Genomic DNA, 115,343 nt, shown 5'->3' with positions numbered 1-115,343 from the left:
TAGTAGTATGTGAAGTATTAGGAGTCCCATCGGGATTTATCATATATTCAGCATTACCATGATCAGCTATCATAATAACAGCATAATCATTGACAATAGCTGCTTGAGAAACTAGTTTCGCGGATAAATCAACTGTTTCACAGGCTCTTATAGTTGCATCCATCACACCTGTATGACCTACCATATCAGGGTTAGCAAAATTTAGACAAACAAAATCTGCCTCTTTTTTAAGAAACTCAGGGATGATTTTATCACATAACTTCATAGCACTCATTTCTGGACATAAATCATAAGTGGCTACTTTAGGAGATGGGCAAAGTATGCGTTTCTCGTCATTAAATGGCTTTTCGCGACCTCCTGAGAAAAAAAAAGTTACATGAGGATATTTTTCTGTTTCAGCTATACGAATTTGCTTTTTAAGATGTTTTTCAAGTACTTCACCTAAAGTATCTCTAAGGCTTTCATCTTGAAACATCACTTGTATATTTTTAAAATTATGATTATAAGAAGTCATAGTCAAATAATGAAGAGATAATCTATTCATATTCTCTTCAGGGAAATTTCTCTGAGTAAGAGCTTCGGTAATTTGCCTTGTTCGATCAGAACGGAAATTAAAAGAAATCACTACATCTTCGGGGGCTATTTCCGATATTGCTCTACCTTTAGCATCAGTCATGATAATAGGCCTAATAAATTCATCCGTAATGCCTTCTAAATAAGAATTTTCAATAGATTTAATTATATCCGTACTTTTTTCTCCCTTACCTTTTACCATCGCTTCATAAGCTTTTTTTACCCTATCCCAATGCTTATCTCGATCCATAGCATAATAACGACCTATCACCATTGCTAATTTCCCCGTATATTTCTTAAATTGTTTGAGTAATTGTTCTATATAAGCCTTACCAGCCATAGGATCAGTATCGCGACCATCAGTAAAAGCATGTACAAAAACATTTTTTAAATCATTTATGCTGGCGGCTTTAAGTAATGCAAAAAGATGCTTAATATGAGAGTGAACGCCACCATCGGAAAGCAACCCGATAAAGTGTATTTTTTTATTATTGATCTTAGCATATTTAAAAGCTTTATAAAGACTATCATTTTTTATAAATGAACCATCTTCTATTGTTTTATTTATTTTAACCAAATTTTGGTATACTACTCGACCTGCGCCTAAATTCATATGTCCTACTTCAGAATTACCCATCTGGCCCTCTGGAAGACCAACGGCTAAGCCTGAAGCCTTGATAAAGGCACTAGGGTATTTCTTATAACAAGAATCTAAAAAAGGCGTATGGGCGCGATGTATTGCAGATACTGAAGTATCTTTAGAAATACCCCATCCATCAAGGATCATAAGTAAGAGCTTTTTCATAAGCTATCCTAATTTATTCTTTTTATAAGAAACACATTATTAAACATAATATATATATAATATTTGGAAGGGTAAGATAAGTTTCTATAAACAATAATCTTTATCTTTAATCATAACTTTAACTGTAGATTTCTAATCTATGAATAGATTCAGAAATTAGTTATTAACTTAATCCGTTAAATAAAAATCTTAGGTTATTTTTAATTTTCTCCCGTATCGGGGAGGGGGGGGGGAATTCTATATTTTTCTATCATCTCCTGGTAAATTTATAAATTGTTAAGCTAGTTTTAGCTAGATTTATTTCTTCTTCCACTTCTCCTAATTTTACTCCCCCCCCCCCCCTCCCTCAAAATAAAAATAGATTATGGTAATACTAATTAAAATCTTAATATATAAATAGGTCTCAGCTAAACTTTATTTATAACTATTTTAAATATCATGACGAATAAATAATAAGTTATTAATCTTTTATTTACATTAATTTATAAAATAACTTAGAGTATAGTATATTATTTTATATTGCAAGCGTTTTCAAAGAAAGATTCTACAAAAACATTTTTATCAAAAGGCAATAAATCCTCAATATCTTCTCCTAGACCTACATATTTTACTGGAAGGTGAAATTCATTAGATATTCCTACTATCATACCTGCCTTAGCTGTTCCATCAAGCTTTGTAACAATAAGTCCAGTAACTTTTGTATTAGCTATAAAAGTCCGAGCTTGCTCAAAAGCGTTTTGGCCAGTAGAACTATCTATTACTAAAAACACCTCATGCTGAGCATTAGAAATAATCTTCTGTGTCACTCTATAAATTTTAGAGAGTTCATTCATTAAGTTTATTTTATTATGCAAACGGCCAGCAGTATCAATCAATACCACGTCAGATTTTTTTGTGATAGCCGTTCTCAAAGTATCAAAAACTACTGAAGCAGGATCTGAACCTTTAGGCTGTTTAATAATATCTACTCCAACTTTTTCAGCCCAGAAGGTTAATTGCTCAACTGCTGCTGCACGGAAAGTATCAGCTGCCCCTATAATGACTTTTTTACCATTTTTTTTAAATCTATACGCTAATTTACCTATAGTAGTTGTTTTTCCCACTCCATTGGTTCCAACAACCATAATTACCAAAGGCCCAGATAATTCACTCGTTTGCTTTTCAGAGATCTCTATAAGTGTTACGATCTCTTGACGTAAGATAGAATAAAGTTCCTTTAAATTCATATACTTACTATGTGATACTCTTTCTTGGATCTGAGAGATAATTTTTAAAGTAGTATCGACGCCAAAATCTGAAGATAAAAGTGACTCCTCAATCACATCTAGGACTTCATCATCTACTTTGGTTTTTCCCACAACAGCTCGCGCTATTTTTGAAAAAAATGTACTCTTAGTTTTCTGTAATCTTTCATCTAAGATTTGTTTTTTCTCGTTGGAAAATACCTTTTTTAACCAATTCATTCAACAAATAACAAAAACTTTATATTATATAATATAGTATATTAAGACTTATCCGAGATAAGTAGTTTAATGATTTTTATCTAGGTGTTGGGAGAAAAAATCATCTACATTATTAGAATGTAGAATTTTTTCCTTAAAAACATATGCTTTAGATTTAGATGACCTAACCATACGTATTACTTTACTTACTTTTTTTGAAGCCACCACTTTCAAAGTTGAAACGGTTTTCTTTGCCATATTACGATTTTTTTCACTTAATCTCTTTATGAAGAGTATTCTTCCTAAGAATAGGATTAAATTTTTTAATTTCTATTCTGTCAGGTGTGTTTTTTTTATTCTTAGTGGTTATATATCGGGATATACCAGACTTTCCGCTTTTTTTGTGTTCGGTACATTCTAAAATGACCTGTATTCTATTTCCTTTTTTCGCCATTTTTACCTTATTATCTCATAAACCCTTTCTTTTGAGCTCTTTTAATTGCTTTTTCAATCCCTATACAGTTCACTGTTTTAATGCCCGATGCAGATATTTTTAAGACAATCCATCGATCTTCTTTGGGAAGATAGAAACGTTTTTTTATTAGATTTACTTTAAACCATCGCTTGATCTTGTTATTTGCATGTGAAACTGTATTTCCTACAATAGACTTTTTACCTGTAATTTGGCAAATTCTTGACATTTCTAATTATAAACTATAACGTGGCCGTAAATTAACACATATTTTTTATCTCTTACAAATACCCTTTTTAACCTTATATAATTTTCAGATGTAGCAATTTCTGCTCATTAAGAAACCCTTCAAATATATCGTTTTCTTTTATAGATCGTACTCTTGAAGGAGCGCCACCAGTAAAAATCAAATCACCTATTTTAAGCGAGAAAAACTTAGACATTTCGGCAATCAATATATTAGATGAAAAAATCATCTCTGTAGTTTTAGCTTTCTGTACAATTTTACCATTTCTTATTAAATAGAAACTGGAAACGTCATTATTGCAATTATTTTTAGAAATCCACTCTCCTACTGCAATAGATTGATCAAAAGCTTTAGATTTTTCCCAAGGAAAGCCTTTTTTTTTAAGAGATTTTTGCATATCACTTGCAGTAAAATCTATACCTATGCTTATTTGATTATAATAGCTATGTGCAAAATTATGTTGAATGTATTTGCCCGCTTTGTTTATTTTTAAGACTATACCTATTTCGCAATCTATTTGTTGTGTGAATTCAGGAATTATAAAATCTTTATTCTTAGCGAGTAGAGCTGTATCGGGTTTAAGAAATAATATAGGTTCTTTAAGACTCTCATTTTTATTTTTTTTTACCTCTATATTTTTAATATAATCAAGATAATTTTTTGCAATGCACAAGATTTTCATAATAAAAATTATTATTATTTGCTATAAAATTCTATATAATTAATAACTCTTTAATTTTTGATTTTTCTATAAAAACGTATTTATCGGCAAAATAGGTTTTATAAATTTACTAACAAAAGCTACTTAAGGTTAAGTGATTTTTATTAAGCGTAATAAGCATTATAAAATAAGATAATTTGATTATAATATTTTTGGTTAAAGCTAAAATTATCGTTTCCTTAACTAGGAAGGAGAAGAGGGCAGGACAAAATATGCTATGTTGTGAATTTATAGATTAATATTTTCCCCCTATTATCTATAAATCAATAACTTAATTATCCTTTTTTGAACTTAGTAAAAAAAAATAATATCCTAGAAATAACTCTTATGTTCCTAGATGCTCGAAATAATTTCTTTATAGTCCAAAAAAATGAGTTTTTATTATAATTCACTATAATTTTATATGATATATTTTTGATTACAAGTTTTATAAATACTATCTCACCTGATTTAATCAAAAATATTAAAAGTATTCTTTACATACCGCATAGATAGATTTTTCTTTTGCTTAAGAATTATATCTTTATAATCTAGTAATTGAAACTTAGAAATATATGTAGCTATTTATTTCGTGTAAAGAATCTTATTTTCTTAAAGGCTATTAACTCTACTAAGAGTAGAGTTATAATGTATATTCTATAATTCTTTAAAAGAATCCCAATATTTATACTTTTATTTATTTTTAACAGTAACCCTTGTAAAATGAAGATACTTTTAAAAAATCATTTTGCGCTTAGTATTATTAAGATTATTTTACATATAGGCGATTTAGAATATAAATAATACTGATACTCTATTTTTCTCATAAAGAATAGGGAAAAAGTAAGAGAAAACAACAAATGATTCCCAAAATATAGTATATATACTTACCATAAGTTTATTGGTAATATAACTAATTTATGAATAAGATAAACGTAAATCTAATTGCGCACTAAAAAAAAAATATTATACCTTTTTAACTTATACTTGTTTATATACACTCACTTGGTGTGTGTATACAAATAAGTATATTTTATTATTCAAATAAATTATTTTATAATTTTTTCTACCTTGACTTTATATAAGTATGATAGGATAAATAATAAATCTTATAATTTTAGTATAGCCATAAAATCTAGATAATAATAGAATTAGATTATAATTAAAAACAGATCTTTATAGCATGTCTGTATAGAGATTTTATAACCTATATAAATAGGGTATAAAATTATAATTCTTAACTATTAATATAATTAATAATAATTAGGAGCTTCCTTAGTAATTATAACATCATGTGGATGACTCTCTTGTAACCCCGAATTGGTAATCTTTATAAAATGTCCTTTTGACATGAGCTCTATAATGGTAGATGCTCCGCAATAGCCCATGCCCGAACGTAATCCACCACACAATTGATAAATAACATCAGCAAGTTTCCCTTTATATGGAACTCTAGCTTCAATGCCTTCAGGAACAAATTTTTTACTTTCACACTGAAAGTAACGATCTTTGCTACCGCGCTTCATAGCTGCAAGCGAACCCATACCTATATAAATTTTAAATTTGCGACCTTGATAAATAACCTCCTCTCCTGGCGCTTCATCAGTTCCTGCAAGAAGACTACCTATCATTACACATCCAGCTCCTCCAGCAATCGCTTTTACAATATCACCAGAGAGTTTAATGCCTCCATCAGCAATTACAGTTATGTTTTTAGTTTTAGCGTATTTGTATACTTCGTTAATCGCGGTGAGTTGTGGCATTCCAATACCTGCTATCATTCGAGTTGTGCATATAGAACCAGGACCTACTCCTACTTTTAATATATTAGCACCAGCTTCTATAAGATCCTTAGCAGCTTGTGCAGTGACTATATTCCCACCTACTAGAGCTATATTAGGATAAGCTAAACGTATTTCTTTAATTTTTTGTAAGACCCCAATAGAATGACCATGGGCTGAATCTAAAGTGATAATATCTACACCAGCTTTTATAAGAGCCTCTGTACGCTGCATGGTATTACTAGATATGCCCACTGATGCGCCTACACGTAACCTGCCTCGATAGTCTTTACAAGCTTGCGGGTATTCTACGAGATTATCTATATCCCGTATGGTAATCAGACCAAATAGACGGCCCATTTTATCAATGATAGGTAATTTTTCAATGCGATTTTCTAATAAAATCCCCTTAGCTTGTTCTAAAGTAGTTTGTTTCCCTGAAGTAATAAGGTTCTCTTTAGTCATTACATCTTCTACATAAGTATCAAGATCCGTACGGCACTTAATATCTCTATTAGTAATAATTCCCACTAAAGTTCGATCTGATTTTATAACTGGTAATCCCGATATATGATAATGTGTCATAATACGTTGAGCATCGTCAATAGTCGATTCAGGCGAAAGAGTTACAGGATCATCGATCATTCCACTCTCACTGCGTTTAACACGATCTACTTTAGCCGCCTGCTCTTGAATTGTCATATTACTATGAATAAATCCCAAACCACCCTCTCTGGCTATAGCAATTGCAAGAGAAGCCTCGGTAACAGTATCCATAGCTGCACTTACAATTGGAATATTTAGCATAATATTAGGAGTAAGAAAACTTTGTAAACAAGTTTGGGAAGGTAAAATTTTAGAAAATGATGGGACAAGTAATACATCATCAAAAGTAAGGCCTTCCCTAATATTTTTTTTAGATAAAAACATGAAGATTTTTACCAAGCAAATATATAGAAAATACATCACACTTTTGCATTTAAAAATAGTTAAAACTCAATATTATAGCAATAAATTTATTTTTACTATTATTTAAATAGAATATTCTATAATTCAGTAGATTAAAAATAATCGTAGTTTTTATTACCCTACGTTTAAGCTGTTATAGTAATCATAATGTATATGATACATAGAATAATCTCAATAAAATACTTTTCTGTAAAATTTCTAAGTAAACTACTATTATTTTTATTTTTTTAGTATTATTATAGTTATATATAGGTACCTAATTTTTATTGGTATCATATAATAAAAGCAAATCAGGAATGATAGTAATATTTGTTCAGTTTTCTTATTCTACGAATCTTTAGAAATCTTAATACTAAGAGTAACTGATATAGTAAGTAATGATTTTTTAAAAGAGGAAAAATTTATAGCAAAAATAAAAAGTGATTTTTAAGAAGAATATTTTTTTTAATATGCATTTATGTATATAATTTTAAGAGATTTTTATTCATACTTATCTAGATCAAGTATTTTAATACTAAAATATCTACTCATATTAATCAACTTCTTTATTAAATCAATTATAAAACAATAAATTACTGAATTTATCAATTTATATTTTTATAAATATATAATGATGAAGGTTATCATAAATTTTGTGCGCTCTTTTTTTATTATTCTATTTAAGAAATATTTTATACAGAATTAATATATGTAAAATACATCTTACAAAAAGATTAAGTGTTATGATATTTCTATTTTATAAGTCTAATTGTAGCAAGTATAGCAAAAGCATATATAAAACTTATAAGATCTTTTTCTGACAATTACTACTTCACAATACACTTTATTTAGTACTATAATTTAATATTTTGATTTTTTTGTTAAAGAGATTCACTATTAAAAATATTCTTATATCATAAACGCCCTTCTTCAAGGGGAAGATAATTTTTTAACTATAAAGTTCAAATCCATATATGCTAGTAAAAAAGGTTCTTTTCTCGAAGATAACTTTTAAATTAAATATTTCTTTCTCGTAATCAAACATTTTGATTATGAGATGATCTTCTAAAGATAAATTAAATATTATGTAGAATGTAGAGAAGTAAAATATAAAATAATATTTACGCTAATCTCTGTTTTATAGTCTTATTTAATGTATAATAATCAATAAAAATAATTAGTTCTATGAAACTCAACAGTAAGTTTTTAATTAAAAAAAAAATATTACTTAAAATAATTTTATTTTTAATAGACCTTGTTTTAATAAGGAGTTTTCTTTTTAACCATTCCTCCACGAACATCTTTAATACTTTGTGTAATTATAAAAGCATCAGCATCTATAAAAGTAACTTCATCTTTAAGCTTAGTAATTTCTAAACGAGTGATAATAGTAGATAAAATTTCCAATTTTTTAAGGTTATATCCACTCTTACCGCTATAAATAGTTACACCCCATCCAAGTTTTTTAATAATCATCTTTCGAACTTCCTCAGGATAAGTAGTAATAATTTTCACATCGGTATATTCTTCTATACCATCAATAATAAAATCTATAGTTTTTGAAGCGACAAGGTAGGTAAGAATTGAATAAAGTACTAATTCTATTGAAAATACCGTAGTAGCTATAAGAAAAATAATTACATTAATCATTATAATGACATCACTTACCGATAGATTCACATTACGGCTGAGATAAACAGCAAATACCTCTGTTCCATCAATAACACTTCCACCTCGTATAGCCATTCCTGTACCTGCACCTATAAAAAATCCTCCAAATAAAGAAGCTAATAATTTATCTTTCGTTACCTCAGGAAAATGTATAAAAGTTAAAACTAAAGCAAGAGTTAAAATAGCAAATAATGTTCTGAAAGCAAAATCTTTCCCAATTTGTCTAAGTGCAAGAATAATAAATGGAATATTGAAGATAATTAAAAATAATTGCATAGACCAAAAAGCAGAAGTGCTTTTAGCAAGTAATATTGAAATTCCGGTAATACCTCCATCTATAAAGGAACTTGGGAACAAGAAACTTTTTAACCCAAAAGCTGTACTCATTACCCCAAGAGCAATATTAATATATTGTCTTATAAATTTTGCTTTAAAGATCATAGTGTTCTTTCCTTACAGGAGAAACCGAGCAAATTAGTATAAATATTCAATTATTTCATAATAAGAACTAAATTTATTTACTTTGTGCTATTATTAATTTAAGGGGCTGAAAAGGAATTGACAGCAAGATTAATAGGTAAAGTAAGCATATCGTGCCATGTGAGGTAAACACGTAAATCTAGCATCACAATAATAATAAACGGCAACGAAAGCTATGCTCTTGCTGCTTAATACTAAAGTTTAGTAAGGATTAAGCCATGTCGACATTAGATGTCGAGGTGAGATATCTCTCAGAAGCCTTACCTATCGGCGTCTGATCAAGAGGTACCGTAAAAGAAAGGTTAGGAAAGTTAATTCTTCTAAAACTATCCGAAATTATTAAGAAGATAATCATCTATAGAAGTGCTCTTCTTTCAGTAGATGTTTGAAAAATAATGAAGAGATAAGTATGTAGAAAGCTTACTCATTACTTGTATGGACGCGGGTTCGACTCCCGCCAGCTCCACAAAATTCTACCAAAATTATTAATAAGTATTAAAGTTTAATTTAAAAGTTGGTTTTATCCCGATATAGGGATTTTTTAGGTAAAATGTATTCTCCTTAAAAACATAAACAACTCAAACTATCGTCATATTTTTTTTATAGGATAAAAATAATAATTTCTGATTTGACTAAAAAAGCTCTAGTAACATAACTAGATATAATACTGAATATTAGAGAATGTTAAGTAAAATATTTATAAATATTCTCACGATATTTTTATATTGGGTTTAGCACATATATGTAGTATACTTAAGTTAAGTATAACATATTATTACAAGATAATAAAATCCTATTTTATAATCTCTTCATGAGAGAAAAGTAAATGTTCAAAAATTTGATTATATCAATTTTTTGAACATGGTTTTTTAAAAAAAGCATCCCAACCTTGTGCAGTAATAGGCATTAATGTCCCCTCTTGGGTTAATATTTGTGCGCCTTCTCCTAAAGGAGTCATATGTCCTATAATTTTTAATAAAGGTTCCTTTTTAATTTTTTCATAATCTTTTAGAGCTATCGTAAAAAGTAATTCATAATCTTCTCCACCACTTAATGCAGCTAAAGTAGGATGTATTTTAAATTCTTTACAGGATAAAATAGTTTGAGAATTTATAGGGATCATATCTTCTAAAATTCTACAACCCAGTTCACTCTGATCACAAAGATGAAGAACCTCCGAAGCTAGTCCATCGGATATATCAATCATAGAAGTAGGTATAATATTAAGGGATCTAAGCAAATCAAAAATTTCTTTTTTTGCTTCGGGTTTAAGCTGACGTTCTATAAGATAATCATAGCCTTTAAGCTTTGGCTGCATATTAGGATTAACTTTAAAAACTTCGTATTCACGCTCAAGAACTTGCAATCCCATATAGGCAGCGCCTAGATCACCTGATACTACTAAAAGATCATTTGACCGAGCACCTTTGCGAAAAACAACATCTTTTTTATTAACTGTTCCTAAGGCCGTTACAGAAATCATCATCCCCATGCGAGAGGAAGAGGTATCCCCTCCTACGAGATCTACTTCATAGTACTTACAAGCTTGCTTAACGCCCATATAAAATTCTTCTAGAGATTCTAAATAGAATTTGTTAGATAGAGCTAATGATAGGGTAATTTGTGTAGGTCTAGCATTCATAGCGTAAATATCACTTAGACTAACTACTACAGATTTATATCCTAAATGTTTTAATGGGACATATGCTAAATTAAAATGGATACCCTCTAGTAATATATCAGTTGAAACTAATATCTGTTGATTATAGAATTCTAAAACAGCTGAATCGTCTCCTACAGCCTTTATGGTAGATAGATGTCTACAAGGCAAGTTTTGAGTTAAATATTTAATAAGATAAACCTTTCCAATTTGCTCAAGTGGAGTCTTAGCAGGGATTTTAATCATTTAAAATAAAATTTATATATTCTCATGCCTCTTAAGCAAAGATAAAGTATATCTTACTTTGCAAGTAATGTTAAAATTTTCAGAGTATTGAGGTTATTTATTATCCTTATAAAATTAACCAGTAGTCTTACTAAGGGGGTTAAGATCCTTTAAATAAATCTATTAGTTAAGGCCCCTAGAGTTATAAGTTTATTATAAATTTATAAGAGATTTTAAGGATTATACTTGGAGTAAATATATATTCATAAAGAAAATACCAATTTACATAACATACTTTCCTACTCTGCTTAATAGGGAGTCTATATTATATTGGTATTCATTTTCAAGTAATTAAAAACGTATTTATAGTGTATATTTTTTTTTTATTTAAAGCGTATTAATATCTAATATTAAATTAATAAATCTTAAATTCTAATATTTTATAATAATTTTATTATATAGATTTTAGAAAATAATTTTATAACGGTGTATAAGAATATAGTAAGACTATAAGCAATAGTTAAAGAAATGTAAAAAAAATAAAGTTTTTATAGAATCTAATAAACTCAAAAGAAGAAAGTATTTCTTATAGAAAAAGAACCTAAATCTTAGGTAAGATCATCTTATACTCCTATTAATTAGGAGTATAAATAATATATTTTTTTTCTTATAGAAAAAAAATATTTGAATTATTGATAATAAATATCTTTATCAAAGCTAAAATAAAGTGAAATTCAAGCTAAATAGAATAATAATTATTATCGGAAATCTTTTTTATAGAAAAATCATATTATTTAATCCTTTGTTTATACTATAATATAAGAGCTATTAGCTACTGATTTTTCTATAAAAAAATGACTTCTTAAAAACATGATTTTATTTATAATACTTTTCACAGGATCTTATTATTTAATATTATATTTAATTACTTCTAGTAAGGAGCTATGTAATTAATTTAACTTTTAATCATCTCTTTATATAAATTAATGATGTTATAACTAGTTAGTAGTAATAGAAAAAGTATTAATCTCTGCCTATATATCTTTAATCTGAGTACTAAATCGAGGCAATATTATCATATAATAAAGTATACCTATTTGTTTAAAACAGGTAAAATATATCCCTTCTTTAGGGGGGGGGATATTTTTATTAAATGCCGTAATATTCTTTGTTTTTCTATATTGGAAAAATTTTTTACTATACTTTTATATATTTACAACTTGATATTTTTAATATCGACTTTACTAAAAATTTACCTTTAACAAAAGTTATATATTTTTACTTTTTTTTAAAAAAAAAAATCACAAGCCACTCAATCCCTTATTAAGGGAATACCATAAAAATTATTTTATACTCTTCAAAAGGGGGATAAAATAAGGGGTATTATGATTTTTTTCACATAAATTATTTTTTTTATTTCATAATCATCGCAAAAAAAAATTATGGCTTCACTTACTCCACGAAAAAAGGATTATTCTAAATGGTATAACGAATTGGTAATGAAATCAGATTTAGCTGAGAACTCTGGTGTGAGAGGATGTATGATTATTAAACCTTATGGATTTTCTATATGGGAAAAAATACAGGTAATCCTTGATAAAATGTTTAAAGCCACAGGCCATCAAAATGTTTACTTCCCCCTTTTTATCCCAAAATCCTATCTCTCGAAAGAAGCTAAACACATAAAAGAATTTGCTAAAGAATGTGCTATAGTAACTCATTATCGGTTAAAAAGTTCTTCTAATGTTAAAGATTTAGTTGTAGATCCACATGCTCAACTTGAAGAAGAATTAATCATACGTCCAACCTCAGAAACGATCATATGGGAGAGTTACCGAAAGTGGATTAAATCTTATCGAGATCTTCCATTGTTGCTTAATCAATGGGCAAATGTAGTGCGTTGGGAAATGCGTACTCGCCCGTTTCTACGTACCTCTGAATTTCTTTGGCAAGAAGGACATACTGCTCATGAGAGTAAAGAAGATGCTATATATGAGGCAGAAAGAATGCTAGAGATATACGCCCATTTCGCAGAAAACTTCATGGCCATCCCCGTTATTAAGGGGACTAAAAGTCTAAGTGAGCGCTTTGCAGGAGCGAAAGAAACCTTCTGCATTGAAGCAATAATGCAAGATGGCAAAGCACTACAGATGGGTACTTCTCATTTTTTAGGACAAAATTTTGCTAAGGCTTTTGATGTGAAATTTATCAATAAATTAGGTGAACAAGAATATGTATGGGCTACTTCATGGGGATGTTCTACTCGTTTAATAGGAGCATTAATAATGACTCATTCAGATGATCACGGCCTAGTATTGCCCCCTAAACTTGCTCCTATTCAAGTAGTGATTATCCCTGTTTATAAAAATCAACAGCAACACAGAGCTATTAACGAAGTTGCTATAGCAATAAAATCTTCTCTTGAAGCTAAAAATATCCTTGTAAAATATGATAATGAAGAACATCAAACTCCGGGATGGAAATTCAACGAATATGAAATGAAAGGCATACCATTGCGCATTACAATAGGACCAAGAGATCTTGAAAAAAACCAAACGGAACTCTTTAGAAGAGATCTGATGGAAAAACGATTGGTTTTGCAAAAAGATTTAGAAAATCAAATCCCTAAATTATTAGAGGACATTCAGAAAAATATTTATCAAAAAGCTCTAGAACGGGGAAAAGCGTACATTACCTATGTAAATGGATACGAAGATTTTAAGAAAATTATAAATGAAAAAGGTGGATTCCTCTCAGCACATTGGGACGGTTCAGTTGAAACAGAAAGGAAAATAAAACAAGAAACTAAAGCTACAATACGATGTATACCATTAATTCCCATTAAAGAAAAAGGAGTATGCGTATATTCGGGGAAGCCCTCTTTACAACGCGTGCTCTTTGCCAGAGCATACTGAAAATCATTTCTAAATGATTTTAAGATTATCTCTGGATTAGTTTATCTAATCCATGTAATAATTTTAATTTAATTGGGTTTTTTTATTTTATTATAGTTGAATAACTTTCCTGAACCTAATTATGAATGCTTAAAATATTATCACTTTAACTTATTCCTATTTCAGAATATCGGACTGGGTGATTATCATTAATAACTATCGTATAATAATACATATTAATAGGATCTCTAAACTTTCCAGAATAGGCTAGTAAAAATCAAAAAACTTTTGATTTTTACTATACCTTCTTTAAAATCATAAGAAAAAATATGATCTTAAATTTTGTATTTAACGAAATACCAGTAGCCATTTTTTTATAATCTTAAATTTAAGATATAAATAATATATTATTGATAATTCTTAATAATAGAATTTTGTTCATAATCTTAAGGTTACCTTTTAAAAGAAAACTCAATATATTTTTGATAAAATGCCTATGGAAATAATCTCGAGAAAAAAAAACCAAGTTCAAAAAAGTATTGTACTCGGAATAGATCCAGGTACAAACATTATGGGATTTGGTATAATTAAAAGCAAAGCATCAGACATAGAATTCATAACTATGGATAAGCTAATTTTAAATAAAACGCATTCTCACAACTTACGACTGAAGAAAATATTCGAAAAATCTATTGCCCTAATTGATGAGTTCCTTCCGGATATATTAGCAATAGAAGCTCCTTTTCTTGGCAAGAACGTACAATCTATGCTTAAGCTCGGACGCGCTCAAGGGGCAGCAATGGTAGCTGGTCTCTATAAGGAATTACTAGTATACGAATACTCACCTCGAAAGATTAAGATGTCTATAACTGGGAATGGGAATGCTTCAAAAGAACAAGTAGCTAGTATGTTAAGTTGTTTATTAGGTATCCAAAAGCTCCCCTCTATCCATTTAGATGCTAGCGATGGACTAGCCGCGGCGGTTTGCTACCATTTAAATAAGACTACAATAAAAAATTTACATAAATCTCCTTATCAAGGATGGGGATCTTTTCTTAAGAAGAATACTTAATGTGTTAGTTGATAATTTATGAAAAAAAACTTTAGTGACTAGTGCAACAGGATTATTAGGAACTCATCTACTACTGTCTCTTCTACAAGAGAATCAGTCAATACTTGTCTTGAGAAGAAAAAATAGTAGTTGCGATAACATTTATCGATTATTTGATTACTATCAGTATGGAAAATCTAAAACGTTGTTTAATAAAATAGAATAAATAGAGACAGATATTCTTAATATATACAGTCTAGATGAGACTTTGAAAGGAGTAGCTAAGATATATTATACAGCTGAAATAGTAAATTTTAATAGTAAGGAGGAAAAAACTTGTGCGCATCAATGTTGATCAATACATCTGCTCTGGTAAATGCATCTATTAAAGTTGGTATAGACAAATTTTGCCATATAAGCAGCCATAGCTACTCTTGGAGGGAAGGAAGGGCGACATATCACCGAAAAATCCTATTTTCAAAATCATACAGAAGCCTCTGTTTATACTCATTCAAAATATCTGGGTGAAATAGAAGTATGGAGGGCTATTCAAGGGATTAAAGGCAGTTATTATCTATCCAGACGTGATTCTAGCCTTTTTTCTTTTGGGAAAGAAAGCTATATCGGAAGACTCTTTAAAGAGGTTCAAAATATAGAATCTTTTTATATGAAAGGATCAAATGCATACGTAGATGTCAGGTATCTTATAAAATGCTGTATAGGACTTATGAAGAATATATTTATAAACCAAAGTTATATTGTTATCGATGAAAATAAATCTAATAAATATGTTATTTCAAAAATCCGAAAGGATCTAGAATACTCTTTTCCACTATTAATTAGCGAGACAAAGCTACGTAAGATTTATAGATTAAACCGCTTATCAGCTTTATTTTAGTCGCCACAAAAATCTTTTATTAAATAATATGGTGATATATTTCCCAAATAGCTATAATTTATTACTCTAATAAAAAAGTATGAAAAGATTTGAATTATCAATTTATGCGAGTTGATCTATCATTAAATGAGCATATTAAACATTATAAAAAAGAATTCTTATAAGGTATGGAAATAGGTCTATTTTTTGGTTCATTTAATCCTCCCCATATAGGACATATTATTGTAGCTAATCATATACTCGAATATACCTCTATACAAAAAATCTGGTTTATTGTATCACCTCATAATCCACTTAAAGATCCGTTGAATCTCTTAGAAGGAGAAAAGCGATTATTTATGACTCAGCTCGCTATTGAGGATTATGAAAATATGGAGATATCAACTATAGAATTTAAACTACCTCGACCTTCCTATACCATAGATACACTTAATTTACTAAAAGATAAATACCCAAAAGAGCATTTTAGATTAATTATGGGAGAAGATCTTATTAGAGATTTTCCTAAATGGAAGGAATCGGATACTCTATGTAAACAATATAAACCTTATATATATCCACGTTTCCCTTTTCATGGTTCTAGATATAGAAATTTAAAAGCTACCAATTATATAACAGCGCCTCTTATAGAGATATCAGCTTCTTTTATACGCTTAGCTATTAAAGAAGATAAAAACGTTCGGCCATTTCTACCTATTAGCGTATGGGAATACATCATGAGTCGAAATTTGTACAAAAAAAAAAACTAATTTTCATATAGACAAGCTTCTAACCAGTTACGTCCTATCCTTATCTCCATTATTAAAGGAATATAGGTTTTTATTGCTATTTGCATATGTGTGAGCACGAGTTTTCTAACAACATCGACCTCATTTATTTTAGCACATCAAATACTAGTTCATCATGTACTTGAAAAATCATTTTACTCTGTAGATTTTTTTCTTTAAAACTTTTATCTATATGAATCATAGATAATTTAATAATATCAGCTGCACTTTGCTGTATAGGTATATTAATGGCATTATGTTCAGCATATTTGCGTATTACACTATTAGATGAATTGATATCGAGGAGATAAAAATAACGTCCTAAAATGGGTTTCACAAAACCAAGATTACGAGCTCTTATAAGCTGATCAGATATATAAGCTTTTAAGTATTAGGTATATATTATAACAAAATTCAACGAGCTTTTCAGCTTCTGAACAAGAAAGATCACTTTTCTTGTTAAAACTAAAAGCTGATACCCCGTAAATAATTCCAAAATTGGCTGTTTTAGCTTGACTTAGCTGCTTACGTGTAATGGGATTATAAAAGATATATTAAATATTTTAGAGGCTGTATAAACATGAATATCCTTTTTTCTTAGGAAAACCTCTTTCATTTACTGATCACTACTTAATTCAACGATAATGCGTAATTCTATTTGCGAATAGTTAGCTGATAAAATAAAATAATTTTTGTCACAAGGCACAAAAGATTTTCGCACTTGCTATCCACATATATTGCGCATAGGGATATTATATGGATTCGGATCAATAGAACTCAAACGGCCTATTGTAGTAATAGTTTGTTTTAAACTAATGTGAATTTCGACCACTTTTATCATTAATTTTCTTAGAAAACACATTAATAAAAGTATATTTAAGTTTTTGAAGTGTTCTATATTCTAAAATATCATTTATTATAATATGTTCATGAACTATTTTTGTTAAAATATCGTCTGAAAGAGTATATTGTCTAGTTTTGGTTTTTTTAAATTGATTAGCTATTTTTAGCTTCTCAAAAAGTATTTTTCCAAGCTGTCTAGATGAATTAATATTAAAAATTTCGTCAGCAATTTGATAAATTTTTTGTTCAATAGATTTTAAATCTTTTTCAAGCTCTTTAGAGATAGAAATCAAAACAGACTTATTTAAATAAAATCCTTTTATTCCCATAGTAGCTAAAATAGACATCAAGGGCATTTCCATTTTATGGAAAAATTCTTTTAATCTATAACTAGCAAGTTTGGAATCTAAAATGTCTTTAATTTGAAGAATAATGTCAGGTTTAGTCTCCAAAGTTAATTCTGCATCAAGAATACTTAATTGATATCCGTTCCCCTCACATATAAATTTCTCAAGAAAGAGATCTTTTTTGTATTTTAAAAAATTAACATAGAGTTTGTTTATACTATAAGATATATTAGGATTAATAAGACAATAGGCAATTATTATATCATAAAAAGGCCCTTTAGGAAAAAGTCCATACTTAGAAAGTACTTTAAGATTATATTCAAGATTATACCCTACTTTCAAAATTCGTCCATCTTCAAAGAAAGGATTAAATATTTTTAGAATACCAAAAGTTTGATCAAAATTTTCTAAAAAGCTCATATAATAACTCGTGCCTTTTTCATAACTAAATGCTATGCCTATAATATCTCTATTGAAAGCGTCAAATCCAGTAGTAGTTTCGATATTGAAAACTACCGTTTTTTGTTTTAAAAGTTCTTTGGATAATATTTTATAGGCAGTTTGAGTATCTATAAGTTGATAGATAGGAGTTAAATTATCAATCTGATTAGGATAATATACCTGTTTTTTAGGAATATGATCAAAAATTAGGGTTTGTTGGCCCATTAAGGACTCTTTTAAAGAGAACCTATTAATTTTTGATAAAAAACCTTTGAAAAAAATGCTATAAACCTTATCAAGTAATTTTATAAATTCGAGATTTTCGAAAATTCTTTTAACATTATTCATATCTGGAATAGATATCAACAACTTTTGTTCATCCCATTCTATTGGTACATTGGTTATTATAGTTGCTAATTTTTTAGAGATTAGGCCTAATTCTTTATTTTCTTCTATCTGTTCTCTTATCTTGCCACTAAGTTCTTTACTATGAGCGAGTAAATTCTCTAAGTTCCCATATTTTTTAATAAACTTTTTAGCAGTCTTCTCTCCTATACCAGGTAATCCAGGGATATTATCTGCCGCATCACCCATCATACCTAGAATATCTATTACTTGTCTTGGATTATGGACCTCAAAACGTTGACAAACTTCGTGAACTCCAATAATCTCTACAGAATTTCCTCTAGATGCGGGTTTGTATATTTTTATATTATCGGTTACAAGTTGTGCAAAATCTTTATCAAAAGTAACTATATAGGTAATGTAAGCATTATCCTGAGCTTTTTGGACTAGCGTTCCTATAACATCATCTGCTTCATATCCTTCAGCCCAAAGAATGGGAATATTAAAGGCTTTTAAAATATCGTGAATATAAGGGATTGATATACGAATAGCATCAGGAGTTTCTTTCCTATTAGCTTTATATTGAGGATATTCCTTTTTTCTAATGCTTGGGCCTACATCAAAAACTACAGCTATATGCGTAGGTCGTTCTTTTAATATCAGATCTAAAAGAAAATTAGTGAATGTCAAAATGGCTGATGTATTAATTCCCTTGGAATTAATAATGGGATTTTTAATAAGAGCGTAGTATCCTCTAAAAATCAGGGCATATGCGTCGAGTAAAAAAAATCTTTTATCTGCCATAGGTAGAGAGGAAGTTGGAGGAGGAGGGTAGGATAAGAAGGCTTAATAGAACTATATTTTAGCTCAAAAGTATCTTTTTCCCCATAAAAACCCGTTTATTTTAGTGAAAATTAATGATAACATAGCATTATAGTTAATATATTTTTTTGCATATTCACTAACACTTAGTAATAAAATTTAATTATACTATATAAAGATTTATACTACTATTTTTATTTTATAAATAAAAACTATTTCTAGTAACATTTTTTTGATAAAAAAAGTACATTATGATCTTAGGTAGTATTAGTAAATAAAATACTAAGATGTATAAACATAAATCTTTATTTATGAACAGTAAAATAATTTATTAAAATTAATCGAAAATACCTACCTAAATAAAATTTAGGTTGTTTTAAATAGAAAAGGTAACCTTAATTAATAATTTTATTATGATAAGATAATAAACACTCTTTTTAAGAAACCTTTAAACATACACTTAAATGCCTAAGTTAACTTTTAGGCTATTTAATCATATAAATAGCCTAAGAAAAACCTAATAATATTAACTTAAAAATATATCGAATTGGCTAAATAAGTAATATTTTTTTATCTATAATCTCCTATATATGCCTCTTTGATAAGAATTTTACTTTTTTTAAATCAAAAAATAGATTAAATAATAAATATTAGTATTTGTTTAGTAATAATCTCGTGATTTTATTAAAAAATAATAACTTGAAAAAATATGATCTATGTCCTTATTAAACATATCTAATTCTAACAGCTAGATAAAAACTGATTTTTATATTTTTCTTCTCTTAAAGAGAGATAAAAAATAGAGAAATCTTCTATTAATATAACTATTAAGCTAATTACAATATATTTTATATTGTAAAAAATAAATTTTTATATGAATGTATATTTAGACCATTAAAAATATTTTAAAAAACGCTTTGGATAAAACTCATATGAATACTAAAAAAATAAAATATAAGAATAATAAATTATCTTTTCTTTAAGATTATCCTCACGAAGGATATTAAAAACTTGCCATTAAGTTTTTTATGATATTGATCGCTGACGTAAGATTTCATAAAGCAATGCTCCACAGGCAACAGATACATTTAACGAACTAATCTCTCCAAATACAGGCAATTTTAGCTTTTCATCAGCAAGAACTAAACAAGAATATGAAATGCCTTTTTCTTCATTGCCTAGTAATACTGCTAAGGGCCCTGAAAGTTCAGACTTATAAAAAATAGTTTTAGTTTTTTCAGTAGCGGCTATAAGCCGTATACCTGAATTTTTCAAAAAACGTAAGCTTTTCGGTAAATTATTTTCTCTGCAGATAGGTACCCTAAAAAAAGCCCCAGCAGAGGTTTTGATCGCATCAGCATTTATAGGAGCAGATCCTCTTGCAGGTATAATAACTGCATTAACTCCTGCACACTCAGCAGTACGAACAATAGCCCCAAAGTTTCGGACATCGGTAATCCTATCAAGTACAAGTATTAAAGGCGTCTTGCCTTCTTCATAAATCTTGGGAATAATATCTTCAAGTGAATGAAAATCAACAGGAGATATAAAAGCAACTACTCCTTGGTGATTCTTCCGTATAAGCCGATTAAGTTTTTCGAAAGGAACGCTTTGAAAAGGAAGGCGATATTTTTTGAAAAGTTCATATAGAATCTTATAATTCTCACCTTGCAACCCCTTTTGAAGGAAAATTTTATTAAAGGTTTTACCTGATTCTATGGCCTCTATCAAGGGATGTATGCCATATATAGGGTTCAAATAAGAATAACTCAAATAGCAAATTATCTAATCTTACTAATTTACGATTTTTTTTTTACTAAAAGTATACATTACTTAATATAAGTATATAAATACTAGCTTATCAGCTAGTAACAATTAATAGTCATTGTAAATATTATTTACATGACTATTAAATAAAATAGATAGGTCTAATAATTTTAACATAAATTTCTTAAAATTTTGATTACTTTTAAATTGATAATTATCTATTTTAGATAGATTTATATAGATAAAAATTATAGTCTTGCCTTAAAAAAGGATATATTTATTTAAATAATAAACTTAGTACATCATAATTGGGAAAATAAAAAATATAAATATTAAGTTAAAAAATCACATAAAAAGTAAGGTTGTTATCAGTATGAAAATTAAAGCTTCTCTAGATCCTAGAGAATAGATAAAATAAAATCTGTAAAGGGATAATTTATTATTATTTTTAGGTTCTATTAAGATTAATACATAACTTATATTTCTATTATAGATAGAACGCTAATTTAATAGATTATCAATATGATAGAGAGAGACCAATTAACCTTGATTTGTGAATTGTAAAGTTCACAATCTTAATTATAAAAATCTCTAAAAATAAATATACTTATAGCTAAGTATTTTTTGATAAAAAAAATAGATAAAAAGATCTAAAATGTACAATAAAAAGTTGTAATAAACAAAAACGTGTTTATAAATACGAGATTATAGAAAAGTTACGTTTAATAAAAAAACAAAATGTATTATCTATCTTTTCTTATTTAGAAAAAATATCATATTAAAATGAGACGAGAAAATCCTGATATATTTACATATCATATCTCCATATAAATACTAGTGGGAGGAAAGTGATAAATATAATCTATACGAGACATGTATAAGCATTATTTACTTTTAATGACCTTTTTTATCTAATCTATTAGTATAATAATTCTTAATATTATATGCTTTTTAAAACATTTTTTTATAGCTGCAATAAAAATCTATCAAAAGATAGATTTTTATTGCTCTTCTAGTAATCCACGTTCAGCTTTCTCTATTTTTTCAAAATTAAAAGAATTAAGTGTATTTTTCATCACTTCCTGAATTTGTTCATTACAGAGATTCCCTATACTACCTTCATGGGTGTGCGATATTTTTTTTAAAGGGTAAAAACGGTTCTCTTTAATATCAATGCTAACCTTTTTATAGGCTTCTCGAAAAGACATACCTTTTCGTACATAGGTATTGACTAGCTCCACACTAAAAACATAGCGGTACTTATCATCATTTATTACTTCATCATTAATAATGATATGCTTAAGCATATAACTAGTAATATCTAAAGCATCTTTTAGTTGTCTGAAAACGGGCAAAAAACACTCCTTAATAAGCTGGAAATCACGATGATACCCTGAAGGTAAATTAGTAATAATCATGGTAATTTCATTAGGGAGAGCGTTTATCTTATTACAACGAGCACGAAGAAGTTCGAAAACATCAGGATTTTTTTTATGAGGCATAATACTTGATCCAGTAGTAAGTTGATCAGGGAAAGAAACAAAGCCAAAATTTTGACTTGTATATAAACATATATCTTGAGAGAATCTGGCTAAGGTAGAGGCTAATGAAGCTAGAGCATTTGCTACTAACCTTTCGCTTTTGCCACGACTCATCTGAGCATAGACAACATTATAGTTTAAATCTTCAAAACCAAGCAATTTTGTGGTCATACTGCGATTTAAAGGGAATGAAGAACCATAACCAGCAGCTGATCCTAAGGGATTTTTATTAATTACACGATAAGCCCCATGTAATATTAATAAATCATCTGCAAGGCTTTCAGCATAAGCAGCGAACCAAAGCCCGAAAGAAGAAGGCATAGCTACCTGATAATGAGTATAACCTGGAATAAGAATTTTCTTATAGCACTCGCTAAGTTTTATTAGAGTATTAAAAAGTCTATAAACATAATTAACTATGTTCTGGATTTCTTTTCTCATAAAAAGCCTTAAATCAAGCAACACTTGATCATTACGCGAACGTCCACTATGTATTTTTTTGCCTATTTCTCCAAGACGTCTCGTTAAGATAATCTCTATTTGTGAGTGAATATCTTCTACAGTATCTTCGATATAAAAATGACCTATGATAATCTCTCTATGAATTTTTCTAAGTTCATTAACTAAAGTTTTTAATTCATTTTTTTTCAATAACTCTATGCTTTCAAGCATATAGATATGTGCTATGGTGCCTATAACATCATGAGGAGCTAAAAGTAAGTCTAACTCACGATCATTACCTACAGTAAACTTTTCAATTTCTTTACTGATATCAAAATCTTTTTTCCAAAGTTCCACTTTTATCCTCCTATGTTAATATGCGAAAATAGCTTAAAAAAACATTTTTTTAAGCTATTCCTTCGGCCTACCATCTGATATATTTTTTGAATCCTATATCATCCGTAGATTAATTTAACCCTTAATAAGGTATCTCATAGTATAATAATGATAAAACTTCCTACAAGGAAAAATAAAAGTCTTCAAGATTAATTAAAGAAATTTGATAATTTAGTTTATCAGAGGATAATAAATAAATAAGAAACATTTTAAGAAAAAAAAAGTAGTTGAGAAAATCTATATCCCTTGGTAAAAAATTACATATATATTATTATTCTTCAAAAAAAATGGAGGGGGAGATTATAAGAAAGCTATATCTACAGGATGTATGTCTTGGATAGTAATGAGGGTTATAATATTTTAACAGAACTTTTAAATCTTATAGTTGTATATAGTAAAAGGCTAACTTAAACTCTAAAAATGGGAATTAACCTTCTTTAAGGTAATTGAGAGCTTTCTGATCATCAAATTCTCCTTCCCATCGGGCAATAACACAACTAGCTAGAGCATTACCTATAACATTTACAGTAGTACGCGCCATGTCCATAAGTTCATCAATACCGACAATGGCTATTATAGGCCAAATTGGTAACCCAAAAGAATTAGCAGTTCCGAGTAAAATTACCATAGAAGCTCTAGGGACACCTGCTACACCCTTACTTGTAAGAATAAGTGTTAAGCATATAAAGATCTGATGAGCAATGCTAAGTTCAATTCCAGCAGCCTGGGCCACGAAAATAGAAGCTAAAGAAAGATATAAGGTAGTCCCATCTAAATTAAAACTATAGCCTGTAGGAACGACAAAAGCTATAATTTTACGGGGAACTCCTAACTTTTCAAAGTTCTCCATAATAATAGGTAGAGCAGCCTCAGAAGTGGTTGTGGCAAAAGCTAAAGATACTGGCTCAGAAAGAGCTTTGATAAAAGCTTTTATGGGCACCTTTATATAAAGCAGTATAGGTAGTAAAACTAACAATAAAAAGAAGAATAAAGCTACATATAAAGTTATTAAAAGTTTAAAAAGATTATAAAGAACCTCTAAGCCCATATGCCCTACTGTATAGGCAATAGCTGAAAATACCCCTATAGGAGCGAAATACATGATTAGTCGAGTAAATTTAAACATAGTAGCAGATAAACTTTCCATAAAATCTAGTAAGGGTTGACGATTCTCCTTGTTGAGCATCGCCAGTGCTATACTAAAAAGTATTGAAAAAACCACTATAGCTAGAGTATCTCCATGATAAATAGATTTTACAAAATTTTCAGGGAAAACGTGTAGAATAATCTCTTGCCAATTTTGAGGTTCCACTTGGGGTAAAGGATCAGGCATTTGTATAGGCGGAGTGATCCCTACACCTGCTTTTGAAATATTGATCGCCGCTAATCCGATAATCAAAGCTATAGTAGTTACTATTTCAAAGTAAAGTATAGATTTCCAACCTATTCTCCCAAGCTGACGGATATTAGCATGGCCAGCTATCCCAACAACTAAAGTAGAAAATAGAATAGGAGCTACAATGGAACTAATAAGTTTTAAAAATATTTTAGAGAGAAATCTTAAATCCACCGCTAATTTAGGAAAATCCAGTCCCACTTCAACTCCAATAACCATAGAGATAAGAATCCAGTTGGTAAGATTTTTTTTATTTAACGTATGAATAATAAAAATGAATAGTATTACCCATCTAAAAATTGAGAGTTTAAATGATTCAAGACCTAATTTATTTTTCAAAAAGTGAACAATGGTATAAAATAATATAGCAACGAACCCGAAAAACAACCACTGATTCTTTCTCATTAATTTAAATTTTTAGGAAATATTTTTAACAGAAATTAAAAAAAACACAGTGTAAATATGCAAAAAATTATAGAATTTTAAAAAATATTATGGAAACGAATAAAAAAAAGAATAAAATATAGCGCTTTATTTTTTATAAAGAGAATTCATTACCAATCTATTGGTAAAATATTTTTTCCTATTAAAAAAGCATTTGCCTTGCTAAAGTGACGTGATCCGAAAAAACCCTTATGTGCAGAAAAAGGAGAAGGATGTGTTGTTGAAAGAACGAGATGACGATTACGATCTATAAATTTGCCTTTTTTTTGGGCATAAGCTCCCCATAAAAGAAAGACTAAATCCTTTTTCTCTTTTGAAAGTTTTTTTACAACTTTATCAGTAAAAATTTCCCAACCTTTATTTTGATGGGATCCCGCTCTAGAAGCTCGAACAGTAAGGATAGAATTTAATAAAAGAACTCCCTGTTGAGCCCAACGACTCAAGTTCCCATTTTTAGGATAAAGCTTACCCAAATCATCATGAATTTCTTTAAATATATTTCGTAAAGAAGGCGGGAAAAGAATTCCTTTACGGACAGAAAAGCAAAGACCATCGGCTTGATTAGGACCATGATAAGGATCTTGTCCTAGGATTACTACTTTCGTCTGCTCAAAAGAGCAATGATTAAAACAAGAGAATATTTCTCCTCCCTTAGGATAACAAATAGTTAGTTTATACTCTTTACGCACGAATTCAACAAGCTCTATAAAATATAGTTCTTTAAATTCATCTGAGAGGTTAACTCTCCAGTCAGTGGCTATTTTTACTTCTATCATAGAATTAAATTTTTATTAAGTAATCCTTATAATAAGGATTTTTTTAAGTATGATTGAATATAAATAACTTGACTAATAAAATTTATATATTATTTTATAACTTTTATATATAAGCTAATACGTTGTGTAAATCATTAACTTTTATGTTAAAAAAACATTTAAATTATCTCACTAAAAAAATGCAAATTTTTAGAGTTTTTTTGTGTTTAAAAATAAGGAGGACGTTATGTTAATACCGTAAAGTAATTTACTTATTTTAATAAAATGCAGCTTGTTATCTTCTATATAGAAGTAGTTTAAATTAACTCATATGCATTAGTTTTTACTAACCTTATCGTTTTTACTTTGATATCATTTATCTCTAAGATTTTTATACAAAATAGGATATTTTATAGATACTTGCGATTATAAAGAACAGCTAAAAATAAATTTTTTTTATCTCTTGATATTTTAAACTGATGATACTTTAATGCTATTTATATAGAGGCTTAAGAGTTAAAAATATTTCAGTTAAATTCATGATTTATACAATCTTAATTTTTTTATATAATTGATAATACGTTTGTCTACTTATTTTTATAGATGATATGAAACTTAATTCATGTATAATATCGATAATAATCTCTGAAAAAGATCATACGTTGGTCTTGCTCATCCCAAAGTTTATGAAAAACACATTTAAAGCTACTCTAGAAATTTAGAGTAGTTACATATTTATTAAAAATAGGATTATGGTGCTGACATCTTGAAAGACTATAAAATGGTATTTTAGGAGCTAAATGATGAGTATGATGATACCCTATATTCCCTGTAATCCAGTGCCCAAACTTGGAGAGATTATAATAAGAGCGGCCCTTTATAGCTGCTATAAGAAAATCCCAATCAGACTTCCATTCTTTATAGAATGGGGTTATGCTGATGTTGAATATAAAATACCCAAATAGCTACTATCGCAAAAGTAATTATTATAGGAATATATAGTATGATAAGTTTTACATAACCTATGATAGCACCTAAAAATATATAAAAAATTAAAAGGTAGATATTACATAATATTATAGATCTCTTTTCTTTTCCCCAACCTTTCACATTAATGAAAGGGAATCGATTATGTATAAAAATATAATAAATAGGACCTAAAAAAAACATTACTGGTAAAGATCGATAGATCCTATAACGCCATTTTTTTAAAAAACTTAAAGACTTATATTCATGAACGGTAAATATAGTGATATCTCCAATATCTCTAGAATCAAGTTGAGCATTATGTACATGATGGTAATTATGTGTGCGTGCCCAATATTTAAAAGGAATAGAGCTAAATAAAGTACAAATAAATCCAAATAATAAAAATTCTTACCATAATTAACCCATTCAATAAAGCTAAAACCATAGTAAGCATAAGCGAGTAGTAATAGGTAAAACACATTAAAACAAATATGGCTATAAAAGGTAAAAAAGTGTTTAAAATTTGTATAAATGCCTTATGTTGATCAGGTAAGGCATAAGGGGTTACCCAATCTTCCCAATTTTTTAATTCCTTTTTAAAATTTGAATACTCTTTCTTTTCCAGAATACTAAAATACAATAAGATAATTAATTATTAATCATGTAAAAAAAATTTCTTTTCTAGCAATTTATCTTTACTCTCCATATGGTTTTCATCAGGTACACAACAATCTACAGGACAAACTGAAGCACATTGAGGTTCATCGTAAAATCCAACACATTCAGTGCACTTTTCCGTGACGATAAAATAAAAATCATCCTGTATAGGGACTTGATCAGCGGAAGCTTCAGTAATAAAGCCTAATTGGGAAGTAAAACATCCTTTTAAATTTGTACCCTCTGAAAACCGCCATATAGAAGCACCTTCATAAATAGCATTATTTGGACATTCAGGCTCACAAGCTCCGCAATTTATACATTCATCAGTAATTTTTATTGCCATTTTATAATATTTACTTTATACATATTCATAACAGCAAGCTATTTAAAAGCAACTTTAGTATGGTGTTACACTTTCTTCATAATAAAAACATTTTATCTTAATAGGATATCACTTATGCTAAGTATAGTTATAAGAGTTATAATCTCTACAATATAGAAATAGATTTAAATATATGCAAATCTATAGGGGGCGCTAAAAAAATAGCAAACTTTATACTAACTTATATACTATTAGAGAATTACGTTTTTCGCTTTTAAGGTACAGTTTGAGGTAATAAAAGGGTCAGTGGGAAAGAAATTAACAATTTGTTCAAGTTATTATAATTATCTCTATCTAAGAGATAGTTATAGTCATAATCAAAATTTTCCCCTTTTCGATTTTTACTAAAAAAAAGTAATATTTGACTTTATATACTCAGTTAATATAAATAGATTTTTTATTGTATAATAAATAAAAATTTAGATATTTTAATTGTAGTAGATAATCACTATTCCGTATTATTAGATATATGAAAAAATATGATCACAATTATAATCCTATGAATAGGGAATACTTTAAAAAAAGTAGAACTATATAACAAAATATAATGATTGTATAGCATTAATAAACTACAATGCACAGCTGTATATATTTCAATAGGGGGAGTAAACCGCGCTTTTGTAGCCTTTTAATAGGTGGTCTTTCAAATCTTATGATGAATTGAAGTTAATATTATAGTATTTATAATTTTAGAAAATAACCTTATAATTTAAGGTCATGTATTAATGACTCTTTTTAGGGAAAACTCCCTTTATAAGGGATTATAATTTTACATGAAGCTTACTAATTATATTGATAAATTCTAATAATATTTACTTTTTTTTCTAAAAAAAAAAGTAAAGTATAGGCTTAAAATAAGCTATTACTACAAATAGTATCTATTCCTCTGCATAGTATAAATATAAAAAGAAAAAATATCCATTACTAGATATTATCGAGATAATATATTCTTCCCTTTTCTAAAAATAATAAAGCAAAGTAAATATAATAAGTTATAACAAAAAGAATAGATAGCTATAGAAATAAGAGAAATTACGAATTTAAAACGCATATCTCATTTATCTTCTTTAATCTCCTCAAAATGTATAGTTTCAGCCTTTATATTTGAAGTTTTTTTATCAGATTTATTTTTATAAATAACTATTACATCTCCTTCTTTAAATATTTTATGTTTCTTCTTCTTCCAAAAGAATTCAGAGGATATAACCCTACTGTAAATTCTAATGATTAGAAAAAAGGCATAACTAATACAAATAAGTTTAAACAAAAAAATATAGTTTAAAAAGTCTTTTGCATAAAATACTTACAAATTTTTTCTTAAAAAGAAGGATAAGTGTAAACAGATTATTCAAGTATTGGCTAATATATCCAAATAAAAAGCTTTATGATATATATATAATATTAATCGAGATTAAAATTTAATAACAACTACTCAGAAAGTTTTTTTTTTCGCAAATGACTATTAAATCGGCCAAAAATAAAATATATTATCAGCCCTATGGACATCCATATAAAAAAAGCGATCCATCCTGATAATGGAATTTCTATCATCAAGTATAAACAAGATAGAGCTCCCATGACAGGGATTAGAGAATAATCTCTATTATAAGTCAAAAAAGTAAACCAAGCAAAAAACAAAAAGAATACCAAATAAAGAATATCTTTAAAATTATCCATATCAAAAGACAGCATCTTTATAAAAAAGTTTCTAGAAAAATAAACGGATAAAATAAAAATTATAGGAATGATAAAACGCCCGTTAATATAGGGAATGCGAAAGCCCTTACCACCTTGATCTCTTGGTAAATACATTATACCGGAACATACTAGCAGAAAGGCAAAAAGAGTCCCTATACTAATTAAATGAACCATAAGAGATGGCTCTACAATTAATGCTGGAATAGCTACAATAAGGCCCGATACAAGAGTTGCAAAAGAGGGAGTTTTATACTTAGGATGAATTCGGGAAAATTGCTTAGGGAGCAAGCCATCCCTAGACATAGTTAACCATATCCGAGGCTGTGCAATCTGAAAGACTACTAATACACTTAAAGAAGCTATAATGGCGCTAAAAGCCACTATACGAGATATATAACTTAAATGGATACGGTCAAATATAAAAGCTAAAGGATCCGTTATCCCTTTAAATTCCTTGTAATTAACCATACCTGTTACTACAATAGTGACAGAAACGTAAATAAGAGTTGTAATAAGCAAAGCATATCCCATACTTCTAGGCATATCACGTTGAGGATTTTTGCATTCTTCAGCAGTAGTAGAAATTGCATCGAAACCTATGTAGGCAAAAAAAACAGCTGATATACCCTTAAATGCTCCTGAAAAACCGGTTGGGAAAAAAGGCACATAATTATGATTATCAATATTAAACAATCCTATCACGATGATTAAAAATAAAACGGTTAACTTTATGTAAACCATAACGTTATTGATACGCTTACTCTCGCGTATTCCCGTATAAGTCAGTCGACTTACAAGTAGTACAACAATAAAAGCAGGTAAGTTGAAAAGGATTTTTGTATTAAAAAGTTTTGGTGCTATACTCCAAGCTAAATCCACAGTTGGCTTTCCAGCACTAAGCGTGTTTTTATAGAGTTGGTAAGCAGTATGATAATCGATAACCATCCAACGAGGCAATATAACTCCTACTCCTTGTAAAAGGTTATCAAAATAACCGCTCCAGGAAATAGATACAACAATATTTCCAATAGCATATTCAAGTATTAGAGCCCAACCAATAATCCATGCTGCTAACTCTCCAAAAGCGATATAAGAATATGTATAAGCACTACCTGATACAGGGAACCGTGAAGCGAATTCAGCATAACATAAAGCGGTAAGGCCACAAGTAACCGCTGAAATTATAAAAAGAAATATAACTCCTGGACCTCCGTTATAAAGAGCTTGTCCTATAGTGCTAAAGATACCAGCTCCAATAAGAGCGCCTATACCCATAAAAGTTAAATCTTTGACAGCTAAAGTTTTATACACTCCCTTGTTTTCTTTATCACATAAAGAAATATCTTGATGTATTTGATCTATCGTCTTTTTCCTAAATAAATCTTTCATTATCTGGTTAGTTTATTTCAGAAAGCAAATAAAAAAAATATATACACAAGTTCATAAAATATTAAAATAATAGGTATGTTTTTGTATTTATTTTCACCATTTAAAAGGTCTTTTTTTGTTCGAGGCGTTTTATTAAGTTTAATACTTGTTTTTTTATTCTTAATTAGAATCAAATATCTATGATTAGTATTAAATTTTTCAAATATCCCGTTTAAGCTAAGCTTAGCATAAATAATATTATTCCCTCTCTACAGATATCTTTACAAACCTAACAATTAAAAATAACTTCACTAGAATCTTCAGAAGATACTTAAGACTATACGCAAGAATAGCCTAATATTTATATATATTTTTTCTTTATATTACTAAATATTTTATTAACAATAAATTTATTTATAAAGTGAAAAATACGTAAATTTACGACTATTGGAATGGTAAAATTTTATATAAAGTTCATCTTAAAGTACTATGCTAGTTGTCAATGTTAAAGAAGGGGAATCTATAGAGAGAGCGCTTAAACGCTATAAAAGAAAATGTGACCAGACGCGTCTTGTTAAAGAATTTAGAAAGTTACAATACTATACAAAACCTTCGATAAAAAGAAGGGAGGAAATCTTAAAAGCTATCCATAAAGCCCAACTTTCCTCTAGAGATGAAGACTAGATACTATTTTCCCTTAAAATAATGATCCTTAATCTAGGGGGGATAAACTTAGAATTTTATTAATAGCTATTTTATTAGAACTTAGAGAAGAAAAAAAATATAAAAAACGGATAAAAATGATATACGTTCTTTTTTAGTTGAGTCTTAATTATCAAAGTGTAACTTATTTGATCTATATACATGGGAAAATCCCAAATTAAGGATTATCACTTATTCTTTAAAAAATTAAAAAAAGTCTAATATCCCTTACGCAAGATTAACTCCACTATAAAATGGAGAGATAGAGGGAGATAGGATATATATGTAGCTTTAGATACCTATAGTAAAGCGTTTTTTCAAAAAACTATAGAGATCAGTTTATTCTTAAGAATGCTATAATTTTAAATGTATAATGTACAACGTGGGCTTATAATATATTATTAGAAGATAAGTATATATGCTAGATATTTCATGATATAAAAAAAATAAAATAGTTGAAATTCGTCTTTTGGTACCCGGAGATGATTTAGTAGTAAACAAATATGGACAAAGCTTTGAGGAGTGCATTGATATTTCAATAGATACACTTAAAAAATTAATCATTAGAAAAAAAGAAAAGGGCCACTAATTTTTTCCTCTGATTTAATATCTTTACTATTACATAACCTTTATGATACAAGCTATATTTATTGATATCGACGGTACTCTGCTTAAACCTGATCATACTATTTCGCATAAAAATCAGGAAGCTATAAAAGCTATAAAAAGATATATTCCTGTATTTCTTGCCACAGGGCGTTCTGCAAGAGATACTAGATTTTATCATAAAACCCTATTACTTGATACACCAGCTATTTGTATGAATGGCACTTATATTATTGATTTAATAAATAATCAAATTCTTAAAGAAGAAAGAATTCCCTTATCTTTAGTAATTGATTTAAAAGAAGCTCTCGAATCTCTACCACTTTCAGCTATCTATTACTCACAAGATAGATGGATTACTCAGAAAATTACCCCAGCAATTGAGAGAGAAATTTTCTCTGTAGGATTTCTAATAGAAGTAATACCTTTTTTTGAGTCTATTATTAAAAATTGGCCAGGTTCTCATAATGGACCTAATAAGGTAGGATTGCTCTCAAATGATGAAAAGCAGCTATTAGAGAGTTATGACTGGCTTAAAGAAAAATTTAAAGACCGTTTAAACATTCAAAGATCACAATTGAATTTTATCGAAGTAATCCCCCTAGGGGTATCAAAAAAAACAGGAATAGAATATATATTAAAAAACTATTCTAAAAAATATCCTTTTTCAAAAGAAAATGTCATGGCAATTGGAGATAGCGATAACGATATTGAGATGTTGCGATGGGCAGGTATTAGCGTAGCTATGGGTAATGCAGCAGAACATATTAAGGAAGTTGCTGAAATCACTACTATGAGTAATCAAGAAGATGGATTAGCATATATTATTAATCAAAGCTTAAATAATTATAGTTATGAAAATAAACATCCTTTATGAAAAACTAAAAAATAGTGATTTAAGATCTTATTTAGTAAACTCTTATCCTATACTATAGGAGAAGAATACTAAAAGTTATTCAAACATAATATTTTTACCTTTATATATAATTCTGTAGAGGCACCCTATAAAGGGCAATCTTTATACTGTATATGAATTAGCTATAACTTTAATTAAAGATATCCTGATAGACAAACTATGAAGATAATAATTGATCTTTCATCATAAATTTTGAATAGGATTCAAAAAAAATAAAATCTTATGGCAAGATACCGTTTATTTGGGCTTATAGGTAAAAATATATCTTATTCTTTTTCAAGAAAATATTTTACAAAAAAAATTTTTAAAGAAAATTTAAATGAAGTACGTTATAAATTGTTTGACATTCCAGAGATTTCTCATTTTAATGAGATAATAGCTAAGTATCATAATCTTGAAGGGCTAAATATTACTATTCCTTATAAAGAGTCTATTCTTACATATTTAACAGATATTGAAAAGGAAGCTAAACAGATTGGCGCAGTTAATACTGTAAAAATAAAAAAAGATGAACGTATAGGTTATAATACTGATATGTATGGTTTCGAAAAATCTTTTATAAAGTATCTTATGCCTTGGCATAAGAGAGCTTTAGTTCTAGGACAAGGTGGAGCAGCAAAATCTATAGGATATGTACTTAGAAAAATAAACATTCCCTTTATTTGGGTTTCTAGAAATAAGGAAAAATCAGATCTTTCCTATAAAGATATTGATAAATCAGTTTTAGAAAAGTATCAAATTATCGTTAATTGTACTCCTTTAGGGACTTATCCTAACGTTGATAGTTCTCCTTTATTACCTTATCAATATCTTAGCTCTGAACATTATTTATACGATTTAGTTTATAATCCATCGGAGAGTTTATTCCTTAAAAAAGGAAAAATTCAAGGCGCTATTACTAAAAATGGGTTACAGATGCTATATCTTCAAGCAGAACGAGCATGGGAAATATGGAATATTAAATAATAAAAAAATATTAATATTCCTAAAAAATAGGAAGTTGCATTTATTTTATAGTTTTATTTAATATAATATTTTAAATATTATTGTTATATCTAAAAGGATATAATTCTTGAGTTTTTTAAGAAATATGAAAAATTTATTGCCAATAAGTCCGTACACTTTTTATTCTTATTTCAGCTAAATAATATTGTAAAATTGTCATTTTTATATTTTGTTTTTTAGTTTAAAACTCTAATATGCATTTATATTCTATAACTTTGCTGTTTTTTTTGCTAGATTATTTTTCAACTTAATTAATTTTTTTATAAAAAAGACACTATTTTTTAAACTAATGCTTTTTTTTGACTATTTTATGATACGAATTTTATAAATTTATATTTGTTATTTTTATTATATTAATCTCTTATTATTGGAGAGATAAACAAAAAATTATAATTCTAATATTTTTATGAAATATGTTATATAAAGCTTTAAAGGATGCTATTTTTTTAGGTAAAATAATTTAAAATAAAAATCTGATGAAATATATCCAAAATAAGAAATTGAATATATATGTTATAATCCCAGATATACTAGATTAAAAATTTAGAATTATATAGTTACTATTAAACATTTATTAAAAAATTGACCTGATTGGTATTATGAATATGTAGCGTGAGGGGGATTTGAACCCCCGACCTCCGGGTTATGAATCCGACGCTCTTACCATCTGAGCTATCACGCCTGATAAAGACCACGGTAAATATACATTTTATTTAAACTCTCTAAAATTCTCTTATAAATATAATGTTTCCATAAAAACACTATTCTTTAGTACTTTGATTTTTATATATTTTCAATTTTTTAACTTAAAATAAATAGTTCTAATGCGTGAAAAATTTCAGTTAGAGTTCATTATACATGCCTCAACAACAATGCTTTACAATTATATATCTTCTTCTTCAGGATTATCAGAATGGTTTGCTGATCACGTTCGATCCTTAGGAGAGCAATTTATTTTTAGCTGGGGGAAAGAAAATGAAAATCAAGAAATAGCCTCATTAATTAGGAATAAACCTGAAAATTATGTTAGATTCAGGTGGGAACAGGATGATGATACAAAATACTTTTTTCAACTATCAATTGAAAAAGATGATCTTACAGGAGATATTTCGCTAATTGTCACTGACTTTGCCGACCCTGATCAGATAGATGAGGCTAAATTACTTTGGGAGACGCAAATTAGACATCTGAAAAAAGTTATCGGTGGATAAAAAAAATACTCATTATTTAATGAGGCTAATTTAATGAAAGGATATTTTTATACATAGTTATTAGAAACAGTGCTTTTTTCTTCAAAATGGGAATAAGATATATTTTTTGTATCTATGAGATTCTTAAATAGCCTAAATATTAGGTTGCACCCCAATAAGGGGTTTTAATTTTTCTAATATTTTTTTTTTTAAAAAAAAAAATTATATGAATAGAGATTTAAGCCACCTGCGTAAAAATTATCTAAAGAATAGTTTATCAAAGAAATCTGTTCCTAGAGATCCCATGGAATTCTTTGATAATTGGTTTGAAGAAGCTCTACAATCTAAATACCTACTTGAACCTAATGCGATGTCTCTAGCAACTATAGATGAAGACCTTTCTGTAAGAACTAGGATAGTTTTACTTAAATCTTTTTCAGATGAAGGCTTTATATTTTATACTAACTATAAAAGCAAAAAAGGTTGTGCTTTAGAAAAATATGATAAAGTATGTTTGTCTTTTTTTTGGCCTGATAAAGAACGTCAAATTATAATTAAAGGACAAACTAAAAAACTAAGCGATCAGATATCAGATAATTATTTCTTAAAAAGACCCAGAGAAAGTGCTATAAGCACATGGGCCTCTCAACAGAGTTCAACTATTCCTTCAAGAGAATATCTCAAAAAGCGTTATATCTATTATAAAAATTATTTTAATAATCATTCACTACATAGACCCCCCTTTTGGGGGGGGTATATAGTGAAACCATATCAAATGGAATTTTGGCAAGGACGTAACCACCGGATGCATGATAGAATATTCTTTACATTTCTTAAAAAAGATAAATGGAAAGTAGAAAGACTTGCTCCTTAATAAAGGCTATTACATTTATAATAGATTTTATAATAAAAAGATATAAACTATTTTTTTATATATAATATCATTTATTTTATAAATTTCCAAAACTATTTGTAATTTTATTACAAATGTTTATTATTTATAGGGATAAATTTTATATATTTAAGTATTATGTAGATCTCCTTTTAATTTCATTTACGAAATGCTATCATTATTAATGATGCTAAGAAGTATGTAATTAAATAAAATTTTCCAAATTAATTGAAAGTTTTAGTTTTAATGATTAAACTGTATCTAAAATTGAATAATTTTTTCTTTGTAATCCATTAAATAGATTATGTGATTGCATACGCCTTCTTCCCTCTAATTGCCCCTCTATAATTGATAGATAACCTTCTGCAAGAGCTATTTTCATTTCGTTTTTATTTAAAATAAGTGTACCTATAGGTAAAGAATGTAAGCAGTAAGAGCAATTTGCCCTATAAATTTTAAATTTTAGTTTTTTACCTAAATCGTCTATAAGATAAGTCCAGGCTCCCGGATAAGGACTTAATCCACGAATTTTATTAAATATCATCTCCATAGAGCTATGCCAGTGGATTTTCATATCTTTATGGAATAGTTTAGGAGCTATTTTGAGATTATTTTTTACAATTTGATTTTGAGGATTTAAATCTTTCTTAAGAACTCGACTAAGAGTTTCAACTACTAGATTAGCACCTATTTGAGCAAGTCTTTTATAGAGTGATCCCGCATTTTCTTGCGGATCGATAGATATATTTCTTTGTAAGAGTATAGATCCGCTATCTATTTTTTCATCTAAAAGAAAAGTGGTTACTCCAGTTTCTTTTTCTCCATTAATAATAACCCATTGTATTGGAGCTGGACCACGATAATTAGGGAGTAAAGAAGGATGAAGATTAAAAGTTCCTAACTCAGGTATGCTCCAGATGACCTTCGGGATCATTCTAAATGCTACCACTATAATAATCTGAGGCTTCAATTTTCTTAAAATTTCAAGAAAAAATGGATCTTTCATATACTCAGGCTGTAAAACAGGGATTTTATGAATAAGAGCATATTTTTTTACTGCTGATTCCGATATTTTTTGACCTCTTCCTGCCTTTTTATCCGGTGCAGTTACTATAGCTATTATAGAATATTTTTCTTGCAATAATTTTTCAATTGAATATACAGCAAAATAGGGGGTCCCTATAAAAACTATACTCGGGTATTTTCTCATAAAAAAGGTCGGATTATTTTAATATATTTTATTGTATTATAAAAGTTTATAAAATATAGTATTAATATGATTTAACATCGATTTGTTTAGAATCCTTATTCTATTTTTACTATCTATAGTAGATAGATAGTAAAATAATAGAATTATAATTAAAATTATTTATATTATAAAATATTAAATCAAAATTCTTAGTATAAGAAACTTATATATAATATCTACTAAATCTATTCTAAAAAAATATTTTAGAACGGTAATTGATTTATATGTATAAACTTAGTAAAATATCTATAGGTTATATTTTTGTATTTTTCTATAACATATATATTTATATATGGAATACTTTATTCCTCTGTAATTTTTCTTGACTAAGAATTTAAGATTACCTAAGACTTTATAAATCTTATAAAATATTAAAAATCAGGCAAATTAATGTAACTAACATTTATAAAAATATTTTCAGTAATTAATATTTATTCTTTCGTTTCTTTAAAACGAGGCGATTGTTCAATAGCATCCATAATTTTATTAAGTATTTCATCAGAATTTTCCTTCTCAAAATCAAAAGTCAGAGGTAATTTAAAGGTCATTTTTTGTAAAATACCTTTTTCTTTTATACTCATCCCTTTTTTATCATAAGCTTTTTGAAACCCATCTATGACAATAGGAATTACAGTAGGTCTAAACCTTCGAATAATATGAACTATACCTCTGCGTCCAGGCGCAAAAGGAGTAGTAGTACCTTGCGGAAAGGTAATTAACCAACCATCATTAAGGGCTATCCCTATACGCGTAATTTCAGAAATTTTTACAGATCGATTTATATCTTTTCCAGATTCACGCCAAGTACGTTTTACAGTGATAGCTCCCGAATAATTAAATAACTTGGTAATCCAATTCCTATTCATAGTTTCTTTAGCAGCAATATAATAAAGATTTACTTTTGGGTTAAAAAGATAAATAGGATTTTTTATAGTATCTATAAACCCGTTTTTTATACTACAAAACACATGATACATAGCAAAAACATCAGCGAAATAGGTCTGATGATTTGATACAAATAATACATTACAATTAGGTAGTTTTAATAGTTGTTCAGTCCCCTTAAGTTTAATTTTATTAAAGCCATTACGACTGTATGAAATACAGCCTAAGACAAATATTAAAAAACGTTTTATTATGTGAATATTGCCAAAGGCATCCCTAAATAAGGTACTCTTTTTTTTTTTCAAAAAGCTTGCTTTTTTTAAGCAAAGGTAATTATTTTATAAGAAGCTCTCTCGAAAAGAGTATTATAATTAATAATATTAATAATAATATTATATATTAATTTTTAGTTATTTTATAGTCGTTTTTATAGTTTATTTAAACTATTGTGTTTTTATTGTAGATATAATTATGTATAGTATTAATCATAAATAATCTTTTATTGAATAACACTAGTAAGATAGATAATTATAATATGTAATAACCTGTTCTAATAGAATTTTTTATTTTGAATCTTTTATAGGAATTTAAAAAAAATATTCTTATGGGTTATCTTATAACCCTTTTTATATAATAAACTCTTTCTAAATTAGAAATTTATTATGTACTATATCATAAAAAGATCCTCTATTAGAGGAATAGACTTTTTATTTCACAATACTAAACTATAATTTTATATAAACTCTACTATATAGATCTAATTTAAAACGAAATATAATATCATTAACCGTGAAATAAGACCTTTTTATTATTATCCAAATAAAATTTAGCGTAATAAAATCCTTTAAATAAACTATAAAAATAACCTAAATAGGGGGAGATTATACCTAGCTTTATCATTAGGTTGCTAATATTTTTAGCATTATATTTACCGAATATTTAAAATTTTCGTAAACAGAAAAGAATTGCTATAAGCAGCGCTAAAAATATCCTTTAAATTTTTCAAAGAGTTTTTATATATAGCTAGTAAATAATAAACAATTTATGATTTACTAATTCTATAAAAGTTAAAAAAACAATAACACTTCGTCCCCAAATAAATAATTTAGATAGTTATTTTCAATATATCTGAGGAATAATATTTTGATATCTAAAATAGATGACTATAAAATAGTCAATAAAATTTAAATACATAATTTATATAAGTTATAAGCTATTCTTTTTTTTTTAAAAAAATTGACTGATATTCTGTAAAAAAATCATACAAACAAAATATTTTTACATATTATGGAAACATCCTCTATAGATCCCATCTTTGGATGGATAAAAGAAGAAAAAAATCGTCAGCTACGTGGTATAGAGCTTATAGCTTCAGAAAATTTCGTCAGTCCCTACGTACTTAGTGCTACAGGGTCTATATTAACTAATAAATATGCCGAGGGCTATCCCAATAAACGTTATTATGGAGGATGTGAAATAATAGATAAAATCGAGAATACTACTATAGAGATAGCAAAAAAACTTTTTAAGGCTACTTATGCTAACGTACAGCCGCATTCTGGTTCTCAAGCTAATGCAGCCGTATATATGGCTAGACTTAAAGCAGGAGATACTATTTTAGGATTGGATTTAGTGCATGGCGGTCATCTTACTCATGGAGCTAGAGTAAGTTTTTCAGGAAATATGTATCGTGGAGTATCGTATGGTCTTGAACAAAAAAGTGGATTAATTGATTATGAACGTATGTTCTATTTAGCTAAAAAAGAAAAGCCTAAATTAATCATTTGTGGAGCTTCAGCTTATTCAAGAGATATAGATTACAAAAAATTTAGAGAAGCTGCTGATTGTGTAGGGGCTATACTTATGGCTGATATCGCTCATCCATCAGGATTGATTGCAAAAGGTCTTTTAAATCATCCGTTTCCTTATGCTCATGTTATTACTACTACTACACATAAAACCCTACGTGGTCCACGTGGAGGGATGATTCTTATAGGTGAAGATTTTGAAAACTTTTGGGGAAGGACTAATATTAAAGGACAACATAAGAGTTTTTCTCAATTAATAGATAGTGCTGTATTCCCAGGTCTACAAGGAGGTCCGCTTGAACATATTATTGCCGCTAAGGCTATAGCTCTCCAAGAGGCCTTTAGTGATGAATATAGAAAATATGCAGAACAAGTTATCTTAAATGCCAAGGAACTTGCAAAATCCCTAATGAATAGGGATTATCAAATCATATCGGAGGGTACAGATAATCATTGTATGCTTATCGATTTAAGAAATAAAAAAATTACGGGTAAACAAGCTGAAATATTTTTATCGAATGCAGATATTACCTGTAATAAAAATATGATTCCATTTGATAATGAGTCTTCTTTTATCACCTCAGGAATTAGACTAGGTACTGCGGCTATTACTACAAGAGGATTAAAAACAAAAGATATGGAGCCAATAGCTAATTTTATAGATAGAGTTATTAAAAGTAAAAATGATAAAATAAAACTTACTAAAATAAAAAATGAAGTAAATGATATGATGCTGGATTACCCTCTATTCCAGATGTAAAAAATAAAAGTCCGGAGATAATCTCCGGACTTTTATTTTTTACATCTGGAATGTTTAAATAATTTTTATATGATAAACCGCACCTAAGGCAATTTTAGTCATATTTTCATTTCTAATATTTACAGGATAAGTATACTGGGCCCAGAAACCTGAGTAGTAACCGTATAATTTAATACCATTGAGTCCCATAGGATAGTATTCTATACCGCAATCATAATTAGTTTCAGTCCGAAAAACATGTCCTATATGGCTAGGAAAATATTCACAATAATCAAACTCATACATACCTCTAACAAAAGTATACCAATTTTTATTAATTTCGCAAGTTAACGCAACAGAATAAGAGTCATATATTACGTCCTGGAATATAACTCTTCCTGTTTTAATTATTTTAATATCACGTGCAGCTAGCGAAGCATGATTATAAACATCTAAATCTTGTAAGTTGTGAAGACAATTTAAATCTAGTGTAAAAGGGTAAAGATCAAAACTCATACATAAAGATACTGTACTTGAAAATTTACTTTCTTTCCTATCTAATTTATATATACTAAATGATGTTTTAACTTTAACCTTTTCTTTTAAAAAAGATCCATTCCATGAAGTAAGATATCCTAAAGCCAGGAATTTACGTTCGTGTGGATCAAGAACATAATATAGTCCTTCTATATTTGATCTCCTATATGTACCAGTATATAATGATTGGATGTTATTATTAACAAATTGAAACGAAAAACTATATTTAGACGCCTTATAGACAAAACTTAACCCTGTATTATATTTTCCCATATAGGAAATAATATAAGGATCTTTATTAGATAAATCTTTACTAAAGATATCAGTAAGTGTTTTTTGTTTACCTAAAATTACAGAGAAGGAATCGTTAAAGTTATAACTGATATTAGCTATATCAACATATGGGACAACTGTATCCTTAACAACTTTGTTATCAACAGGCGAATCAAAAGATTTTTGAACAGTATAACGAAGATTATTACCTAAACTACCATCTACACGAAAGTATAATTGGGGAATCGAAAAGTTATCATATCTATTAAGGCTTTTTCGAATAGGAAAAATAAAATGCGTTTGAAACCCCCAATATAAATTAATATCTTTTTTATCTTTCTCGACATCTGCTGATTTTCCTGTCAAAAAGCTATCTGTAGACACAGATGCTTCGGCATATAGAGAAAATATAGAAAATAGAACAAAAAAACTAAGCAATTTTAACCTTTTCATAAGACGTCTAAATTGTGGAATTAACAAATAACAAATATTTCCTCTAAAGATAATATTTTTTTGATTCAATTGGGGATTCTCATATAATATTAAAAATAAACATTAGTAACATCCTTATTTTATGAGAATTAAGATTTACCCTTAAACTAAGGGCAACCCTTAATAATACTATATTTTAGTGCTTTAATAGGAACTTAAAATAAGTTTTTTTGAATTTCAGTTATATTTTAGATCATAATTTTTTACTATTTTATTAAAATTTAGATATCAAACTCTATTATATTTTTCTCTTACTTCCTTAAGAGAATTATAAAGATGCTTAATAGAGGCTGGGTTATTAGCGTATGTATTTATTAAATCTTCCTAAAGATTTAATTCACGATTCCTTTCTCTCAAAGGATTTTGAAATTTTTATTTGCTCTTCCCCTTTTTTATTCTACTAAATTTAGAAGTGTACAGCATAAAATACAGTATTATCTAATATACTTATACTTAGAGTATTGTATAACATATGATCTTTCTTAGAAAGAAACTTCCTAATATCTAAACATTATATTAAAATATCTAATTTAAAGTAGTGTGTAGAAATATAGTTGTTATTGATTATTGTAAATTCCGTTAATTTAACTAGCTTTATAAGCTCTAATTCGATAGAGAACATATTTTCCATAAATAGCCTTATTAAAAACTCATAATTAATTGTATATTTAGAACTACAATATTTTTTTTTTCTTTTAAAACTTTTACATATTGCAATATCAATAATTTAATTTCCGATCCAAATGTATTAAAGTATTAGCTAAAAGCGGACTTAATTTGTAATTTTATTATGAGTTTATAAAACTATTTTTCGTTTATAGTATGTCGAAAAAAATCAAAGAAACTTCTTTTAAGAAAAAAGGCCCAAATGTAGATAAAACCATTATAGGATTACTATTTATAACTATAAGTGTCATTTTATTTTTTAGCTTTTATTCTTTTCTCTATTATTTTCAAGAAGATCAGAGTCAGTTAGAAAATATGCTAGATAAATCTATTTTAGCAAAAAATTCATTTGGAAAGATAGGAGCTTTTTTAGGAGATTTTTTTATTTATAAAGGTCTTGGTATCGGAGCTTTTTTATTGCCTTTTTTATGTTTTATGTTTGGACTTCGTCTGTGGAAAATACCTAATTGCTTTTTTAAAAAAATCTTTCTAAATGCCTTATTTTTTTCAGTTTTTTTACCATTGGCCTTAGGTTTTCTCTTTCCTAAAGAGACTATACTTAGTGGTATATTAGGTTTTGAAATAAACGATTTTCTTAAAGGATTTACAGGTATTTTAGGAGTAGGGCTTTTGCTTTTTGTGAGTTTTATAATTTATTTCATTTTAATATTCAAAATAAGTCCAGAGAAATTTATACAATCACAAAATTTATCTTTAGAGAATAAGAAAGTTATTCAAAAGACATTTGAACATAACCAAATTTTGAAAGCTGATAGTGAAAATTTAAGTCTTTCTGAGAGACTATATCTAAAAACAAAATCTAATAATTTCCTAATAGAGGAAAATGAAAATGAGCCTTCTATAGATATGATTAGAGATACTGAAAAAGATGCCAGATTTATAAAACAATTACAAGAATATGAATATATCCCTAACTTTAAAAAAATCAATATCCTCGAAGATTTTACTCCTCCTAGCCTTGAGTTATTAAATTCTTCAAAGAATTTATTGCAAGATATAGCTGTTAATCATAAGGAACTTGAAGCTAACAAAAATAAAATTGTCGATACTCTTCGGAATTATAAGATAGGAATTAAGAAAATTAAAGCTACTATAGGTCCTAGCGTTACCCTTTATGAGATCGTACCTCAAGATGGCGTACGTATTTCTAAAATTAAGGGGCTGGAAGGTGATATTGCTCTAAATCTAGCTGCTCTGGGTATTCGAATGATTGCTCCGATCCCAGGTCACGGAACTATAGGAATAGAAGTCCCTAATAGCAATCCAACTACCGTTTTTATTTACACGGCACTCTCTTCCGAGAAATTTCAATATAGCAAAATGGAGCTACCTGTTGTATTAGGTAAAACTATTTCAAATGAGACTTTTATAGCAGATATAACTAAAATGCCTCATTTGCTCATAGCAGGAGCTACCGGACAAGGGAAATCCGTAGGTATAAATACTATTATAGTATCACTTTTATATAAAAAACCTCCAAAGGATCTTAAATTTGTAATGATAGATCCGAAAAAAGTGGAACTTTCTCTCTATAAAAAGATAGAGAACTATTATTTAGCTAAGCTACCTAATACTAAAGAAGCTATTATTACTAATATTTCTGAAGCTAAAGATGCTCTTAATTCATTATGCAAAGAGATGGATTATCGCTATGAATTACTAAAAAAAGCTATGGTTCGAAACATTAAAGAATATAATGCTAAATCTAAAAGTAATCTACTAATTGACGCTAAAGATAAAAAACATATGCCTCATATAGTATTAATTATAGATGAATTTGCTGACCTAATCATAAAAACTGGGAGGGAAATAGAAACTTATATATCTCGCCTAGCTCAGCTAGCAAGAGCTGTAGGTATTCATCTCATAATAGCTACACAAAGGCCTTCGGTAAATGTAATAACAGGTATTATTAAAGCAAATTTTCCTGCCCGCATTGCTTTTAAAGTTACATCAAAGATAGATTCAAGAACTATCCTTGATGTATCTGGAGCCGAGCAACTTATAGGTAAAGGAGATATGCTTTTTTCAAATGGGAATGAACTGATTCGGTTGCAATGTCCTTTTATTGAAACTCATGAGGTAGAAAGAATCGCCAATTTTTACGAAAATAAAAAAATCAAAGTAGAACCATGGGAATTACCCAAGCCTGATAAACAAGGATCTAAAGGTGATTTATTAATAGACTCTTCATATGAGCGCGATCCTCTTTTTGAGGAAGCAGCACGACTAATCATTACCACACAACAAGGATCTATCTCTTTGCTTCAGCGTAAGCTCTCGATAGGTTATGCACGTGCAGCTAAAATTATAGATCAACTTGAAGAAAAAGGGATACTAGGACCTTTTGAAGGAGTTAAATCTAGACAGGTGTTAATTTCTGATATAGAAAGTTTAAAATTACTTTATGAAAAAAAATAAATCCTTTATAAAATATAACACAATAAAATGGTATATTATATCAGTTTTATACTTTGGTATGCTAGAAATTTCATTAGCACAAAATCCAAATATACAAGCAAAAAAAAATCTGGATGAAACAGACGAAAAAATCAATAAGATTTCTACGCTTTATATAAACTTTACTTATGAGTATAAAAATAAAAAAGGAGATCTTTTAAATTCTGAAATAGGGGAAATATACTTGACAAATAACAAATACCGACTTTCTTTAATGGAAAAGACATATATAGGTGATAAGGAAAAAATCTATACTATATCTAGTAAGGATAAAGAAATAACTATATCAAATATTGATAATATTAAAAATATTATATTCCCTATTCAAATAGTCTTGAATTATATACAAAAGTCCAATATTAATAACTATTTTAAATATAGAAAAAATAGAGTAAAAAAATTGTTTTTATTAAAACTTATCCCCAAAAAAAAATGCTCTATAAAAGAGTTATCCTTAGTTTTAGACTCTAAAACTAGAGAGCTTAAAGAAATTCATAAAATAGGAGAAGATGGCCAAATTATGAGCATTCTTATCAACCGATATATACCAGAAGTTATGATATCGAAACCCCTTCTAGAATTTGGGAAAGAATATTATCCTGATTATATAATAACCCATATAGATTAATGATCAAAAAAATTGATCGTTATATCCTAAAACTTTTTATAGGTCCTTTTCTAACAATTTTCAGCCTTCTATTTTTTATATTTATCATTTAGTTTCTTTGGAATAAATTAAACGATCTTTCAGGTAAGGTCTTAGAATTATTAAGCTTATTTTTTACTTTGCTCTTTCTTTTATCCCTCTAATTTTACTAATTACTGTGCTTTTAACTTCCATTATGACTTATGGAATGTTAGGTGAACGATATGAATTAGACGCTATAAAATCTACAGGTATATCTTTATGGTGTATAATTATTGCCAATTTTTATAGTAAGTATAATATATGGTTATAGAATTATTTTTATTTTCATATTATGTGGTACCTACTGCAAAACAAAAAGCGAAAACTATAATTTATAACATCTCTATAGTTGAACCAGCAATAAATATTACCTCAGAAACATTTATAAGTATGATCCCAGATGTTGTAATGAGAATAGATAAGAAAATAGGTAAAAATCAAAATATCCTTAAAGGAGTTTTTATTAGTCAATATAAAAGATCTTCTAGAGAAGAAAATACTATTTTAGATAAAGAAGGTAAACTTATACCATCTAAAAATGTAAGATACTTAGAAATACACCTTTTTGACGGAGTACTCTATTCAGAGAACAAATTTAAAAATTACTATCAAATTATTGAATTTAAAACTCTTATAGAGCATTTAGATATATCTAAACTGACTAATAAAAATTTTGAAGATAATTATAGTACTCTAAATACGCAAAAATTCCTAGAACGAATCAAAGTAATCAAAAGGAATAATCAAAAGTTTTATCAAGAACTCTTAAAGGAAGACCCCCCTATAAGGGGGAATCTTTTCAAAGATTTAGAATCCCCCCCCCCCCAAAAAAAATCTGTAGATTATCAGAGTTTAAATACTAAAGAAAAAAAACAAATCCTTTATAAAACACAAAGACAATTACATGAATTTTCAATAAATATTCTGAATCACAAAGAACAAATTAAAGAACATAGTCAATACTTATCTAAGTATGAAATTGAACTTCATCGGAAATTTTCCTTTTCCATAAGTTGTATATTGATGTTTTTTATAGGATCGCCCCTAGGGGCGATTATAAGAAAAGGTGGTATGGGATTGCCTACACTTGTCAGTTTGATTGTATTTATAGTATATTTTACCTTATTAACAGTGGGTCAAAATTTAAGTGAAAAGGGATACCTTTCTAACTGGCTAGGCGTGTGGATAGCCAATCTGTTTATATTACAATAAAGTATATGGTTAATGCTAAAAACTACTATGGATTCTTCTATAATGAATCTAGATTACTATAACTAGCTGGATAAGAAGATTAAAAATAAGAGATATTAACCCAAAAAGATGATTAGACTTAATACTGTTAAAGAAGCTATAGAAGAAATACGATCCGGAAGACCCTTAATAATAATAGATCATAGAAATAGAGAGAACGAAGGCGATTTTATGATAGCGGCTGAGAAAGCAACTCCTGAAATGGTAAATTTTATGATTACATACGGAAGAGGGTTAGTATGCGCTCCTCTTAGTGAGGAGCGCTGTAATAAGCTTAAACTTGATATGATGGTTAAGGAAAATACAGATCCAAAAAACACCGCTTTTACTATATCTGTAGATCTGAAAGGAAGGGGTATAAGTACAGGAATATCGACATATGATAGATCAAAAACTATACAGGCTCTAGTAGACATAAGTAAAAAAGCTAAAGATTTTAATAGACCCGGACATGTTTTTCCATTAAGAGCAAAAAAAGGGGGAGTTCTTGAGAGACCTGGACATACCGAAGCGGCTGTAGAACTTGCAGAAATGGCAGGATATCAACCAGGAGCTGTAATAGTAGAGATTCTTAATCAGAGTGGTTCTATGGCACGTATTCCAGATTTAATTGATATAGCTGAACGTTTCCATCTGAAAATTCTTCTGATAGAAGAACTTATTAACTATAAAAAAAAAATTAAAGAAAAAAACGTTTGAAAATAATGTATTTTTTTTTTAAAAAAAAAATAATTAATCACTATTTATATGACTTTTTATTATTCTAGTAGTTAGTAAAAATACTATTTCTATTAATAGAATCTTGAATTTATTCCACGTTGCGCTTTATTTTTTTTTTACTCTTTTATTTAGTAACATTATCAGGAATAATTATTTTTTTTTTACTATTGTAAAGATATGATAACTAATTTTTAAATTATATTCTTCTAACCCATGAAATTATGAACTCTTATCTAAGATGAATATGAAATAATTCTTATTGAAAGAATCTAATTTTTAGATTAATAAAAGGATATAACTTATTACATATCTATGAACAAAGAAAGGAGGAAATAGAATATTCATAGAATATTAAATAAAACATATAGCCCTTAAATTAATTTTAAATATGGGCTATATGTTTTATTTAATATAAAAAACCATTATATGAATTTATATTTATTATAGTGATAATTCAAAAATTTTAATGTTTTATATTTACATATTATTATAATATAAAAAAACTTATAATAAATAATGTTATAAGAATAATCTTAAATAAAGAAATATACATCTAAGTAATTATAAGCAATATATTTTATAAATTCTTTTTTTTTACAAAGAGTAGTGTAATTCTCTGTATAAAGAGTTATTATAAATTAAATGTACTATTTTAGTATGAGCACTTTTAACTTTATTACGTAATATTTCTAACCCATTATTATTTTCTATAATCATATCTGAGCGACTATAACGCTCTTTATCAGAACACTGATTATTTAAACGATTTATTATTTGAACTTTGTTCAAATGAGATCTTTTTTTAATACGATGTATTCTTAGTTCAAAAGATGCAATCACCGATATCACCCAATGGCACTGTATATAGGAGCCACTTTCGAATAATATAGCTGTTTCTTTAATACAATAAAGCCCTTTTTGGGCCATCAACCAAAATTTAAAATCAGCCTCTATTAAAGGGTGAACTAAACTATTAATTTTTTTTAAGGCAGATTTATCACTAAATATCCTTTGTGCTATAAAAGAAGTATTCAGTCTATTTTCTTTATATGATAATTCTCCAAAATAATTAATAATATCAGATCTAAGCATCTTATTTTCTTGCATAAGCCTACGGGCAGCAACATCAGAATTGTAAGTAAAAATACCTAGTTCATTAAAAAAGGTTGATGTAATTGATTTCCCTGAACCCATTCCTCCAGTAAGACCTATAATATACATAATTACTAATTTTATAACTACTATATCCTTATATGAAATAATGGGAATATTTTAATGTGTAAATATAATATAATCCTTTTTTTATGTTTAAAGAAACATCTATTTTAGATATTAATAATATTTTACGATATACTAAGATTAAAATTACTAAAAACTTAAAATAAAGTATTTTATGAACACTTTTTTAATTATAAATGTTTAAATATACCTTTAATAGAGAATAGTATTTAATTCCTAATTAAATTTCTTATGATAGGAAAGTTAAATATTAACTTTAATAGACTAACATTTTTAGTTTAGCTAACTTAGTTAGCTAAACTAAAAATGTTAGTCTGTCTAAAATAAACAACACGTATTGATAATATAAGTGTTATATAATCTTTATATAAAGATAATCGTTAATTATCTCATTTTATAGAGTAGTAGCTTTGATATATTTTTTTTACTTTTAAGTACTACTAGATATAGTTTTTTTTACATCTTTTTTAACTACAGTATCCTCTTTACAGTAACGCAAATTGCTAATCTCTCTAGAAATCGCATTACGTTCAAATTTAATTTTTCCCGCTAAAGTTTCTATAATACAAGACTCATCAGTAATCTCGATAATTTTACCGTGTATTCCCCCATTAGTTACTATTCGGTCCCCTTTTTTAATATTAAACTGAAACTTTTTTTCAGCTTTTTGTCTGCGTATTTGTGGACGAATCATGAAAAAATAAAAAACTACAAACATTAAAGCGAACATCCATAACGTGTTTATTAAAGAATTCTGTTGAACTTGTAAAAGAATTATTGGATACATAATTTAAATACAATGGGATTAATTTTAAAAATCTAAAGATATAATATTCACAAGTTTTTGAAAAAGATTTGTTTTTAATTTTTTACTTAAGTATTAAGTACAAAGATAACACTCTCATAATAAATATTTAAATTAATCCTCGTCCGACTTTATATATCTTATTTTGACGTGTTAAATTTTTGAGTAACTGATCGAGTATTCCATTAATAAAATTTTTACTCTTTTGTGTTGAATAAATTTTAGTAATTTCTATATACTCATTTATTGTAGCTCTAGGAGGAATATTTGGAAAATAAATGAATTCACATATAGACATTTGTAAAATAATCAAGTCAAGAAACGCAATACGTTTAATTTCCCAATGTCTAGAGATCTCACTTATCAATATATTAAATTCTTCTTTATACATATACGTTTTACGAAAGAGCTGTTGTACAAAATCTTTGTCTTCAATATCACGGTATACTTTATAAAGTTTGAAATCATTATCAGTATTACTCTTTATAAATTTTAGAGTGTTATACACCATCATATTAGCAGCATGAAGATCATCTAACCAGGTTAGATAGCCATCTTCAATACACTCATAAAGTTTTTTATGATCAGCAAAACACACTTTATAATAATTTAAAATGAAATTCTTATCTTCTTTAAAAGAATCTTCTTTTGAAGAACAATAATCTCTGTAGAGCGAAAGCTCCTGTAGCTGCTTAAAAAAAATAGAGAGATATTCTTCATAATTTTCCCATCTAAGTTGTTGATTTTTAGAAAAATATTCTTGAAGCTGTAAATTTCTCGAAATAACAGTTAATAATCTATTATGAGCAAATTTTTTACCTGGATTAAGATCTCCGTGGTTAGGAAGAATTTTTCGCTTGAAAATATGAAGTTTTTGTAAGAATTTTTCCTGTAATCCTAAGAGCATTCCAAGTAGACATACATATAAATCGAAGATTTTATCTATACTATGCAACATATTATATTCTACTATTATAGGATCTTCACCCGATAAATGTTGAGAATATAAAAATTGCATAGCTCTAGCTCTTAAATAACGTCTGCCTAGCATTTTAAATGCTGCTATATTTTTCTTTGTTTATAATATACAAAGGTAATGAATAAATTAAGTTAAAGAAGAGTTCATATATCTCAAATACAATATAATTTTTACATTAGTTTTTATATTATCCTCTTTATATTATAAGTGCTAGTAAAAAAAAGATATAATTATATCCCTTTATAATATACTAAAATTACGTTTCTTTTTTCACCAAAATATAAATAATACGTATTCATTATTTAATGAAATAGTCATATATATGATATTTAATTGGTTAGGTAATAGTACTTGTTAGTTTATATTTAGATATAATTTAGAAGTTTTCTAAATAAAGTTATGATATTGTTAAAAACTATAACAATAAATAAAATTTAATATACTTCAGTATTATATTTTTTTCTACTCTTTTAGTTTATCCGAACTTGATTTAAATTACTAATACCTTATATATATCAAAATACTTTTATTCACTATAAAAAAGTAAGCAATCCTAATTATGCCTGAAAAAATATTAAAACTTTATAAAAACACATCAACTAATTTTATATGAATACTATTCATATACTTTTTATTAATTAGCTTAATTATTTATGAAGACTAAGGTAAGTAATCTATGTTTTTATACATTACTGATAATAACTTATAATGAGTATATACTCAAGAATATTTTTTTCTATGTTAAAGAAATTACACACATATCTATGTGTTAGAAATATTTAGTTACCCTATACCTAGGTATTTTTTAGGCGCACTTATGAGGTTAACAAGAAAACTCTAGATTCTCTTTAATATCAGAAAGGCATAAAAAAAATATTTTGGAAGATAGGGAAACAAAAACTCTACATTTAGGATTTAATGAATAAATGTATAAAAATATTTATTTCTATAGAAATAGTTTATGAAACTACTGAGATTTATATCAGTAAATATTCTGAATATTAGAAATTTGATCAATAAAAAATATAAGCTATATAATACGAGATGCAAATCATATATAAAATTCTATTTTTTTTTTGGATCCCTGAGAGAGTTTAGAAATTATAAAAAGCTAATTTCGTAGAAAAAAAGATTATTATTATGAATTTTATAACAAAAAATTAAATAAGATTGATAAAACTCAGAAGCTATTTTTAATGAATTTGCTTAAATGCTTTTCTATTTCGATTCTATCATTGAAAAGAATTTTTAATCAATTGCTAATAAAAATAGATTAAAAATATTATCAAACATAAATGAAGATGAGACTTCTTTATTTTAATACTAAAGAAAAATTGTCAAAAACACCCTAACTTCATAAATAAAATAAGAGAAGTTACTTTATTAACTTTTAAGCGAATTAAATACAAAACTATCATGAAAAATTATAAAGAGATCCTTAATGATATTCAAGCATTTATTTTCGATGTAGATGGTGTTCTTACAGACGGATCTATTAGCTTATTTCCTGATGGGAATATGGTACGACATATGTCAGTGAAAGATGGCTATGCATTGCAATTGCTGCTAGAGAAAGGTTATCATCTATGCATTATTACCGGAGGCGAAGATCCTGTAGTATATAAACAGTTAAAAAAACTCGGCATAAAACACATATATATAGGTGTTCGTGATAAAAAATATGTTCTTGAAACATATTGTGAATCTATAAAAATAAAAGCTGATTATATATTATATATGGGTGATGATTTACCTGATATTGAAGTAATGAAAAGTGTAGGCTTATCTTGTGCCCCTAAGGATGCTGCTACAGAAGTTAAAGAAATAGCTAAATATATTTCCCCTAAAAAGGGAGGGAAAGGATGTGTGAGAGATATTGTTGAGCAAACACTAAAAGCACAAGGGACATGGTTAAAAAAAAAGGTCATGAGCGATATATAAAATCGCTGTAGTCTAATTGCAAATAAAAACCCCGTAAGCTACTTAATCTATATATAGATAATATAACAAGTAATAAAGTAGATTAATTACATCCTCCTTTTGGAGGAAAGATGTAAAAAAGCAGTTATGATAGCTATATCCTAAAGTATATAATATCGATTTTTTACTTTTTTTTTGAAAAAAAGTAAAAAGTATAGTTAATATAATATATGCTTTTTTCTTTATTTTAATTTTATGGTCATTTTATAACAAAATATTATTACATCTTATAAACATCCTTTCTTAGGAAAGGTAATTTTATAAAATTTATTCTTTAGTGTATTATTTCCATGAAATAATACAACAATGTGACCTTAACTTATTATAAATAAAAAATTACTATAAGAGGTTATGATAATATATATATAGAATTAAAATTTTCAATTTTATACATAGTTATCATAGATCTATAATAATATAAAAAAAAGAACATGCTCTCTTCCTTATTAATATATAAGTTTTAACTTCTCTCCTTACCAAGAAAATAAGTGATAAAACACTAAAATAATTGATCTAAAACGCAATAGACTCCCCTTATATATTAACTCTTAGTCTATTTTATCTATGTAACTTTATTAATCTTATATAAGCTATTATCTTAGTATTTATTAGAAGTATAAAACTTTAAATAAGACTCTGTCGGTTCGAAGCATCTAAGCGTATAAATATAAATAATAAAGCAGTAGAGCACAAAAAAGAGGTTCCTCCGTAACTAAAAAATATAAATGGTACTCCTACCGTGGGCATGATCCCCATGACCATACCTAAATTAATAATAAGATGCATAAATAAAATACTACCTGTTGAATACCCTAATACTCGTGAGAAGGTTCCTTTTTGATTATCAGCTAAGAAATATATTCGCCCGATAAGTATTAAATATATTATTAATAAACTTGCACTTCCTATAAAGCCAAATTCTTCACTAAAGGCAGAAAAAATATAATCAGTATGTTGTTCAGGAACAAATTTACCTTTTGTAATAATCCCTTTTCCAAAGCCTTTCCCAAATAATCCTCCTAATCTTATAGCATTTTTAGAATAAAAAATATTATAGCCAATATTGTTTTTATATTTTTTATCGGATTCATCTTTAAAAAGTATCTCTATACGGTCTCTATGGTATTGCTTTAAAACTCTATTAAAAATAATAGGAGACACCCACATAGAACCGCATATTATTATAAAATTCATGATGAGATTCATCGAATCTATAGTGTATTTTTTGAGAATTAAAAAGATGTAGGTTAAAAAAATAGATGATAAACTAATACTTATGATCCAAAAATATTGATTAAATATTAATAAAAAAATGATAATTAATAATAATATATATAATAATATATATAATGGCATCCCTTCTCGATAAAACACAAGAATAAAAGAGGAAAAGATTAAAACAGAACCTGTATCTGGTTGTAATATAAGTAATGTAATAGGCAGACTTAAAATAACAGCAATGATAAAAGATAATAAAATATTATCTTTTATATATACATCTCTTATGCTTAAAATCTTGCTTATAGTCAATGTTACAGAAATTTTAGCTAATTCAACTGGTTGAAAGCTAAAATCCCCAATTTTATACCAGGATCTTGCTCCATTAATATTTTTACCAAAAAATAATAATCCCAGAAGAAGCAGTAGTGTAATAATATAAGATAGATAAGCCATATTTTTATATGTCATAGGCTTAATCAATAGAAGAAAAAAAACTAAAAGGAAGCTTGATAAGATCCATATTAATTGTTTTTCAGTTTTTTCTTGAGCTGTAGAATAAAGACTGATATACCCAAAAAATACTAATGTTAAGTATATTATTATGATCCACCAATCAAGATATCCTAGTAGAGTTTTCCCCCGTTTGCTCATATATTTTAGTTTTTCCCCTCAGAATATTTTAAGTTATTTATATTATTATATACATTATCTAAATTATTATTCATAATTTGATGTTCTAATGTTTTCCTTTTGACTTGGTTATTAATATATTTTTCCGCTATCAAACTTCCAATAGGAGCAGCCAATTCCGAACCCCAACTTCCATTTTCAACCATTATAGCAATTACAATTTCAGGATTTTTTACAGGTGCAAACAAAGTAAATATAGAATGATCCTTTAGTGAAACCCTTTTATTGTTCACTCTAGCAAAATTTTCTACTGTTCCAGTTTTCCCTGCCATGCTTATATCAGGAACCCTAAATTTATAGGCTGTTCCTGAGAGGAAAACTTTTTGCATACCTCGGATTACCGCTTCAAAATGTTTAGCCTCAACCTGAGTATATCTACGATGTGTATATCTAGAATTTATTCCAGTTATATCTCCTATTGCTTTTACAATATGAGGTGTATAAAAAAAACCTCTGTTAGCTATCGCTACCATTACATTAGCTAATTGTAAGGGGGTGATACTAATCTCTCCTTGACCTATACTATTCGATAGTGTAGTTAAGGCATTCCATTTTTTAGTTCCATATTGTTTATTATAATAATCACTGTCGGGAATCCTACCCTTTTGACCAGTAGCTAAATCAGTATTTAGGGAATCACCCAATCCAAAACTTTTGATGATTCTGTTCCATTCATCCACACTTTCTGTTAAGGATCTATACTTACTTAGAGATTTTAAGTAAGCTTGAGCAAAATAACTATTACAAGAAACTGCTATTGCTGTTTCTAATCTTTTGGGACGTCCATAAATATTGCAATGACATTTCATCTTTTTATTCCCATAAACAAAACCTTGCTGACACATAAATTCTGTATTAGCATCTACCGATCCCATTTGAAGAGCAGCAAGCTCTATGAGAATTTTAAAAGTAGATCCCGGTGAATAAAGACCATTAGTAGTTTTATCAAATAAAGGCTTATTAACATTGTCTTGATAAAGACGAACAATTTCTTCCGAGTGTTTTTTACCTAAAAAAACGTTAGGATCTACTGATGGGGTAGAAACTAAAGCTAAAATTTCACCTGTTTTAGGATCAATAGCTACGACACCTCCCTTTTTTTTATGCATGAGCTTATCTATATATTCTTGTAATGACCAATCTATAGATAGATAGATATCTTGTCCCCTTTTAGCTTTTTTAGATTTCTTTTTTCCTTCATTTATAAATGAGTCCATAATACGACCTTTAGAATCTACAATATCTTGTATTACTCCTTTATTACCCCTAAGTACTGATTCATAAGACTTTTCTACTCCTGAAACACCTACAAGATCTCCAATATTATAATAATCAGATTCTATTTTTAACTTTGCTGGTGAAATCTGTCCAAGATGTCCAAAAAGTTTAGCTGAGATATTTACCTTATAATCTCTTAAAAATCGCTTAATCCAATAAAACCCATTAAACTTATAAAGTTTTTCCTGAATCTTACAGTAATCATTTATATCGAGATTGGTTAAAAAGCTTGAAGGTTTAAATAGGGAGTATTTTTTAGCCTTTTTTAATTTTTCTTCGAATACATCTTCACTAATGCCTAATAATTTAATAAATTCTGTTTTATTAAAAGATTTTTGCATTTTATAAGGGGTAATAGTAAGCTCATAAATAGGCTTATTAGATACTAATAGTTTTTTATTTCTATCATAGATATATCCTCTACTAGGTATTATAATTTTTTTTCTAATATAGGCAGGAACACTATTTTTGGAAAGATGTTTTTTTAAATAAAATTGTAGATAAAAAAGTCTAGAAATTAAAATAATTCCTGTTACAAATAACAATAAATAAAAATTATGAATTTTTTTCAATTTTTATCAGATTTTACTAATAATGAAAATATTTATAATATAAATAAAACTTGCAAAAGTAAGGTTAAAAAGATTTCAAATATTCTTTCTTTTATTCTATAATTTTGTACATATTCAAAAAACAAAGGTATTTTATTATGTATAAATATCATAATAAAAATAAAAAAAATTGCTTTAAAAAAGAAAGTTTATAAGTTAACAAATACCTATAGCTAAGTGTATATTCCCCAGTTATAAATCTTAAAATATAAAATCTTATATAGGCAATAAAAGTTAGTGAAAAAGCATGGATCCCTCTACTATTCATAAAATTATCAATAATGGAACCTAATAGAAAAGACAAAAATAATAAACGAAATTTATTACCGTGAATAGGATATATTAAAACAAAAAGGGTATAGATATAAAAATTTTTATATTTTATAAAATCTACATTATTAAATAACAGTATCTGGAATAAACATAAAATGGATAAAAAATAAAAATCAAGGAGTAAATTTCTCATAATTTTCTAATCTTACAGCCTTTAACGACCCTTAATTATTTTAAGGAGTTCTTTTCATTAAAATCATCTGTTCTTTTTTAAAATCTTTTATTATACAAGCTTCATGTATAGAAGTAAAATCCACATCTAACTCCACCCTTATTTTAAGGGTGCTACTTTCCTCATCTAATTCATAATCCTTAACTTTACCTATGCTAAGCCCTTCAGGGAAAATGGTTGATTTTTCACTAGTCTCTACAATATCTCCTTTAATAATATCTGAATGTTTAGGGATATCTTCCAATATAGATATACGATAATTTGGTCCATACCAACTTAATATACCAAAATGTTTACTTTTCCTAAGTTTCACATTAATCTTAGTTTTAGCATTTGATAAAGATACAGCGTGACTAAAATTCTTTGATACATACGTTACTATTCCACATATACTATTAGGTGGGGATAAAACTCCCATATCAATTTCGATCCCATCAATAGATCCCTTATCTAAAATGATATCTTCTTTTTGTTCACCTGTATTATTTGAAATAACATTAACTGGTAAACAAGAATATATAGAATCATTAATTTGTTCTTTATATACTTTAAAAGGTTTTTCAGGCATTACTGAAGAGTTTTTTAAATAACTATTTTTTATTTTTGGTATTAGTTTTTTATTTAAGGTACTTAAAAATAAATATTTTTTGATCCTAGCATTAAACTGATAAATTTTCCCTATAATAGGTAATGATGATAATAATCTATTTTTATAAATAAAATCACAAAAATTATTTTCCGAGAAAAAAAAATAGCTAAAGATTCTAAGAAAATAAAGCATATAAAAAGAACCCGCTTTAAAAGAAAATCAATTACTTCATCCATAAGATAATAGAGAAAAGGGAGGACGAAAAAAAATTGATATTTATTTCATTAGAAAATGAAATTTTTGAATATTTTTTAGTGCTACGCCTGTTCCTCGCACTACCGCTCGAAGCGGATCTTCAGCTAGATAAACAGGAAGTCCTGTTTTCTTTGAAAGTCGTTGATCCAATCCTCGTAACATAGCTCCACCACCAGCCATGTATATGCCTGTATTATAAATATCGGCAGATAGCTCTGGGGGAGTTTGTGAAAGTGTTTCCATAAGGGCATCTTCAATTCGAATTATAGATTTATCTAAAGCCTGGGCAATTTCTTTATAACAAACGTTAATCTGCTTAGGACGTCCAGTAACTAAGTCACGTCCCTGTATAGATACATCCTCGGGAGCGCACTCAAGATCTTCTACTACAGAACCTATCTCAATCTTAATATTTTCAGCCATACGCTCACCTACATGTAGGTTATGCTTAGTACGCATATAATAAGATATATCGTTTGTAAATACATCTCCGGCTATTTTAATCGATTTAAAACATACTATACCTCCTAAGGCAATAACAGCAATTTCTGAAGTCCCTCCTCCGATGTCAATTATCATGCTTCCCTGAGGTTTAGTTATATCTATTCCACATCCTATAGCTGCAGCCATAGGCTCATATATAAGATATACTTCTTTAGCATTTATATGATGTGCAGAATCCTTTACTGCTCTTTTTTCTACCTCAGTAATACCTGAAGGAATGCAAATTACTATTTTGAGTGCAGGAGTAAAAAAATTTCCTTTAACACCTGATATTTTTTTTATGAATTCTCTAATCATGAATTCTGAAGCCTCAAAATCTGCTATAACACCATCTTTTAAAGGACGTATTGTTTTAATATCAGGATGTGTTTTCCCTTGCATTTGTTTAGCTTTTTCTCCTACTGCCAACACTTTTTTTGTCTTAGTATCTATAGCAATAATAGAAGGTGAGTCTAAAGCAATTTTATCTTCATGAATAATAAGCGTGTTTGCTGTACCAAGATCAATAGCAATACTTTTTGTAAAAAGGTCACTTATAAAATCTAATAATCCCATATAAATTTATTTGCATGAAGTTAAAGTTTTTTTTAATACAACTATATATAATATTAGAATAAAAAATGATTCATATAAATATTGTAATATTTAATTCCTCAATTATATCCAAACCATAAAGATAGTCGTATCTATATGTTATCTATAAATAACATAGCGAAAATCTATAAAAAAAATAAGAATATTTTTTATAAAAGACTATAAATATTTAAACTAAATTGATTTTTTTACGGCGAATTATATGGTTTGATTGAGCATAATATCTATTGAGTCTTTATCTTTAGGCATATTTTCTAGCTATAACTTTTTGCTAGGATTTTTTTTTATTTTCTTTGGAAGACATCCTTTCTCTTAGAGCTTAGAGAATTTGTTTATACTTTAGAGTTAATCCCCTGAGGGGGATATTTTTTATACTACTCTTGTAAGAGTATTTATTTATCGAAAGTAAATAACAACTTTATACCTACCCCCTTTATTTAATTTAAATATTAATACTTCTAAAATTGAAGCATAATATTTTTTTTTTCTTAACTTTGAAGTTTATCCTATAGTAGTTTTGTATTAATTAGCGCAAGAAAAATGCTAGAAATGAAAAAAAAGGCTTAATAAAGTACTAAGAGTAGCATTTAAAATTTTCATGGCTAAAGTTTTTTTACTTCAAGGAAGCAATCAAAAGAGCAGATTTTCTTATTTGAATCTTTCAATAAATTATATATCTATTAAACTTGGTAATATTAATATTTTATCTGATTTTTATGAAAGTGAACCTTGGAAAATGCAAAATTGTCCTGTTTTTTGGAATCAGTTAGTAGTATTGACTACTTCCCTTTCACCAGAAATGTTATTAAAGAATATATTAGAGATTGAGTACAGTTGCGGAAGGAAACATAAAAGTTTTAATGGAAATTACTGCAATCGAAATATTGATATTGATATACTTTTCTACAATCAACTAATTTTTCAAAGCCCTAATCTGATTATTCCACATCCTTTGCTTCATCTTCGACGATTTGTTCTTAAACCTTTATATGATAATTTCCCAAAATGGGTTCATCCTGTTTTAAGAAAAGATATATCTATGCTTTTAATGACTTGTTCAGACCCCTTAAGAGTAGAAAAAATAAATTCGACTCTTCTCTAGAAGAGAATAAACTTACAAGGATCTATTTTCTTTGTTAGATCTTATAAAAGTATTTTATATTTTCACTATTAACTATTATTTATAGACTTTACTAACAAAAAAAGTATAAAAGTTCCTATTTACAAAAACCTTTATAAATAAATATATTACCCATTCTACATTTTCGATATAAAATTTTTATACTTAAGATAATAATATAAAAAAACAAAGTATAATACATCTATTCTTCAGTAGAATAATTAAAAATATTACTGTGCTTATATTAAAAGATATAGCTACTAAACAAATAAAATTGTTCTATAATCTTATTGAAGAAAAATATAAAGATGTATAAACATTTATCACATTATGATAATATAAATTATATAAACTATAACTCTTTTAATTAAGCTTTATTAAAAAACAGAATTTTTATCAAAAAAAAACATTATCTCTTCTATAATTATATAGAATATAAAAGGTTTTTATAGGGTACATAAAGAAAAGAAATATGGTAAAATTTTAAAAAAGTATTTTTTCATATTGTAGTAAAAGAAAAAAATTACCTATAAAATTGTTTTCTCATAGCATTTTAACTAAATGCTCTTTAATTTTTTTACCTCTCGAATAACTTTAAGTCGTTTTAGGCGCTTACTATCTAGGGATTCTATGATAAAAATATAATCCATGAAACGAATTTTTTGATTTTTTTGAGGGAATGATCTTTGAATTTCCATTACAAAACCACCTAAAGTATCTGCTTCTCCTTTCATGCTCTCAAAACTATCCTCTTCTTTAATTTTCATAATTCGATAAAAATCTATTAAAGGAGTTTTCCCCTCGAAAATAAACGTATTAACATCTAGTTTAAAATAATAAGTCTGATTATCATCATATTCATCAGTTATTTCTCCCACTATTTCCTCAACAACATCTTCAAGAGTAATTAATCCACAAGTTCCTCCGTATTCGTCTACAACAATAGCTAAGTGCACCCGTCTGGACTTAAAATCAGTTAGTAAATCATCTATTTTTTTATTTTCAGGGACAAAAAAAGGTACATGTAATAAATCTGTCCATTTATAGTTAGGGTTATCAATAAAAAGGAGTAAATCTTTAGCGAATAAAATGCCTTCTATATCATCTATACGGTCCCGATATACAGGAATTCGAGAATAACCCTCAGTAATTACTTGTTGGATTATTTCGATAAAAGGTGTGTCATAATTCAGTGCAAACATATCTATACGTGGAGTCATAATTTGACGCGCTTCAATGCTCCCAAAATTTACAATATCCTTAAGAAATTCCTGATCTTCCCTGTTTTTTTGACCTTGTGAACTTATTTCTAGAGCTTGAGATAATTGATCTATAGAAAGAGGATTTACGGGTGTTCTTAAATATCGTTCAATAAAAGTAAAAGTATATATCATCAGTGTTGAAAAGGGGCTTAATAAACGATTAAGAAACTGTAAAGGACTAGAAGCCCATTCTGCAAATTGTACATTATGCTTACCAGCATAAATCTTAGGAATAATCTCCCCAAAAAGGAGAAGAAAAAAGCTAATCCCGAAAATTTCTGCAATAAAACTTAGAGATATACTGATTCCAAAAATCTCAAAACTAGGGAAACTTTCGAATTTTGACAAAAGTGAAGAGGAAAGTAATACAATAGCAATATTTATAAAATTTAATGAAATAAGAATTGTCGCTAATAGTTTTTTAGGATGATTGAGAATTCTTAGAATTGAAGAAATTTTTATAAGATTAGCCTTTTGTGTTTTTTTAAGTGCTTTTTGATCCAAAGAGAAATAAGCTACTTCAGAACCTGATATAACAGCTGAGCAAAACAAGAGAAAGATGAGAATTAGTAGATGAACAGACACTTGTAAGTAGTCTAAATAGACCATCATAAGACTTTCCGTAGGAATTATTGTTTCCAAAAAAAAATATTTTTAATTAAACGTCCAATACTTTTTTTCATAAAGTATAGGAGCATTTCCAGAATTTCCTTTAAGTTATATAAGGAGTTACAAAGTAACATATATGACCTTTATTATTCAATTTTTTGTTGCGAATATTTCCTTTTTCTATATCTCTCTGATAACGTTAAGAAAAATATTATGCCATTCACAATGTATAAAAATTATTACGTTTGTTAACATTATGAAAAACCTCTTCTGTCATCGGACTAAAGCTTACTATAGGCTGTGATTTACATTAATATAATGTATTTTAATATGATTAGCTATTTCTCTAATCAACGTTACTCTATTTAATATAATTTTCCATGTATAGCTTTATCAGATATATATTTATTAGAAATAATTTAAATACATTCTTTTTTCTAAATAAAATATCTATTACGATAGAGCGAGTTTTTTAGTTTTGTATAAACACTTTTAGATATATTTACTTAATATAGGGGTTATATTCAATTTTTTAGAATATATTTTTAAATACTAGTGGATTAAAGTTCATATGTTATAATTTTTTCAAAAAAAAAAAAAATAAAAAAAAGTTTTATAAAATTTATTTCAGAGATTTCTTATTAAGAATAGAATAATAAAAGTTTATTTCACTCGCTTATAAAAAATGATATATGTCTATTTTAAATAGACAAAAGCTATAAAAAAACATAGAGCTAATTCTTTTTAGCTTAAATGAATTATAAGTATTAATATCTTAATACTTGCTATCTTCTTATAATACATTATATATTATTGAAATATGATAGATATAAGTACCACCCCCCCCTTAAGGGGGGTAGATTGTATTCACGCTATTTATATCAACTAAAGAAAAGTCAAATACACACATTCCTAAAACAATTTTAGAAAAATTTGGTATATTTGACAGCTCAATTTCAATGTTTTCCCTATATAAAGGGAAACAAGATAATTGACTATTCAAGTTAATTTTTATTAATTGAACAAGATTATGACAAAAGCAGATATAGTTGATGTAGTTTCAGAAAAAGTTGGCCTTGGGAAATATGAAGTAAAAGTTGTCATAGAAACTTTTATTGAAGAGATAAAGAATTGTCTTAATTCAGGAGAAAATTTTTACTATCGGGGATTCGGTTCATTTACTATTAAAACCCGAGCCGAAAAAACCGCTCGTAATATTTTAAAAGGAACATCTATAACTATTCCAAGTTATAGTGCCCCTGTTTTCAAACCTGCTAAGGAGATAAAAGAATTCGTAAAAAATAACGTCCCCGTTAAGAAATAATTACTATAATAGATTTAATTCCTATGCCTAACGGAAAGAAAAGAAAAAAACGCAAAATTGCCACACATAAAAGAAAAAAGAGAAGTAGGCAAAACAGGCACAAAAAAAAATAAACCCATCGTTTTTAATAAAAACCAGTCTCCTAAATTTGGATACTGGTTTTTTCCTTAATCTATAGGCTAAAAAAAACAATGAGTAAAGAATTAATTGTACAAACAAATGATAAAGAGGTAATTGTTACCATTCTTGAAAACGGAAAATTACTAGAAATACATCGTCAAAATAACGATCAGAATTTTTTGGTAGGAAATATTTATCTTGGAAAGATAAAAAAAATAGCACAAGGTCTTAATGCTGCATTCGTAAATATTGGATCTTCAAAAGATGCTTTTCTTCATTATAATGATCTTGGACCACAACTTAAATCATTTTTAAAATTCTTATCAATTAATAAAAATTTACAATTTTCATTTGATAGCCAGAACTATAGTTCCGAAGAGGAAATTAGTAAAAATGGCTATATAGGCGAGGTATTGCATAATGGACAAAAAATACTGGCGCAGATTACTAAAGAATCTATATCAAATAAAGGCCCTAGACTTACCGCTGAAATTTCATTGGCAAGTAGATATCTTATCCTAGTACCTTTTGCTGATAAGATTTCTATCTCACAAAAAATAAAAGATAATAATGAAAGAGCACGACTAATTTCTCTTATGCAGAGAATAAAACCTAAAGGATTTGGGTTAATTATCCGAACTGTAGCAAACAAAAAAAAAACTGAAGTACTTCAGGCTGATTTACTTTATTTAATCAATAAATGGGGAAATACACTTAAAAATATTAAAAAAAAAAACCCTCCGATGAGGGTAATGCGTGAAATGGATAAAGCTTCGTCAATTCTTAGAGATCTTTTTAATGATGATTATACCTCTATAATATGTGATGATGAAGATCTTTGTGATGAAATGACCTCATACCTATTTACTATAGCTCCTCATAAAACTAATATTGTAAAATATTATAGAAATAAAGAAATCCCTATTTTCGAGAAATTCGGTATTGAACGACAAATGAAAGTTTCTCTTGGGAAAAATGTACCTCTAGCTAAAGGGGCTTATTTAGTAATAGAACATACTGAAGCTCTACATGTAATTGATGTAAATAGTGGAATGGGCGCTCATATTAAAAATAGGCAAGAAGATGCAGCTTTAGAAGTTAATATTTTAGCAGCGAGTGAAATTGCTAGGCAATTGCGTTTAAGAGATATGGGTGGTATTATAGTAATAGATTTTATCGATATGTCTGAGGCAGAAAATAGAAAAAAATTATATGAACATCTTAATGAAGAGATGAAAAATGAACGTGCTAAATACAAAATTTTACCTCCAAGCAAATTTGGATTGATACAACTAACCAGGCAGAGAGTACGTCCAGAACTAAATATAGAAACGTGTGAAGAGAATCCTAATAAAATTAACGAAGTAGTAGAAGCTCCAACAGCACATATCTATCGCATAGAATCTATTTTAGAAACCCTTATAAAGGGGAATCGTAAAAATATTATACTATATACACATCCGTTCATAGCTGCTTATCTTAAGCAAGGTTGGCCTTCGAAACAACAAAAATGGTTTTTAAAATATAAAAAATGGATTAAAGTTATTTCAAGAGATTCATTTAAGTATTTAGAATACCAGATCGTTGATAGAGACTATAAGATTTTATTTTCTTATAAAAACTAACTTTGCTAATAACAAGCTATAGAGGAAACATTTTTTATATTTGTTAAACAATTAAAGCGGGTGTGGTGGAACTGGTAGACACGCCAGACTTAGGATCTGGTTCCGAAAGGTGTAGGGGTTCGAGTCCCTTCACCCGCACATATAAAATAGAAACTTCTATTAATTTCTTAATGACAAACGTTTTATTCTGATCTAACTAGTTTCAACTAACTCTTCATTGATTAGAGACTCTCTTATTTAAGAGTCTATTTATTATCCTTACCATTTTAAGGAAATGTTTTTATTACACATAATTATGCTCTTTTTACTTTCTTTAAAGTAAGAACAAGTATAAGTTTTTGAAAACTTATAATTTGTGAGAATAATAAGCATAAAAGCCCTATATGCAGAGCTATAAGTAAAATACTTAATGTAAAGAGTAAATTCAATATGAGATAATTTTTTCAATTATTTATTATAGGAATAAAGCCATTATAAAAATAATATCACTTAATATAATATTTATGATTATAGCAATAATATAAATAGTCTCATTTATTACTAAATAGTTATTGATAGTAGTATTTTCTTTTTAAGAAAAAAATTAAAACATATCCTAGATATAAGGATCAATAGTCTGTTTAGGAATATCTGAGATACGTATATACATTAAACCATCAGTAACATCATTAAATTTAGGGTCTACATTAAAAGCCACTACACGAGCATTTTGTTTAATATACTTTTTAAGTAATACAGGAAGACGAAGATGTCCGGGCTCAATCTCATCTATAAGTTTATCAAGTTTATTAAGATCTGCTTTAGATTCATCTAAAATAAACTTCTTGTCATCTTTTTTAATATGAACTTTATAAGCGTTTTTTGGACGTACATATTGAGCTATAAAAGGATCATAAAAATGAGATTTCATAAATTCAATCATAATAGAAATAGAAAAATGAGAAAACTGATGACTAATGCTAACCCCTCCAATTAAATATTCATACTCTGTAAAACGTAGAGTTATATGTAATATACCTCGCCAAAGTAAAAATAATGGCAAGTGCTTTTGTTGATATTCTTTAATTAAGAAAGAACGTCCCATCTCTATACTTTTTTTTAAAAAAGGATACAATTTAGGATTAAAATTAAAGAGAGATGATAAATAAAAACCTTTAATTCCATGCTCCTTAAAAATTTCATTACCAAACCCTAACCGATAAGCCCCGACAATTTTTTCAGCTTCTTTATCCCATAGAAATAGATGACTATAATAGTCGTCAAAACGATCACGATCTAATTCCTCATTTGTTCCCTCCCCTACTTCACGGTAAGTAATCTCTCTTAAACGAGCAATTTCATTGAAAATATTTGGAATCTTAGCAAGACGCGTACAAAAAATTTCATATTTTGCACTGGTAAAAATTAAATCTTCTTTATAAATTCGCAAAAGGTCCTCTTTTATAAGTTCTAATGGAACACCTGAAATTATTTTCTTAATTTGTTTATTTTTTTTATAAAAATGTTTTTTATATATTGAAATAGATGGTTTTTTATGGTAAATATTAGCTAATACATAGGTTTTCTTTCTTAGAAAATAAGAAACCTCTTTAATCCCTTTTATCTCTGCTAACTGTTTAGGGAATATAGGCTTACCAATTCGCATTCGCAAAATTTTCCCCTTTTGCCTAAAAGCTTCAGAAGGAAGCATTGCTGTTCTTAATTTATTGTTTAAAGAAGAAAGATGATAAAACCAGAGACTATTACGGCCATGAAAATATACAGGAATAATAGGGACTTGAGCATTAATAACCATTTTTATAATTTGGATTTGCCACTCTCTATCAGTAACTTCTTTACTTCCTTTATGGATTTGCGAAACTTCCCCAGCTGGGAATATTCCTAAAGGGTGTCCTTTTTTTAGATGAGAAAGTGCATTTTTAATTCCACCTATGCTCGAAGCAATCTCTTTGTGATCCTGAAAAGGATTCACAGAGATCATATAAGGTTGTAAAGAGATAATTTTTTTAAGCAAAAAATTAGCCATTAACTTGAAATCGGGACGTTCCTTAGAGAGGATCATTATCAATAAAATACCATCAAGAGCTCCTAGAGGATGATTAGAAATAGTGATAAAAGGCCCTTTTTTAGGAATTCTTTTAAGATCATCTGAATATACCTGATATATAAGATGAAATTTATCGAGTAAAGTTTGCAAAAAAGCTTGTCCTTCAAGATGCTTACAACTATCATACATTTCATTGACACGATTAATATATAATATAGACATAAGGCCGGTACTCAAAAAATCCCCTAGTTTGCCGAATTCTTTTAATCCAATAATCCTTTTAAACTCTTCCTTTGTAACTAGTGCCATTACTCTTGTACTACCCATTGTGCAGTATTTGTAGTCAATTGCTGCAATAAAATATTTTTTTTCGATGAGATTTTGGCAATGGATTCTTCCGTATAATGCCTTAATGTATATAGAGAAACGCCTTTATTGAGGCATATCTTATATTGATTTTTATATCTTATAAAAAGTTCCTCAAGATGGTTAAAGCCATCCTCTATACAAATTGAAAAATTTGTAGCAGAACTTTGCATTAAATTAACCTTAATAACTAGTTCAGCAAGGCTTTTAAAAATATCGCTAATATTACGCTCATCGATAAGAGTAAAATTTATACTTGAAAAAGATAAAAGTATTTGATTCTTTTTAAGAATATAACAGGGAATCATCGGAAGTAATATAGGCCCTTTTTTAACGAGAGTCCCTTTTTGTTTATTATTCAAGAAAGAACGAACATATAAAGGAATACTCTTATTTTGAAGAGGCTGGAGTGTTTTAGGATGGATTACTGAAGCACCATAATAAGCTAATTCTATAGCCTCTTCATAAGAAAGTTGATGTAAAATTTCTGTATCTGAAAAATAACGTGGATCGGCATTTAATATACCTGGCACATCTTTCCATATAGTTTGACTATCAGCATCAAGACACCATGCAAAAATAGCTGCTGTATAATCTGAACCTTCTCTCCCTAAAGTAGTAGTAAAACCATTAAGATCTGACCCTATAAAACCTTGCGTAAGGTAAAAAACATTTCTTTGTAGAGTTGCTATCCTTTTAGCTGTTTCCTCCCAGTTTACATTAGCGTGTCTATAATTAACATCTGTTTTTATATACTCTCTAACATCTAGCCACTTATTCTCTATACCTATAAGGTCAAGATAGCTGCTAACAATTTTTGTAGAAATTAGCTCACCTACACTTACTATCTGATCATATACAAAATTATAAACAGGCGATTTATTTTTTTGTAGAAAAATTTTTATCCCAGATAAAAAATCTTCAATCTCCTGAAATATTGGATGAGTATTTATAAATAAAGTTGAAGCAACCTTTATATGATCACGAGCTATTTGCAAAATACTTTCCCCTGTATCATGTTTAGAAAAATATCCCTGTACTATGCTCTCAAGCATATTAGTAGTTTTCCCCATTGCTGATACTATCATTAAAGTGTTTTTACATTCAAGAGTTTTTAAGAGAACTGATATATTTTTAATGCTAGATGCATCCTTTATAGATATACCTCCGAATTTATAAACTTTCATCTGAAAAATCGGTCTAAATTATAATATAAAATCTAATTACAAAGCTAAATATAGAAAATTAAGGTAGTTAATTATAAATATATATTAAACTAACATTACCTTTACAATAGACAAAAAAAATATCTAATCCACATCATCTATAGAATCTAAACTCATTTATTAGAAATATTCATATAAAAAATCTGATTCATAGAAGTGATATTTCACTAAAAAATACGATCTTAATATTAAGATGTTTTAAGCAAATTTCTATATCTCTATAAATTCTACCGAACGACCAAAAAAAACATAATAATTGATTTATATAAATTATTGCATTACTAAATAAGGGAATAATGTCCATCAAAGTTATAAGTATATAAAGTTATATTTTTTATATACTCCAAAAAATATATATATACAACTATTTTTTATTATTAGTTATAATAAATACAAAAAAAAACTTAATTAGAATTCCCTTCTAATAAATCTTGGATAGATAATTATTCAAAATAATTATCTTTAACCTTTTTACTAAAGGCTTAACCTTAAGGAATGACTACCATAGATAATTGCTTAAAAAAGCATGAACGTTTAAAGAGTAAACAAGAATTAATAGAAGTACTAAAAAAAGGTGATATATTGTATGCAGAAGGTTTAAAAATTATATTTTTAAAGAAAAATATCGATAATAAACACACGCAAATAGGTATATCAGTACCTAAAAAAATCATTAGAAAAGCTGTAGAACGGAATCGAATTAAAAGACTTATAAGAAATGCTTATAGGCTTAATAAGAGTCTTTTAAATAATACTAAAACGGCTTACTCGATTTTTTTTATATGGATAAAAAACAAATTGCCTTTCTATTCTGAAATAGAGCCTTTGATTAAAAAAAATCTTAATTGTATAAATCAAGAAAAAACTTAATAATTAATATTCTTAATCAGGAGATATAGGCAGGATTAATTATTTTATTTTCATATTATCTTTTCTGTACTTTAATTTATTAAGTAATAAGTAAATGAAAGTTAATAGTAATCCACATATAGACATTGATAACCCCAACCAAGATCTTAGATAATAGGGAGAATTTTTAATATCTCTTTCATTAAATAGCCAATATATATATAATCCAATTAATAATATAAAGGCAGCTAATAAGGTATATAAAAACAATTTCATAAACTTTTAGGGATGAGTTTGTAAGCATTATCAGTAAACATTTTTACTGCAAAAGCCAAAAGTATGATTCCAAAAACTTTTTTAAGAACATTTAACCCATCTTTACCCATTTTTTGCGCTATAAAATCAGATTTCTCGATTACGATATAAGCTACTATCATATTTATGATCAAAGATGTTATAATAATATCTAATCCATATACAGCTCTAAGAGAAAGCAAAGTAGTTAAGGAGCCTGGTCCAGCAATTAGAGGGAAGGCAATAGGAACAATTGAAACTTGTGTACTTTCAGAAACCTTATGCAATTCTATTCCTAGAATCATTTCTAAGGCAATAATAAAAAGTACTATAGAACCAGCTATAGAAAAAGAATTTACATTTATTCCTATAATAGATAATATAGATTGACCTAGAAAAAGGAACGAAAGAAAAATACATAAGCAAGCTATAACAATCTTTTTAGATTCAATAATAATTCCTCTGGTTTTAAAACTCATAATAACCGGAGCATTCCCTACAATATCAATGATGCTAAAAAGCACCATAAAACAGCTAGTACATTGTTTGATCCATTCTATCATAGAACTTTCCCTCTGATTGTTTACTAAAAAATGAAAAATTCCTCTTAGTACATTTGCTATATATTGGATTCATCATATTTTCTTTATAAATATGTGATGTTGTAAATTTTTTCGCCTTTCTATCGTTTTTTTTTAGGGATAAATAAAATTATCCCTAACAATTCTGGAAGATGTAGAATATCCTATCATTGATAAAATTATTATAGAGTATTGTGATATGATAATATCTAAATATTTTTTATCATTTTATTATGATAAAAAATATACATAACATAAAAAAATACTAAACATATGCTTAAAAAAAAAACGTAAAAATATAATCCACTTTTTTAGTTTTTTAAACTATTTACTTAAAAAAAAAGTAAGTAAATTACGTTAATAACATACTTTATTTGTCATTATAAAATCTTTATATAAAGATATAAATCCACTTTAGAAAATTTCACGTATTAACAAATAAATAGTTATAAAAAATATTCTCTCTAATTTAATGCTATTACTAATTTTACATGAGTAGTTTTCTTTTAAGAATTCATTTAATAGTATATTAAGAAGACTTTCTAGAAAAAAGAGGAATAGAATATAATATATATTAATAAAAAAAATAACCTTAGGTAGGTAATTTCCAATGTCTATTTATCATACAAGAATTTATTTACAATATCTTACTATTTATTCTAAAAAGTTTTTTTTTCGTCTTATATTTTTTTGACTTAAACGAGTATTTCCAGATGTACCTCTATTAATTTTTCCACGACGAGTTTTTTGATCACCTTTCCCCATAGTTTTTTTTAATTTTATGATTAAAATACAGGTAATTATTTTACTCACAAAATTAAAAAAATATTACATTACACAAAATTAGAATATTATAAAATTCCCTATGAAAAAGGCACTCATAATTGTTGATATTCAAAATGATTTTATAGAAGGTGGAGCTCTTCCAGTACCTGATAGTAAAAATATTATATTCGAAATAAATAAAGAACAAAGAAATTTTGATGTTGTAGTTGCCACACAAGACTGGCACCCTAGTAATCATAAGAGTTTCGCATCTAACCATCCGGGTAAAAGCACTTTTGAAAAAATTTTCTGGAAAGAAAAGCAACAAATATTATGGCCTGATCATTGTATACAAGGTAGTAAAGGAGCTGAGTTGGTAAAATCTATAGATACTAATCCTATATATGCTATATTCAGAAAAGGCATTCATAAGGAAACAGATAGTTATAGTGGCTTCTTTGACGATAATCAAATCACAACAGGTCTAGGCAATTATCTTAAAGGTATTAGTGTTACAAGTGTTTTCGTTTGTGGATTAGCTGCTGATTATTGTGTTTATTATACAGCTCTTGATGCTAAACACCTAGGATTCACTACTCATTATTTATGTGGGTTAACTAGATATCTAAATAAGGAAAATTATTTAAAAGCTTTAGATACGATGAAATTAAAGGGTATTTACTTAGAAAAATGAAAATATGTTATTAACATAGGGGGTCTACCATAGTAGTAGTAGATATATTCTGCTCAATGAACTGAAATTCTATAATAAAGCGTTAGATTTTAATAAAAATCAAGAAAAGCTCATAAATATTTTGAATAAAAAATCCCCAAAATAAAACTTCATAGAAAAATAGAGGATCTTTTTTCTTAAATGCCCTGAAAATTTGAATATAAGTCTAGAAATTAAAAAATTAACTAAAGAAGACTTTCTTTAGTTAATTAAAAATACCCCATGATATCAAAAAGAATAAACTCTCTATCTTCTAGAAGATTAAATTATTTCAAATAATAATCATTTTAGAAGCTTTAGTAATAGCCACGCAAAGTTTTTCACTTTCTTCTAAAGTATTATATATAGCTAAGCTCGCACGAATAGTCCCAGGAGTATTTAATACACTCATAAGAGGCTGAGCGCAATGGTGTCCAGTACGTACAGCTATTCCCATTTTATTTAAAATACTTCCTACATCAAATGGATGTATACCTAGTAAATTAAAAGATATAATAGCCGAACGGGGAGCAAGTTCTGCATAGAGTAGAATATTAGGTATTTCTTTTAAAGCTCTATTTACTTCGTAAAGTAAATAGTTTTCATAGGTTTTAATAGAATTTTTACCTATATTCTCTAAAAAAGTAAGAGCCTGATCCCAGGCGATAATCCCAGCAATATTTGGTGTTCCGGCTTCTAATTTAAATGGTAGTTCTGCGTAAATCGTCTTTTCAAAAGTAACTTCTTTAATCATACCACCTCCTCCCTGCCAAGGAGAGAAAAGTTCTAATAAATTTCTCTTTCCATAAAGGACTCCTATCCCTGTAGGCCCATACATCTTATGAGCAGAAAAAGCATAAAAATCGACATCTAAATCACGGACATCTACCTCAGTATGTGGAAGTGCTTGAGCGCCGTCTACAAGTACCCAAGCACCTTTTGCATGCGCTTTTTGTATTATCTCTTTTATAGGATTTATTACACCTAAAGCATTGGAAATATGACTAATCGCTACTAGACGAGTTCGATAGGTTAAAAGTTCATCAAAGCGATCTAAACGTAAACAAGCATTATGATCTATAGGTATAATACGCAAATGTGCCTTTTTACGTTGGCAAAGCATTTGCCAAGGAATGATATTTGAGTGATGTTCTAACTCAGAAAGAATAATCTCATCTCCTTCATTTATGAAATCATCTATTATAGATGAAATAAGATTGATAGATTCAGTAGTGCCTTTAGTGAATATAATTTCTTCTGCATTAGAGGCATTTATGAATCTTCGTAGATGTTCTCTGCTTTGTTCTATAGCTTGAGTTGCAAGTTGACTAATGTAATGAACTCCACGATGCACATTAGCATTTATAGTAAAATAGTAATCTTTTATACTATTGATAACTGTTAATGGTTTTTGAGTAGTAGCCGCATTATCTAAATATATCCACGGTTTTTTATAAACTTTTTGAGATAATATAGGGAAATAAGTTCGTAGTTCATGAATTTCTGATGGTGATAACATTATTAGGCTCTTATAAAATAAATTCGAAATGAACGTTTAACTTCTTACTTATAAGCACATGAATATAGTTTTTGAGTTGTGGAATAGAAATATTCTCAAATGCGCCTCTAGCAAAAGCAAATAGCAACTGAGCTTGAGCTTGTTTTTCAGGAATACCTCGTGATCGCAAATAAAATAGAGCCTGCTGGTTAAGCTCCCCTACTGTGCAACCGTGAGAACAATGAACATTATCAGCGAAAATTTCAAGTTGTGGTTTTATGTTTACAATAGCTTCTCGAGATAGCAAAACAGTATTACTTTTTTGAAAAGCATTAGTTTCCTGAGCTTGTTCATGTACTATGATTTTTCCATTAAAAACCCCTTTAGATTTATCATCAAAAATACCTTTATAAATTTCACGACTTTCCCCATAGGGATAAGCATGCTCTATTATAGTATGGTGATCTACTAAACTCTCACCATGCAAAATACTAAGACCATTAAGTTGTGAACTTACCTCTTGAGCCCGTTGATAAACATGCAAATTGTTTCGTACAATGTTACCTCCAAATGAAAAAGTGCCTATAAAACATTGGCTTTGATCATCTTGTGAAATAAAAGTTTGATCTATCAAAGAAGATTTAGGTTGATCATCTTGGATCTTGAAATATTCTAAATTACTATGAGCATGAACATAAATTTCAGTTACCGAATTACTTAATGGAGCATGTATCCCTAAAGAATGATGACGCTCTATAATTTGTCCATGAGATCCTTTACCTAAAATCACCAAATTTCTAGGATGAAGTAATGGATAATTACCACTACTGCCGCTATATAAATATAAAATCTGAATAGGTTTTTCCACTAAAGTCCCCTCGGGTATATAAATATAGGCGCCATCTTGAGCAAAAGCTGTATTTATAGAACTTAATCCTTCATTAGGCACTAATTTAGAATAATAAGTTTCTATAACTGAAGCATATTTTCTCAATGAGAACGCGTGTGAAAGCACACAAATATCCTTATTCTGATGAGTAGTTTCAGAAAGCCAAGAACTGTATATACCGTCTACAAACACTAGACGGAAACTATCGAGATCATCTAAAAGATAAGGTCGTATATCTTTGCGTTCTACTAAAATTTTATCATGAGTAAAAAGCGTATAATCATGTTTTAGTAAAGGGGTGAGATTGGTATACCTCCATTCCTCATTATCAAAAGAAGGGAACCCTTTTTTTTCAAATACGTTAATAGCTGCACAACGCAGTTCATGAATATATTTATTAACTGGAATTTGCATTTCTTGCTGAGCTATATAAGAAGATACTATTTTATCTTTCAACTTCATATTGATAGTTTTAACTTATTCCTTTTTTAATCCAATCATAGCCTTTAGTTTCAAGTTCTAATGCTAATTCTCGATTACCTGATTTAACGATTTTTCCTTGATAAAATACATGTACATAATCCGGTATGATATATTCAAGAAGACGATGATAATGAGTGATAATCAAAAATGCATTATGATCGTTCTTTAAAGCATTAACCCCTGCTGCAACTATGCGAAGAGCATCGATGTCTAACCCTGAATCGACTTCATCTAAAATAGCTAATCTAGGCTCTAGCATAGCCATTTGAAAAATTTCATTACGTTTTTTTTCTCCTCCTGAAAAACCCTCATTTAGTGAACGTGAAAGAAAATTCTTATCAATGCCTAAGAGATTAGATTTTTCTCTAATCTTTTTTAGCATTTTAACAGCTGACATCTCTTCTACCCCTTTGGTTTTTCTAGAAGCGTTAACAGCTGTTCGAATAAAATTTGTAACCGATATCCCAGGAATTTCAATAGGATATTGAAAAGAAAGAAAAATTCCTAAATGAGCTCTCTCTTCTGGGAGAAGACATGAAATGTCTTCTCCTTGAAAAAGGAGGGTCCCCTTAGTTATTTTATAATCTTCTTTACCAGCAATAACTGAAGAGAGGGTACTTTTACCTGAACCATTAGGCCCCATAATAGCATGAATCTCACCAGATTTAATTTCTATATCAATACCTTTGAGAATATCTTTTCCCTTTATGCTAGCATAAAGATTAGTAATTTTTAACACAACGAATAATATAAAAGAGAAAAAAATATATGTTTTAGCCTACGGATCCCTCGAGAGAAATTTCCATAAGTTTTCTAGCTTCGATCGCAAACTCCATTGGTAGTTTATTAAGAACTTCCCTACTAAACCCATTTACGATAAGAGCTACTGCCTTTTCACTATCTATTCCTCTTTGATTGCAGTAAAATATTTGATCTTCCCCTATTTTTGAAGTAGTAGCCTCATGTTCTATATGAGCAGAAGGATTTCTAACTTCTATATAAGGGAAAGTATGCGCACCACATGAATTCCCCATAAGTAATGAATCGCATTGGGAAAAATTTCGTGCATTTTTCGCTTTTGGTAATATTTTAACTAACCCACGGTAACTATTTTGAGATTTTCCTGCAGAAATTCCCTTAGAAATAATCGTGCTTCTCGTATTTTCACCAATGTGAATCATTTTAGTCCCAGTGTCAGCTTGTTGAAAATTTTTCGTTAAAGCTATAGAATAGAATTCACCTATTGAACCATCACCTTTTAAAATACAAGAAGGATATTTCCAGGTAATAGCCGAACCAGTTTCAACTTGTGTCCAAGAGATCTTAGCATCTTTCTCACAAAGTGCGCGTTTAGTAACAAAATTATAAACACCTCCTCTCCCTTTTTTATCTCCAGGGAACCAATTTTGGACAGTAGAATATCTAACTTCAGATCTCTCTAAAGCAATAATCTCCACAACAGCAGCATGCAATTGATTTTCATTTCGTTCAGGGGCAGTACATCCTTCTAAATAACTTACATACGAATCTTCATCAGCAATAATTAAAGTACGCTCAAATTGCCCTGTTCCACCTTCATTGATGCGAAAATAGGTAGAGAGCTCCATAGGGCAACGTACTCCTTTAGGAATATAACAGAAAGAACCGTCAGAAAAAACCGCTGAATTCAGCGCTGCATAAAAATTATCCCCCTGAGGGACGACAACTCCTATATACTTCTTAACAAGTTCAGGATATTCACGTATAGCCTGGCTTATAGGACAGAAAATAATACCTTTTTCAGATAAAGTCTTTTTAAAAGTAGTAGCGACTGATACGGAATCCATTACTATATCTATAGCGACACCACTTAAACGTTTCTGTTCTTCTAATGAAATACCTAATTTATTAAAGGTCTCTAAAAGATCAGGATCTACTTTATCAATACTATCTAAAAGAGGCTTATTTTTAGGTGCAGCATAATAACTGATATTCTGAAAATCAGGCTTATTGTAATTAATATTAGCCCATTTAGGCTCTTCCATAGTCTTCCATAGTTGGAAAGCCCTAAGTCTCCACTCGGTCATCCATTTTGGCTCATTTTTCTTCGCAGAAAGGTTACAAATTACATTTTCATTTAATCCCTTAGGAAACTTATCAGAGTCCATCTGGGTATAAAAACCATACTTGTATTCAGAATTGGCAACCTCTTTAATAATTTTATCATTTTTGCTCATGCAAGTTTTTTAATGATCTATACAACGTATAGATAGTATTGACTTAAGCAGAAAAACTATCACCACAGCCACAAGTACGTTTAGCATTTGGATTATTAAAATAGAAACCTTTACCATTTAACCCATCAGAGTACTCAAGGGTTGTTCCGGCTAAATAAAGGACACTCTCTTTATCAATAAGAATCTTTACCTCTCCATCCTCAAATAGTTTATCTTGTAGGTTTTTCTTTTGATCGAAAGCAAGCTGATAAGAAAGTCCTGAACACCCTCCACTTTTTACTCCAAACCGTATATATGAACCTATAGGAGAAAGTCCTTGTTCTTTCATTAATGCAATTAATTTCTCTTTTGCTGGTTTAGATATATTTACCATGATTAAGAATTTTTAATATTCAAATTAAAACTAATATTTAAGTAATTTTTTGCTTTTACTTATAAGTAAATAAATATACGTTTAGTATATACTTATTACTAAAGATAACTAAATATCGGTATATTATAAATGTTATTATAATATAATATTATCATGCTTAAGATTTTTATGTATAAAAGCAAATACTTTTTTATTATTTAGTAATATTTTATTATAAAGTGACTAAAAAAAAGTTAAGATACAAATAACCCTAATAATTTATATTATTACATAATATTATAATCTTTTTATCAATCTCTTAGCATAATTTTTCAGAGGGGATTTTTTGTATATGTCTACGCAATCTTGCTATTGGCAAGTGAAGTTGCTCTCGGTATTTAGCTACTGTACGTCTAGCTATATTATAACCTTTATTTGTGAGAAGAAAAGAAAGTTTTTCATCACTTAGAGGTGATTTTTTATCTTCCTTATTAATAAGGTGTGTTAACATATTTTTTATTTCAATAGTAGATACTTCTTTCCCATATTTATTAATCATTCCTTCAGAAAATAAATCTTTGATAAGAAAAGTGCCATAAGGAGTTTCTAAATATTTGCTGCTTACTACTCTAGATATAGTGGAAATATCCATACCCGTAGATATAGCTATATCTTTCAAAACCATAGGCTGCATTTTCTGTTCATCACCACTTAAGAAGTAAGCTCTTTGATAATCTACAATAGCATTCATAGTTAGTAAGAGTGTATGCTCTCTTTGTTTAATAGCATCGATAAACCATTTAGCTGCATCGAGTTTTTGTTTGATAAAAAAAATAGCATTCTTTTCTTTAACTGTCTTATTCCCCCTTTTATAGGACAGTAACATGTCTATATAAGAAGGCGCTACTTTAAGTTCAGGCATATTACGCCCATTAAGGGATAGTTCAAGTTCTCCATCTATAATACGTAATACAAAATCAGGAATAATATGTTCTGTAGAAAATAAACCTCCCTCATATACTTTACCAGGTTTAGGATTAAGACGTTCAATTTGATAGATCGCTGATTGTAAAATCTTAGTATCAATTTGATAACGTTCTTTAAGTTTATCGTAGTGTTTTTTTGAAAAAAGATCGAAAGTCTCGGTAAGAATACGTTTTGCTAATGTGGTAGTAGGTGATAAATTTTTGTTTTTAAGTTGAATTAGCAGACACTCTTTTAAATTTCTAGCCCCTACGCCATAAGGCTCTAATTTTTGTATTACTTCTAAAAGTAAATATTCTATTTTTTTTATTTCTATCTGTAATCCTACTGTAAAAGCCATATCATGAGCTATATTTTCTAAATCTCTACGCAAATAACCATCATCATCTAAATTACCTATAATAAAATCCGCAATGGAAAAATCTTCTTCACTTAATTGGAAAGTATATAACTGTAAATGCAAATGATCAAAAAAGCTTTCAGTTGATTCAGTTGAAAAAACTCGCTCTTGCCAACCAGGCTCTTTGTGATTAAGACGTATTTTATAATCAGGAATTTCATCATCGCTAAGATATTCATCAATATTGATTGATGAAGTATCTATAATTTGCTCTCCTTCTTGCTCGTCAAAATAGAGGGTATCTTTATCAGAATCATCGCTTACTTGATCATAATCAAGCTCAAGTGCCGGATTTTCCTCAAACTCTTGATCAACGCGTTCTTCAAAAGCTAAAGTAGATAACTTTATGAGCTTCATAAGCTGTATTTGCTGAGGAGATAATTTTTGATGTATTTTTTGCTGAAGATACTGTTTTAACATTTTTTTAAAACTCTGCATTTTTAGGTGTACGAGGAAAGGGGATAACATCCCGTATATTACTCATACCTGTAACAAATTGGACAAGACGTTCAAAACCTAGGCCAAATCCACTATGTGGAGCTGAACCAAGCCGACGAGTATCTAAATACCACCATAGTGATTCCTTATTAATCTCTAATGTTTGTATACGTTCTAACATAACCTCGTAACGCTCTTCTCGCTGAGATCCTCCTATTATTTCCCCAAGACCAGGAAAAAGAATATCCATAGCGCAAACAGTTTTTCTATCTTCATTTAAACGCATATAAAATGCCTTAATAGCTGCTGGATAATTATATAAAATAAGAGGAACTCGAAAACATTTTTCCACTAAATATCTCTCATGTTCTGATTGTAATTCCATACCCCATTTTATAGAATGTTTAAAAACTCCTTTTTTATACAATTTACTAGATAATAAAACTTCTATAGCTTTATCATAACTAATTCTAATAAAAGGAACTTGGCATATTAGTTCGAGATGCTCTAAAAGAGTACTTTCTGACCTGTATTGTATGGGTTTTTGATTTTGATCTTCTATAAAACGTTGATTAAGGAAATCGATATCCTCAGCACAATTTTTTAAAACATTACTGATAAGGAACTTTAAAAAATCCTCAGCTAAATCCATATTTTGTAAAAGGTCATAAAAAGCTATCTCTGGTTCTACCATCCAGAATTCAGCTAAGTGTCTTGAGGTATTAGAATTTTCAGCACGGAAGATAGGCCCAAAAGTATAAATTTTACTTAAAGCCATAGCAGCAACCTCTCCTTCTAGTTGACCTGAAACTGTAAGATGAGTAGAGCGCCCAAAGAAATCTTGGCTTTGATCAACTTTACCTTGATAATCAAGTGGAATTTTTCCTAAATCAAAGGAAGTTACACGAAACATTTCCCCAGCGCCTTCAGCATCTGAAGCAGTAATAATAGGAGTATGTATATATAAAAAACCACGGTTATGGAAATATGTGTGTACGCTAAAAGCTAGTTGATGTCTTATGCGCATTATAGCACCAAATAATTTGGTACGAAGACGCAAATGGGCTTGTTCTCTAAGTTTTTCTAGGCTATGACGTTTAGGTTGTAAAATAGTCTCTTGCAACTCCTTTGAGAGGGTCTCACTATATAATTCAATACTCTTAGCAAGAACTTCTATTGCTTGCTCTTTCCCTTTGCTTTTTACTACAATACCGTTAATTTGTAAAGCAGTTCCTATAGTAATTTTTTTTAGTAATTCCTCAGAAAAACAGGCGTATTCCACTATAACTTGTAAATCTCTTATAGAGGAGCCATCATTAAGTGATATAAAACGATAACATCTAAAAGCTCTTACCCAAGCATTTATAAGAACTTTTTCCCCAATAAAAGATTCATCCCCTTTAAGCAACGTTTTAATTGAATAGTTTTTCATAAGACATGAAACACTAAAAAAGCAACTTTAGACATCACTGATTCTTATTTATATTATATATCGGAGCTAAATAGTAAGTATTTCTTTTTCTTTGACAAGAAAAAGATCATCTAGCTTTTTTATATAAAAATGAGTAATTTCTTGGATCTTCTCTTCAGACGATTTAATTAAATCTTCAGAAAGAATATCAATTTTTTTGAGACGTTCTTTAGATTCTTTACGAATATTTCTAACACGTACTTTACGAAGTTCTGTCTCAGTTTTAGCCTTTTTTACTAATTCTTTTCTACGATCTTGTGTAAGAGGTGGAAGATGAACAATAATAGTTTCTCCATTATTCATAGGAGTAAAACCAATATTAGCATTTATGATCGCACGATCTATAGCCGCTAACATGTTTCGTTCCCAAGGCTGTATATTTAAGGTCATATAATTTATAATACTAATGTTAGCTACTTGATTTAAAGGAGTTAGTATGCCATAATACTCTACCTTAATTGTCTCTAACATATGAGGACTCGCTTTCCCGGTACGGATCTGCAAAAAAGATTTTTTAAGATGTTCAAGTGATTTCTCCATTTCTTTTTTACTTCCCGATATAATTTTTTCGAGCTCTTCCATAAAATTATTTATTTTGATACTAATGTGCCAATACTTTTACCAATAATTACCTTTCTAAGGTTATCCTCTTTATTCATATCAAAAATAATAATAGGAACGTTATTTTCTTTACTTAGAGTGAAAGCAGTCATATCCATAATATTAAGTCGTTGGCTATAAACATCTTCAAAAGAAACATTTTTTAGTTTTTGAGCATTATGATTTTTCTCAGGGTCCGATGTATAAATACCATCCACACGTGTCCCTTTTAATATTACTTGGGCTCCGATTTCTATTGCACGTAAAGTAGCAGCAGTATCTGTAGTGAAATAAGGATTACCTGTGCCTGCGCCAAATATCACCACACGACCTTTTTCCAGATGGCGAACTGCACGTCGTTTAATAAATGGTTCAGCTAACTGCTCCATACGAATAGCAGTTTGTAATCGCGTATCTACTCCTAGATCTTCAAGAGCCGATTGTAAGGCCATACCATTAATTACAGTAGCAAGCATACCTATATAATCTCCTTGTACACGTTCAATACCATGATTAGATCCAGTCAAACCACGAAAGATATTCCCACCTCCTATAACAATAGCTATTTGAGTGCCGATATTTACTACTTGCTTAATCTCCTGAGCATACTGATAAAGACGCTTAGGATCTATACCGATTCTTTCTTCTCCTATCAAAGATTCTCCGCTAAGTTTTAAGAGGGCTCTTTTATATTTCACCTAAACAATTTCGTGCAAATATAATTTTTTTGTCTTGTACAATATTACAGTTAAGATTAACAAACACTAAAAATATATTTTATCTATAATCTTATTTTTCATTCGAATTAAAAAATTCGAAATTTCTCTCTCTAGAGAGAATTATCTCTATTACAAATTTCTAACTATAGAATGATATATTCAAAAGTTTTGAATATATCATATTTATTTATAAATAAAATATCAAAAATCACATCTGAAGGAAAAGTTTTTTAGAAATTTTGAAAAATCTGACGAGCATTTGCACTCGTAATACGAGCCAATTTTTTTTCCTCAATATCATATATCTCTGAAAGTTTTGTAAGTATTTTAAATAAAAAAACAGGCTCATTTCGTTTGCCTCTATAAGGCACGGGAGCTAAATAAGGGGCATCACTCTCAAGAACAATATGTTCTAGAGAAATATGTTTTAAAAAGTTTTTAATATCATTATTTTTAAAAGTAATCATTCCTCCTATACCTAATTTCATACCATAACTTATTGCCTGATAAGCTTGATCAAGAGTTCCTGTAAAACAGTGAAAAATACCTCTTAACTTTTTATTCTTTTCTTGTTCTATAATATCAAATGTTTCTTTAAAAGCTTCCCTACAGTGAATAATAATAGGAATATCATATGCTTTAGCTAAAGATACCTGTTGATGAAAAACGTGTTGTTGCTCTTTTAAAAAACTTTTTCCCCTGAATAAATCTATACCTATTTCACCTATTGCAAAGAACTTTCGTTTAGATAAAAATTCCTCAATAAACTTCATTTCAATTTTTAGATTATCAGAATATATATAGAGAGGATGCACCCCTATCATAGGGAAACAAATACCTGGATAAAAACGCTCAAGAGCTAATAAAGAAGGGAGAGTTTTCATATTTATACAAGGCAAATAAAACTCTTTTACTCCGGCTTTTATAGAATTTTCTATAACTTCATTACGGTCATAATCAAATTCTTTAAGATAAAGATGTGTATGAGTATCTATAAGCTTCATATTATAATTTTAAATAATATACATTAGAAACAAACTTTAGACAAATATAGATAGTGTACTTATTGTTATAATTATTAAAACAATTAATTTTGAAAACGTAATTTTTTTAATGAAAGCATATATTTTCCCTGGACAAGGCACCCAATATTCTGGTATGGGTAAAGAGCTTTATAAAAATCCTAAAGCAAGAATCCTTTTTGAACAAGCTAATAGTATTTTAGGATTCCGTATTACCGATATGATGTTTGATGGTAGTGCCGAAGACCTAAAAAAAACCCATATTACTCAACCCGCCATATATATTCACTCGGTAATTTTAGCAAAAACGTTAAAGGAATTCTCACCTGATATGGTAGCTGGACATTCTCTAGGAGAATTTTCAGCATTAGCAGCTGTAGAAGGATTAAATTTTGAGACAGGCCTTAAGCTAGTATATCAAAGAGCTATAGCTATGCAAGAAGTTTGCGAACTAATCCCATCAGGGATGGTTGCTATATTAGGACTAGAAGATAAAATAACAGAAGAAATATGTAACCTTGTAGAAGGAGTAGTACCAGCTAATTATAACTGCCCAGGGCAGCTTGTAATTTCAGGAGAAATACAAGCTTTAGAAAAGGCGTGCGAACTTATAAAAAATAAGGGTGCTAAGCGAATATCTAGACTCCCGGTAGGAGGAGCTTTTCACTCTCCTTTGATGGAGTCGGCGCAAAAAAAATTGACTGAAGTTATTGAAAGAACTTTTTTTAAAAAACCATTTTGTCCTATTTATCAAAATGTATCTAGTAAAGGATCTATAGATCCATATATTATAAAAGACAATCTTATCAAACAATTAACCGAAGCTGTACATTGGAAACAATCCATAGAAAAAATGATCAATGATGGAGCAAGCATTTTTATAGAGACTGGTCCTGGGAAAGTATTACAAGGGCTTATTAAAAAAATTAACTCACAAATTAAAACCATCTCAGCCAAGTAAATAAAACAGATGAAAAAATATTTTTATAGTCATGGTAAAATAATGCTTAGCGGAGAATATGCCGTGCTAGATGGAGCTTGGGCAACAGTCTTAGCTACTCGAAAAGGCCAAACTTTAGAAGTCGAATATACAGATAACAAACATCAATTACATTGGAAAAGCTATGATGAAAATGGGCAAATATGGTTCGAAGTTATTTTTTTCAGTCCTTCATTAAAAATAGGTTACAGTACTGATTGGCAAACAGCAAAAGTACTTAAAAATATATTTTTACAGAGAGAATTTAAAGAGCGTATTTCTTCAAAATGCATGATGGGTATTCTAATAAAAACGCGCCTAGAATTTCCAATAAATTGGGGATTAGGTAGTAGTGCTTCTCTCCTAGCTAATCTAGCTAAATGGCTCGAAATAGATCCTTATCTACTTATAGATAAAACTTTTGGTGGTAGTGGTTGTGATATATCTTGTGCTTTTTTAGGTAAATCAATTCTTTATAAACTACAACCATACAAACGCTGTATAAAACCTATATATTTCAATCCTTCTTTCTCTGAGGAACTCTTTTTTCTTTATCTTAACAAAAAACAAAATACTAGATCAGCCATTTCAAATTATAATTCTAAAAAAAAATGCATTCAAACTATTAAACTATTATCAGATATTTCCTTAGATATAGCATACTGCGAAAACATAGAAAATTTTAAAGAACTTTTAAACGAACACGAACACTTAACATGTAAAATATTAAATCTACTTCCATTAAAAGAGAGATTGTTTAAAGATTATCCCAGTAGCATAAAAAGTTTAGGAGCTTGGGGTGGGGACTTTGCTTTAATTATCCGTACAGAGGATATGGAATCATATTTTAATAATAAAGGGTACTATACGCTTATTTCTTTTAGAGATCTTATTTTAAGTACTGATTAAAAGTTTCTACTTTCGCAATTAAAGTTAAGGTATAATTATTTCCAATATAAACTTATTGGAAAAATTAAGAGACCTTTGAATAACTTAAATAATGCTCAACAGCAGATTTTTTAGGTGATATTATGTAATATAAGAATTGATATTTCTCTAAAATATATACTTTTTAATCATATTATATATAGAAAATTAATAGATATTTAAATACTTATCGTAAGTGATAGGATTTAAAATTCAACAAGCTATTATAATATTCTGTTTAACAGGTATGTACCTATAAAAGGTATAATTTTATTACTAATAATAGTATTTTGGCTTCTCATATGATATAGCTAATATATTTCAGATAAATAAAAATTCCTTCTATTAGAGAGTCATAGAATGGACCAAAGTATAAAAAAAAATACGGCTTAAAGAATAAATAGAAAATTACCACAAAGATTATCTAATTTCTTTAAAAGAACTTTAAAAAAGTCAGTTTTTACTTAACTAAAATAATAGATCTATTACATTCCCATTTTTATTATGAATAAAGTAAAAAAAAATACCCTTTTGTAGGGTTATCTCTACATATTACTAGAGTCGAACGTATATAGATTTTTCCCCATTCAATACAACTTTTTTAAAAAAAAATATATAACTATATCTATCTCTAATGATAGAAAAAAAATTGAGTTTTAGACAAATGATTATAATTCTTAAAAAAGGAAAAGGTTATTTATAATCATATAATAAAGAAAAAAGTAGAATAGTATCACTTCATAAATAGCTTAATAAAGCGCTTTGACTACCTCATAAACATTATGAGGCTTACTCATAGTATAATAATGAATCAACGGGACACCCGCTCGTTCAAGTTCTATAGACTGCTCAACAGCCCACTCTATTCCTATATGATAAACACTTTCATCATCTTTAGCTTTTTGTACCCGTCGCACAAGTTCATGAGGAATATCTACATGAAAATTTGCAGGAATGCTATAGAGTTGAGATTTAGATGAAATAGGTTTGATACCTGGGATAATAGGTATATTTAATCCCTCTGACTGACAACGAGATACAAAATCAAAATATTTTGTATTATCAAAAAACATTTGCGTAACTATATAATCAGCACCCGCAGCAACTTTTGCTATTAGATGGAAAAGATCTTCTTCTTTATTAGGGGCCTCAAAATGTTTCTCGGGATAACCAGCTATACCTATACAAAAATCCGAAGGTGTTCCTTTATTAAAAGCCTCATCAAGATAAATTCCTTTATTAAGAGCAACAATCTGTTTTACTAAATCTAGCGCATAGCGATGACCTTCTTTTTGAGGAACAAATTTTCTTTCTGATTTAATTGGATCTCCACGAAGAGCTAATACATTACTTACCTCTAAAAAATGTAAATCAATTAATGCGTCTTCAGTCATTTGTTGATTAAATCCACCGCAGAGTAAATGAGGTATAGCATCGATACCATATTTATTCATAATAGCCGCACATATAGCTACAGTTCCCGGACGTCTGGAAAGACGTTTTTTTTGTAATAATTCATCTTGACAAATTTTATAAATGAATTCCTCACGATGGTAAGTAACATCTATAAAAGGGGGATTAAATTCCATTAGAGGATCTAATGTATCAAAAATATCAAGAATGCTGTGTCCTCTTAAAGGTGGAAGAACTTCAAAAGAAAACAAAGTTCTCTTAGCCCGTGCGATATGTTCTGTAACTTTCATAATGCAGAAATAGGAAGAGTAATTTTTTCAAATCCAGCAAAAGGGATAAGTACTTCAGGAATATTTATATGACATTCGAATTGATAGTTTTCTAGAATACTTGAGAAAATACGCGGTAAAGCTAACGCACTTGCATTTAAAGAATGACAAAGTTTAATTTTACCTACTTTATTTTTATAACGTAATTTAAGCCTATGAGTTTGAAAATCAGTACAATTAGATATAGAACTTACCTCTAACCAACGATCTTGTGCAACTGAATATACCTCAAAATCATAAGTCATAGCAGCAGTAAATCCCATATCTCCACCACAGAGTCTTAAAAGGCGAAAAGGTAAGCTTAAAGAAGTTAGAAGACTTTTAATATGTTCTACCATTTCTTCTAAAATTTTATAGGAGGTCTCAGGTGTAGTAATTTGAATGATCTCTACTTTATCAAACTGATGCAAACGATTCAGACCGCGAACATTTGCCCCATAAGAACCAGCTTCACGTCTAAAACAAGGGGTATATGCAGTTGCTTTAATAGGTAATTCATATTCTTGAAAAATTTTTCCACGAAAACAATTCATTAGAGGCACCTCAGCTGTAGGGATTAAATAAAGATCATCTTGAATAACATTATACATTTGAGCTTCTTTATCGGGCAATTGCCCGGTATTGTAAGCCGAGGCATTATTAACCAAATAAGGAAGAGCATATTCAAGGTAACCTGCGCGAGTATTATACTGTAAGAAATACTCAATTAAAGCGCGTTGTAAACGCGCTCCTTTCCCTATATATACAGGGAATCCCGAACCGCTGATTTGGGAGCCAAGCTCCCAATTTATAAGTTCAAATTTCTTGGCTAGTTCCCAATGAGGGAGCCCCCTCCCCTTTAAGGAGGGGAGGGCTCCCTGCTGATCTATAATTTCATTGTCCTTGTTTAAACGTCCTGCTTTGACTTTTTCATGAGGAATATTAGGTAATTCAAGCAGAGATTGTAAAATAAATTTTTCACTATCGGAAATATTCTTAGCAAGCTCGGATATTTCCTTTTTTAGTATTAAAGAATTCTGACGTAAAGGTGTTATCTGCTCATCTTGAGTATTTTGGAATAATTTTCCTATTTTTTTAGAAATCCTATTAACTTCAGCTAAACGCTTATCATACTGAAATTGTATATTTTTTCTCTTTTGATCAATATCAAGTATTAGATCAATCATGTTAGTTTTAGAATAATATCTCTTTTGAAGGCCCTCTAAAACTTTTTCCCGGTGTTTACGGATAAATGAAACTTGTAACATAAATGAAATTACATCTAAGTTACAATAATTTTTAATTATACGTTATTTTAAAAACGATGTAATTATATATTACACAATAGATCTAATTACATCAAGAAAACTTAAAAAGTTACAGCTCTTTAATTATTATACTTAGAATATACTACTAGATTAACGCCTAACAATTAGGATATGACTATATATAGATGTCATAATATTAAGTTTTTTCGAAATTATAATAATTCTTAGCGTCCTAAGTTTTATTCAAAAAAAAATATTAATAATTGGGTGAAAGTAAAATTCTATTATTACTTTAATAGGATTTATTTATAGACTGAATATCAATAGTATAATAACTATAAATTCTTTAAAAGAAATAATATGGAACAAACATTACCTTTATATTTTAAATTCATATTCACTCTATATACTTTGTATTTATAACTATAAGAGTTATCCCTTTTTAGTAGTAAGTGTTAATAACACATATCCAGTTTTAAACTAATATCAGTTTTAATAAATCTATATTGCTTAAGAACAAAATTCTATCTTGACTCTATAATAGAACGTGCTATTTAAAACAATTTAGTTATAAGGCATTTTGTTATATTTTAATTTATTTATTGATGTAAATGATATATATATTAATATAGACACATTTATGTAGTAATTTTATACTACTAGGGTATATATACGTCCTAAATTAAAGTGAAAATTACTATAAAAATTACAAATTTTTCCTTGTCTAAATACTATAAATAGACAAAGAGTCGGGGTGACTGGATTCGAACCAGCGACCACACGCCCCCCAGACGTGTACTCTAACCAAGCTGAGCTACACCCCGTATACTAACTACTAATAATATAATGATTTAAAATTGCTCCCCAGGCTGGACTTGAACCAGCGACTCCCTGATTAACAGTCAGGTGCTCTAACCAACTGAGCTACTGAGGATATTTAGGATTTCTTTAAAGATTTCGCATAGGCTAATATACTATTTGTTTTACTATTTACTAAACTTAGAATTATACTTAAAGAGCATTTTTCTCTATTATAAAGAGAGAAAAAATAGTATAACTTACTGATAAATAAGACCTTAAAAATGGTTTACATTAACATTTTCTACTATCCTGAGAACTTATTTTATTGTCTTAGACTGTTTTAGAGTTCCATAGGTTAAACAACATATAGTATCTAAAAAAAATTAAACTTTGAAGTAGCTGTTCACTATCAGCTTTACAATTATTTAGTTTTAGTAATATTAAATTTATTCTTTGATTATATATTTATATCTTGAGTAGATCAGCTATCTTTTTCATGATATTAAGTGCTTTTTTTATCAGACAGTAATTTATTCTATTTCTATAACTAATCATTAAAAAATAAATCTTAATTTTCTCTAATTATCCTAGGCCGTTAGCCTAAAATGTAGGTTGATGATCGTAAATGGATGGCAATTATATGGATATTCACATATATAATTTAACTGGTTAGTAGCAATGATATATTTTTTATAAAAATTAAATCCTAAAATAGGTTCTGTAAATTATTAATGATAAGCTCTAAGTGCCTCTATAGCTTTCCCTATATAAATATCTTTTTTAAGACTTATCATCCATTCTTTATCTTGATTATTATCTGAAATTCCTATAGGATAACTTTCAGTAAGTGATTTTACGATTAATCCATTTGTATAATTTTCTAGAGAGTTGAAAGCCTTATTTTTTTCTTCCTTTTCTTCCATCTTTATCTTAAATTTTTCCCATTGTAAGGGAATGCTTTTATCTTTTTCTAAGATTTGATTAGAACGAGCTAATTTGGTTAGTATTTTTATATATACATCGTTACAATTTTTTTTTTTAAATCGTTCTTGGATATTTTTTAGCTTATATGCATGTTCCCAAAGTCTATAAGGAATAGCTTCTATTCTATCCCACTTCATTGGATTTTCCTGATCCTTTTCACTAAATTTATTATAAGAAAATTTTCCAGGTATAACTAAATCTGGCTCTACTCCTTTAAGTTGCGTAGAACTTCCGTTTATTCTATAAAACTTACTTATTGTAATTTTAAGCACGCCCATATCACTTTTAGTGAATAAAAAATTATTTAAAGGTAAAAGTGTTTGTACCGTCCCTTTTCCATAAGTTTGCTCTCCCCCTATAATAAGGCCTCTTTGATAGTCTTGAAGCGCGCCAGCTAGTATCTCTGATGCAGATGCCGAATACTCGTTTACAAGAACTATTAACGGCCCTCTCCAGAACGCTGAATTAATATTTGAACTGATAATTTCTTTTTTTCCATTATTATGTCGTAATTGAACTATTGGACCTTTACCTATAAAAAGTCCAGCAATATTTACTGCAGCTTCTAAAGAACCTCCTCCATTATTTCTAAGATCCAGAACTAATCCTTTGATATTATTTTTCTTTAATCGCTCAATTTCATTTTGTATGTCATTTACAGCATTTCTGCCATTTTTGTTTTTAGGATTAAAGTAAAATTCCGGAAGATAAATATAGCCATAGTAGTTTTTACTCTTATCTTTTAAGAGTACACTTCTAGTAAACATTTCCTTTTGTTCGACTACATCACGGACTAGAGATATTTCTTTTATACGTCCGTCCTGCTTTTGCAAAGTTAAACGTACTATGCTCCCTTTCCTGCCACGTATTAATCTAATTGAATCACTTAGTAATAACCCTAAGATATTTTTATATTCTCCATATTTTCCTTGCGCAACTTTCAAGATTTTATCTCCTACCTCAATTTGTTTACTTTTCCACGCTGGTCCTCCTACAATGAGTTTAACTATAGTGCTATAGCCTTTTTTATCCTGTAAAATAGCCCCTATACCTTCTAGTTGCCCAGATATTTTAAAATCAAAGTCCTCTTTATCTTTCGAGGATAAATACATTGTATGTGGATCATATTGTGCCGTTATTGCATTTATATATATTGTAAATAAATCATTCTTTTTCCTCATTTTTAACTGCCTAAAATAATCCATGATATTTTGTAGCACTTTTTTTCGAGCGAGTTCTTCAGATAATAAGTTAACGTTTTCATTTTTTTTGTTTTTACTATCCTTTTTAGATGAGGTCATCTCTATAAGAGTTGTGTATTTCAAATATATTCTCCATTTATCTTCAAATTCTTGAACGTTCTTAGCATATGATTTATTGTTCCCACCAAGCATAATCATTTCCTTTTTAGTAAAATCAAAAGGTTGTCCTAATATCTTTTTGATTAATTTCTCAAGATAACTTATCTTCCCCCGGAGACAGGTAATACTGACATCAAAAAAATTCGTGTTACCGCCAATAAAAGCATTTGCGAGTTTTTTCCTATAATTAGAAAACTTAGATATTTCTGATTCTAAGAAATATAGTTTTTGCGGGTCTATTATATCTAAATATCTTTTATAGACTCCTTCTGAGAATTTTTCATTTATCTCGGGTGAATGGTAATGGAAGAATAATAGTGTATAATAAATAGATTTAAGGATGGCTTTATCTTTATCCTGTTTAGACAAATTATATTGTCTAGGAGGGGAAAAACTAAACAATAAGAAAATGAAGACAACAAAAAATAAAAAACATTTCTTGTTTTTGAATTGACTTAAAATCATATAATTTTTTATATTTTAGTTAACTAAATATGCAAAAAACAATCTACTTTTATTACCCTACTTATTAAAGCACAAAGATCATATTTAATTACTGAGAAAAAAAATGAAAGAAAAAAGTATTATTCTAGTTACTAATGACGATAGTATTTTTGCTCCTGGGATTCGAGCGCTGATAGAGGTAATGAACTCCTTGGGACAGGTTTATGTAGTAGCTCCTGATAGAGTACAATCGGGAAAATCTCATTCTGTTTCCATAGCCTACCCTATACGATATGAACCTGTGAAAATTGATAATGGTCCACAAAAAGAGTGGCAAGTTTCGGGCACACCAGTAGATTGTGTTAAATTAGCTATAGATCAAATACTTTTACAAACTCCTGATATTTGCGTATCAGGTATTAATCATGGAACTAATGCCTCAGTAAATGTACTATACTCCGGTACAGTATCAGCAGCTGTAGAAGCTGCTTTAGCAGGTATTCCAGGGATTGGTTTTTCTCTTTTAAATTATTCATGGTCAGCAGATTTTTCAGCAGCTCAATACTATGTTGAGAATATAGTTAAAAAAGTCCTAAATAAAAAATTTCCAAAAGAAGGTATTTTAAATGTAAATATTCCAAATTTACCTAGGGAACAAATTAAAGGAATTAAAGCTTGTAGACAAAGCAAGGGTATATGGAGGGAAAATTTTGAGAAGCGCATCGATCCTAAAGGGAATAACTATTACTGGCTTACAGGAACCCATATAGATACTGATCAAGGAATTGATAATGATTATAAAGCCTTAAAAGAAGGCTATGTGTCGATAGTCCCAATAAGTTTCGATCGAACTGATTATAAACTTGTTAAACAAATATATTCCTGGAATATGTAAAAACTTTCTTTTACTTACATTCTTTTAATTTTACTTATTTTGATATGTAAAAATTAGTTAAGTGGACAATATCTTGTATATCATTTAAATAAACTTGAGATATACTCAATCTATATAAGTTCATTTAGATCTATTATTATATTTACTTTATAACCATATACTATGATATTAAAAATTTTTTGTTTTAGATATCTAAATATTTATAGTATCACATAATCTAAGTGTAAAACTACATCTGTAGTTTATATGCAGGACATACTACGGTAAAAGGTTTTTTTCATCAATACATTATTTTTTTAGAATTTTGTGGATATGGATTTTTTTAATTTAAAAAACAATCTTAGGGAACATTTATGAATCATCTATTAAATTCAGATAAAAAAAACCTTCATTCTGAAGATTTGGATTTTGAAAAAATAATACGCCCAAAATGTTTTAACGATTTCAGTGGTCAGGAAAAAATTCTTGAAAATATAAAAGTTTTCGTACAGGCAGCTAAGCAACGATCTGAGGCATTAGATCATTTACTTTTACATGGCCCTCCTGGTTTGGGGAAAACTACCTTAGCGCATATCATCGCTAATGAATTAGGTGTAAGTATTAGAATTGTATCTGGTCCGGTGCTTGATAAACCAGGAGATTTAGCTGGATTATTAACTCATTTAGCTCCTAATGATATACTTTTTATAGATGAAATTCATCGTCTTTCCCCTTTAGTAGAGGAATATTTATATTCAGCTATGGAAGATTATCGCATAGATATAATGATTGAATCTGGTCCTAATGCCCGTTCCGTACAAATTAACCTACACCCGTTTACTCTTATAGGTGCTACTACACGTTCAGGACTTCTTACAGCGCCTATGCGAGCACGTTTTAGTATCAATTGCAGATTAGAATACTATCAAAAAGAAATTTTAAAAAATATTATAAAGCGAAGTGCTAATTTTTTAAAGATTTTTATTTCTGATCAAGCCGCTATAGAGATCGCTAGAAGAAGTCGTGGTACACCTCGTATTTCTAACGCTTTGTTAAGACGTGTGCGCGATTTCGCCCAAATCAAAGGAAACGGTAAAATAGATTTAAGTATTTCGGAAATTGCCCTACAGGCTCTTAATGTAGATAAATATGGACTTGATGAAATGGATAATAAGATTTTAGCGGTAATTATTGATAAATTTAAAGGAGGTCCTGTAGGTATAAGTACTATTGCTACTGCTGTAAGCGAAAATACAGATACTATAGAAGAAGTTTATGAACCTTTCCTTATTCAAGAAGGGTATTTAATGCGTACGCCACGTGGAAGAGAAGCTACTTTGTTAGCTTATAAACATTTAGGGAAAAGATCTTTGCCTAATAAACAAAATGATTTATTTAGTAAAGTTATATTTTAAAGAAACTTGTACATATGAGAAAGGAACCCTTTTAATAAATTATATCTTATAATAAGATTCTAAATTTTTATACTTAAATGCAGTGTCACTTTTTTTAATAAATCTCTTATCCCATAAGAGATATCCCTCTTCATTTTTACTTTATCATTTAAGTAAGTAAACCCATATCATTAATAATATCTAGATGTTTTTATAAAAAATAAATATATGAGGCCTTATGTATTTATATATTTGTTTTTTGTTTGTATATGTAGTTAATATTTAGTACTTTGAAGAAAAAATACACCTCTAAAGATTTTGCCTCTAATTTGGAGATTAAATGGTGTCCAGGTTGTGGAGACTACTCCATTCTAAAACAAATGCAATCTATCTTGTCTGAGATAGACGTTTTAAAAGAAAAAATAGTTTTTATATCAGGTATCGGATGTTCTTCACGTTTCCCATATTATATGGATACCTTTGGATTACATGGCATTCATGGCCGAGCTCCTGCTATTGCCACCGGAGTTAAGCTTGCAAATCCAGATTTAAACATATGGATTATTACGGGTGATGGAGATGGTCTTTCTATTGGGGGCAATCATATGATTCATTTGCTTAGGAGAAATCTAGATGTAAATGTATTGCTTTTTAATAACGAGATTTATGGTTTAACCAAGGGTCAATATTCTCCCACTTCAAGCTTGGGGTTGCGTACAAAATCCTCCCCTATGGGCACTATTGATAGTCCATTTAACTCTTTAAGTCTTGTATTAGGTGCTGGAGCTAGCTTTGTATCACGTACTATGGATAGAGATCCTGGACATCTTCGTGAAATGCTATTAAAATCACAAGAACATAATGGCACTTCTTTTTTAGAGATTTATCAGAATTGTAACATATTTAATGATGGGGCTTTTGAAGTATTTACTCAAAAATCTAGTAAAGTTAATAATACTATTTTCCTTAAACACGAGAATCCTTTAATTTTTGGATATCAAGATCAACTAGGAATATATCTTGATGGGCTTCAACCTAAAATAGTTTCTTTAAAAGAGGGGAATTATAACCTCTCAGATCTGTGGATTCATGATAAAACTGATCGTACTAAAGCAGGCCTTTTAGCGAGATTTTTTAATACAAAAACACAAGAAGAATTCCCAAGACCTTTTGGAATTTTTTATCAAGAGAACCGTCCTTGTTACGATACACTTTTTCACGATCAAATCTACGAGGCCCAAAAAAGTAAGCCTATTTCATTAGATAAGCTCATTAGCGGAGGAGAAACTTGGAAGGTATAATAAAAAAAATATGACATTTTCGTAGATTCTTATTAAGGGGAAAATAAAAACTAAAATCCTTTTTAAGGAAAAGATAATACTACATAAATCTAGCAATCTTACTATAGGTATATAATCTCTAAAATAAAAAAAACTTTCTCAAAAGTTAAAAAATAAGGATAGATTCTTTTTAAGAAGAATCTTTTAAAGTATAGCTATAAATTCCCATATATTAAGAATATTTATATGCTTTATTAATCTTAATAAATAGATCTAAGTTTTTCTATGAATTTATCAGAGTTAATAAAGCCTTTTAAAATAGTAATTTTTGTGTTTCTATCTATAAATAAAGTAGAGGGATAGCTCATATCTCCATTTAAGAGATAATAAGCCAAACGATTTATTTTTAATAGGGGTGAATAAGCATATTTTTGTCCTTTATAAGTTAAGATATCCTTTGTTTCAGCATTGATTTTTACCGAAATATAATTATCATTAATATATTTAATTACTTGTTGATCACTTAAGGTTTCTTTTTCCATTTTTTTACAGTAAAGACACCAATTGGTATAGATGAATAGGAGTATTTTTTTTTTCGGATTTTTCCTTATAATTTCATCTATATTATCTAATTCTTCCCACTTGATCTGATGTTTTATAATTGTGTTTTTTTGCTTTTGCTCTATACATAACATGCTTTTTAAGCATCCTAGCATAATAATCATAGATAACATAATTCTCATAATTTTAAGGTATTAGTTGTATACTTTATCTTATTTATGTGCTTTTTAGAAGACCTATCCTTAAAAGCTCAAGTAAACAAGCATATAAAAGGAAAACGTTAAACTAGTAAAAATATAAGTAATTTAACTCCTGATTTATATAAATATATACCCTGCATATTAGCGATAAATAACGACATATCTATCCTTTTATAGTAAATAAATGATTTTATAAGAAAAATTTCAATAGCTACTCTATAAACAATAGGGAATTTTATGCGTCTTCTTCTTTATAAGAAGACGCTATTATGAATAAAACCCCTATATATCAAATCATACTTGTGTCTTTATAAGGACGAGAACTCTCTTTGTCTAAGAAAAATACTCCTAAAAGGAGATAAAAATAAGTATGAGTGATGTGTATATTACAGTATATTATAGACTAGCTATTATAAAAGCTGGAATAAGCTATTTTAACTCTTTATTTATATTCTCTTTCTCGATAAATAACGTATCAAAGAAATAATATGCCTACTGAAAAACAACTTATAAAAAAAATCGGTATAATTAAAAATTGTTTTTTTATCTATTAGTAGATAAAACTATATTTAGTTATCCCATATTTAGATATAAAATAAAGAAAACTGAGTTTAGTTATAACTCTTTAGATTATAATTTTTTACTAAGATATATAGAGAAAGGATTTATTTATAAATAAGGATAATTTTACTTCATTAGGTTAATAATCGATTCGTTTTTTGATTTATATCACATGATAAATTTATTTTATAGTTATAAATTATATTAATAATTATTATAACCATATAAAAGTTTGTCTTAACCAGAGGAAACCATTAGACTCCAAAGACATATAAATATCCCTTACTAGGGATATTTATATGTCTTTTCATAAGATAGAAACATCTTGATTATCTATTATTTATTTAATAATTTTATATTCAAAAAATAATAATGTAATGAAAATTTTATAGAATTTTACTTAACTATTTATAAAGACAGGTAATTTTAAAAATTATGAAAATATAGTAATTATAATTTTTAAGAAAAAAAATTGATCGAGTATTTTATAAAGAGTATGCTTCAGATAGTTTTTTGAGATTAATATTTTTTAAATAGGAGAAATCTATTTAATAAATTAGTGAGTTATTTTTATTGACCTAGCATTAAAAATATTGTTCATAAAATATCTAACTAGGCAATAATAAAACTTCTTTCGATCTTTATCTAAGATAGATTACTAACAAAAAAAAAAGAAGAAATGATTAGGCTTTGCCATTTTTCTCTTTAAAAGATAAATCTCTGTGCTTCCCTTATAAAAAATCACATAGATTTCTCTAGATATTTATTCATTATGAATAGTTTTTTAGAAAAAGGTTTTTCTAAGTGGTCTAAAGAAAGAAAAATATATTGGCTTTTAAAAAATTTCATAAAAGATTATGAATATGGGAATAATCTTTTAAAGAGATATAGTAATCCTGATATAAAAATTCAAAAGCTTCATGAAGAATTTTCTGAAAACACACTCTCTAACTTTTATCTGCCTTTTAGTATAGCACCTGGGTTCCTTATCAATAAAAGGGAATACACATTACCTATGGTCATAGAAGAGAGTTCAGTAGTAGCAGCAGCATCTAAAGCTGCTAAATTCTGGCGAAAACTTGGAGGATTTAAAGCTTGGGTAAGCTCTGTAAAAAAACCTGGACAAATTCATTTTACTATGGATACTTGCAGTAATAAGTTAAAGTGTTTTTTTTTAAATAGTTTGAAAACTAAACTTTTACTAAATACTGAAAAAATTACTTCGAGTATGCGTGCACGTTCAGGAGGCATATTAGAAATTTCTTTAGAAGATAGAACTAAAGATATGCCTAATTATTTCCAGATTACTGTTCTTTTTGATACTTGCGATGCTATGGGTGCTAATTTTATAAATTCTATTCTCGAACAGTTAGCATTCACCCTTAAGGACGAGATCATAAAAAGTGACTTATTTAATGCTAAAGAAAAAATATCTCTTGAAATCATTATGGCTGTCCTCTCAAATTACACTCCTAATTGCTTAGCACACGCAGAAGTAAGTTGCCCTTTAAAGGATTTAATAGACGAAACTGAGAAGTTGCCAAAAGGGTTTGCTGAAAAATTTCAAAAGGCTATACACATAGCAAAGCTTGATACTTATAGAGCTGTTACGCATAATAAAGGTATTATGAATGGAGTAGACGCAGTAGCTTTAGCAACCGGAAATGATTTTAGAGCTATAGAATCCAACGTACATGCCTATGCTGCGCGCAATATTCAATACATGGGGCTCACTTGTTGTGAAATCCGTAATGATATTTTCCATTTTTGGTTAGATATTCCTTTATCTATAGGTACTATAGGTGGACTTACCTCTTTACATCCCATGGCGGCTTTTTCTTTGGAAATATTAGGATCCCCTTCATCTAAAGAGCTTATGACTATTCTTGCAGTTTCTGGATTAGCACAAAATTTTGCCGCTGTTCGATCCCTGATAACTACTGGCATACAAAAAGGTCATATGAAAATGCATCTTTCAAATATTCTTAATCAACTGGGTGCTGATGAAAAAGAAAAAATATATTTTTCAAATCTTTTTAGAGATAAAACTATAAGTTATCAAAAAGTATTATCAGCTTGGCAGGCTATTAAAAAAACTAAAAAATCATGAATATATAATATATGGATATCATTATTCTTAAGAATATTAGAATATATGCCTTTCATGGCTGTTTACAAGAAGAACAAAGGATAGGAAGCGACTATATAATAGATCTAAAGATATATCTAGATCTTAAAAAGGCAGCTCAAAGCGATGAATTATCTGATACTGTTAATTATCAATCATTTTATCAAACAGTTCTAGAGCAGATGCAGATATCTTCTTATTTAATTGAAAATGTAGCTTATAGGATTCTTTCAAGAATACTTGAAAGACATTTTTTTATATATAAAGCCCGAATAAAACTTTGCAAGTTAAATCCTCCTGTAGGAGGTGAAATAGAGAAAGTATGTGTCTTTATGAAACAATATAGAGGAAATATCTTGAAAAAATGTTTACCTTCGTAAGGTATTATATTTTGTAGGGCACTATGGCCGAGTGGCTAGGCGAAGGTCTGCAAAACCTTTTACAGCGGTTCGAACCCGCTTGGTGCCTCTTATATTATTGTTATGTATAGCTCCTCTTAATTATTTAGAATAGTATTCATAGCTTTTTTAAATTTCTATTTTTATGGTGCTACGTTTTTTAGAGACTTTTTTCTGAATTATTCAACCCATTAAGGGTTAGCATAGGGAAGCTATCTAATTTCAGATGAAAATATCTTTTATAACTTGTCTTTACTAAGACATATAAAACTTTAGTAGTAGGAGGTGTTCCCCACATTTTTCTAAATGTGGGGAACCTTGATAAGGGTAATCTTTCTCATCTTTATGTATTTTTCAAGAATCTTAAAGCAATTACTCCTAACATAGCCTCTTGGAAAATTTTATAATTCATTTTTGAATCTCCAAAATTACGTCCGGTAAATACAATGGGAATCTCATGTAAGCGAAATCCTTTTTTCCAAGCCCGATATTTTATTTCAATTTGGGAAAAATAACCTGATGATTTTATTGGATATGACATGATTTGTTCAAGAACTTTTCTTTTATAACAAATAAATCCAGATGTAGTATCATATATTGGTAATCCGGTAATAAAACGGACATATTTTGAGGCAAAATACGAAAGCAATAAGCGCTGCATAGGCCAATTTACTATATTTACCCCTTTACAATACCGGGATCCTATGACCATATCTGATTCTTTAATGGCTTTTTTAAGAGATATTAAATCTATCGGATTATGTGAGAGATCTGAATCCATTTCGAATATAAAAGAGTAAGAACGCTCAAGGGCCCATTGAAATCCGTTTAAATAAGTTTTCCCCAGACCGTTTTTTTTATCTAATTTTTTTAAATATAATTTTTCAGGAAAATATTGTTGGAAATTTTTTATAATCTGGGATGTGCCATCAGGAGAATTGCCATCTACAACGAGTATACGAAATTCTTCTTTAAGAGAAGAATATACCTTCCAAAATCTCTTTAATATTTTCTTTTTCATTATAAGTAGGAATTATAATAATTGAATCAGACATATATTTTATAAATGTATTAAAATCATAATAAATTCTCTTGGATTTAAAAAAACAATTATATGTTATTATTTTAAACTACATCATATACTGTTTTACCATAATTTTTGCGGTATGCAGTACTATTGTTTATTATATTTTTTTTAAACTATGCTAATAATTCTTTCAACTAAAAAACCTATATCTTATTTAGCAAGATTAAATTAGTTTGTCAAACTATTGTAGTTTATACTAGATCTCTTTTTTACCCTCAATTATTATAAATAAGTATCTTTTTTATCTATAAAAAAAGTATTTATATAATAGACTTTATCATACTACCAACAATACTTTTATTATGTCTTCTTTTTACATAAATACTCTTCCTATTTTATTAAGTTACTCTTCTATAAAAGAAGTAATTTTTTTAAAAAAAAAACTATAAAACATTCAATGTTATTCAAGTTATAGTGTCCTATATGAGTTTATTTTTTTTATATAATATAAAGAAAACTCTTTTATCTCTATATTTATTAAATTTGCCTTCTCTAAAATATATTCCTCCAAACCCTTCTGAATATATGTGAATAGGTGGAATAAAAAATAAAAAGATGAGAATAAAAAATATCCTCGTTTCGCAACCCAGTCCCATTTCAGAATCCTCTCCTTATACTCAGCTGAGTAAATGCGAGAGAGTAAAGATAGATTTTCGCCCATTTATAGAAATAAAAGAAATCTCAGCTGTTGAAGTTAGAAAGCAAAAGATAGATTTTTCTCAGTTCACTGCAGTGGTTTTTACTAGTAAAAATGCTGTAGACCATTATTTTAGACTTTCTGATCAAATGCGGTTTAAGGTGCCAGATACCATGCGCTACTTTTGCCAATCTGAAATCATAGCATATTATCTTCAGAAATATATAGTTTATCGCAAGCGTAAGATTTACATTGGTTATAAATACTTTATTGACCTTATTCCTTTAATTAAAAAGTATCCACAAGAGAGATTTTTGTTACCCTCTTCTGATATTTTAAAGGCGGAGGTTCCACGTTCTCTTGAAAGGCTTAAAGTACAATGGAAACGTGCTATTCTTTATAAAACAGTATCGAGTGATCTTTCTGATATGAAAGATATAAATTATGATATTATGGTTTTTTTTACTCCTTTAGGCATTAAATCTTTATTTAAAAATTTCCCTGATTTTAAGCAGAATGGCACCACAATTGCTGCTTATGGTAAGGCTACTATTGATCTTGCCTGTAAATCAGGATTAAAAATAGATATTAAAGCACCTACTCCCGATACCCCATCAATGGCTATGGCCCTTGAGAAATATTTAAAGCAGAATGATAAACTAATTTGATAAATTTATATCATAAATGGAATCTTAAATCCTTAATTATTAATTGAGTATAGACTTTGTTCTTCCAATAGTTCTCCTGTATTATATATACCATATCAAAAGGTTTTTTCCCCTGCGCTATTTCAAGAACATATCCCCATTTAAAGCCTATAGCAGTTTGTAGGATAATATCTTTTTGTTGATATTTCCCTACTTGCATTTTTAAATGACTATTATCGCTTCCTAATTTTACCGCATACCCTTTATTGACAAGATTTCTTGATAAAAAAACAGGTTCTTCGTTCCCTTTTCCAAAGGGGTTAAAACGCTTAAGCAAACGCAAAAATTTAGAATCTATTTGTGATAGATCTAATTCATAATCGATAGATATTTTTAACTCATGTGGGATATCTTGTACTATTTCTCTAGTAATTTTTTCAAATTGAGTTTTAAACCCTTTAAAGTTATCTGGAGATATAATAAGCCCAGCAGCATATTTATGTCCGCCAAATTTTTCAATATAGGCGCTGCATTTCTCAAGTGCTTCATACAAATTAAATCCATTTATAGAACGTGCTGAAGCTAATAATTTTCCATGATTTTCAGTAAAAACAACTGTAGGACGGTAATATATTTCTATCAATCGGGAAGCAACTATGCCTAAAACTCCTTTATTCCATCCGGGTTTAAAAATTACAGTTGTGTAAAGATGCTCTTCTCTTTGCGTTTTAATTAATTCTAAAGCTTCATTCGTAATTTTTTGATCTATAGCTTTTCTAAGTTGATTGAGATAATTGATTTTAAATGCTCTTTCTTTAGCTTGTTCTGGAGTTTTAGAAAGAAGTAATTTCACTGCATCTTTAGCGTGATGTAATCGGCCTGCTACATTTATCTTAGGACCTAAGTAAAAAAGGATATCGGTTGTATCAATATCTTTTAGATTATTATCTTTAATTGCTTGTAACCCTAGACGCCTATCTCGATTAAGTATATACAACCCATAGAAAGTCAATATACGGTTTTCCTCTATTATAGGTGCTAAATCAGAAACTATGCTTATGGCCACTAAATCTAAGATATTCTCTGGAATAGATAACGACATAGATTGAGTTATAGCCTGTACTAGTTTAAACCCTATGCCACATCCACTGAGTTCTTTAAAAGGATAGATACAATCGGATCTTTTTGGATCTAATATAGCAAATGCTTTAGGAAGTGTTTCCCCAGGCAAATGATGATCACATATAATAATATCTATTCCTTTTTCATAAGCATATTCTACTTGACTGAAATCTTTGATTCCGCAATCAAAAACAATAATTAATGAAATTCCATGCTTATAAGCAAAATCGATACCTTTATAAGATAAACCATATCCCTCTTGATAACGATCAGGAATATAATAACGCAAAAATTGGATATAACCTTTAAGAAAATTATACATCATAGTTACTGAAGTTACACCATCAACATCATAATCTCCATAGAGGAGCACGTATTCGTTTTTTTCTATGGCTCTTAAAATTCTCTTAACGGCACTCTGCATGTCCTTCATCAAAAAAGGATCGTAAAGTTTACTTAGCTCAGGACAAAAAAAAATCCTTGCCTTTTCATAAGTATCAATATTCCTTCGAATAAGCAATGAGGCTATAACACGGTTTATCCCAAGTACTTTCATTAGCATTTGAATATTACCTTCATTTATTTTAGGTGGGTTATGCCATCGATTTTTTTTTATCATCTATTTTTTTTTACTTCCTTCTATTACTAGTACCATTTCTCCTTTAGGAGCGATTGTTTCAAAATGAAAGTATAATTCCGTAGGAGTTCCTCTTATAATTTGTTCAAATTTCTTTGAGAGTTCTCTACATATCGCCATCTTTCTAGAACCTAGATATTCTTTAATATCTTTTAAAGTAGTCAATAATTTATGTGCTGATTCATATAATATAAGTGTTCTATTTTCTTGGGAAAGCTCTAATAATTTTTTTTTCCTCCCTTTCTTAGACGGTAAAAATCCTAGAAAAATAAATTCCCGAGTAGCTATACCTGAAATTACCAAAGCTGGTATAAGTGCTGTAGGACCTGGCAAACATTCTACTTTTAAATTAGCTTCTATACAGGCACGAATTAATAAAAATCCAGGATCTGAGATAGCGGGTGTACCAGCATCGCTGATTAAAGAAAGGGTTTCTTGATTTTGAAGTCTCTTAAGTAAAGAGGGAAGTATTTTGTGCTCATTATATATATGATAAGCCTTAAGAGGCTTTCGGATATTATAGTGCTTAAGCAACTTTCCAGAAGTCCTTGTATCTTCAACTAACACCAAATCTGATTCCCCAAGAATGCGAAGGGAACGTAAAGTTACATCTTCAAGATTTCCAATAGGAGTGGGTATTAGATAAAGCATAGTTAAGGAAAATTTAAAATCTATTTTCTAATCTTTTCTTGAAAAGAACCTGTTGTAGTTTTAAAGCTTTTATCATTTATTTATGTAATTAATCTCTCTAAGAGACAACTTATATCATTTTTTTATTAAAGGGGTACTATTAGTAATTTGATTTTACCATTTTTTAGTATATGTTTTAGTTAATTATTTCTCTTTATATAAAGTCTTTATAAATTATTTTTTCTAGATTTAAGGCCTATAGCAAATTTAAAATATTTATCTATAAATATTTTTTTATGTGAATATTATTAATATTTATATTTAACAAAGAGAAAAGTTGTTATAAAAAACTTTTAAAAGTTATGAGTAAGATATAAATAAATATCTTTCTCTTGAAGAGAAAGACTCTATAATAGCAAACAATTATTTATCAATAGATTATTATGTTAATAACAAACTATATTAATTTTATAAACTGTGAGAAGTAATCCTAAAATATTTCTTGAATCCTTTTAAATAAAGAATTACTCCTTCATAAGGAGAAATATCAACATACATGTATGCTTTAAAAGAAATTGCTAAAATACTTAGGCCTATTAAAGTTTTTGGCCCCTAAAAAATATCTTTATCGATAATCTATCTATAGATTCAAGGCAAGTAGATCTTTCATATAAAAGTTTATTTTTTGCATTTAGACCCTCTAACGATGATGGGCATAATTATGTTCCACAACTTATCAAAACAGGTATTAAGGCCTTTGTGATTTCTGATAAAACCATTTTAAATAATTTCAAATTAGAATGCACATTTTTTTATGTTAACAAGAGTTTAAATGCTTGCAGATTTTAGCAATTCATCATAGAAAAAAATTTGATTTTCAATGTATAGCTATCATGAGTAGTAATGGTAAAACCGTTGTAAAAAAAAATGGTTAGCACATTATTTGGGACAAACTTCTTTTTTTTGTAAAAAGCCCTAAAAGTTATAACTCTCAGATTAGCGTGCCTATTTCTTTATAGCAAATCAATAAACATCACTCTATAGGACTTGAGGCAGAAATTTCAAGAAAAGGTGGAATGCGTAAACCTAGTTCTATGTTACTTCCTACCATAGGTATATTTACTAATATTGGGACTGCTCATTCTGAGAATTTTTCTTCTTATCTTTAGAATTAATTAGTGAAAAATTAGAATTATTTATCCCCCCAGAATGATTTAATAGATGGAATTAAGACAGATTTTAAAGATTGTAAAAAGATTTATATTCCTAGAATATTATTCAGATATTTCAGCTATTATCAACTCTCTTCCTAAACTCAAAAATATTATTAAATGTTCCTGGGGATATTCTAAAAAATCTACTCTACGTTTACTGTCTACATACCGCAACGATGGTAGATTTTATATATATGCCATTTACAAGGGGAGAAATAAAAAATTATGGATTCCTTTTAAGGATAACATTTCATTGCGTAATGCTTTAACAGTTTAGTTGTGTTTGCTTGAGTTGAACTTATAAGAAACTATTATTACTAAATGTATGACTGATTCACCTTCTATAAAATTAGGTATAGAAATAATAAGAGGTATAAAAGGCTGCTTGCTTATTAATGATAATTATCATATGGACTTACGGGCAATAGAATTAGCACTTAATTTGCTTTCAAAGCATAATTTCTTAGGCGATGATTCATCATGTTATAAAGGATTAGTAAAAAAAACCCTGATAGTTTCAGATATTAGGTCATATTCCCTGCCTGTAAATGTAAAATATAGAAAACTATCTGAATGGTCTGTCGATGCTGGTGTAAGGCGTATTATCGCAATAGGAGAAGAGATTTGCAGGGCAAAAGACTTTTTTACTATGGATTTTTTTTGTTTTCAAACAACAGAAGACTTTCTAAAACATTGGTATGAGTTTGATTTTAGAAACGAAGTTATATTAATCAAAGGAGCGCGTTCATTTACCTTTGAACTTATCGTATATCGTCTTAAAAAGACTTTTCATGATACAGTTTATGAAATCAATTTGAGCTCTATTGAACATAATATTAATTACTATCGTTCTATACTTAACCCTGGTACAAAGATCATGGCTATGGTCAAAGCTTTTTCTTATGGGAATGGAAGTTATGAAGTAGCTAATGCTCTTGAGCAAAGTAAAATAGACATACTCGGAGTAGCTTATGTAGATGAAGGAATCAAATTACGTCAAGAGGGAATTAGTTTACCCATTATGGTAATGAACCCTAATATAAATTCAATTTCTGCTATAATTAAATATAGACTTGAACCAGGGATATATAATTTTAACATATTAAATAATTTTATTTACGAACTTAAAAAACAGATAGTTAATATTCCGTATCCTATACATGTAAAAATAGATACTGGGATGCATCGTCTTGGCTTTTCAATAACAGAAATTTCTAAATTGACGAATTTAATAAAATATGAAAATTCCCTTAGGGTAAAGTCGATATTTTCACATATGGCTGCAAGCGAGAATCCTACACAAAGAACATTTTCTCTTGAACAAATTAAAACTTTTAGAGATACTTCGGAACAATTTGCCCTAGGATTAGGTTATCAGCCTTTAAAGCATATTCTTAATTCATCCGGTATTTTGTATTTTCCTGAATACACTTTTGATATGGTTAGATTAGGTCTTGGTCTTTATGGAATATCCCCTGATGACAGGGTGGAGAAAAAACTCAAGATAGTAGGAGTTTTAAAAACAACTATTTCACAAATAAAAACCCTCTTTCCTGGAGATTCTGTAAGTTATGGACGGAAATTTTATGTTAAAAAATTTAATACACGTATTGCTACTTTGCCCGTAGGTTATGCCGATGGTATTGATAAAAGATTAGGGGAAGGGAAGGCTTATGTAAAGATCAATGATTCCTACGCAACTATAATAGGCGAGATATGTATGGATATGCTCATGGTAGATGTTACAAATATTAAAGCAGAAGAAGGCGATGAAGCTATTTTATTTGGTAAAGATCCAAGCCTTTATAAATTGGCAAACATATGTAATACTATCCCTTATGAGTTACTTACACGTATTTCTCCTAGAGTATGTCGTATATATATAAAGGATTTATAAGGTAGATAAAAAATAACTTAGAAAAACTAAGAGCTATGATTAAAATAGTAGAAATATATTAATATGTTTTTATAACATATTATTTATATGTAACTAAAATATTCATAACACATAACTATTTAATTCTTTCATTGTTTTAGTATGTAATAAAATCACTATAAAAGTATTTTATGATCATATTCGCAATATAAGTTTTAAGATTAAGTTTCTATATATAATTTTTCCTAGAATAGAAAACTAAAGTACTCTGTATTTTTTTATACAGTCTACTTTAGTAAGTTTAAATTAAATAAAATTAATCATTTAAGACTCTTTTTTAGAAAAAATGTAAATAACTACAAGTTTAAAATTTAAACCTTAATACCTTATACTTATATAAAAATATAAAACAAATAAAAAGTTATGGCAGGCATTTTAATATCCTATTATATAGGATAAATTAATGATTTTTTTTAAGGAATTTTATGCGAATAATATCTTGTACCGTTTTATTTTGAATTTTACTCTCTAGCCACGAGATGATGTCAAAATATAGAAGAGTTCTTTTTTCATATTGATCTTCGAAATATTCAGTGAGCTGATCCTTTAGTTTTATAAATTGAACTTTTAGTTGATCCGGATAAGTATTTCCCAATTTTTTTAAAAATTGCAAAATAGCATTCTGTGCTTTACTAGTTTTATCTAAACGAAGAAAAAATTTGTGAACTATTTTAATATGTTTTTCTAATTTGTCAAAATATTCTGCATCATAACAAGCGAGAAGATATAATAATCTAGCAAAGATCTGTAAATCTTCCCGTAACCCCTCTTCATATCGATAGATGATTTTTTCTAAATGATCTATTGCTAATATAGAATCTCCATTTCCAAAATGGAGATAAGCTATTTTATAATCAAATATCATAATTTGATGAATGTCTAAATAAACTCTATATCTATTTAAATTGTTTTTTAGCTTGGGTAAAAGTTTTTCTATACCTTCAGAAAAGTTGCCTCTTATAAAATATAGATTAAGACGATGAATGTACAGGTAAACAAAAGATTGTACAGAGGTATTTTTATCAGGATTTTTTATTGATTTTATAGCATCTTTAAAAGAATTTAAATGCTGAATAAATCGATAATAATTATTTGAATAAAAAAGTACTTCGAGAATATAATAAAATCCTTTTAAATAGAGTATAGGAAGAAAATCTTTTATATGAGTATGTATTTTAAAATGTCTTATCCAGATTAGAGAATATCTATAACACATTATTAAATTTTGAAGAATAAAATAACGTTGCAATTGCATTTGATAAAACATCAATCTTTCTAAAAAACCAGTTATAGTGGCTAGGTTATAGCTATAGTTCTCAAGATAGTAATCTAAGTAATATTGAATATATTCTTTTTGGGAAAACCCCATATGGACATACATACTATAAAAACGGAACGAGAGATTGCTAAAGACCTCATAATGTCGAATTTTCACTAAAACTTCCTGAGCTTCTTGAATTAATTTTTCAGCACGGGAATAATTTCGAGTAACATATTGATATTCAATCATCCTTTCAAAGGAAATCATATCTATAAGCAAATTATAAGCATGATAATAACGTGCCAAGGCTTTAGCGCGTTCTAAAGACTTTAGACTTTGTCTATAAAGTCCTCTTTTATAGAGAATCTTAGCAAAATCGAAGTTTTCACGTAGCTGAAGTTCATAATCACGCTCTGTACCTTGTAAACGTAAGCTTATAAGAATCTGTCGATATAAATGTGCCTTTACATTTGCCAACTGCTGTTTGCTAATAGGGGTATGACTTAGTATAAAGGATTTATCATATTTGTTAGATCTAGATAGAATATCAAAAAGTTTTAAAAACTTAGCACTATGATTAACTCTAATACGTCGCGCATATAATTTAAAATAGCGTTTCTCGGCACTTGAAAGGGTGCCTATGAGCTGAATAAGTGGATCATATTTCCTATTGGACATCGTAAAACTATAAGATATTAATTTTTGATTATAAGCATTTTATAAAAAACTATACCTAGTAAGCGATTGTAAATCTATGATTTCTATTTTTTATTTATTATTTCACAAATGATAAGTTTAAGAGTTGAAAAAATTAATATGGGTAAAAAAATAGAAATCTTCGATACAACTTTGCGTGATGGAGAACAGGTTCCCGGATGTAAATTAAATACTTCAGAAAAAATTCAGATTGCACAACAACTTGAACAATTAGGAGTAGACGTTATCGAAGCAGGATTCCCTGTTTCAAGCCCAGGAGATTTTCAATCAGTTGAAGAAATCGGGAAAATACTGTCTACGGTTATAGTTTGCGCCCTTTCAAGGGCTGTTAAAAAAGATATAGAAGTAGCTGCCCAGGCCCTTAGAAGCGCTAAATATCCTCGTATACATACAGGTATAGGAACTTCTGATATACATATTCGTCATAAATTTAACAGCAATCCAGAAAAAACTTTAGAGCATGCAGTTCAGGCTGTAAAATATGCTAAAAGCTTTGTAGAAGAAGTTGAGTTTTATGCTGAAGATGCTGGACGTACAAATAATAAATACCTTGCAGATATATGTCAAGCCGTAATAAAAGCAGGCGCTAATATTATTAATATACCAGATACTACAGGTTACTGTACTCCAGAAGAATATGGGGAAAAAGTGCGTTATTTAAAAGAGAATGTACAAGATATTCATAAAGTTGTCATCTCTACGCATTGTCATAATGATTTAGGTATGGCTACAGCTAATTCTTTAGCAGGCGTAATAAATGGCGCTCAACAAGTAGAATGTACAATAAATGGATTAGGAGAACGCGCTGGAAACACTGCTTTGGAGGAAATTGTAATGATACTTAAAAAACACAGTTATCTAGGATTCCATACTACAATTAAAACTGAATTGCTTTATACTACTAGCTTACTAGTTTCTAAGCTTACATCAATGCCTGTACAGTCTAATAAAGCTATAGTAGGCGCTAATGCATTTGCACATTCTTCAGGTATTCATCAGGATGGTTTAATTAAAAAACGGGAAACCTATGAAATTATTTCACCAGAAGAAGTAGGGATAAATGAATCTTCTATTATTCTAACCGCTCGCAGTGGTCGTTCTGCTTTAGCTTATCGATTTAAAAAAATAGGCTATACCCTTTCTAAAGAACATTTAGATGCTATTTATCCTATATTCCTTAAATATGCTGATGAAAAAAAAGAAATCCTTAATGAGGATCTCAGAACTATTTTAAAGACTGCAAATTTAACATCTATCTTAAGTCTTTAAGTTATGAATAAAACTCTATTTGATAAAGTATGGGAAGCGCATCTTGTAGAGAAGATACCAGAAGGGCCTCAGGTACTTTATATTGATCGTCATTTTATTCATGAAGTAACTAGTCCACAAGCTTTTGAAGAACTGGGAAAAAGAGGTCTTCCTATTTTCAGGAAACAAATGATTATTGCTACAACAGATCATAATGTACCAACTAAAAATCAGCATCTTCCCATCAAAGAACCTCTTTCAAGGAAGCAGGTGGAAACTCTTTATAAGAATTGCGAAAAATATCAGATTAAGCTTTTTGGACTAGGACATAAATATCAGGGTATTGTACACGTTATCGGGCCAGAATTAGGACTTACACTCCCGGGTATGACTATCGTCTGTGGAGATAGTCATACCTCTACTCATGGTGCTTTTGGCGCCATTGCTTTTGGGATCGGGACTAGCCAGGTAGCCATGGTAATGGCGAGTCAATGTATTTTAGAATCTAAACCTAAACAAATGCGTATTCGAGTAGAAGGGACACTTAAAAAAGGCGTAACTCCTAAAGACATTATTTTATACATTATTTCTCAATTAGGCACAGATGGAGCTACTGGTCATTTTGTAGAGTACTCAGGAGAAGTCTTTCAAAGGATGAGCATGGAGGGCCGTATGAGTGTTTGTAATATGAGTATAGAAATGGGAGCTAAAGGTGGAATGATAGCTCCTGACGAGATTACTTTTTCTTATATAAAGGATAAAAAATTTGCTCCAAAAGGAGTTCAATTAAAAAAAGCATTAGATTATTGGAGGACTCTCTATACAGAGATCCATGCACGTTTTGATAAAGAATATTATTTTGATACAGAATATATAGAACCTATGATAACCTATGGGACCCACCCAGGAATGGGTATTAAGATTAGTGGAACCATACCAATAAATACAGAAGATGAAAATTATAAAAAATCTTTAGATTATATGGGACTAAAACAAGGGGATTCCCTTATAGGTAAAACCATTGATTATGTTTTTATAGGAAGTTGTACTAACGCACGTATAGAAGATCTACGAATAGTAGCACAAATTGTAAAAAATAAGAAAAAATCCAAATCGATAAAAGTAATGATCGTCCCTGGATCACAAGAAGTAGCCCGCCAAGCACGTCAGGAAGGTCTTGACCGTATATTCCGGGCTGCTGGCTTTGAATTAAGAGAACCTGGTTGTTCGGCTTGCTTAGGCATGAACGAAGATAAAATACCTGCAGCAGCCTATTGTGTTTCTACTTCTAACCGGAATTTTCAAGGACGTCAAGGTCCAGGTGCGCGCACCTTACTCGCTAGCCCTTTAGTAGCAGCTATAACAGCTATAGAAGGAAAAATTGTAGATGTTAGTCGTTATATAGAAAATATTTCTTTATTTAATTGATTTTTAAATGGAAAAATTTCAACGTATTATTTCAAGAGCAATACCTCTCCCTTTAGAAAACATAGATACGGATCAGATCATACCGGCACGATTTTTAAAAGCCACTACCAGAGAAAATTTTGGAGAGAATCTATTTAAAGACTGGCGTTATGATTCTAATCAAGAGTTAAGAAAAGATTTTGTTTTAAATAATCCAGCCTTCGTAGGAAGGATACTACTTGCTAAAAGAAATTTCGGTTGTGGATCAAGCCGTGAACATGCTATTTGGGCACTTTTCGATTATGGGTTTCGTGTAGTGATATCTAGCTTTTTTGCTGATATTTTTAAAGTAAACGCCCTTAATAATGGTTTGCTTACAATTGAGATATCCGATTTTTTTTTAGGAGTGCTTTTTCAAGCGGTTGAATCTAATATAAACACTTTATTATGTGTAGACCTTGAAAAACAAACATTACAAATTGTAAGCACTGATCATTATGAAAATTTTGATGTTGACCCTTATAAGAAAATGTGTCTACTAAACGGATATGATGATATCGATTTTTTAAACAGTATAAAGAGTAAAATAGAAAACTTTGAAAAAAAACATTCTTTATATTTTTCTATCTAGAAAAAAAATGTCATGAGAATAGAAATAGCTTTACTATCTGGAGATGGCATAGGCCCTGAAATCACTCGTCAAGCAGTAAAAGTTTTAGATGCCATAGCTAAAAGGTTTGGCCATGATTTTATATATCACCTAGCTCTAGTCGGTGCTGAAGCTATTGCATATACAGGCGACCCTATGCCTCAACAAACGTTGGATATCTGTATGAATACAGATGCCATTTTATTCGGAGCAATCGGAGACCCAAAATATGATAATAATCCTAATGCAGATATTAGGCCTGAACAAGGGTTACTCAAGATCCGTAAAGTTTTAGGTCTTTATTGTAACATACGTCCTATAAAAGCTTATAATAATTTACTAGATAGTTCTCCTTTAAAAAGAGAGAATATAGAAGGAGTGGATTTTGTTATCTATCGTGAGCTTACAAGTGGGATTTATTTTGGAGATAAGGCCCGATCACATGATTGGGCTTATGATAAATGTAGTTATTCTTTTAATGAAATAGAGCGCATAGCACATGCTGCTTTCAAAGCAGCTTTCTCACGAAAAAGAAAACTTACTTTAGTAGATAAGGCAAATGTTTTAGAAACTTCTCGTTTATGGAGAGAGGTAATAAAAAAAATAGCCATAGATTATCCTGAAGTGGAAATAGATTTTTTATTTGTAGATAATGCTGCGATGCAGATTATACTTAAGCCCTCAACTTTTGATGTGTTGTTAACTGAAAACATGTTTGGGGATATTCTATCTGATGAAGCGAGTGTTATTACTGGTTCCATAGGTCTTATGCCTTCAGCATCTATAGGTAAAAAAAATGCACTTTTTGAGCCTATACACGGCTCTTATCCACAAGGAGCTGGGAAGAATATCGCTAATCCTTTAGCATGTATACTTTCAGCTGCTATGATGTTAGATTATTTAGAGTTATATGATGAAGCCCAAATAATAAGAAAAGCAGTAGATCATTCTATAGATGAAAAGAAATGTACTATAGATCTTTCTCTTAAGCAGGCTATAGGGACAGAAGAGGTAGGAAACTTTTTAGTTGATAAAATTCTTAAGGATAGATTATTATAGATAATATCATTTATACTGTTTATATAAAATCGATAAGCATACACCAAATTAATATAATTGCATATATCCCTAAAATAAAAAATCTAATTATTTGTTTTAAAAAATTTTAGATATTAATAAAGTTTTGATATTTAAAAAAAAAATGTGGTACAGATAATTGAGTCTTTTTAAATATTAAAATTTAAAAATATGAGATAAGAACCATAAGTGAACCTCTCTAAGATCTTAGAGAGTAAATGTTCTATTTATATTTTAGATCAAGTAAATAAAACCTTTCTATTTTAAGAAGCTATATTTTTATTCTATTTATTTTTTCATCAATTAGATATTGATATAGAATAATATTTTAATAAAAATCCTTTAATTAAAAAATTATACTAGGAATAATTTTAAAAATATTTAGAAAAAGCCTTAAGGAGTAGAAGCTCTTATTCTAAATAAATAAACTATATTATTATAATATAGGGATAATGATTATTCTTTTAATGGTATTTTAGGGTCAAGTATTTCCTTTATCTTTTCAAACAAACAAAGTAAAAACGCCTTTACTTGTTCTGTATTCACCTTTTTTTGTGAATCAATTATCAGGTACTGTAATCCATGTTGGATTTTTTGAAAAGAAAAGATACCCGGATAGATTAAGTAAATTGAATTTTTACATGAGCTATGATAAAGAGAGGCATATAGCATAAGTTGCAAAGCTTTCTCAAAACGAACTTCTTGCAGTATCTTTCCAAGATTATTAGAGGTTAATCTAATAGATAAGGGATCTACATAACCAGTTTTATAATCGATAATTCGTATTTCTCCATTATATTCATCTATACGATCTATATTTCCCTGAATCTGTATTTTATTATCCGAGTCAAGGGACATTGATAAATTTCTCTCAAGAGAACAAATACGTATGCTTTGTTTATTACGCAGATTGTTCTCTTCCCAATCAATAAACGCTTCTAGTTGCTTCTCAACTACTCGATACAGTAACAGATTTTTCCCTTTTTGATAACTTTCTTTAAAGTTTTCTTCAAAAAAATGTTTTATTGTAGGTATAATCTGTGCTCGTAATTCAGCGCAATGTTTCAAATCTAACTTTTGATTTATAAAGGGGCAGTAAAGTTTTTGAAGCGATTTATGGATTAGTAACCCGTGGTCGCTTTTTTCAATATTCTCTTTTATTTCTTCTTGTTTTGGCAGATTCAATACTTTTTGCTTATAAAACATTATAGGATCTCTTATATACATACTAATAGAAGAAGAGGAAAACCCACGAACTGCCATTTCTTCTAAACGTTTCATCATATAGGGAGTCTTAGAAATAGATAGAGTTAATTTTTTTGATAAATAAGGTAAAGACTTAGTAATTTTATTTATTATCTTATGTGGCGATTCCATTTCCAGTTGATAAATAAAACGACTTTTTTCGCCTAATCCTAACTCATTATCCTGAGTATTATAGATCAAAAAAATACGTTTAGACCTTTGCAATAGATGATAAAAGTAATAAGCATATAAAGCATCTCGATCATGATAAACGGGTAGGCAATTTTTTAGACATATATCAAAAGGGATACAAGAATCATTAATTCTATCAGGTGGGAAAATACCCTCATTTACTGAAGTAATAATAACTGTATCAAAATCAAGTGCCTGTGTTTCA

The 115,343-nt window shown here is 28.6% G+C and carries 90 protein-coding genes, 5 tRNA genes, 1 other RNA gene and 1 pseudogene (2 of these 97 running past the window's edge); 40 read left to right on the top strand and 57 right to left on the bottom strand.

The genetic code is table 11. The features are described 5' to 3' along the window. The 8 genes from gpmI to ACUBP5_RS01565 form a co-directional block, all read right to left on the bottom strand. Positions 1 to 1,378, bottom strand: partial view of a 2,3-bisphosphoglycerate-independent phosphoglycerate mutase gene (gene gpmI / locus ACUBP5_RS01600; RefSeq protein WP_482168555.1) — the 5' portion only. 149 nt of this gene lie to the left of the window's left edge; 1,378 of the gene's 1,527 nt are visible here — the first part of the coding sequence; its start codon is at positions 1,376 to 1,378; its stop codon lies beyond the left edge, outside the window. A gap of 509 nt (positions 1,379 to 1,887) precedes the next feature. Continuing rightward, the gene (ftsY, locus tag ACUBP5_RS01595; RefSeq protein WP_482168554.1) at positions 1,888 to 2,841 is read right to left on the bottom strand and encodes a signal recognition particle-docking protein FtsY; all 954 of its coding nucleotides are present in this window, start codon (positions 2,839 to 2,841) and stop codon (positions 1,888 to 1,890) included. A gap of 66 nt (positions 2,842 to 2,907) precedes the next feature. Then, positions 2,908 to 3,078, bottom strand: a complete 171-nt coding sequence (locus tag ACUBP5_RS01590) for a DUF4295 domain-containing protein (protein WP_482168553.1) — start codon at positions 3,076 to 3,078, stop codon at positions 2,908 to 2,910. Positions 3,079 to 3,091: 13 nt separating this feature from the next. Next, positions 3,092 to 3,274, bottom strand: a complete 183-nt coding sequence (rpmG, locus tag ACUBP5_RS01585) for a 50S ribosomal protein L33 (RefSeq protein ID WP_482168552.1) — start codon at positions 3,272 to 3,274, stop codon at positions 3,092 to 3,094. A 10-nt stretch (positions 3,275 to 3,284) separates the two neighbouring features. After that, positions 3,285 to 3,521 carry a 50S ribosomal protein L28 gene (rpmB, locus tag ACUBP5_RS01580; RefSeq protein WP_482168551.1) on the bottom strand — a complete coding sequence of 79 codons (237 nt, stop codon included), beginning with the start codon at positions 3,519 to 3,521 and terminating at the stop codon, positions 3,285 to 3,287. 73 nt (positions 3,522 to 3,594) lie between these two features. Continuing rightward, on the bottom strand, positions 3,595 to 4,221 hold the full coding sequence (locus tag ACUBP5_RS01575; RefSeq protein WP_482168550.1) for a fumarylacetoacetate hydrolase family protein: 627 nt from the start codon (positions 4,219 to 4,221) through the stop codon (positions 3,595 to 3,597). Positions 4,222 to 5,492: 1,271 nt separating this feature from the next. After that, positions 5,493 to 6,950: an IMP dehydrogenase gene (gene guaB / locus ACUBP5_RS01570; protein WP_482168549.1), complete on the bottom strand. Its 1,458-nt coding sequence runs from the start codon at positions 6,948 to 6,950 to the stop codon at positions 5,493 to 5,495. Positions 6,951 to 8,228: 1,278 nt separating this feature from the next. After that, complete coding sequence (locus ACUBP5_RS01565) at positions 8,229 to 9,080, bottom strand: YitT family protein (protein WP_482168548.1); 852 nt, start codon at positions 9,078 to 9,080, stop codon at positions 8,229 to 8,231. A gap of 102 nt (positions 9,081 to 9,182) precedes the next feature. Here ACUBP5_RS01565 and ssrA point away from each other — a divergent pair. Further along, positions 9,183 to 9,588, top strand: a transfer-messenger RNA (tmRNA) gene (ssrA, locus tag ACUBP5_RS01560). 378 nt (positions 9,589 to 9,966) lie between these two features. Here ssrA and thiL read toward each other — a convergent pair. Further along, entirely contained in the window at positions 9,967 to 11,025 is a 1,059-nt protein-coding gene (gene thiL / locus ACUBP5_RS01555; RefSeq protein WP_482168547.1) for a thiamine-phosphate kinase, read from the bottom strand. Between the two features lie 1,418 nt (positions 11,026 to 12,443). On the opposite strand from thiL, the gene proS reads away from it, so the two are divergent. The 3 genes from proS (at position 12,444) to nadD (ending at position 16,596) form a co-directional block, all read left to right on the top strand. Next, the gene (gene proS / locus ACUBP5_RS01550) at positions 12,444 to 13,919 is read left to right on the top strand and encodes a proline--tRNA ligase (RefSeq protein WP_482168606.1); all 1,476 of its coding nucleotides are present in this window, start codon (positions 12,444 to 12,446) and stop codon (positions 13,917 to 13,919) included. Positions 13,920 to 14,394: 475 nt separating this feature from the next. Continuing rightward, the gene (gene ruvC / locus ACUBP5_RS01545; protein ID WP_482168546.1) at positions 14,395 to 14,970 is read left to right on the top strand and encodes a crossover junction endodeoxyribonuclease RuvC; all 576 of its coding nucleotides are present in this window, start codon (positions 14,395 to 14,397) and stop codon (positions 14,968 to 14,970) included. A gap of 1,044 nt (positions 14,971 to 16,014) precedes the next feature. After that, positions 16,015 to 16,596 carry a nicotinate (nicotinamide) nucleotide adenylyltransferase gene (gene nadD, locus ACUBP5_RS01540; protein ID WP_482168545.1) on the top strand — a complete coding sequence of 194 codons (582 nt, stop codon included), beginning with the start codon at positions 16,015 to 16,017 and terminating at the stop codon, positions 16,594 to 16,596. A gap of 124 nt (positions 16,597 to 16,720) precedes the next feature. Here the strand turns inward: nadD and ACUBP5_RS01535 are convergent, their stop codons facing one another. Continuing rightward, positions 16,721 to 16,951 carry a DNA polymerase gene (locus ACUBP5_RS01535; RefSeq protein ID WP_482168544.1) on the bottom strand — a complete coding sequence of 77 codons (231 nt, stop codon included), beginning with the start codon at positions 16,949 to 16,951 and terminating at the stop codon, positions 16,721 to 16,723. A gap of 355 nt (positions 16,952 to 17,306) precedes the next feature. On the opposite strand from ACUBP5_RS01535, the gene ACUBP5_RS01530 reads away from it, so the two are divergent. After that, positions 17,307 to 17,435, top strand: coding sequence for a hypothetical protein (locus tag ACUBP5_RS01530; protein ID WP_482168543.1), 129 nt, complete (start codon positions 17,307 to 17,309; stop codon positions 17,433 to 17,435). Here ACUBP5_RS01530 and ACUBP5_RS01525 read toward each other — a convergent pair. The 10 genes from ACUBP5_RS01525 to ACUBP5_RS01480 form a co-directional block, all read right to left on the bottom strand. Then, the gene (locus tag ACUBP5_RS01525) at positions 17,427 to 19,394 is read right to left on the bottom strand and encodes a DNA polymerase (RefSeq protein ID WP_482168542.1); all 1,968 of its coding nucleotides are present in this window, start codon (positions 19,392 to 19,394) and stop codon (positions 17,427 to 17,429) included. The genes ACUBP5_RS01530 and ACUBP5_RS01525 overlap by 9 nt on opposite strands. A 1,044-nt stretch (positions 19,395 to 20,438) precedes the next feature. After that, on the bottom strand, positions 20,439 to 21,185 hold the full coding sequence (gene rlmB, locus ACUBP5_RS01520) for a 23S rRNA (guanosine(2251)-2'-O)-methyltransferase RlmB (protein WP_482168541.1): 747 nt from the start codon (positions 21,183 to 21,185) through the stop codon (positions 20,439 to 20,441). Positions 21,186 to 22,180: 995 nt separating this feature from the next. Next, positions 22,181 to 23,518 (bottom strand): argininosuccinate lyase, encoded by a 1,338-nt coding sequence (argH, locus tag ACUBP5_RS01515; protein WP_482168540.1) that lies wholly within the window; start codon positions 23,516 to 23,518, stop codon positions 22,181 to 22,183. 466 nt (positions 23,519 to 23,984) lie between these two features. Then, on the bottom strand, positions 23,985 to 25,358 hold the full coding sequence (locus tag ACUBP5_RS01510) for a dicarboxylate/amino acid:cation symporter (RefSeq protein WP_482168539.1): 1,374 nt from the start codon (positions 25,356 to 25,358) through the stop codon (positions 23,985 to 23,987). Between the two features lie 149 nt (positions 25,359 to 25,507). Beyond that, on the bottom strand, positions 25,508 to 26,170 hold the full coding sequence (gene ung, locus ACUBP5_RS01505) for a uracil-DNA glycosylase (RefSeq protein ID WP_482168605.1): 663 nt from the start codon (positions 26,168 to 26,170) through the stop codon (positions 25,508 to 25,510). 692 nt (positions 26,171 to 26,862) lie between these two features. Continuing rightward, on the bottom strand, positions 26,863 to 26,976 hold the full coding sequence (locus ACUBP5_RS01500; RefSeq protein WP_482168604.1) for a hypothetical protein: 114 nt from the start codon (positions 26,974 to 26,976) through the stop codon (positions 26,863 to 26,865). Between the two features lie 94 nt (positions 26,977 to 27,070). After that, a complete protein-coding gene (locus tag ACUBP5_RS01495; protein WP_482168603.1) occupies positions 27,071 to 27,487 on the bottom strand; it encodes a fatty acid desaturase in 417 nt (138 codons plus the stop codon). A 4-nt stretch (positions 27,488 to 27,491) separates the two neighbouring features. After that, positions 27,492 to 27,761, bottom strand: a complete 270-nt coding sequence (locus tag ACUBP5_RS01490) for a hypothetical protein (protein WP_482168538.1) — start codon at positions 27,759 to 27,761, stop codon at positions 27,492 to 27,494. A gap of 15 nt (positions 27,762 to 27,776) precedes the next feature. Continuing rightward, positions 27,777 to 28,124, bottom strand: coding sequence for a 4Fe-4S binding protein (locus tag ACUBP5_RS01485; RefSeq protein WP_482168537.1), 348 nt, complete (start codon positions 28,122 to 28,124; stop codon positions 27,777 to 27,779). Positions 28,125 to 29,591: 1,467 nt separating this feature from the next. Beyond that, positions 29,592 to 31,250, bottom strand: coding sequence for an amino acid permease (locus tag ACUBP5_RS01480; RefSeq protein ID WP_482168536.1), 1,659 nt, complete (start codon positions 31,248 to 31,250; stop codon positions 29,592 to 29,594). A gap of 468 nt (positions 31,251 to 31,718) precedes the next feature. Between ACUBP5_RS01480 and rpsU the strand changes: the two genes are divergently transcribed. From rpsU to ACUBP5_RS01460, 4 genes are all read left to right on the top strand, one after another. Then, positions 31,719 to 31,913, top strand: coding sequence for a 30S ribosomal protein S21 (gene rpsU / locus ACUBP5_RS01475; RefSeq protein WP_482168535.1), 195 nt, complete (start codon positions 31,719 to 31,721; stop codon positions 31,911 to 31,913). 487 nt (positions 31,914 to 32,400) lie between these two features. Next, positions 32,401 to 32,520 (top strand): hypothetical protein, encoded by a 120-nt coding sequence (locus tag ACUBP5_RS01470; RefSeq protein WP_482168534.1) that lies wholly within the window; start codon positions 32,401 to 32,403, stop codon positions 32,518 to 32,520. Between the two features lie 42 nt (positions 32,521 to 32,562). Beyond that, the gene (locus ACUBP5_RS01465) at positions 32,563 to 33,414 is read left to right on the top strand and encodes an HAD family hydrolase (RefSeq protein WP_482168533.1); all 852 of its coding nucleotides are present in this window, start codon (positions 32,563 to 32,565) and stop codon (positions 33,412 to 33,414) included. Between the two features lie 261 nt (positions 33,415 to 33,675). After that, the gene (locus tag ACUBP5_RS01460) at positions 33,676 to 34,419 is read left to right on the top strand and encodes a shikimate dehydrogenase family protein (RefSeq protein ID WP_482168532.1); all 744 of its coding nucleotides are present in this window, start codon (positions 33,676 to 33,678) and stop codon (positions 34,417 to 34,419) included. Between the two features lie 647 nt (positions 34,420 to 35,066). Here the strand turns inward: ACUBP5_RS01460 and ACUBP5_RS01455 are convergent. Further along, a tRNA-Met gene (locus ACUBP5_RS01455) sits at positions 35,067 to 35,140 on the bottom strand. 142 nt (positions 35,141 to 35,282) lie between these two features. On the opposite strand from ACUBP5_RS01455, the gene ACUBP5_RS01450 reads away from it, so the two are divergent. Further along, entirely contained in the window at positions 35,283 to 35,669 is a 387-nt protein-coding gene (locus ACUBP5_RS01450) for an START-like domain-containing protein (RefSeq protein WP_482168531.1), read from the top strand. A 205-nt stretch (positions 35,670 to 35,874) separates the two neighbouring features. Next, a complete protein-coding gene (pdxH, locus tag ACUBP5_RS01445) occupies positions 35,875 to 36,522 on the top strand; it encodes a pyridoxamine 5'-phosphate oxidase (protein WP_482168530.1) in 648 nt (215 codons plus the stop codon). A 268-nt stretch (positions 36,523 to 36,790) separates the two neighbouring features. Here pdxH and fmt read toward each other — a convergent pair whose 3' ends face one another. Continuing rightward, entirely contained in the window at positions 36,791 to 37,750 is a 960-nt protein-coding gene (fmt, locus tag ACUBP5_RS01440) for a methionyl-tRNA formyltransferase (RefSeq protein ID WP_482168529.1), read from the bottom strand. 470 nt (positions 37,751 to 38,220) lie between these two features. Then, positions 38,221 to 38,979 carry a lysophospholipid acyltransferase family protein gene (locus ACUBP5_RS01435; RefSeq protein WP_482168528.1) on the bottom strand — a complete coding sequence of 253 codons (759 nt, stop codon included), beginning with the start codon at positions 38,977 to 38,979 and terminating at the stop codon, positions 38,221 to 38,223. 982 nt (positions 38,980 to 39,961) lie between these two features. Here ACUBP5_RS01435 and ACUBP5_RS01430 point away from each other — a divergent pair. Beyond that, entirely contained in the window at positions 39,962 to 41,242 is a 1,281-nt protein-coding gene (locus ACUBP5_RS01430; RefSeq protein WP_482168527.1) for a serine hydroxymethyltransferase, read from the top strand. 54 nt (positions 41,243 to 41,296) lie between these two features. Here ACUBP5_RS01430 and ACUBP5_RS01425 read toward each other — a convergent pair whose 3' ends face one another. Further along, on the bottom strand, positions 41,297 to 42,484 hold the full coding sequence (locus tag ACUBP5_RS01425; protein ID WP_482168526.1) for a porin family protein: 1,188 nt from the start codon (positions 42,482 to 42,484) through the stop codon (positions 41,297 to 41,299). Positions 42,485 to 43,345: 861 nt separating this feature from the next. On the opposite strand from ACUBP5_RS01425, the gene ACUBP5_RS01420 reads away from it, so the two are divergent. From ACUBP5_RS01420 to ribB, 5 genes are all read left to right on the top strand, one after another. Then, positions 43,346 to 45,631 (top strand): FtsK/SpoIIIE family DNA translocase, encoded by a 2,286-nt coding sequence (locus ACUBP5_RS01420; protein ID WP_482168525.1) that lies wholly within the window; start codon positions 43,346 to 43,348, stop codon positions 45,629 to 45,631. Further along, complete coding sequence (lolA1, locus tag ACUBP5_RS01415) at positions 45,618 to 46,298, top strand: outer membrane lipoprotein periplasmic chaperone LolA1 (RefSeq protein WP_482168524.1); 681 nt, start codon at positions 45,618 to 45,620, stop codon at positions 46,296 to 46,298. The genes ACUBP5_RS01420 and lolA1 overlap by 14 nt, the downstream gene beginning before the upstream one ends. Positions 46,299 to 46,434: 136 nt before the next feature. Beyond that, positions 46,435 to 46,629, top strand: a complete 195-nt coding sequence (locus ACUBP5_RS01410) for an LptF/LptG family permease (RefSeq protein WP_482168602.1) — start codon at positions 46,435 to 46,437, stop codon at positions 46,627 to 46,629. A gap of 23 nt (positions 46,630 to 46,652) precedes the next feature. Continuing rightward, a complete protein-coding gene (locus ACUBP5_RS01405; RefSeq protein ID WP_482168523.1) occupies positions 46,653 to 47,570 on the top strand; it encodes an LptF/LptG family permease in 918 nt (305 codons plus the stop codon). Positions 47,571 to 47,678: 108 nt separating this feature from the next. Beyond that, positions 47,679 to 48,308: a 3,4-dihydroxy-2-butanone-4-phosphate synthase gene (gene ribB / locus ACUBP5_RS01400; protein ID WP_482168522.1), complete on the top strand. Its 630-nt coding sequence runs from the start codon at positions 47,679 to 47,681 to the stop codon at positions 48,306 to 48,308. Positions 48,309 to 48,923: 615 nt separating this feature from the next. Here ribB and coaE read toward each other — a convergent pair. From coaE to nusB, 3 genes are all read right to left on the bottom strand, one after another. Beyond that, complete coding sequence (coaE, locus tag ACUBP5_RS01395; protein WP_482168521.1) at positions 48,924 to 49,550, bottom strand: dephospho-CoA kinase; 627 nt, start codon at positions 49,548 to 49,550, stop codon at positions 48,924 to 48,926. A 448-nt stretch (positions 49,551 to 49,998) separates the two neighbouring features. Next, a complete protein-coding gene (gene yajC, locus ACUBP5_RS01390) occupies positions 49,999 to 50,355 on the bottom strand; it encodes a preprotein translocase subunit YajC (protein ID WP_482168520.1) in 357 nt (118 codons plus the stop codon). A gap of 127 nt (positions 50,356 to 50,482) precedes the next feature. Next, a complete protein-coding gene (gene nusB, locus ACUBP5_RS01385) occupies positions 50,483 to 51,424 on the bottom strand; it encodes a transcription antitermination factor NusB (RefSeq protein ID WP_482168519.1) in 942 nt (313 codons plus the stop codon). A gap of 1,344 nt (positions 51,425 to 52,768) precedes the next feature. On the opposite strand from nusB, the gene ACUBP5_RS01380 reads away from it, so the two are divergent. Further along, entirely contained in the window at positions 52,769 to 53,293 is a 525-nt protein-coding gene (locus ACUBP5_RS01380) for a KdsC family phosphatase (RefSeq protein WP_482168518.1), read from the top strand. Between the two features lie 663 nt (positions 53,294 to 53,956). On the opposite strand, the gene rodA is transcribed toward ACUBP5_RS01380, so the two are convergent. From rodA to ACUBP5_RS01360, 4 genes are all read right to left on the bottom strand, one after another. Further along, entirely contained in the window at positions 53,957 to 55,204 is a 1,248-nt protein-coding gene (gene rodA / locus ACUBP5_RS01375) for a rod shape-determining protein RodA (RefSeq protein ID WP_482168517.1), read from the bottom strand. 5 nt (positions 55,205 to 55,209) lie between these two features. Beyond that, positions 55,210 to 57,093, bottom strand: coding sequence for a penicillin-binding protein 2 (mrdA, locus tag ACUBP5_RS01370; protein WP_482168516.1), 1,884 nt, complete (start codon positions 57,091 to 57,093; stop codon positions 55,210 to 55,212). Positions 57,094 to 57,638: 545 nt separating this feature from the next. Beyond that, on the bottom strand, positions 57,639 to 58,205 hold the full coding sequence (gene mreC / locus ACUBP5_RS01365; RefSeq protein WP_482168515.1) for a rod shape-determining protein MreC: 567 nt from the start codon (positions 58,203 to 58,205) through the stop codon (positions 57,639 to 57,641). Between the two features lie 297 nt (positions 58,206 to 58,502). Further along, the gene (locus ACUBP5_RS01360; RefSeq protein ID WP_482168514.1) at positions 58,503 to 59,540 is read right to left on the bottom strand and encodes a rod shape-determining protein; all 1,038 of its coding nucleotides are present in this window, start codon (positions 59,538 to 59,540) and stop codon (positions 58,503 to 58,505) included. Positions 59,541 to 60,177: 637 nt separating this feature from the next. Here ACUBP5_RS01360 and folK point away from each other — a divergent pair. After that, the gene (gene folK, locus ACUBP5_RS01355; RefSeq protein WP_482168513.1) at positions 60,178 to 60,681 is read left to right on the top strand and encodes a 2-amino-4-hydroxy-6-hydroxymethyldihydropteridine diphosphokinase; all 504 of its coding nucleotides are present in this window, start codon (positions 60,178 to 60,180) and stop codon (positions 60,679 to 60,681) included. Between the two features lie 575 nt (positions 60,682 to 61,256). On the opposite strand, the gene gldE is transcribed toward folK, so the two are convergent. Next, entirely contained in the window at positions 61,257 to 62,603 is a 1,347-nt protein-coding gene (gldE, locus tag ACUBP5_RS01350) for a gliding motility-associated protein GldE (protein ID WP_482168512.1), read from the bottom strand. A 997-nt stretch (positions 62,604 to 63,600) separates the two neighbouring features. Between gldE and ACUBP5_RS01345 the strand changes: the two genes are divergently transcribed. The 3 genes from ACUBP5_RS01345 to ACUBP5_RS01335 all read left to right on the top strand — a co-directional run bounded on the left by ACUBP5_RS01345 (position 63,601) and on the right by ACUBP5_RS01335 (position 65,777). After that, on the top strand, positions 63,601 to 63,894 hold the full coding sequence (locus tag ACUBP5_RS01345) for an HU family DNA-binding protein (RefSeq protein WP_482168511.1): 294 nt from the start codon (positions 63,601 to 63,603) through the stop codon (positions 63,892 to 63,894). Between the two features lie 191 nt (positions 63,895 to 64,085). Beyond that, positions 64,086 to 65,639, top strand: coding sequence for an Rne/Rng family ribonuclease (locus ACUBP5_RS01340; protein WP_482168510.1), 1,554 nt, complete (start codon positions 64,086 to 64,088; stop codon positions 65,637 to 65,639). Positions 65,640 to 65,695: 56 nt separating this feature from the next. Next, positions 65,696 to 65,777, top strand: a tRNA-Leu gene (locus ACUBP5_RS01335). Positions 65,778 to 66,234: 457 nt separating this feature from the next. Here ACUBP5_RS01335 and ACUBP5_RS01330 read toward each other — a convergent pair. Next, positions 66,235 to 68,013, bottom strand: coding sequence for a lysophospholipid acyltransferase family protein (locus ACUBP5_RS01330; protein WP_482168509.1), 1,779 nt, complete (start codon positions 68,011 to 68,013; stop codon positions 66,235 to 66,237). Beyond that, on the bottom strand, positions 67,995 to 69,239 hold the full coding sequence (locus ACUBP5_RS01325) for an aspartate kinase (protein ID WP_482168508.1): 1,245 nt from the start codon (positions 69,237 to 69,239) through the stop codon (positions 67,995 to 67,997). Before ACUBP5_RS01325 ends, ACUBP5_RS01330 begins: the two co-directional genes overlap by 19 nt. 534 nt (positions 69,240 to 69,773) lie before the next feature. Between ACUBP5_RS01325 and rnpA the strand changes: the two genes are divergently transcribed. Beyond that, on the top strand, positions 69,774 to 70,148 hold the full coding sequence (gene rnpA, locus ACUBP5_RS01320) for a ribonuclease P protein component (RefSeq protein ID WP_482168507.1): 375 nt from the start codon (positions 69,774 to 69,776) through the stop codon (positions 70,146 to 70,148). Positions 70,149 to 70,399: 251 nt separating this feature from the next. Here the strand turns inward: rnpA and ACUBP5_RS01315 are convergent, their stop codons facing one another. Next, positions 70,400 to 70,948 carry a MarC family protein gene (locus ACUBP5_RS01315; protein WP_482168506.1) on the bottom strand — a complete coding sequence of 183 codons (549 nt, stop codon included), beginning with the start codon at positions 70,946 to 70,948 and terminating at the stop codon, positions 70,400 to 70,402. 708 nt (positions 70,949 to 71,656) lie between these two features. After that, positions 71,657 to 71,815, bottom strand: a complete 159-nt coding sequence (locus ACUBP5_RS01310; protein WP_482168505.1) for a 30S ribosomal protein THX — start codon at positions 71,813 to 71,815, stop codon at positions 71,657 to 71,659. Positions 71,816 to 71,867: 52 nt separating this feature from the next. Between ACUBP5_RS01310 and ACUBP5_RS01305 the strand changes: the two genes are divergently transcribed. Then, entirely contained in the window at positions 71,868 to 72,461 is a 594-nt protein-coding gene (locus ACUBP5_RS01305; RefSeq protein ID WP_482168504.1) for a nicotinamidase, read from the top strand. Positions 72,462 to 72,771: 310 nt separating this feature from the next. On the opposite strand, the gene ACUBP5_RS01300 is transcribed toward ACUBP5_RS01305, so the two are convergent. The 10 genes from ACUBP5_RS01300 to ACUBP5_RS01255 form a co-directional block, all read right to left on the bottom strand. After that, entirely contained in the window at positions 72,772 to 73,998 is a 1,227-nt protein-coding gene (locus ACUBP5_RS01300) for an aminotransferase class V-fold PLP-dependent enzyme (protein ID WP_482168503.1), read from the bottom strand. A 10-nt stretch (positions 73,999 to 74,008) separates the two neighbouring features. Beyond that, positions 74,009 to 75,328, bottom strand: a complete 1,320-nt coding sequence (gene sufD, locus ACUBP5_RS01295; protein ID WP_482168502.1) for a Fe-S cluster assembly protein SufD — start codon at positions 75,326 to 75,328, stop codon at positions 74,009 to 74,011. A gap of 10 nt (positions 75,329 to 75,338) precedes the next feature. After that, positions 75,339 to 76,088, bottom strand: coding sequence for a Fe-S cluster assembly ATPase SufC (gene sufC, locus ACUBP5_RS01290; RefSeq protein WP_482168501.1), 750 nt, complete (start codon positions 76,086 to 76,088; stop codon positions 75,339 to 75,341). 34 nt (positions 76,089 to 76,122) lie between these two features. Next, positions 76,123 to 77,565 (bottom strand): Fe-S cluster assembly protein SufB, encoded by a 1,443-nt coding sequence (gene sufB, locus ACUBP5_RS01285; RefSeq protein ID WP_482168500.1) that lies wholly within the window; start codon positions 77,563 to 77,565, stop codon positions 76,123 to 76,125. A gap of 43 nt (positions 77,566 to 77,608) precedes the next feature. Beyond that, a complete protein-coding gene (locus ACUBP5_RS01280; protein ID WP_482168499.1) occupies positions 77,609 to 77,938 on the bottom strand; it encodes a HesB/IscA family protein in 330 nt (109 codons plus the stop codon). 298 nt (positions 77,939 to 78,236) lie between these two features. Further along, complete coding sequence (gene rpoN / locus ACUBP5_RS01275) at positions 78,237 to 79,721, bottom strand: RNA polymerase factor sigma-54 (RefSeq protein ID WP_482168498.1); 1,485 nt, start codon at positions 79,719 to 79,721, stop codon at positions 78,237 to 78,239. A gap of 4 nt (positions 79,722 to 79,725) precedes the next feature. Next, positions 79,726 to 81,171: an asparagine--tRNA ligase gene (gene asnS / locus ACUBP5_RS01270; protein WP_482168497.1), complete on the bottom strand. Its 1,446-nt coding sequence runs from the start codon at positions 81,169 to 81,171 to the stop codon at positions 79,726 to 79,728. A gap of 66 nt (positions 81,172 to 81,237) precedes the next feature. Beyond that, positions 81,238 to 81,792 carry a ribosome recycling factor gene (frr, locus tag ACUBP5_RS01265; RefSeq protein ID WP_482168496.1) on the bottom strand — a complete coding sequence of 185 codons (555 nt, stop codon included), beginning with the start codon at positions 81,790 to 81,792 and terminating at the stop codon, positions 81,238 to 81,240. Positions 81,793 to 81,800: 8 nt separating this feature from the next. Then, positions 81,801 to 82,508: a UMP kinase gene (gene pyrH / locus ACUBP5_RS01260; protein ID WP_482168495.1), complete on the bottom strand. Its 708-nt coding sequence runs from the start codon at positions 82,506 to 82,508 to the stop codon at positions 81,801 to 81,803. Between the two features lie 251 nt (positions 82,509 to 82,759). Next, a complete protein-coding gene (locus tag ACUBP5_RS01255; RefSeq protein WP_482168494.1) occupies positions 82,760 to 83,533 on the bottom strand; it encodes a TatD family hydrolase in 774 nt (257 codons plus the stop codon). Between the two features lie 109 nt (positions 83,534 to 83,642). On the opposite strand from ACUBP5_RS01255, the gene fabD reads away from it, so the two are divergent. Both fabD and ACUBP5_RS01245 read left to right on the top strand, forming a co-directional pair. Continuing rightward, entirely contained in the window at positions 83,643 to 84,512 is an 870-nt protein-coding gene (fabD, locus tag ACUBP5_RS01250; protein ID WP_482168493.1) for an ACP S-malonyltransferase, read from the top strand. 9 nt (positions 84,513 to 84,521) lie between these two features. Beyond that, entirely contained in the window at positions 84,522 to 85,439 is a 918-nt protein-coding gene (locus tag ACUBP5_RS01245) for a GYDIA family GHMP kinase (RefSeq protein WP_482168492.1), read from the top strand. 767 nt (positions 85,440 to 86,206) lie between these two features. Here ACUBP5_RS01245 and metF read toward each other — a convergent pair. From metF to ACUBP5_RS01220, 5 genes are all read right to left on the bottom strand, one after another. Beyond that, positions 86,207 to 87,160, bottom strand: a complete 954-nt coding sequence (gene metF, locus ACUBP5_RS01240; RefSeq protein WP_482168491.1) for a methylenetetrahydrofolate reductase [NAD(P)H] — start codon at positions 87,158 to 87,160, stop codon at positions 86,207 to 86,209. After that, positions 87,157 to 88,446 (bottom strand): serine--tRNA ligase, encoded by a 1,290-nt coding sequence (serS, locus tag ACUBP5_RS01235; protein WP_482168490.1) that lies wholly within the window; start codon positions 88,444 to 88,446, stop codon positions 87,157 to 87,159. The genes metF and serS overlap by 4 nt, the downstream gene beginning before the upstream one ends. 749 nt (positions 88,447 to 89,195) lie before the next feature. Continuing rightward, a tRNA-Pro gene (locus ACUBP5_RS01230) sits at positions 89,196 to 89,270 on the bottom strand. Positions 89,271 to 89,306: 36 nt separating this feature from the next. Further along, positions 89,307 to 89,380 (bottom strand) — tRNA-Asn (locus ACUBP5_RS01225). A gap of 595 nt (positions 89,381 to 89,975) precedes the next feature. Further along, positions 89,976 to 91,961, bottom strand: coding sequence for a carboxy terminal-processing peptidase (locus tag ACUBP5_RS01220; protein ID WP_482168489.1), 1,986 nt, complete (start codon positions 91,959 to 91,961; stop codon positions 89,976 to 89,978). Positions 91,962 to 92,160: 199 nt separating this feature from the next. Here ACUBP5_RS01220 and surE point away from each other — a divergent pair, with 199 nt between their 5' ends. The 3 genes from surE to ACUBP5_RS01205 all read left to right on the top strand — a co-directional run bounded on the left by surE (position 92,161) and on the right by ACUBP5_RS01205 (position 95,605). Further along, positions 92,161 to 92,931, top strand: a complete 771-nt coding sequence (gene surE / locus ACUBP5_RS01215) for a 5'/3'-nucleotidase SurE (RefSeq protein WP_482168488.1) — start codon at positions 92,161 to 92,163, stop codon at positions 92,929 to 92,931. A 353-nt stretch (positions 92,932 to 93,284) separates the two neighbouring features. After that, positions 93,285 to 94,325: a Holliday junction branch migration DNA helicase RuvB gene (ruvB, locus tag ACUBP5_RS01210; RefSeq protein WP_482168487.1), complete on the top strand. Its 1,041-nt coding sequence runs from the start codon at positions 93,285 to 93,287 to the stop codon at positions 94,323 to 94,325. Between the two features lie 269 nt (positions 94,326 to 94,594). After that, positions 94,595 to 95,605, top strand: coding sequence for a 2-oxoacid:ferredoxin oxidoreductase subunit beta (locus ACUBP5_RS01205; protein ID WP_482168486.1), 1,011 nt, complete (start codon positions 94,595 to 94,597; stop codon positions 95,603 to 95,605). A 239-nt stretch (positions 95,606 to 95,844) separates the two neighbouring features. On the opposite strand, the gene ACUBP5_RS01200 is transcribed toward ACUBP5_RS01205, so the two are convergent. Then, positions 95,845 to 96,318, bottom strand: a complete 474-nt coding sequence (locus ACUBP5_RS01200; protein ID WP_482168485.1) for a thioredoxin family protein — start codon at positions 96,316 to 96,318, stop codon at positions 95,845 to 95,847. A gap of 1,360 nt (positions 96,319 to 97,678) precedes the next feature. Between ACUBP5_RS01200 and ACUBP5_RS01195 the strand changes: the two genes are divergently transcribed. The 3 genes from ACUBP5_RS01195 to ACUBP5_RS01185 all read left to right on the top strand — a co-directional run bounded on the left by ACUBP5_RS01195 (position 97,679) and on the right by ACUBP5_RS01185 (position 99,502). Continuing rightward, a complete protein-coding gene (locus ACUBP5_RS01195; RefSeq protein WP_482168484.1) occupies positions 97,679 to 99,016 on the top strand; it encodes a hydroxymethylglutaryl-CoA reductase in 1,338 nt (445 codons plus the stop codon). Positions 99,017 to 99,027: 11 nt separating this feature from the next. Next, entirely contained in the window at positions 99,028 to 99,414 is a 387-nt protein-coding gene (gene folB / locus ACUBP5_RS01190; protein ID WP_482168483.1) for a dihydroneopterin aldolase, read from the top strand. A 17-nt stretch (positions 99,415 to 99,431) separates the two neighbouring features. Beyond that, positions 99,432 to 99,502 (top strand) — tRNA-Cys (locus tag ACUBP5_RS01185). 273 nt (positions 99,503 to 99,775) lie between these two features. Here ACUBP5_RS01185 and ACUBP5_RS01180 read toward each other — a convergent pair. Further along, a pseudogene (locus tag ACUBP5_RS01180) lies at positions 99,776 to 100,487 on the bottom strand (polyprenol monophosphomannose synthase). A 587-nt stretch (positions 100,488 to 101,074) separates the two neighbouring features. On the opposite strand from ACUBP5_RS01180, the gene ACUBP5_RS01175 reads away from it, so the two are divergent. Continuing rightward, positions 101,075 to 101,824 (top strand): uroporphyrinogen-III synthase, encoded by a 750-nt coding sequence (locus ACUBP5_RS01175; protein ID WP_482168482.1) that lies wholly within the window; start codon positions 101,075 to 101,077, stop codon positions 101,822 to 101,824. A gap of 10 nt (positions 101,825 to 101,834) precedes the next feature. On the opposite strand, the gene recJ is transcribed toward ACUBP5_RS01175, so the two are convergent. Both recJ and rsmI read right to left on the bottom strand, forming a co-directional pair. Then, on the bottom strand, positions 101,835 to 103,544 hold the full coding sequence (gene recJ, locus ACUBP5_RS01170) for a single-stranded-DNA-specific exonuclease RecJ (RefSeq protein WP_482168481.1): 1,710 nt from the start codon (positions 103,542 to 103,544) through the stop codon (positions 101,835 to 101,837). Beyond that, complete coding sequence (rsmI, locus tag ACUBP5_RS01165) at positions 103,545 to 104,213, bottom strand: 16S rRNA (cytidine(1402)-2'-O)-methyltransferase (protein WP_482168480.1); 669 nt, start codon at positions 104,211 to 104,213, stop codon at positions 103,545 to 103,547. A gap of 600 nt (positions 104,214 to 104,813) precedes the next feature. On the opposite strand from rsmI, the gene ACUBP5_RS01160 reads away from it, so the two are divergent. The 3 genes from ACUBP5_RS01160 to alr all read left to right on the top strand — a co-directional run bounded on the left by ACUBP5_RS01160 (position 104,814) and on the right by alr (position 107,303). Further along, positions 104,814 to 105,041, top strand: coding sequence for a Mur ligase domain-containing protein (locus ACUBP5_RS01160; protein WP_482168601.1), 228 nt, complete (start codon positions 104,814 to 104,816; stop codon positions 105,039 to 105,041). Between the two features lie 372 nt (positions 105,042 to 105,413). After that, on the top strand, positions 105,414 to 105,683 hold the full coding sequence (locus ACUBP5_RS01155) for a hypothetical protein (RefSeq protein ID WP_482168479.1): 270 nt from the start codon (positions 105,414 to 105,416) through the stop codon (positions 105,681 to 105,683). A 48-nt stretch (positions 105,684 to 105,731) separates the two neighbouring features. Then, on the top strand, positions 105,732 to 107,303 hold the full coding sequence (alr, locus tag ACUBP5_RS01150; RefSeq protein ID WP_482168478.1) for an alanine racemase: 1,572 nt from the start codon (positions 105,732 to 105,734) through the stop codon (positions 107,301 to 107,303). Positions 107,304 to 107,742: 439 nt separating this feature from the next. Here alr and ACUBP5_RS01145 read toward each other — a convergent pair whose 3' ends face one another. After that, positions 107,743 to 109,281 (bottom strand): hypothetical protein, encoded by a 1,539-nt coding sequence (locus tag ACUBP5_RS01145; protein ID WP_482168477.1) that lies wholly within the window; start codon positions 109,279 to 109,281, stop codon positions 107,743 to 107,745. Positions 109,282 to 109,419: 138 nt separating this feature from the next. Between ACUBP5_RS01145 and ACUBP5_RS01140 the strand changes: the two genes are divergently transcribed. From ACUBP5_RS01140 to leuB, 4 genes are read left to right on the top strand one after another with little or no spacing between them, the layout of a single operon-like run. Further along, positions 109,420 to 110,589 carry a 2-isopropylmalate synthase gene (locus ACUBP5_RS01140; RefSeq protein ID WP_482168476.1) on the top strand — a complete coding sequence of 390 codons (1,170 nt, stop codon included), beginning with the start codon at positions 109,420 to 109,422 and terminating at the stop codon, positions 110,587 to 110,589. A gap of 3 nt (positions 110,590 to 110,592) precedes the next feature. After that, on the top strand, positions 110,593 to 111,996 hold the full coding sequence (leuC, locus tag ACUBP5_RS01135) for a 3-isopropylmalate dehydratase large subunit (RefSeq protein ID WP_482168475.1): 1,404 nt from the start codon (positions 110,593 to 110,595) through the stop codon (positions 111,994 to 111,996). 7 nt (positions 111,997 to 112,003) lie between these two features. Further along, positions 112,004 to 112,606, top strand: a complete 603-nt coding sequence (leuD, locus tag ACUBP5_RS01130) for a 3-isopropylmalate dehydratase small subunit (RefSeq protein WP_482168474.1) — start codon at positions 112,004 to 112,006, stop codon at positions 112,604 to 112,606. 12 nt (positions 112,607 to 112,618) lie between these two features. Further along, positions 112,619 to 113,683 carry a 3-isopropylmalate dehydrogenase gene (gene leuB / locus ACUBP5_RS01125; RefSeq protein ID WP_482168473.1) on the top strand — a complete coding sequence of 355 codons (1,065 nt, stop codon included), beginning with the start codon at positions 112,619 to 112,621 and terminating at the stop codon, positions 113,681 to 113,683. Between the two features lie 474 nt (positions 113,684 to 114,157). On the opposite strand, the gene ACUBP5_RS01120 is transcribed toward leuB, so the two are convergent. Beyond that, positions 114,158 to 115,343 carry the final stretch of a PD-(D/E)XK nuclease family protein gene (locus tag ACUBP5_RS01120; RefSeq protein ID WP_482168472.1) on the bottom strand. It continues 1,502 nt past the right edge of the window, so the window shows 1,186 of its 2,688 coding nt (coding positions 1,503–2,688); its start codon lies beyond the right edge, outside the window — the gene reads right to left on this strand; it ends in the stop codon at positions 114,158 to 114,160.

This window comes from Candidatus Insignibacter tubulum (assembly GCF_056790205.1).
Note: the sequence above shows the minus strand (reverse complement) of the source record. Positions and strands in the feature narration are given on the sequence as shown.

Coding starts and splice junctions, on each gene's coding strand:
- fabD (WP_482168493.1), top strand. CDS start 83,643: ATGAAAGCATATATTTTCCCTGGACAAGGCACCCAATATTCTGGTATG.
- recJ (WP_482168481.1), bottom strand. CDS start 103,544: ATGATAAAAAAAAATCGATGGCATAACCCACCTAAAATAAATGAAGGT.
- sufD (WP_482168502.1), bottom strand. CDS start 75,328: ATGAAGTTGAAAGATAAAATAGTATCTTCTTATATAGCTCAGCAAGAA.
- surE (WP_482168488.1), top strand. CDS start 92,161: ATGAAAGAAAAAAGTATTATTCTAGTTACTAATGACGATAGTATTTTT.
- folK (WP_482168513.1), top strand. CDS start 60,178: ATGGCTAAAGTTTTTTTACTTCAAGGAAGCAATCAAAAGAGCAGATTT.
- ribB (WP_482168522.1), top strand. CDS start 47,679: ATGATTAGACTTAATACTGTTAAAGAAGCTATAGAAGAAATACGATCC.
- mreC (WP_482168515.1), bottom strand. CDS start 58,205: ATGCCTGAAAAACCTTTTAAAGTATATAAAGAACAAATTAATGATTCT.
- ACUBP5_RS01340 (WP_482168510.1), top strand. CDS start 64,086: ATGAGTAAAGAATTAATTGTACAAACAAATGATAAAGAGGTAATTGTT.
- rsmI (WP_482168480.1), bottom strand. CDS start 104,213: ATGCTTTATCTAATACCCACTCCTATTGGAAATCTTGAAGATGTAACT.
- ACUBP5_RS01155 (WP_482168479.1), top strand. CDS start 105,414: ATGGAATTAAGACAGATTTTAAAGATTGTAAAAAGATTTATATTCCTA.
- ACUBP5_RS01345 (WP_482168511.1), top strand. CDS start 63,601: ATGACAAAAGCAGATATAGTTGATGTAGTTTCAGAAAAAGTTGGCCTT.
- ACUBP5_RS01465 (WP_482168533.1), top strand. CDS start 32,563: ATGATACAAGCTATATTTATTGATATCGACGGTACTCTGCTTAAACCT.
- alr (WP_482168478.1), top strand. CDS start 105,732: ATGACTGATTCACCTTCTATAAAATTAGGTATAGAAATAATAAGAGGT.
- leuC (WP_482168475.1), top strand. CDS start 110,593: ATGAATAAAACTCTATTTGATAAAGTATGGGAAGCGCATCTTGTAGAG.
- nadD (WP_482168545.1), top strand. CDS start 16,015: ATGGAAATAGGTCTATTTTTTGGTTCATTTAATCCTCCCCATATAGGA.
- ACUBP5_RS01565 (WP_482168548.1), bottom strand. CDS start 9,080: ATGATCTTTAAAGCAAAATTTATAAGACAATATATTAATATTGCTCTT.
- ACUBP5_RS01480 (WP_482168536.1), bottom strand. CDS start 31,250: ATGAAAGATTTATTTAGGAAAAAGACGATAGATCAAATACATCAAGAT.
- ACUBP5_RS01325 (WP_482168508.1), bottom strand. CDS start 69,239: ATGAAAGTTTATAAATTCGGAGGTATATCTATAAAGGATGCATCTAGC.
- metF (WP_482168491.1), bottom strand. CDS start 87,160: ATGAAAGTTACAGAACATATCGCACGGGCTAAGAGAACTTTGTTTTCT.
- ACUBP5_RS01195 (WP_482168484.1), top strand. CDS start 97,679: ATGAATAGTTTTTTAGAAAAAGGTTTTTCTAAGTGGTCTAAAGAAAGA.
- ACUBP5_RS01255 (WP_482168494.1), bottom strand. CDS start 83,533: ATGAAGCTTATAGATACTCATACACATCTTTATCTTAAAGAATTTGAT.
- rpmG (WP_482168552.1), bottom strand. CDS start 3,274: ATGGCGAAAAAAGGAAATAGAATACAGGTCATTTTAGAATGTACCGAA.
- leuB (WP_482168473.1), top strand. CDS start 112,619: ATGAGAATAGAAATAGCTTTACTATCTGGAGATGGCATAGGCCCTGAA.
- rpmB (WP_482168551.1), bottom strand. CDS start 3,521: ATGTCAAGAATTTGCCAAATTACAGGTAAAAAGTCTATTGTAGGAAAT.
- ruvB (WP_482168487.1), top strand. CDS start 93,285: ATGAATCATCTATTAAATTCAGATAAAAAAAACCTTCATTCTGAAGAT.
- ACUBP5_RS01145 (WP_482168477.1), bottom strand. CDS start 109,281: ATGTCCAATAGGAAATATGATCCACTTATTCAGCTCATAGGCACCCTT.
- rnpA (WP_482168507.1), top strand. CDS start 69,774: ATGACTACCATAGATAATTGCTTAAAAAAGCATGAACGTTTAAAGAGT.
- ACUBP5_RS01380 (WP_482168518.1), top strand. CDS start 52,769: ATGAAAAATTATAAAGAGATCCTTAATGATATTCAAGCATTTATTTTC.
- ACUBP5_RS01420 (WP_482168525.1), top strand. CDS start 43,346: ATGTCGAAAAAAATCAAAGAAACTTCTTTTAAGAAAAAAGGCCCAAAT.
- ACUBP5_RS01305 (WP_482168504.1), top strand. CDS start 71,868: ATGAAAAAGGCACTCATAATTGTTGATATTCAAAATGATTTTATAGAA.
- ACUBP5_RS01425 (WP_482168526.1), bottom strand. CDS start 42,484: ATGAAAAGGTTAAAATTGCTTAGTTTTTTTGTTCTATTTTCTATATTT.
- ruvC (WP_482168546.1), top strand. CDS start 14,395: ATGGAAATAATCTCGAGAAAAAAAAACCAAGTTCAAAAAAGTATTGTA.
- coaE (WP_482168521.1), bottom strand. CDS start 49,550: ATGTATATTATAGGTCTTACTGGAGGAATGGGTTCAGGGAAATCAATT.
- leuD (WP_482168474.1), top strand. CDS start 112,004: ATGGAAAAATTTCAACGTATTATTTCAAGAGCAATACCTCTCCCTTTA.
- serS (WP_482168490.1), bottom strand. CDS start 88,446: ATGTTACAAGTTTCATTTATCCGTAAACACCGGGAAAAAGTTTTAGAG.
- rpsU (WP_482168535.1), top strand. CDS start 31,719: ATGCTAGTTGTCAATGTTAAAGAAGGGGAATCTATAGAGAGAGCGCTT.
- ACUBP5_RS01300 (WP_482168503.1), bottom strand. CDS start 73,998: ATGTTATCACCATCAGAAATTCATGAACTACGAACTTATTTCCCTATA.
- ftsY (WP_482168554.1), bottom strand. CDS start 2,841: ATGAATTGGTTAAAAAAGGTATTTTCCAACGAGAAAAAACAAATCTTA.
- sufB (WP_482168500.1), bottom strand. CDS start 77,565: ATGAGCAAAAATGATAAAATTATTAAAGAGGTTGCCAATTCTGAATAC.
- ACUBP5_RS01590 (WP_482168553.1), bottom strand. CDS start 3,078: ATGGCAAAGAAAACCGTTTCAACTTTGAAAGTGGTGGCTTCAAAAAAA.
- ACUBP5_RS01245 (WP_482168492.1), top strand. CDS start 84,522: ATGAAAAAATATTTTTATAGTCATGGTAAAATAATGCTTAGCGGAGAA.
- guaB (WP_482168549.1), bottom strand. CDS start 6,950: ATGTTTTTATCTAAAAAAAATATTAGGGAAGGCCTTACTTTTGATGAT.
- ACUBP5_RS01175 (WP_482168482.1), top strand. CDS start 101,075: ATGAGAATAAAAAATATCCTCGTTTCGCAACCCAGTCCCATTTCAGAA.
- ACUBP5_RS01140 (WP_482168476.1), top strand. CDS start 109,420: ATGGGTAAAAAAATAGAAATCTTCGATACAACTTTGCGTGATGGAGAA.
- ACUBP5_RS01430 (WP_482168527.1), top strand. CDS start 39,962: ATGGAAACATCCTCTATAGATCCCATCTTTGGATGGATAAAAGAAGAA.
- rpoN (WP_482168498.1), bottom strand. CDS start 79,721: ATGTTAAAACAGTATCTTCAGCAAAAAATACATCAAAAATTATCTCCT.
- ACUBP5_RS01315 (WP_482168506.1), bottom strand. CDS start 70,948: ATGGTGCTTTTTAGCATCATTGATATTGTAGGGAATGCTCCGGTTATT.
- ACUBP5_RS01460 (WP_482168532.1), top strand. CDS start 33,676: ATGGCAAGATACCGTTTATTTGGGCTTATAGGTAAAAATATATCTTAT.
- frr (WP_482168496.1), bottom strand. CDS start 81,792: ATGGAAGAGCTCGAAAAAATTATATCGGGAAGTAAAAAAGAAATGGAG.
- ACUBP5_RS01575 (WP_482168550.1), bottom strand. CDS start 4,221: ATGAAAATCTTGTGCATTGCAAAAAATTATCTTGATTATATTAAAAAT.
- ACUBP5_RS01200 (WP_482168485.1), bottom strand. CDS start 96,318: ATGTTATCTATGATTATTATGCTAGGATGCTTAAAAAGCATGTTATGT.
- ACUBP5_RS01330 (WP_482168509.1), bottom strand. CDS start 68,013: ATGGGTAGTACAAGAGTAATGGCACTAGTTACAAAGGAAGAGTTTAAA.
- yajC (WP_482168520.1), bottom strand. CDS start 50,355: ATGTATCCAATAATTCTTTTACAAGTTCAACAGAATTCTTTAATAAAC.
- pdxH (WP_482168530.1), top strand. CDS start 35,875: ATGAATAGAGATTTAAGCCACCTGCGTAAAAATTATCTAAAGAATAGT.
- lolA1 (WP_482168524.1), top strand. CDS start 45,618: ATGAAAAAAAATAAATCCTTTATAAAATATAACACAATAAAATGGTAT.
- rodA (WP_482168517.1), bottom strand. CDS start 55,204: ATGAGCAAACGGGGGAAAACTCTACTAGGATATCTTGATTGGTGGATC.
- ACUBP5_RS01360 (WP_482168514.1), bottom strand. CDS start 59,540: ATGGGATTATTAGATTTTATAAGTGACCTTTTTACAAAAAGTATTGCT.
- folB (WP_482168483.1), top strand. CDS start 99,028: ATGGATATCATTATTCTTAAGAATATTAGAATATATGCCTTTCATGGC.
- ACUBP5_RS01525 (WP_482168542.1), bottom strand. CDS start 19,394: ATGGCAGATAAAAGATTTTTTTTACTCGACGCATATGCCCTGATTTTT.
- ACUBP5_RS01450 (WP_482168531.1), top strand. CDS start 35,283: ATGCGTGAAAAATTTCAGTTAGAGTTCATTATACATGCCTCAACAACA.
- ACUBP5_RS01510 (WP_482168539.1), bottom strand. CDS start 25,358: ATGAGAAAGAATCAGTGGTTGTTTTTCGGGTTCGTTGCTATATTATTT.
- ACUBP5_RS01280 (WP_482168499.1), bottom strand. CDS start 77,938: ATGGTAAATATATCTAAACCAGCAAAAGAGAAATTAATTGCATTAATG.
- fmt (WP_482168529.1), bottom strand. CDS start 37,750: ATGAGAAAATACCCGAGTATAGTTTTTATAGGGACCCCCTATTTTGCT.
- thiL (WP_482168547.1), bottom strand. CDS start 11,025: ATGATTAAAATCCCTGCTAAGACTCCACTTGAGCAAATTGGAAAGGTT.
- nusB (WP_482168519.1), bottom strand. CDS start 51,424: ATGCTAGGCAGACGTTATTTAAGAGCTAGAGCTATGCAATTTTTATAT.
- ACUBP5_RS01485 (WP_482168537.1), bottom strand. CDS start 28,124: ATGGCAATAAAAATTACTGATGAATGTATAAATTGCGGAGCTTGTGAG.
- asnS (WP_482168497.1), bottom strand. CDS start 81,171: ATGAAAAACTATTCAATTAAAACGTTGCTTAAAGGGGATGAATCTTTT.